This window comes from Microcystis wesenbergii NRERC-220, from assembly GCF_032027425.1.
Lineage (GTDB): Bacteria > Cyanobacteriota > Cyanobacteriia > Cyanobacteriales > Microcystaceae > Microcystis > Microcystis wesenbergii_A.
This window is the reverse complement of the sequence record NZ_JAVSJA010000001.1, coordinates 4,225,071-4,340,413: the sequence shown is the minus strand read 5'-3', so window position 1 is coordinate 4,340,413 and position 115,343 is coordinate 4,225,071. Positions and strand designations below refer to the sequence as shown.

Here is a 115,343-nt window from a genome sequence, read left to right as displayed (position 1 = left end):
AAAAAAGAGCGGAAGATTATTTTCAATACAAAAGGAAGCAATAATAACATCAGCAGTTTTCCTAATAGTGATCCCCTTCTTGCGTAACTGGCGATAATTGTCCGCGCTTTTCAATGCCATTCTCAAACCTAGTAAATCATAAATGGTCAATGAAGTTAGTAAGCGATAGGCTATTTGATAATCCTTATCACTCCTAAAACCTTGGAGAACTTCGGTGAGAATAATATCACCAATAGCTATCGGCTCAACTCCCAGCAATAAATCAAGTTCTGTTGTTTCCGTAGTATTATAACCATTGAAATAATCAATCCAAACACTGGAATCCACAAGAATCATTGATTGTGCCTCATTTCCTCAAGGTTTCCTTCCCATTTAAGCTTACCTTTAAAGGCTTTAATTTTCTCCTGTTGTTTGAGCCGAATCAAAGTCTTAAGACCCAATTCAACAACTTCTTGTTTAGTCTTTAAACCAGTAGCTTTAAGAGCATCAGCCATGAGTTGGTCATCAATGATAATGTTAGTCATCATCCTATCCCTAGTTGTGTATAGTAGATTGTTAATATACACATTATATAGGGTTTGCTGAATAAATGTGAGATGTAAGCAAGGTAGAGATTTTGTGGCTTTTCTCGCAAAACAGGTGCAAGATTGTGAGAGAATCGTCGTTCAAAATCTTGCGTCTTTATCGGCCCGCGTCCTGTAGGGGCGAAGCATTCGGACAATAACCTATCGGTGAAACTGTAGATTTTCTATCCGAATGCTTCGCCCGTACTTTTTGCCGCATACCCTATTTAGGAGAAAACTGCTCGATTCAATAATTTGAGCCAAAACCCAACATTTTTAAAGACATCGGTGCAGTTTCCCGCAAGCGTCGCTCATTTTTGATAGACAAAAGTTATTGCTGTCACCCCAAACACAAGTTTACTGTCCCACCCGCCAAATTTTGATAGTTTTGTCACCACTACCACTAGCTAAATAGCGGCCATCGGGACTATATACCACTGACTCAACCCCGCTAGTAAGGGTACGCAATTCTTTTCCCGTTGCTACCTCCCAAATTTTGATAGTTTTGTCACCACTCCCACTAGCTAAATAGCGGCCATCGGGACTATATGCTACTGACTTAACCCAGTCAGAATGGCCAGTAAGGGTACGCAATTGTTTTCCCGTTGCTACCTCCCAAATTTTGATAGTATCGTCATCACCCCCACTAGCTAAATAGCGGCCATCGGGACTATATGCCACTGACCAAATACTACCAGAATGACCAGTAAGAGTACGCAATTGTTTTCCCGTTGCTACCTCCCAAATTTTGATAGTATTGTCCCAACTCCCACTGGCTAAATAGCGGCCATAGGGACTATATACTACTGACCAAACCCAGCCAGAATAACCAGCAAGAGTACGCAATTCTGTTCCCGTTACTACCTCCCAAACTTTGATAGTTTTGTCCCAACTACCACTAGCTAAATAGCGGCCATCGGGACTATATACTACTGACCTAACCCTGTCAGAATGACCAGTAAGGGTACGCAATTCTTTTCCCTTTGCTACCTCCCAAATTTTGATAGTTTTGTCAGCACTCCCACTAGCTAAATAGCGGCCATCGGGACTATATACCACTGACAAAACCCCACTAGAATGACCAGTAAGGGTACGCAGTTCTTTTCCGGTTGCTACTTCCCAAATTTTGATAGTTTTGTCATCACTACCACTAGCTAAATAGCGGCCATCGGGACTATATGCTACTGACTTAACCCAGTCAGAATGACCAGTAAGGGTTTTATAAAGAGATGGATTATCTACTAAACCAGAAATCAAAAATTGAGGAGTTACAGGAAATCTTTTATATTTTAAATAACCGTAACCTTGAGTTATTCCTATTCCTAATAACAAAACGCCACTGAGCGCTATTAATCCATTTCTCAGATTATTATTTTTAACCGGTTGTGCTGGTGTTTTTTTGGGTACAGCTACGGGTGAAACCGGCGGAGAAGGATTAATCTTAGGAATAACCTGTGGTTGTTTTTGAGTTACAACAGGCTGCGGATTTGGTGCTGGTGGAGATGGTATAGTAGGAGTTATAGGAGGTAACTTTAATTGCCGTTCAATCTCATCCAAACGTTGTAAAATAACCCTAGTATTAGCTGGCCTATTCTTGGGTAATCTTCCCATTAACTCATCAATAAAATCCAACAATAACGGGTGAATATTTTCCGTTTCTTCTCGCCAAGGTAAAACATCATTAATCGGATCATACATTTCTAAAGGATGTTTTCCGGTTAATAAATGCACAAAAGTTCGTCCTAAAGCATGAAAATCTGATTGAATCACTGCTTGGCCATGTTGTTGTTCATTGGGGGTATATCCGGCTGAGGTAATACCTGTTACCTGTTGACCTTTTACCTTTTGATGATAGGTTTGGGTTTCTTCCCTTGCTGTGCCAAAATCAATTAACACCAACTCGCCACTATTTCGCAGCATGATATTAGGGGGTTTAATATCTCGATGCAGCCAATTCTGTTGATGAATTTTATCGAGAATTAAAGTGATTTCTCTCAGCCATTTTAAGGCTCGTTTTTGACTTAATTTATCATACTGCTTTAGCCACTGTTCTAAATTAATCCCCTCCACTTTTTCCATAACTAAACAGTGTAATATTTTCCCCTCCCTTGTGGAATATTGAAAATAGGCATCTGCGCGAGGAACACCGGTGACATTTTGACGACTCAACTCTAATAAAACGTCATATTCCCGTTTAAATAATTCCACTGCCTTCGGTTCATTATTCCATTTTTCTTGTAATACCTTAAGGATTTTGGGTGTAAAACCTTCAAAAGCCTCATAAACAACCCCAAAACCGGTCGTATCACTCAATAACCGACTTACCCTATATTGACCATTTAACAACAACTCAGAGCCGCAACTTTGACAGTAACGAGTATTCGAGTTATTATTACTCGGATGCTCTGGTTGAGAACAATCGGGATTAATGCAGTAACAGGGTTTCATCTCGGATATCAGTTATTTTATTGAGTGAATAATTGCAAGTTTTCCCTTACCTGTCTTTGAAAGCATTTTATCATAAGTAGCTGGTTATAATTAAATTAAAAATGGATTTTAGGTTCGATCCCCCCTTAATCCCCCCTTGATAAGGGGGGCATCTGATAATTTTTAACGCCTACCTACTTAAGTAAGCTAAAACGCATTTTAACCGCCTATCCTTAGATTAGCTGTCTCGGAGTCTCGACTAGGAAATTAATTTTGCACTACTACTTAAGGCTTGCTGAATAATGGTAAAACCCTTTTAAAATAAGGCTTTTGACCTGTTAAAATCCGATGTTAGTGCAAGAATATAGGATTGAGACCTTCAAAAACCTGGCATTATCCTTCTTGTAGTATATAAACTGGTACAAAAAAAGAGGGCAACAAAGCCTGAAACGACCGACGACCGGCTACTGACTCCTAACCCCACCAACAAACTTTTTGCCGCAAACCCTATTTTAACTCCAAGGATCAAAGGTGCGATCGGTATAATCAAGAAGTTCACCAAAAACTGAACTGAGACTTTCGGTGCGGAAATTGGGAGGAGTAAATAGACTATTTATCGCTATCCATGATTCCTCTAACCAAGAGGATGGTTTTGGGGAAGTGTCGGATTTAATCGGGGTTTTATTAACTGTCAAAAAATTGGCTAATGCTGTGACGGTAGTAGGTAACTTTTTTGTGAGCCGAAAATTAATAGCTTTACTGTTAAAAGACTCGATATAATTGCTACTTAAATAAGGTTGATACTGGTCAGAAAAAGAGGTTGATTGTTCGATAAAAGCTAAACTAACCCCTTTAATCATCTCCCGGAGAGGGTTGGCTTTTTCGTCCATTACTTCTGGCACTAATGTACTTTGTCCCATGGTGCTATTCAGATAAATAATATCCGTGGCACTCATGTGAGTTGCACCATGAGCAAGGATTAAATATTTTTCTCCTGATAAGTTTTCAAAGGGTTGTAATTGATGTTCAATAATGGGAGTGATCCCGTCTTCTGTCGAGGATAACATCAATACGGGAATCGTGATCGAGGCAAGATTAGAGGCAAAAAGGGAACCAATAACAGGATTTAATACTATAGCTCGATCGATGCGATAATCACGAAAAGACATTTGTTTATAGGCCAACTTTGTCACCGCACACTGTAGCCAATCTGCGGGGGAACGTTCCAAGGGGGTTAGGGATTGACAAACTCGACGAGTGTGGGAGGGTTCTAAACGCGCACCGGCTAAAGCTAAAGCAGTATATCCCCCAAAAGAATGACCAATTATTGTGACTTTTTGGGTATTGAATTTACCTCGAAATTCACTGTTATTATCCTTGTTTAAAGCGGTTAATTCATTGAGAATAAAGCTGATGTCTTTCGGCCGTTCTATAAATTCTGATGCGGGCAATAAATTATTAATTTGCCAACCTTGAGCAGCGGTTAGTAAAGCATTAATATTACTGCCGCGATGTTCCACAGAAACCACTGTCAAACCGTAGGAAGCGAGATGGAAGGCCAGATAACGTAAAAAACGCCGATCTGCGGCAAAACCGTGGGACATGATCACTAAAGGGCCGCGACTATCAACCGAATAATAAATATCGGTTTTAACGGCTCTATTTCTGATAGAATCATAGAAAAATTGTGTCTGTTTAAAAACCAAATTTTTTCCTCTTTGATCGGGAGAAAATTGATTTGGTAATTTGACGGAATCACTTGCACTTAACGAGTGTTCTAAAAGCGAGGTGAGCAAAATGTTTTTAAAACGATTTTGATTTAGTTGTTTAGCTATGGAGGTTAAAGCTAATAAGTCTAGGGTAAGTTTTTTCTGGGGATAGGCTTTTAAAAAACTAAAGATATTAACTTTATCATTGGTTTGGAGAATCAGAGATAAAGTGGCTTTAATTCTGGTGGGATTACTTTCGGGAAGAGCCTGATTTAACTGAGATAATAAGTTTTTGCCTTCCTGTTCGTTGAATAAATTTTCTAGAAATTGCTGGGCGATTTGACTATCCACATAGAGATGTTTTTCTAAACCTTGACGGATGGCAGCAGTTAAAATTGTTGGATAGGACTGTAAATTCGGAGATAATTTTCCAGTTTCCACATATTGTTCTAACTCTTGAATATTAATATCCTGTTCGACCATTCCTAGGCGCAAGGTCAGGGTTTCAGCGGCCAAAGCGGGAATAGGGGAAAATAAACCACTAAAACCGGAGAAAGTTAGCGAAAAAGCGATCAATTTCCCAGAAAATTGTGAGAGGAGTTTCATCGGCATTACTAGGGCTAGTTTTTCAGAGAAATTCTAGAGCGGGAACCTATTAGATCTCCTGCAAAAATCAAAAATCTTCCCTTAGGTGAGGAGATAGGAGAAAAGTTAACCGTCGGGGAAGAAAGGGAAAATAGGCAATAATTAAACTTCTTTAACTAACACTCCATTCAGAAAAATTTCGGCAATACCTTCGGCCATTTCTTGTAAAGCGAAGGGAGAAGCATTGGCATCTAAAATAGTTTCACTGGAAAAACCAGCAATTGCGAACATTCCTAGAAAAACCTGGGCCACAATTTTCGGATTCATGGGACGATAGATACCATGATCGATCGCTGTTTGAAAAAAAGCCTCGGCCACATCGGTCATTTTGGCAATTACTTCCGATTGAATTCGCTCTTTTAATTCGGGGTGAAATTGGGCTTCTATAAAACAAACTCGCAATAAATCGCTATTTTCTCGCATTCTCAACACCCTACGTCGCATCACCTGCGCTACCGCTTTATAACTGCCCATTTCGCTCAATTCCGTCAGCAAGTCGGTGAGAATATCCACCCATCCCCTAGTGGCCACTTCGATTAAAATCGCCTTTTTGTTGGGAAAATAACGAAATAAAGTTCCTTCTGCCACATTTGCCTTTCCTGCTAGGTCTTTGGTCGTGGTTCCTTCATAACCCTTGGCGGCAAATAAACGTAAAGCGGCCTGTAGAATACGACTACGGATATCTTCTTCCCCAGAATTGGTCTCAGCTAGGGAACGTTGAAAAAGACTTTGCATGATCATTGACAGCTAGAACGGGATAGAGCCATTGTCATCGATCAAGTCAGGTGTTTACTCAAATGCTTCATAAAATTTTGAGTAATTGGGGAAGTGGGGAAATTCAACTAAAACCCCACTTCCCCAACCCGAATGTCTTTTTTTCTTTTTCCTTGGGATAAGATTGTGATCGATCGAGTTTAGGGAATTTTTATGACCACAGAAAGTTTAGCGACTTCAGAAGCAATAGAGTCAATGACCGATGAATTTCTGGCTAGTACGAGCAGTCACCAAGAAATGATTGAAACGGTTATTTCTACTCTGCAGCAGAATGATACTGCTATGGTACAACATACAGAAAAAGGTTATCTTTGGAAGTTTCAGTATGGTAGCGTTGAGGTATTTGTGCAGTTAACTGGGGAAAGTGATGATGATTTTCTCACGGTGTGGTCTTCTGTGCTGAAATTACCCGTTAAGGATGAATTGGGATTAACCCGCAAGTTATTAGCGATGAATTGTGCCGAAACCTTTGAATCTCATTTTGCCATTATGAATGATCAGGTGGTGGTGATTTCTCAGCGTACTGTGGCCGATTTGTCTCCTGGGGAGATTTCGCGAGCAATTACTCTCGTGGCGACGGTAGCAGATAATAATGATGAAATGTTACGAGAATCCTTTGGTGGCAGCTAAAATTTGGCGTTATATCCCGCCAATTATCTCATCGGCAGAGCTACAAATGGCGATCGATTCTTGGTTACTAGAACAACACCGTTGCAGTCATCATCTCCCGACTCTGCGTTTTTATCAATGGTCGCCCCCGGCCATTTCCTTGGGCTATCATCAACGGCAATATCCCGATTTTTGGCGTGATTTGACTTGGCAAGGTCAAAAAATCTCCCTAGTTCGTCGTCCTACTGGTGGCCGGGCCGTACTACATCAGGGTGATTTGACTTATATGGTGGTAAATTCGGGGATGAAGGGGAATATTAGGGAAGTTTACCAGCAAATCTGTCAATTTTTAATCACAGGCTGGCAAAATCTCGGTCTAGAATTGTCCTACGGTGCTGCCGGCCGGGGATATATTAATTCTGCTAACTGTTTCGGTACGGCTACCGGTGCGGATCTAGTCGATAATTGGGGGAACAAATTTATTGGTAGCGCCCAACTGCAACGGGGTTGCTATGTTCTCCAACATGGTTCCATGGTGCTAGATCAAGATAATTCGCTGTTTGAGCAAGTTTTCGCCAGTGCCGCCCCTCCAAAGCTCAATTTAGCGCCAGATTTGACCCTAGAAACCCTTATCGCTACCCTGAAAACCGCCGCCGAGGAATGCTTTGATTGTCAATTGCTAGAGCAACCCCTCGAGGATTGGGAATGGCGATCAATTAAAAAAATGAATATAAATACTCATTGACAAAAAAGTTTTTATGTGCCTAAAAAATCAATTATGAGTCAGGTTGTATAGATTTGTAATTTTTTGCTAATAATGAGTAAAGGTAGATAGAGGCCGCAAGGAACCAAAATCTTACCAAACTCGAAATTATTGTCTAGCTTGTGCTAGTTTAAGAAACGTTAATCTTTTACAGTTTGTGAGGATTAACAGGCGATCGCAGCCAGTTTAGTCAAGCTAATCCAGTCAATCGATCGCCCCATCTTATAAGACAATGGGAGTAATCCCAGACTCAAAAAAGTTAAGAAATCTTGCCCGTGATTTCAGTTAAGCAAGAGGAAAAATACCCATGACCATTGCTGTCGGACGCGCCCCAGAAAGAGGGCTGTTTGATGCTCTCGATGACTGGCTCAAAAGAGACCGTTTCGTCTTCATCGGTTGGTCTGGTTTACTACTCTTCCCCTGCGCCTTCATGGCCCTAGGTGGATGGTTAACCGGCACCACCTTCGTCACCTCCTGGTACACCCACGGGTTAGCCAGTTCCTACCTGGAAGGCGGCAACTTCCTGACTGTAGCCGTCTCCACCCCCGCCGATGCCTTCGGTCACTCCATCCTCTTTCTCTGGGGACCGGAAGCCCAAGGTAACTTTACCCGTTGGTGTCAAATCGGCGGTTTATGGCCCTTTGTCGCCCTGCACGGTGCTTTCGGCTTGATTGGCTTCATGCTACGTCAGTTTGAAATCGCCCGTTTAGTCGGCATTCGTCCCTACAACGCCCTTGCCTTCTCAGGTCCGATTGCGGTGTTCGTCAGTGTCTTCCTGATGTACCCCCTCGGTCAGTCTAGCTGGTTCTTTGCCCCTAGCTTCGGCGTGGCTGGTATCTTCCGTTTCATTCTCTTCTTCCAAGGCTTCCACAACTGGACCCTTAACCCCTTCCACATGATGGGTGTAGCCGGTATCCTCGGTGGTGCGCTTCTCTGTGCTATTCACGGAGCGACCGTAGAAAATACCCTGTTTGAAGACGGTGAAGGTTCCAACACTTTCCGGGCTTTTGAACCCACCCAAGCGGAAGAAACCTACTCCATGGTCACTGCGAACCGTTTCTGGTCGCAAATCTTCGGCATCGCTTTCTCCAACAAACGTTGGTTACACTTCTTCATGCTCTTTGTCCCCGTAACTGGTTTATGGATGAGTGCTGTGGGTGTGGTTGGATTAGCCCTTAACCTACGGGCCTATGACTTCGTTTCTCAGGAATTGAGAGCGGCGGAAGACCCGGAATTTGAAACCTTCTACACTAAAAATATTCTGCTTAACGAAGGTCTGAGAGCTTGGATGGCTCCCCAAGACCAACCCCACGAAAACTTTATCTTCCCTGAGGAGGTTCTCCCGCGTGGTAACGCTCTCTAATATCCCTACCGCTAGTGGTCGTGACCAAAGTTCCACCGGCTTCGCTTGGTGGTCTGGTAACGCTCGTCTCATCAACCTCTCCGGTAAACTGCTCGGCGCTCACGTCGCCCACGCTGGTTTAATCGTTTTCTGGGCCGGGGCGATGACCCTGTTTGAAACCGCCCACTTTATCCCCGAAAAACCGATGTACGAACAGGGTTTAATCCTGCTTCCCCACTTAGCTACCCTCGGTTTTGGGGTCGGTCCTGGTGGTGAAGTAGTCGATACCTTCCCCTACTTCGTCGCTGGTGTTCTGCACTTAATTTCTTCGGCTGTACTCGGTTTTGGTGGTATCTACCACGCTATCCGCGGACCGGAAACCCTAGAGGAATACTCTAATTTCTTCGGTTACGACTGGAAAGACAAAAACCAAATGACCAACATCATCGGTTATCACCTGATTCTCTTGGGTTGTGGTGCGCTGTTGTTGGTATTTAAAGCCATGTTCTTTGGCGGTGTCTATGATACCTGGGCCCCTGGTGGCGGCGATGTCCGCATCATCACCAATCCTACCCTCAACCCCGCAGTTATCTTTGGTTATCTGACCAAAGCTCCCTTCGGTGGCGAAGGCTGGATTATCAGCGTCAACAACATGGAAGATATCATCGGCGGTCACATCTGGATTGGCTTAATCTGTATCGCTGGCGGTATCTGGCACATTCTCACCAAACCTTTTGCCTGGGCGCGTCGCGCTTTCATCTGGTCTGGAGAAGCCTATCTGTCCTACAGCTTGGGCGCTCTTTCCATGATGGGCTTTATCGCCGCCGTTTACGTTTGGTTTAACAACACCGCCTATCCCAGTGAATTCTACGGTCCGACCGGTATGGAAGCTTCCCAAGCTCAAGCTTTCACCTTCTTGGTGCGTGACCAACGCTTAGGCGCTAACGTCGCTTCTGCCCAAGGCCCCACCGGTCTAGGTAAATACCTGATGCGCTCTCCCACTGGCGAAATCATCTTCGGTGGTGAAACCATGCGTTTCTGGGATTTCCGCGGTCCCTGGTTAGAACCCCTCCGCGGTCCTAACGGTTTAGACCTCGACAAAATCAGAAATGACGTACAACCCTGGCAAGTCCGCCGCGCGGCTGAATACATGACCCACGCTCCTTTAGGTTCCTTGAACTCTGTGGGCGGCGTTATCACTGACGTTAACTCGTTTAACTATGTGTCTCCTCGCGCTTGGTTGGCTACCTCTCACTTCACCCTCGCTTTCTTCTTCCTGATTGGACACCTCTGGCACGCTGGACGCGCTCGCGCCGCCGCCGCCGGTTTCGAGAAAGGAATTGACCGCGAGACTGAACCCGCATTGGCAATGCCTGACCTCGACTAATTTCGGTTAGTTCGATGGCAGCGGCTCCCGTCTAGTTGGCGGGAGCCTTTTTGTTGTTAATTTGCATGAGTAGAAAACGGGTTTCTCCGAGAAACCCGTTTTCTGTGCGTTACTCAACGGATTTAGTATCAGACGCAGCTAAAACACTCTCTAAAGCCGATAATAATCGTTGATTTTCTGCCGGTAAACGGACAGCTACCCGAAAATAATTGCTCCCCAATTCGGGGAAACTGAGACAATCGCGGATGAAAATTCGATGATATTTTAATAAAGCTTCCTGTAGGGGTAAACAGGAAGATTGAGATTGTACTAAGAGGAAGTTAGCGGCACTGGTTTGGGGCTGTAATTGCGGAAAATTAGCTAATCCCTGCCATAAATCCTCACGGGCCGCCGTTAACCAATCCCAAGTTTGTTGTTGAAAATCCCTATCTTCAATTGCCGCAATAGCGGCAACCACAGCCAAGTTATTCACCGACCAAGGATCGCGCCATTTTTGCCATTGTAACAGGCGATCGGGATGGGCGAGGACATATCCTAGACGTAAACCGGGGAGACTGTAAAATTTAGTTAGGGAACGCAAAATCACGAGATTGGGATATTCCGGCAAGAGAGATATTAAACTCTCCTGTTGTTGCGGGGGTAAAAAATCCATAAAAGCTTCATCCACTACCACCAAACCAAATTGCGATAGATAGGGACGAATGGCCGCCGCCGTCCAGAGTTTCCCTGTGGGATTGTGGGGATTATTGAGTAATAAGCCTTGTTTTTCGGGATTAACCGGCTTTAAAGTGGTTAAATCTAGGGAATGTTGGCAGATTTTCCCGCCAAAACTTTTTAAGGCCCGTTCGTAATCGTTAAAAGCGGGTGTTAGTACATAAACACTATCAAATGAGGCCAATTCCCGACCGGCCCAGGTTAATAACTCGGCCGCACCATTGCCGGGGAGAATCCAATCCGGCCCGATATCATGCCATTGGGCGAGGGCAGAACGCAACTGCCAATACTCGGGGTCAGGATAACGAGTCAGACTGGTTAAATGGCTTTTAATAGCGGTTAGGGCGCTTTCTGGCGGACCGAGGGGGTTGATACTGGCAGAAAAATCGAGAATAGAGGAAACCGGACAGCCGGCAATGGCGGCTGCCCAGTCAAGATTACCACCATGTTTAGGTCTAGGCAAAAGACTTACAGCGCTCAAAACTCAACAGTAATTATTCCTTATCTGGGGCCACTCTGTCTTTAAACAGTTTACCCGCCGAGAAAGCCGGGACGCGAGTGGCTGGAATCTCCATCTTATCCCCGGTTTTTGGGTTGCGTCCTTCCCTGGCCTGACGTTCCCGGGCCTCGAAGGAACCGAATCCTACTAGGGTTACTTTGTCCCCCTCAGAAACCGCTTCGATAATGGTTTCGATGGCGGCAGTGAGAACAGCATCTGCTTGTTTTTTGGTGACAGAGGCTTTGAGAGCGATTTGATCGATTAATTCACCTTTATTCATGCGCTAACTCCTTGTTTTGCGGTTTTTCTGAGTTTAGGGTGGTTGTCAGTAGTTTATTATGGTTCCCCTGTTGAGGACTCGCCAGGATCGAGATCACTAAATAATGCCTCAAATCCCCATTGGCTATATATTCCACTGCATTATTCTAAGCGGGAATTGTCTCGATCGGAATCGCTGAAACCTTTAATTTATCTAGATTTCCCCTCGATTCCCCAGCAAGGGGAGAGACAAAAGGGAATAAGCGAGAGATTAACAGCGATATAAGCTAATAAAAAGAGATTAGCCCGCTAAATTGCTGATAAATATTCTCTAAAAGCGATAGGCATCCTAACTTCCCAAAAATCGTTCATCGGTTCTCTCAAAGATTTTTGACTAATTTTGCCCCTAGAAACGTTAAAAAAGTTTACTAAAGCAATTTCTGCCCAAAAATTAAGGTTCGGGCTAAGGAGATGTTCGCTAGAATTGGAACTTATGATCGTTAAAAATATTCAAAAAAGCAGGATTTAACTGGAAAGTTTGCTATCATTATCTATTCAGCGACAAACTCGCATGGTGATTTACTGCTATCCCCTAGCCGATCTAGGTCAAAGCTTAAGACGTTCTTTTATTGTGACTTTTTTGGCAGTAATCGCCATTCTTGGCGGTCTGATTCCCGAATTTTCTTGGACGACGGAGGTGGTTAGTTTTCAGTCCTCCGCTTATACTCAAGATTTTACGGCTGACCAAATCAAACGTTATGCCAAAGCAGTTTTGTTGATCGAAACCCAAAGAAGACAAGCTTATCAGGCAATTTCGCAAATTTTAGGGAAAAGTCCCCCAGCAATTACCTGTAACCAACGGGAAAGCTTTAATAATCTTCCCGCTAATGCCCAAAGAATTGCCGTCGATTATTGTAATAACTCAAAAAAGATTGTCCAAGATAGTGGTCTGACTGCGACTGAATTTAACGCCATTACTAACCGGATTCGTACCGATGATAACTTGAGACGACGGGTGCAAAATGAGATGATTCGTCTGCAACGGGAGAATAAATAGAAAAAGTTCCTCAGTTTTTCGGGTCAAGCTGGAGTCAGGGCTACAATTAAGAATGTTTTTTCCCATTGACCACTACCATGTTAACTTTTACCGAGCGCTTACCACCCCGTCATACCGCTAGTCTACCTCCCCCAGAAACGGTACTTTTTAGCCTCCTACTTACGGCCGAAGAACGTACCCGCAGCCGTTATCGTCTCGACAGTCCCGAAGGTTTTTCCCTCTGTTTTCGTTTACCCCGCGGCACAATTCTACAGGACCGCGATTTCCTGCGGGGAGAAAACGGCGAAATTATTCAAATCATTGCTAAACCCGAACCAGTTATCACTATTACCGCCCCTTCAACCGATTTACTTCTCAAAGCGGCCTATCACCTCGGTAATCGTCATGTAGCCCTAGAAATTAATCCCGATTATCTCCGTCTGTCCCCCGATTCTGTCCTACAAGCAATGTTAGAAGGTTTGGGATTAACTGTAACTGAAGAAATCGCCCCCTTTAACCCCGAAATCGGCGCTTATCAGCATTATCATGACCTGGAAGAGGCAAAAAAGGGATAGTTAAAAAAGAACGGAATTCGGTATCGGTCGCAGTTCCTAGAAAAGCCCTAGGGGTAGCTTGAGTATTTATACTTATTGCAAAATAGGTATGCTTTTCCTAACATAAAGTTGACTGGTAATCGTGCCGAACTAATTAGCGAAAATTTGGGTCTAAAGCCCTTTGAATGATGTTTTTATTGTATTCAGGAAGTTGAAAAAATGAAGACCAAATCGATCATAAGCTTACTATCTCTTAGCATTATAGGAATGTCAATCTATGCGGGTCAAGCTAATAGTAGTGATTATCGAGCCTTGACCCCTGAAGAAACATCACGGTTGACTGATGCTTTGCTAAAACAGGGTTGTAGGAATCCTAAAGCGATGAAATTTGATGTTGAGACTAACCTATTTGAAGCAGAAGATGCTGTGTGTGAGGGAGGAAGAAAGTATGATATTTACCTTGATAGAAACTTTAGGATTGTTTCAATGAAACCAGACTAAAAGATCAAATCCCTGAGAACCTTTTACTGGTCGCTGCGAAGATTACCGATCAGGTATAACAAAGCCATTCTAACAGCGACACCACTGGTAACTTGTTGGGAAATCAGACTAAAATCGGGATCGTCCATTAAATCGGAACTAATTTCCACTCCCCGATTCACAGGACCCGGATGAAGTACCTTCACCCCCGGTTGACAGGATTGCAAACGAGGACGGGTAATGCCAAAACTTTGATGATATTCGCGTAAACTGGGCAAAAGATTGGCGGTCATGCGTTCTTTTTGCAGTCGCAAGGTCATCACAAAATCGGCCTTTTCTAAAGCTGGTTCTAAATCCCAGTGGAGAAATAAGCGATCGCACAATTCCCCAAAATATTTCGGCAGTAGGGTGGGGGGGGCGGACAAATGTACTTCCGCCCCTGCCGTGGTTAAACTCCAGATATTGGAACGAGCGACACGAGAATGGAGTATATCCCCGACAATAGCGATTTTTTTGCCCTCTAACAGTTCTAAACGGGGATTTTCGTCATCTAACAGACAACAGATCGTAAACAGGTCTAAAAGTCCCTGGGAGGGGTGTTCGTGTTGACCGTCCCCAGCATTAAGAACACTGACCCCCGACTGCAAACGATCCATTTCTGCGGCAATTAAATCGGGAACTCCCGACTGTTGATGTCGGATAACAAAAATATCCGTACCCATGGCCACATAGGTTAAAGCGGTATCGAGAATCGTTTCCCCCTTAGTCAAACTGGAACTACCCGGGGCAAAATTAAGAACATCGGCCGAAAGACGTTTCGCCGCTAGTTCAAAACTACTACGGGTGCGGGTAGAAGGTTCAAAAAAAAGATTTGTCACCACTTGACCTTGTAAGGCCGGCACTTTCTTGGTACGTCGGGAAAGAACTTCACGAAAACTAGAGGCCGTTTGTAGCAGGGTTTGGTATTCTTCCGGTTGCCAGTCTTGCAATCCCAAAATGTGGTGTCGGATCCAAGTGAAAGCCATAGGCGTTAAGGAGGCGGTAAAAACGGCGAATTTCGTCTATGCTATTGTAGGATTTCTTTGCATCAGGTTAATAAATAGGGTTTATGAGAATTAATTTTTCCTTGTGTCAGATCACTCTTGCGATCGCTTTATTTCTCAATCCCTTGCCGGCGATCGTTGCCCAGACTGCCACCTCTGGGGAAATGGTATCACCGACCACGGGCATTAATTACACTCGCCTGCAAAATTTCCTCGCTCAACAAAATTGGCGGCAAGCTAACGATGAAACCCGTAATTTAATGCTGAAAGCAACCGGACGGGAATTACAGGGCTGGTTTACCATGGAAGACCTGCAAAAATTGGCCTGTTGGGATCTGCAAAAGATGGATCAACTCTGGAAAGAAGCTTCCGGGGGTCGTTTTAGTTTCAGTACCCAATTTCGCATTTTTATCGAGACGGGTAATCGACCGGGGCGCTTAGTGGCGATCGAAAATTTTCAAACTTTTGGCGATCGCATCGGTTGGCGTAAAGATGGTGATTGGATTATTTTTAAAGAAAATCTTAACTATACCCTCAATGCTCCCGTCGGTCATCTGCCGGCGCCCCGGGACGAATATCAGATCGCCGGTGGTCGCCTAGAATACACCACCCTCGCCCAAAGATTAGTCACCTGTAATATTGTTAGCTTAGGGCAAAGCAAACAATAGACCTCTTGTAAAAATCAAAAATTGTTGTTAGGGTTAGGAGTCAGTAGTCAGTAGTCAGTAGTCAGGAGAATTAAGAATGAACAATAATCAATTAAATAGTCTATTTACGGATTTTATGCCATTTAATCCTTATTTTTGCCGTTTTTGAACCCTCAAAAATTAATTATGCCAGAGGTTTAATAATCACGGCGATCAATTCTGTAGAATAAAATTTAAGGAAAAGCTTCTCTCCTCATCTTCCTCTTCCTTTTCCGATTTACTAGCACTTTTTCCGCTAAAAACCCCTAAATTTAACAATGATTAAACGATCCGTTAACGTATCGAGAGCGATCGGTTCGTCGATCGCCGTTTCCCTAATTGTCACCGGTTGCGCCCCCCAATCCCCTCAAGCCACCGGACCGGCGGCTGTTCCCGTCAAACTGCAAACCCTCGGCACCGACAAATTAGTGCAAAGTAGCGAATTTGTGGGTACTTTGATCGCCCAAGAGCGTGTTAGCGTCTCCCCTCAGATTACCGGTCGGATTCGGTCTATTTTCGTTAAATCTGGCGATCAGGTAACTCAGGGACAAAAAATCGCCGAATTGGATCCCGAACAACAACAGCAACAGGTAAACGCCGGCATCGGCCAGGTAAATTCGGCCAAAGCGAACCTCAACGGGTCTGAAGCAGATTTAAGGCAAAGACAAGCGCAAGCGAGGGCAAATAAAGCCCAAATTGCCCAGAATCGGGCTAATGTGGCTAATGCCGAAGCTAATGTGAAAAGTCAGATCGCCACCTTGAGCGCCGCCGAAGCCGATTTACAGAGAGCGAGAGCTAATTTAGATTTAGCGGAAAAAAACCTAACAAGAGCCGAATTTCTGGTTAAACAAGGCGCACAGCCCCAACAGGACTTAGATGATCGCCGCCGCGACATTCAGGCCGCCAGGGCGGAAGTAGAGGCCCGGTCTAAAAATCGTGATGCGGCCCGTCAACAGGTGACGGCGGCTAGGGCTACCCTACAGGCAAACAAAGAAGCATTAAATATCGCCATTCAAAACGAATTAGCCTCACGGCAACAGGTGGCGGCGGCAGAGGCAACAGTGAACAGTCGTCAAGCGGCGGTAGCCAGCGCCGAGGGGCAATTAGGGGCGACGCGTCAGAATTTAGTTTTTAACACCATTACCGCCCCGATTGATGGTTTTGTCGGCGATTTTAATCAAAGAAAAGTCGGCGATATTATCTCCCTGGGTGAAGAATTAACCTCGTTGACTAATAATAAAACTTTGGAACTAAATGTGCAGATTCCCGTGGAATTACAACCGCGTCTGCGCGTCGGGTTGCCCGTGGAAATTATTAATCCCGATGGCAGTGCCGGGGTTCGCGGTCAAGTAACTTTTATTTCCCCCACCGTTTCCCAAGCTACCCAATCGGTTTTAGTGAAATTTGCCTTTACTAATGATGGCAGTCTTCGCAATAACCAATATGTGCGGACGCGGTTAATTTGGGATCAAAAACCGGGGGTATTAATTCCCACCACAGCAGTGACTAGCATCGGGGCGCAAAATTTTGTTTTTGTCGCCGAAAAAGAAAAGGCTAAAGAAGGTCAAGAAAACGCCGAGGAGCGTTTAGTGGTAAGACAAAAACCAATTCAAGTCGGCACGATTCAAGGGCAAGCTTATCAGGTTATTTCTGGAGTAAATGCCGGGGAAAGAATTGCTATTAATAATATTCTTTCTCTCCGAGATGGTACAGCTATAACTGTTAGTCAGCAGTAATTTTTATGAGTAATTCGATTACCGTTATTCCCCTGTCAGCGCAACTAATTACCGCCGAGAGTTTCCGTCCCTACGGTCAATTAATAACCCCTAGCCATGACGGGAAACTGTTTGATGAAAGCGATGCACAACTGCATTTAAAAAACGGTGTGCCACGTTTTTATATTATGCGTTTACAGACTCGCGGACGTAAATTTAAGCGAATTACTCGTCATAGTCAATGTACCCAATGTCTCGGTTCTTTGGGGGGGCAAGAGTGGTTTTTAGGAGTGGCCCCCCCTAGTCCTCATCCTCAACCGGATTTAGAAAAATTAAAGGTTTTTCGCATCCCCGGGGACTGTTTTATTAAATTAGAGGTGGGAACTTGGCACGCTGGCCCACTTTTTGATCAACCAGCGATCAATTTTTATAATCTCGAATTGAGCGATACTAATATTGTCGATCATTTTACCTATAATTTTGCCCAAGAGCAGTCAATAGAATTTGAGATTGTTGATTGAAAAAAATAATTTTTTACTTAACTTTTCGCAATCCTTTAGATAGATAGGCAACGAAAAAAGCTAACACTCCCGTCATCCCTACCTCAAAATAATTGGACATGAGAATAGCGGTAAAAAAAAGGAGCAAGATAATTAATATAGTCCGCTTTTGTTCAGATAATTTCATCTCTAATTGCCTCTAATTCGCTTTTAATACTTAATGGTTGATAACCCAAAGAAAAAGCGAGAGAACTATCAAGAGAAACATCCTGGGGACGGGGCGCACTCATGGGAACATCTGACTGTAAACAGGGTTTTATTTGTTCTCTGGGAATATTAAAAACTGCCGTCATTAGTAAACCAAATTGATAACGAGAAACTCTTTCTTTACCCCCCAGATGAATAATCCCTTGCACTTTTTCTAGGGCTAAAAGTAACCCATTCACCGCACTATTAACCCCAACAGCTGTACGATATTCATCGGTAAATAGAGATAGTTCTTTTCCCTCTTGGAGGGTTTTTAAAAAGGGTTGCAGAAAACTATTAGCGCTGGGAGAAGGGGAACCAAACATCAAAGGCATTCGACAAATGGCAGCCCGAGGATATATTGCTAAAATACCCTTTTCTGCCGCTACTTTTTGCTCACCATAGACACTGACGGGAGAAACGGGATCATTTTCGGAATAGGGGGCATTTTTACCATCAAAAACTAAATCGGTAGAGGTAAAAACTAGCGGTATTTGATATTGACTACATAAACGGGCAATTTCTAGAGAAGCTGTCAGATTAATTGCCTCGGATGCTTGGGGAAATTCTTGACAGAGATTCGGTTTTGATTGGGCAGCCCCATGAATTACTGCGTCGGGTTTAATCTGTTGAAAAAGTTCTTTAACTGCGGCTAAATCTGTTAAGTTAATTTTAATTAAATTCGGGTCATTACTATTGACATTGTGATTAAAATATGTACCAAAACTTGCCCAAGATGAGCGAGTTTTTTGGTAAATATGCCAACCTAAAAACCCACTAACTCCAGTGATTAACAGCGTTTTCATAGTTTAGAGATTAAATCCTTTTTCGTAGGCTAAAAACTGCACTTGTGGTTCCAAAGGTTCACTAACTAAACCAATTCCTGCAAATCCCCATCGCTGCATCAATCCTTTTAATTGTGTTCCTGAGAGAGTTTCCACAGAAAAATTATTGGCTAAATCATTAGCATGGGTATTGATATAACTTAAAGCATCGTAGGATTCTTTAAACAGAAGCAGATAACTGGCCGGACTTTCGCTTTCACCTTTTCTCAGACGCGCCACTAGATATTGTCCGTCTTGTTTTGACCTGAGTAAATAATGTGTAGTTGCTAACATAGTTTATTAAGTGAAAAGTGAAAAGGAAAAAAGGGGTTGGGTGGGGGTACATCCCATTTTTGTAAATCTACTGAGTTGGGATTTTTAAAGGGAAACTATCTTCTAAAATTGGTCATTACTTCCGATTTTACCACTCAATCCAAGCCTTTGGGGGGTTCTACCCCCCAAACCCCCCGTTGGGGGCGTGGCGCCGCCCCCAAACCCCCCGCGCATTAGTTTTTCGGTGGGATGCTTACACGCAGCTGCTGATACATCTGTAATAATTTAAGGATCACTGATAATTGCTGATTGTCCCTATTTCTGCAAATGTGAGATGCACCCGTTGGGTAGTGGTAAATTTAGCTGAAATTTCCCTATCACCCTACTTTAAATCCTCCAATTTAATTCTAGGATCTACAGCTTTGAGAAGCAAATCAGCCAGAAGATTACCGATAATCAACATAGTAGCACCCATCATTAAACTGCCCATAACTAAATACAAATCTTTAGCCGTCACAGCTTGCAGAATTAAACGACCTAATCCGGGCCAGTTAAAGAAAAATTCGGCGATAAATGCCCCACTTAACAAACTGGAAAATTCAAAGCCCAAAAGAGTTATCAGGGGATTAATAGCATTGCGTAAAGCGTGGACATAGATAACTTTATTTTCCGGTAAACCTTTCGCCCTCGCAGTTTGAATATAATCCTGTCGCAGAACATCTAATAATTGTCCCCGCATCAATCTTTGTAATCCGGCAAAACTGGTAACTGTCAGGGCAATAGTTGGTAAAATCATGTGCCAAGCGATATCTAAAACTTTACCGATAGGGGAATATTCCGAATAGTTAATACTGGTCATATCACCCACTGGTAAAAGCGGCGAAACATTCTGGGCGAGAATTAGCAGTAAAAGGGCAGTGATAAAACTGGGGAAACCTTGACCAAGATAACTGATAACTCGGAAAAATTTATCGATAAATTGGTTTTGTTTGACGGCGCTGAGAATGCCCAAGGGAATCGCAATCCCCCAGGTTAAAATGATGGAAGTCAAAGACATTAATAACGTCGCTGGAATTCTCTCTAATAATAGGGAAGACACGGGACGAAAATAGGTAAAACTCAGACCAAAATTAAACTGAGTTACCACTTGCCACAACCATTTAAAATACTGGACAATCGGCGGATCTTTTAAACCAAAAAGGGCAATATATTGTTCTTTAGTTTCCTGACTAATCTTGGGATTCAGGTCAAGCAAAGCCAGAAACCCGCCGGGGGTTAATTGGATAATAGCAAAACTCAAAGCCGAGGCCAACAACAGAGTTAATAAACCCTGGAGAACACGCTTGACAATATATAAAAAAGTTTCGCTAGTTAGGAGAGATTGTAACCCATTAGCACTCGATCGAGCGGTTGCAGCCTTATAATTATCATCAGTCGCCGTCATAGAAAAAACCTAATAATCGATGAGGGTAATAATCGGTAAATCGGGTAATTTTTCCCGACCACCGAGGTCGATTAACTCGATGATAAAGGCAAATCCTAACACCTCACAACCAATTTTTTCTAATAAATCAGCCGTTGCTTTCGCCGTCCCTCCCGTCGCGATTAAATCATCGACAATTAAGACTTTATGATGGGATGCCACCGCGTCCTGATGAATTTCGAGGCTATCGCTTCCGTATTCCAAATCATACTCGATACTATGCACGGCGGCGGGTAATTTGCCCGGTTTCCGGACGGGAATAAATCCCGCTTCTAATTGGTATGCTAAAGGAACACCAAAGAGAAAACCCCTGGATTCCATACCGACAATGTAATCGGGGGATAAACCGTAATCGCGACACTTTGCCGTTAGGGTATCGATCGTGTAACGTAATCCTTGGGGATGATTGAGTAGGGTAGTAATATCGCGGAAGACAATACCCGGTTTGGGAAAGTCGGGAATATCGCGAATCAATGATTTCAGATCCATTCGGTTTCCGTGTCTCGTAAAATGGGGGACAGCTATCTATACAATACAATTTACAATACCCTGACTCGATCGCCCTTGTGTTTTAGTTCTCCTATATCATGACCTCTACTAGCCTAACGCCCGAATCTACAACATCAGCCCCAGAAAAACCGGTTATTTTAAGCGTTTTACCCGATTTTCCGATTGCAAGTCAGCAATGCGCCCTACATCTCCAACAGCATATCGATTTAATGCTGTTAGCGTTGGAATCCTTAGAAGTCGGTGCCGGGGAGGCCCTGTTAGCCCTCTGTAAAGAACTAGGACTCGATAAAATTATCAAAAACCGGATTATTTTCTGGCGCTTACGCTGTACTAATCCGTGGCGAATTTCCTACACCCTCGACCGTCTGACCCTTGACCAAGCAAAAGCTTTAGTTATCATTGCCAGTTACCGGGCCAAACCCCTAGCTATATCCATCCGACAATTACTGTTAGCGCGGCAACAGATGGAATCAAAGGGTTTACCCGTGGATAATAATTTTCTTTTATCAGAATACCTAGAAAGATTTCGCTCCAATTTTCGCAGTCGCATGAACCCCCGGCGGGCCAAAGTATCGGTTTATCTAGCCGATGAAAATGCTTTAAATGAACTGGCTTTATCCCTCCTCGATCAGTTATTATTTTGTACTGGTACGACGGGAATGCAGCGGTTTTGGATTAGTTTATTTGATGGGGAGATCGTGTAAAAATGAGAAGACAGTATAGCCTGCCCAATTGTACCCTGATTCTCGATGGTTTCGGCGATGATTTTGCCCCGGCTAACCCCGGGGATAGCCGACCTTTACTCTCAATTTTGACTAACGTAGAATGTCGGTTAATCGGGGCCAATAAAGTCCTGCAAGGTGGTCGGGTTTTCTTGGAAAATTTGGTACAAGCGGTCAGTCAGTATGCCCAAGAATTTTTGAGTGGTGTTCGTCATCCCCAAGACCCCGTCCATGAACCAGATCATGTGTACCTAGAAAAGATTGACCATAATCTCCATCGTCTGGTCTGGTATCCATCAACGGACTTGAATATCCCAGAAAGTCCGGTCAACATAGAAATCAGTACCGTGCAGTTATTCGATTTAATAGAAGCGATTGACCAATTTTTTGCCGATACTCGCACTTTACCTGACCTAACCCTGAAATTACAGCCAGTTTCCCGTCGCTACCATAAGGTCAATGAATCGGTGGCCGGTCGAACAGTACCTTTTTTGGCAGGATTAGGCAGTCTTGTCGCTTGCGCCCTACTTTTCTATCTGTTACCCGTCCCCCAAGTCCGTAAACCCGAAAATCCCCCCATTCCCGCCGCTTCTCCCAGTACTACCGTCCCCACTAATCCCGTCCCCCCTCCTAGATAAAATTAGTCCCCTAAGCTAAATCTGTAAATGGAGTAATAGGAATTTGGTTATAAACTTCGGCATTCTTTGTCTGAGCTTGACGGAGATCGTAGTCTGTTTGAAGATTCAGCCAAAACTGAGGACTGTTACCAAAATATCGTGACAGACGCAAAGCTGTGTCCGCAGTGATACTACGCTTACCAGCTAAAATCTCACCGATACGAGTTTGAGCTACGCTTAAATCTTTGCTCAGTCTGTAGGGGGTAATATTGAGCGGTTCCAGAAAATCTAACTTGAGGATTTCACCGGGATGGATATTTGGCAAACGGTTGCTGTTCATTGCATTTAGCTAATTTTAGTGGTAGTCCACCACGCTCGAATCCTAACGCCTAACGATACTATTGTCAAGCAGAAGTAAGCCTTCGCCCCACACCCCACACCCCACACCCCACACCCCACACCCCACACCCCACACCCCACACCCCACACCCCACACCCCACACCCTTCTCCCCTGCTCTGTCCCAGTTTTTAGAGAAAGTAACCGAGAAAAACCAGATCTTTTTTGCACAAGTTAGAAAAATTGTGTTATGCTGGTAAATCTGTGAAGGTTTTTCGATAGGGAGTATTGAAAAAAAAATGACCAAACTGGGAACCCATTTGATTGTCGATGCTTGGCAAGTACCTGCTGACCTCCTCAACGATCCCGAGCGCATTCGTCGCGCTATCCTCGATGGAATTACGGCAGGAGAAGCAACGCTGATCGATTTGTGTGTCCACCAGTTCAGTCCCCACGGAGTTACCGCGACGGCGACTTTAGCTGAATCTCATATCGCGATCCACACCTGGCCTGAACACGGCTATTTCGCCGCCGATTTATTCTTCTGTGGTGCGGGTAAACCCGTGGTTGCCATGGAAATTTTGACCAAATCCCTGCAAGCAGGTGAGATTAAAGTGCGGGAACTAACCAGAGGATTCCCCAGTACTGCGGGAGTTTATGAAAGCAAAAAGGAAGAACCCCTTAAGTCTTCCCTGGTTATGGCCTAATTTCTAGCGCCGGCCTCAATAATAAGTTAGCAGCACTGGCGATCGCCTAAACTGAAATCGTGATCAGGATAACCTTTGTTTTTATCCTTGCCCTCTTTCCCTCTCTCGTTAGTCTCTGGTTGATTAACCGATCCCAACAGAGATTAAGTAACCGTTTGAGGGGGATTCGCTATCGTCACGAATACAGCCCGGTGATGGCCAGTGATTTTTTGTCAATTCCTCTAGAGACAGAAAATAAACCGGCCTTGATCGGTGATCTTAGTTGTCGTTTTAATGCCTATTCCCCCCATTTGCGTTGTGCGGTTAATCCCACAGGTCCCTGTGAAGGTTGTCGGCAGTACGAAGCTAAAACCGGCACAGCCCAGACGGCTTGAGCTTCCAAAAAGTTCCCTATTTGCTATCCTGAAAAATCATCGCTATCGCAATTGAGGAGTGTGGGAACAATGGCGTTCAAACGAAATTTGACCCTCTTAATCATCGGATTAGGATTAACTTGTTTACCCGTATATCCGGCCCAAGCTAACCAAATCAGCACTGTCACCCCGAATACGGCGGCCAATTAAACTCTCGCTACCCATCTGGTCTTAAAACTGAAAGAGAGAAAAGTTTACGTTTATCAAGATAAGCAAGTTTTAGCACAATTTACCGTCGCCGTCGGCAAAAAAGGCTGGGAAACCCCCACAGGTAAATTTGAAGTGCGGGAATTAGTTCGCAATCCCGTCTGGAAAAGTCCCTGGACAGGCAAAGTCAGCGCCCCTGGTCCCAATAGTCCCCTAGGGGAAAGATGGATCGGTTTTTGGACTGACGGCAAAAATTCCATCGGTTTTCATGGCACCCCTGCGGAAAATTCCCTCGGTCGCGCCGCTTCCCATGGTTGTGTGCGGATGCGGAATCAGGATGTGAAAGTGTTGTTTGATTTAGTCCGCATGGGAACCCCCGTCATCGTTCAACCTTAATTCTGGCAGGTATTTTTTTAAGATGGGCAGGTCTTCCGGGCGATCAATATCGGCTAATTTAGGCAGATAAGCGGTTTTTAAAGCCAGTTTAGCGGCGATTGTCTGGGTTTTTGCTAAGACTTCCCCCGTTCCCCAGGGAATACCGTCAAAAAGCTCTGGAAAGACCTGTTTTAAAGCAATTAGGTAGTATCCTCCATCTAACGCCGGCCCTAAAACCATATCGTGGGTTTTTAGGGCCTCAAAGGCTGCTAAAATCTCTTTTTCCCCGATTTCTGGACAATCTGTGCCAATCATAGCGATCGCTGTCATCCCTTGAGCAAAACCATCGGCAAAAGCATTTTGCATCTTTTCTCCTAAGTCTTTTCCCCGTTGAGAATGATAGCAATAATGCTCACCTAACCAAGTACGCATTTTTTCCTCGCTGCCGCCATGGTAGTAAATGATCAGGGAGAGAAAACTCCTCAAACCCGCTAATTTACTGAGGGTATATTCGGCCAGTTTTCGGTGTAATTCTTCGGCTCCCTTGGCTGCCAAAGCTGGAATCATACGGGTTTTTACTTTCCCCAATTCCGGATAACGGGTAAAAATAATTAGTTGTTGTCTCCAGTCCACGAGTGATTGCGACGATGATATTAATTATTAGTTTTAGCCTGCTGTTAATAGGAGGCAAGAAAACCAATAAAACGGGCTTTATTGACTTAGCATAGATTATTGTAAGTGGGTGGGTGGAATTAAATATAAGATGAACGTAGGTACGATGTCGGCGATCGCTTTATTGAGTCGAAACCTTTTTCCTAGCGGCATTTCAGACTTTTTCAGCCAACCCTGATTAGCTAGGGACTAGGCTTTTTAGGTGAGTTTAAACAGGATAAACCAGCATCTTTAGCAGTAGGATACTTGATTGGGACAAAAGCAAAATCTGAACTTAGTGTCCGACACTCCACAATGTGAACAAATTCTACGGAGGGATTTTGGGGATCGTCATTTTCATTAAGTTTCTTGCGATCGCCATTTTCATCGAATTGAATTGTCCCAGTTGCACCTTTAGTGACAAGAAACTCACGAGACTTTAAGTGTTCAAGGATATTAATTCGTGTGGGAGTATTTGCCTTTTCTAGAGCTTTTGTTAGAGCAAGAGTTGCATCATAGGATAGGGCCGTTATTGCATTAACAGAAGTTGTAGTCCATAAAATTTTGGCATCCTTAAGAAAATCCTGGTTAGGACTGGTTAAAGAATCCCAAGGAACCGCAATAACAAACTTTTGAAAAGGTTGTAGGTTGTTAATTTGTTCTAAGGTACGAGAACTACGAAGCCCCCATGATCCGATAACCCAATTTTGACTATTATTAAGTTTTATAAGTCTAATTGCATCGCCTTGAGCATCGCCAATTGCTTTTGGGAATAGTACAAGCCCTATTTCTTCTGTTATTTTTCCTTGTCTTTTTCGTAACTCTTGGATGGCTTCTTCTGCCTTAAAATTATTTCCGAGATCAAATTCATCTAATTTTACTACAGTTCCAGAGAATGGAGGGCGTGTAAAAATAGTTTTAAAACTATTAAAAAAAGATTCACTAAATGGACTTCCTTCACTATAAAAGCCCACCACTTTTTTAATAGACTTTTCTTGTAAAAATTTTGCAATGGCAGGAGATTGTTGCTCGACGGAAAAAACAGTTCGCAGAAAATTTTTTCTGGGGTCTTTAGTAAGCTCGCTAGTCGTTGATCCGGGAGAAATCAAAACTAAATTATTTTGATTATAAATATCCACCGTTGCTAGAGTCATTTCACTGGGATAGTGACCAACAACCCCTAAAATTTCAGGACGCTGGGAAAGAGATGATGCTGTCTTTTTGGCTAATAATTCCTTATTTTCATCATTAGTAATGACAACTTTTAATCCCTTACCATTAATCGCTTTTTTGTTGATAAAATCTTGATCTGGAAAATACTTGAGGAATGGATCATTGTCATTTAAAAGTCCTAGATTAATTTTTGTTTGTAATTGTGCTACTCCTCGTAACATTTCATTTGCTCGACTATCACCATCATCATCATTAAAGTCATTTTGATTTTTGGGAATACTAACAGCAACAGCAATCGTGTAATATTGCATTTTATTGGCTTCTAGTAAAGCATTATTTAAGTAAATTAATGTTTCTGGATCTAGCCTATCCTCTTGCCATGCGTCCTTAAATCTTAACAGGGCTTTTTGATAATCACACTGTGCAAAATATTCTGTACCTTCCTTCTTGTTAAACGGTTGAGAGTAATTAAGAACTTCTTCTCCTTCACTAATAAAGTCTCCCGTTTGTTTTGGACAATTATCAGGGCGATAAATGGCAAATAAACTTACAACTGCTATTGATGCTATTCCTATGCTAACTGGCAGATTTAATTTGAAATTTTGGGGCTTTAAAGTTTTTATAGAATGCAAAATTTGGGCGATTTTTGCAGAAGGCGAAGTGATTGGTGGAATCGTCGTAGTAATGGGATAAACCTCATTTTGCACTTCTTCTTCAATCACCTGAATATCCTCATCCCTCAGCCCGTAACGGCTTTGTAACTCTTTTAGTCTCCTTCTGTTTCCTTCTGTTATTGAAATAGAATCAGCTAATAATTCTCTAAAAGTTGCTTTGTACTCTGTTAGATTTTGTAATCTTTTTCTGAATGGCGCAAGATTCTCTTGTTCAATAATATCTGCCTCCTGTAATGATAAATCTAATTCGTTTCTTAGTTCATTTAGGCAGTTTCTTTCTACACGATTAAAATTTTCTTTACATATATTTTCCTTGCTCCATTCATCTAGAATTTCTCTAACCTTCTCACGATAAATAAATATAGGATTAGTGGCAGCAAGAGGAGATTTGGCTAAATAAATAGTATCCTCTCCTTCAAGAGAAAGATAAAATTTGGGAGTCATTGCCGGGGCAGCTTCCTTTACTCGTTCGCTGGCATACTCATGCAATTCATTAACAGAAATTAATTGATCACCATCCTTATCTGCTGCACCAGTTTCAATTCCTTCAACTAGATATTTTGTATAGATGGACAAATCTTTATCTTCCGACTCAAAAGAATATTCAATCGGACTAGAAGAGGTTAAAATCGCCCTTCCTTTACCTCCTAATTCCTCTTGAATGTTAAGTTCCCCTTTGATTGGCATTCCCTGAACCAATGCTCCGCTAAAACAGCAGTCGAGAATAATCATCTGCCTTTGGGAACGACTATTGTTCATATACTTATTAAGTTTACTTGCGGCTAAAATTGTTGAGATACGAAGCTCTCCATTCTGATCACGCTCAGTGTCTCTTGCACTTAGGCAAAATTCAGCCGTTTGATCTTTAAGACCATGTCCAGAAAAATATAAAAGAACTAAGTCGTCTCTCTGGCGATTAGTAAATAAATCCTCGACTGCTCTTTCCATGCTCCCTTTGTCTGGGTTAGACAACACTGTAACCTGATCAAAGGCTCCCATGTCCGGATGCTCTAATACTCGGCGCATTGCTTCAACGTCTAGAATGGCACTAGAAATTGGGCGCAATCCTTCGGAATACTCGCTCACACCAATTAACAAAGCAAATTTTGCCATAATACCTTCTTTAACCTGAGATAAAGTCTAGAGCCGCTTTAATAGCCATTTCCAATTCTTCTCGACTGTGAGCCTTAACCGTCAAATTGCGACCATTGGCCTCTACCGACAATTCTATCGGTTTACCTCCCAAGCGATCGCCAAGAAACCCTAACAACTTTTTCCCATTAGCGGGGTTAACTTCGGTCATTAAGATTCCACCCAAAAAACCGCCCAACGACTTATTACCTTCAGGGGGATTGGGATCAAGAATGCGTTTAACCGATTCAACTTCATCTGCCTGTTGTAGTTCTGTTAGTAATACTTGGGCCTGTTCGTCGCGTTCTTCAGGCTCCAGGTTAGGATCGTTAAAAGCGATCACCAATTTAATCGTAGATTTGTTACTCATAGGAAGTTGAGTTGAAATAATATAGGATAATACTAATCTTACTGAATTATGCAAATTTTACCATATACCATCTGAAATCTAAATAAGTGATCCCATTTTCATACTGCCCCTTGCCGAGTGCCGATTTCTTCACTGATGTTGTGCTGTTGCTGAACATAGAAGATCGATTTTTCAACCTGCTCCAAGAAATCATAACAATTATTGTGTGTTGGGTTTCGTTCCTCAACCCAACCTACTACTACTACAGGCTAATGGCGATAATTCCGCTAGAAAGTATGAGAATGTGTCTGACATTCCTGACAGGGGGTGAGTATTGGTATCATGATTAAAAGTAAGGATATAGATAGGGTTTGCGGCAAAAAGTAGGGGCGAAGCATTCGGATAGAAAATCTACGGTTTCACCGATAGGTTATTGCCCGAATGCTTCGCCCCTACAGGACGCGGGCCGATGAAGACGCAAGGTTTTGAACGACGATTCTCTCAAAATTTGCACCTGTTTCGCTCGTAAAGCCACAAAACTCTTACCTTGCCTACATTTCACATTTATTCAGCAAACCCTAGATATAACTTAATCCATCGCTTTCCTTGATTTAGATCAAACTAATGTTTGTGTTGTTGATCAGTGAGGTAAACTAATGACTACAGTTGAATTAAAACAAGCCAAAAATCAACTTAATGAGTTATGGGAAGCTGGACTTGAAGGTGAAGAAATTATCATCACAGAAAATAATGAACCTGTAGTTAAATTAAGTCCTGTAAAGTTAGCCAATAAACCACCGCTTCAACCCAGAAGTGCTGCGGGAAAAGTTGGGATAGCCGATGATTTTGATGCCCCTTTAACTGATTTTGAAGATGATCAATAATTAGGCTCAAATTTTTAATAAATACTTATGTATTTCTTTGGTATGTCACTAATAATAAACAATTGAGAGACAACCATAAAATTATGATTAATGAAAGAGAAAATCTAGTTTATCTTAGTTAAGGTAGTTTTGGGAAAATGACGATCAAATATAGTCTGGAAAAATTAACTTTTGATTCACCTTTTCGAGAATTGATTGCGTCACAAATTTAGAGCAATGATTGGCAAATTTTGCCCCTTAATTTACTACATTTTGAACGAGTAGCGCAATTGCCTGTTCAGCATTGTAGTAGATATGTAGGGGGTAAGTTCGCTTATATTACCGGATCTTCTCGTTTCTGTAACGCCGCTAGAACCACTGAGAACAGAGGACATCACTTTTCTACAATTCCTGTAAACGGTTGAATAAAACCATCCACACCGACAAAGGAGGTGAGGGGCGACCAGTTTAAAATATCCTCTAAAATTGATTGATAGCCCTGCACATTGGGATGAAGTCCATCTTGCATTAATCTTTCTTGGCACCACAGATCACCCCGGTTCATCCAGAGATCAAATAAATCGAGATAGGGAATATTTTGCTCTAGACAAGCTTGTTTAGTGGTTTCCTTAAAACGATACTGATCGCGATGGTTGAAGTAAAAACAATCTAAAAAGGGCATTTTCCGCTCATCCACGGGAATCATACCTATAAACAAAACCGGGCAAAGAGAACGGGCCCGGCCGAGTAAATGTTCAATTTGAGTTTGAAAAAGATCGTGATCGGTATAAGTACGACCATCGGGCCGGCCTAAACGGGCTGTATCATTAACACCGACGGAGAGAAGAATCAGGTCGGGGAGACGATTGCGAATTTCGCCCCTGAGACGAAATTCCTGTTCTAAACGTTCGGACACTTGTACCACTCGATCGCCGCGAATACCCAAATTATACAGGGCATGACCAGCACTTTCCATCCACAAACGACGTAGGCGCTCGGCCCAACCGCCACCCACGGGGTCGCCATAGCCATAAACAAGGCTATCTCCTAAAGCGACGATTTTAAGGGGATGGGTCATGATTGCGTCTTTGTCTTTAGTAGGAGGAGGAAGAGTTTGCATGATCGCTCGATCGAATCGGTTGTCCTTTACACTTGTAAACGGATTTGGTTAAACTGTCCGTGTATTATACTACATTAGAAAATTTTTCCTGCCAGTTAACTTATCTGATATCAGCCAGGTGCTGACACCGACCAGTATAAAACAGCCCGATGATCATTCCTTGCCTCCGAGTCATTTCCGGGCTAAATCTACTATAAAATTTATGGTTAAAACCTAGATAACTCGATGACTACTCGTTTACAACGCGCGGTTCAAGACCGAGAATTTTTGATTACAGCCGAGATTACTCCCCCGAAAGGTGGTAATGCCAGTCATATGCTAGAAATGGCCCTCTGGCTAAAAAATCGCGTTCATGCGGCTAATATTACCGATGGCAGTCGCGCCGTAGTGCGAATGTCCTCTCTGGCTGCCTCCGCTATTCTCTATCAACACGACATTGAACCCATCTGTCAAATGGCCTGTCGCGATCGCAATGTGATCGGATTACAAGCAGATCTCATGGGCGCTCATGCTTTGGGATTGAGAAATATACTAGCTTTAACTGGAGATCCCGTCAAAGCAGGAGATCACCCCAAAGCTAGGGCAGTTTTTGACCTAGAATCGGTACGTTTGTTAAAATTGATCGATAAATTAAATAAAGGTTTTGACTTTAACGATAAATCTTTACCGGATGGACCCCTAGAACTTTTTGCTGGGGCTGCCGTCGATGTGCAGTCAAAAAGTAGGTCCGGTCTTCAAAGCCGTTTTGAGCGTAAAATCGAAGCAGGAGCGCAGTTTTTTCAAAGTCAATTAGTTACGGATTTCGAGTGCCTTGATAAGTTCATGCAAGAGGTGGCCTCGCTGGCCGATAAACCGATTCTAGCGGGGATTTTTCTGTTGAAATCAGCTAAAAATGCCGTATTTTTAAATAAAAATGTGCCGGGGGTACAAATTCCTGACCAGATTATTCAAAGACTCGCTGATGCACCTCATCCCCTCGAAGAAGGTATCAAAATCGCCGCCGAACAAATAAAATTAGCCCAGCAGTTATGTCAAGGTGTCCACATCATGGCGATTAAACGAGAGGATTTAGTCCCGAAAATTCTCGATCTGGCCGGTATCCCGCCAATACATAACTGAGATGAAAAGTCAATAGTTTTTAGAAAAAATTAACTTTCATTTTGACTAGCGGTCTTTTGACAACAATTCTACCCCTAACCTAGGATGGGAAGGCTCAAAGCATCTTCGTGGTTAAAAGCATGGATTCCAATCTAGGTCAAGAAAAAGAGAATAGTTGTGGTAATTCCGGGCGAAAATGGTTGTCGATCGGTATTGCCCCCACTGGTATAATTTCTATTGGCATTGTTCCCATGGGCGTTATTTCCATCGGTATTGTTCCTATGGGAGTAGTTTCCATTGGAACCGTGGCCATGGGGACAATTGCAGCCGGTTTTGTGTCCATGGGACTTTTCAGTATTGGTAGCGTTGGGATGGGATTAAATAACGGCCATTTTTCCAATCTTAATTCTCCCCCTGCTGAATCTCCCCATAAACATCATCAGCATTAAAATCAAGATTTGACCAGCAATCATGAATTATTCCATCCGTGCTGCCGTTGCTACCGATGTCAAGGCTATTTTTGACTTAATTGTTGCCTTAGCGGCCTATCAAGAACTCAGCCATTTAATGACAGGAAATAGTCAAGCTTTAGGGGATCATTTATTCGGAGAAAAACCCTACATCGAAGCATTGGTGGCGGAGGTAGAGGGTAAAATAGTTGGTTTTGCCCTATTTTTTGCTAACTATTCCACCTTTATAACTAAACCGGGGATTTATCTGGAAGATATCTTCGTTTTACCCGATTATCGCAGTCAAGGTATCGGGAAAGCTTTACTAATGGCTGTGGCTAAAATTGCCGTCGCTAGGGATGCAGGACTTTTAGAATGGACTGTCTTAGAGTGGAATCAACTGGCGATCGATTTTTATGGAAAAATGGGGGCTAAGGTCTTCAAAGAGTGGCAAATTTGTCGTCTCACCGGGACTGCTTTAACCGAATTGGGTAATAGCGATAAATAAGTCAGTCCCGATGCAACAAGTTACACCGTCAAGCATGAAAATATTCTGATCCTAAATCCGGTTATTAAAAACTGATTATTTATTCCCCCTTTTGCAGGAGTTTCTTTCCTGATATGTGGCCTAGACTCAACGGATGGCCGTATTACTTCAGATCTGATTACTCAATCCAAGCTTTTGGGGGGTTCTACCCCCCAAACCCCCCGTTGGGGGCGTGGCGCCGCCCCCAAACCCCCCGCGCATTAGTTTTTCGGTGGGATGCTTACACGCAGCCGCTGACGCATCTGTAATAATTTGAGAGTCACTTCACTCGCAGGAGTGCCTCTCCTGATATGTGGCCTATACTCAACGGATTTAGTATGATTGACGAATTTGCCTTATTTCAGCTTCTATTTTCAAGTCAGGAGATAGGAGTCAGGAGATAGGAGATAGGAGACTTTTTTATTTATTCTCCCCACACCCTACACCCTACACCCTACACCCCACACCCTACACCCCACACCCTCTTTCAAGTCAGATCCTTTGTTGAGCCTGGAACTTTGTGATCGATCGAGACTCCTTGCTATACTATACCTCTGACACTGGCTTTCCTCATTGGTGCAGAATGCAACCCACAGACTCGAATAAATTTACCGAACAAGCTTGGGATTCGATCGTTAAATCGCAAGAAATTGCGCGACGCTTTAAAAATCAGACCTTAGAGGTGGAACACGTTATTATTGCCCTCCTAGAGCAGAATAACGGTCTAGCCACCCGGATTTTACAAAAAGCTAATATAGAAATTCCCCGACTGCAACAACAGCTAGAAGTCTTCACCAACCGACAGCCGAAAGTGGCCATCGTCGATCAATTATACCTAGGTCGTGGTCTTGATCTGTTACTCGATCGCGCGGAAGCATCCCGGGAAAGTTGGCAAGATAAATTTATCTCCGTCGAACATCTTCTCGTCGGTTTTGCCGAAGATGAAAGGGTTGGCCGGAAATGTTTACGCACTTTCAATCTTGACCCCCAAGATTTAGAATTGGCCATCAAAGCGATTCGCGGTACTCAAAAGGTTACTGAACCCAATCAAGAGGAAAAATACGAGGCTTTAGATAAATATGGCCGGGATTTAACAGCAGCGGCCAAAGAAGGCAAATTAGACCCGGTTATCGGTCGTGATGAAGAAATTCGACGGGTGGTACAAGTCCTCTCGCGACGGTCGAAAAATAACCCGGTTTTAATCGGTGAACCGGGGGTAGGAAAAACCGCTATCGCTGAAGGATTGGCCCAAAGGATTGTTAACGGAGATGTTCCCGAATCTTTGAAAAATCGTCAGTTAATTTCCCTCGATATGGGAAGTTTAATCGCTGGGGCAAAATATCGAGGCGAATTTGAGGAAAGATTGCGGTCAGTCATGAAAGAAGTGACCCAATCAGAAGGGCGAATTATTCTCTTTATCGATGAACTACATACCGTTGTCGGTGCGGGTTCTAGGGAAGGGGGATCGATGGATGCGGGCAACCTATTAAAACCTATGTTAGCTCGGGGGGAATTGCGCTGTATTGGGGCGACAACTTTAGATGAATATCGCAATCATATTGAAAAAGACCCCGCTTTAGAAAGACGTTTTCAACAGGTTTATATTAAGGAACCTTCCGTGGAGGATACTATCTCAATTCTCCGGGGTTTAAAAGAACGTTATGAGGTGCATCATGGGGTGACAATTACCGATTCGGCCCTAGTGGCAGCAGCTACCCTATCCCATCGTTATATTAGCGATCGTTTTTTACCGGATAAAGCGATCGATTTAGTCGATGAAGCGGCGGCCAAATTAGAGGTAGAAAGTACGACTAAACCCGCCGATTTGGAAATGATAGATCGTCGCTTAATGCAGTTACAGATGGAAAAATTCTCTTTGGAAAAAGAGGAGAAAAAAGATCGAGCTTTTCAAGAGCGTTTAGAAAGAATTATCGAAGAAATTGAGGAATTAGAAAGTAAACAAAAGCCTCTCGCTGACCAATGGCAAACGGAAAAACATATCGCCGAGGAAATTAAATTGTTACGAGAGGAAGAAGAACAATTGCGCCTACAGGTGGAACAGGCCGAACGAGCTTATGATCTCAATAAAGCGGCCCAATTAAAGTATGGCAAACTAGAAATTTTACAGGGGGAATTAGAAGTAAAAGAAAAAGAACTAGAAACGATTCAAGTTGCCGGGGCAACCCTGTTAAGACAACAAGTCACCGATGCCGATATCGCCGAAATAGTTGCCCGTTGGACGGGAATTCCAGTCAATCGTTTAATGGAATCGGAACGACAAAAATTATTAGAATTAGAGTCTCATTTACAGAAAAAAGTTGTCGGACAAAATGAAGCGGTCACGGCAGTAGCGGCGGCGATTCGACGCGCACGCGCGGGAATGAAAGATCCCTCGCGTCCGATTGGTTCATTCCTATTTATGGGACCCACAGGAGTGGGTAAAACCGAGTTAGCGCGGGCCTTGGCGGGGTTACTGTTCGACTCCGAGGAAGCCATGGTTCGCATCGATATGTCGGAATACATGGAAAAACACGCGGTTTCGCGGTTAATCGGCGCGCCTCCGGGTTATGTGGGTTACGAGGAAGGGGGACAACTATCGGAAGCGGTGCGTCGTCGTCCCTATTCTGTGGTTTTATTGGATGAAGTGGAGAAAGCCCATCGCGATGTTTTTAACATTTTATTACAAGTGCTTGACGATGGGCGCATTACCGACTCTCAGGGGCGAGTGGTGGATTTTCGGAATACGATTATCGTCATGACCAGTAATATTGGCAGTGACCATATTTTAAATGTTTCCGAAGATGCCGATTATGAGGAGATGCGGAAACGGGTTTTAACAGCTTTGCGGAGTCATTTTCGTCCCGAATTTTTGAATCGTATCGACGATTTAATTATTTTCCATACCCTCAAAAAAGAAGAATTGCGTTACATTGTTCGTCTGCAATTACAGCGTCTGGAAAGATTATTAGCAGAACAAAAAATCAATCTAGAATTAACTGCGGCAGCAGAAGATCATATCGTTACTGTTGGTTACGATCCTACCTACGGTGCGCGACCTTTAAAACGTGCTATCCAACGGGAGTTAGAGAATCCTTTAGCCACAAAAATTCTCGAACAAGCTTTTATGGAAGGGGATACGGTAGTAATTGATTGTCTGGATGAAGTGTTAAGTTTTAGCAAAAAGGAGCTAAAAAAGGAAGGGACAACATTAGAATTAGCCGTGGTTAACCTCAGTTCCTGAGAGGGGGACAAGCGAGCTAGAAGGTAGATAGGGCAAGCGATATCGCTCTTTGTCCTTTGATGTAATCCTTCAACCGATAGCGGCTAATTTGCATTAGCTCTTCTATATTTTTTGGGAACATTTGATGTAGCTGGAGCCAATGATAGAGATGTTGACCCGGGAGCAAGTCAGTTTTGTCAGAACATAAATACTATTCAATAGCTAAAGACTGTTATTTAGGTAAGCACAGCGGTGTTTAAGCACTTGAGGGATATTTTCTTCATTCCACTGGGCTCCAGAAATTTTCAGTCGTCGGTCAATCTGTTTAACCGTGGATTCAACGGCTCCCGAAGCAATAGAGCAAATCTCTTCTTGTTGATAGTAATTATAATTAACAATTCGATGACGATGAATCTCTAAATAACGACAGAAATTTTCAGCTCGTTCGTTTTTTAAAGGAGAGATTAATGCTATTGTTTCCTCAATTTTGCCCTGCCATAATAAACTTTCTGCTTTTTTCAATCTCTTCACTGAACCGCCGACTTTATGAAGATTTTCTACCAAATGAAACCAGTCTCAAGGGGTGACAAAGGGGTTCAAAGGTAATCAAGATAAAGACTCTAGCCAAATGAACCCAAAAGAAATAGAGTGGTTGAGACAACCACCCAAAATTTCAATATGTTACCATCATTCTATCAGGCCTGTTTACAAGCCAGCTTGACACAAGCACCTCAAGGGGTGACAGAAAGGTTAAAGAGCTTGCTTGATAAGGCTCATAGCCGTTAACCCTTTGGAGAAATAAGGGTTTTTCTGGGGTTTGAGGCGTATCAAAGAAAGGGCAAGTTCCGAAAAAATATCCATCGACTCAACCCAAAAAGTACCATAAGTCCCTATCCAAAAATCACTATGTCTTTCAGCAGAACGATTAGATTCTTTGAGGCGACAAATATAAACACGGTGGGGTAAAATATTGAGTTGTTGACCCCGTATTGTATTTAAAGAATAGGCGATAGCAATTAATAAAACAAGAGCTAAAAAACGCGGTTCGCTAACTTTAGTTTTCTCGATATTATAACCTCCCGTTTTACAATCTTTGAACATTGCTTCAATGCCAAAACGAGATTCATATAAATTTAAAGTCTCATCCAAAGAGTCAAGATTAGTAAGAAGATACCAAGGAGCTTCGGCTTGTTTACTACGGTAGCGTCTTTTCCAGCGAGTGGCCAAATTAAAAGGGCCAAGTTTATGAGCAGATGTATGATAAATATCCGAAAAAAAATGCTGAGTCCCCGGTTGAATATCTAGAGCTTTTAGAGGTTGATAGTTTTCTTCACCTGATAATAGCAAAGATGTTCCCTTCTTTTGTCTCAGAATAAAGGCTATCCCCTTTTCGTCTAGCCACTTTCCTAGTTGAACACTGTGAAATTCTCGGTCGCCTATCACGACAACTGGGTAGGATTTCAAAAATTTTAATACCGGCTTGAGAAAGTTTTTTTGGTTCCCTAAATTACTGCTTCCTTGTTTATCTAACAATATCCAGTACACAGGTAACGCCCTTTTTCCACAAATAACACTAGCTACAAACAAATTTCTTCCTTTCCAATCTGTTCGGTCAATTACCAATAATAGATGTCCCAGATGCTTAAGTTTTTTCAGTTTTCTTCTTTGATGTCGATTTTTATTTTTTTCGCTAAACTCTTGCTTAATAATGTGTTTAATTAGCGGAAACCATAACAATTTTACACTTAATTGCGGTAACTTGAGAAACCTTTGTAAATTTCTTCTTCTGCTTTCAAAGGTAATTGGTTGGGGAAATAAGGCGGCCAATCTCTCCAATTGTACTGTTCTATGGCTTTGTAGGAGCAGTATAAGAATTTGTAGAGTCAGATATTGTGCTTGTGTCAAGCTGGCTTGTAAACAGGCCTGATAGAATGATGGTAACATATTGAAATTTTGGGTGGTTGTCTCAACCACTCTATTTCTTTTGGGTTCATTTGGCTAGAGTCTTTATCTTGATTACCTTTGAACCCCTTTGTCACCCCTTGAGCACAAGCACAATATCTGACTCTACAAATTCTTATACTGCTCCTACAAAGCCATAGAACAGTACAATTGGAGAGATTGGCCGCCTTATTTCCCCAACCAATTACCTTTGAAAGCAGAAGAAGAAATTTACAAAGGTTTCTCAAGTTACCGCAATTAAGTGTAAAATTGTTATGGTTTCCGCTAATTAAACACATTATTAAGCAAGAGTTTAGCGAAAAAAATAAAAATCGACATCAAAGAAGAAAACTGAAAAAACTTAAGCATCTGGGACATCTATTATTGGTAATTGACCGAACAGATTGGAAAGGAAGAAATTTGTTTGTAGCTAGTGTTATTTGTGGAAAAAGGGCGTTACCTGTGTACTGGATATTGTTAGATAAACAAGGAAGCAGTAATTTAGGGAACCAAAAAAACTTTCTCAAGCCGGTATTAAAATTTTTGAAATCCTACCCAGTTGTCGTGATAGGCGACCGAGAATTTCACAGTGTTCAACTAGGAAAGTGGCTAGACGAAAAGGGGATAGCCTTTATTCTGAGACAAAAGAAGGGAACATCTTTGCTATTATCAGGTGAAGAAAACTATCAACCTCTAAAAGCTCTAGATATTCAACCGGGGACTCAGCATTTTTTTTCGGATATTTATCATACATCTGCTCATAAACTTGGCCCTTTTAATTTGGCCACTCGCTGGAAAAGACGCTACCGTAGTAAACAAGCCGAAGCTCCTTGGTATCTTCTTACTAATCTTGACTCTTTGGATGAGACTTTAAATTTATATGAATCTCGTTTTGGCATTGAAGCAATGTTCAAAGATTGTAAAACGGGAGGTTATAATATCGAGAAAACTAAAGTTAGCGAACCGCGTTTTTTAGCTCTTGTTTTATTAATTGCTATCGCCTATTCTTTAAATACAATACGGGGTCAACAACTCAATATTTTACCCCACCGTGTTTATATTTGTCGCCTCAAAGAATCTAATCGTTCTGCTGAAAGACATAGTGATTTTTGGATAGGGACTTATGGTACTTTTTGGGTTGAGTCGATGGATATTTTTTCGGAACTTGCCCTTTCTTTGATACGCCTCAAACCCCAGAAAAACCCTTATTTCTCCAAAGGGTTAACGGCTATGAGCCTTATCAAGCAAGCTCTTTAACCTTTCTGTCACCCCTTGAGGAAACCAGTCAAGTATTTCTCTTTTTTCTCCTGGACAATCCCAGTTTTTCACAATTTTCCCAATACCGGGATGTCCGTCTCCCAAACAGGTAAGGGGGTCAGATAAAGGTTGTTGATTAACCCAATATATTAACGATTCATTCTCTCCAAACCAAGCTTTTCTTAGGAAAGTATCAACACAGATTGCTTTATAATCTTTCCAGATACAAGCCTCTCCCTTAGTTTCGGTTCTTAAGCGCACTTTTCCTCCATCTAGACTAATTTCTTGAACGGGGTTTCCTGATTCTTCTTCGGCAAATTGGTGGCGATGGACTAATCGTTGTTGAGTCCTAGCCGAGACCTTCATCCCTGTATAAAATTGAAGATCTCTGGCGGCATTTTCATAAGAAACATTGGCACTAGCTCTTAAACAACAGCGTTCTAAGTAAGGACTAATTTGGTTATTACGAGGAATATTTAAACGGATTGCTTGTTTTTCTGTCAGGCATAATTCTCCGATGATGCTTTTTATTTTTCTCGGTCTCCCGGCTTGAGTTCCTGTCGTTTTTGTGACAAAAAAAAATCCTAGTTTCGGAGTTATATATTTTAAGGTCTGTTCTCTTATTGTCGTCTCTATTCCCTCTAAAGTTTGGATTTTTTCAGCCTCAGCTTCCTGATGAAGAATCTTGGCTATCGCTTGAATATGTTGGTTAAGTTCTTGTTGTTGCTCTGGAGTCATTTTTGTCTTTTCCCCACTCTTTTCTCTATCCCATACCCAATTGATGCTTTTGTCAAGTAGTTTATTTGTTCTTCAGCTTTGACTTGCTCCCTGTTGACCCACATAAAAACTGCTGTGTCTGCGTTGACCTTTATATCTTTTTTCAGGTCTTGTAACATATTTTTGGATTCCCATATCCTTAATTTTTTTACCTTGTAGTGTGGCACTTGTATAGGCGATAGCTATAACAATTATCAGCTTTGATAGGTATTTCGGTGCTAATTGAGAACCTTCTAAGCTATAGCCTCCCGACTTAAAATCTCGGAACATCTCCTCAATATCAAATCTTTTTTGATAGGCCATTATTGCCGTCTCTAAATCTCCAAAGTTAGTCAGAATATACCAAGGCTCTTTTGTTGGAAAACCCCGATAAGTTTTTTTCCACTTACCCGCTAAGTTAAACTCGCCAAATCCCTTCTCTTTTGTAAGATTAACATCATTTAAAAATAGTTGAGTTCCTGGACTTAAACCTAAGGCTCTCATTTCTTGATAAATTCCTTCTTTTGTCTTGACATTTGTACTTTTTTTTTGTCTTAAGCAAAAGTATAAACTCTGCTTCTGAAGCCACTTTCCAAGACTGACCGAGCAAAATTCTCTATCTCCTAACACCACTATTTTATGACCTGATAGCACGCTCAATGTTTTTTCTAATACTCGCTGCTGTTCTTCGAGATTACTACTTCCTTTTTTATCTAATATCTCCCCATAGATTGGGATGGCTCTCTTGTCATAAATTAGACTCACCATCAAGATATTTATTGCTCCCCAACTTGTCCGGTCTATAGCAATATACGCTAATCCTTTTGTTGTGAATCTCTGCTGCTGTTTTAACATCTCTTTTAGGCAGAGAAACCAGATTTTTTCAATATTCAGAATTTCCAGCTTTAAAAATCTTTTTAGTTTTTTTCTCCGACTCTCAAACAGGATTGGTATTGGTAAGGCTTCAGCTAATATCTCTAACTTAGCTTGCTTTAGTATTTGCCAGGTTCCAACTATCATTAACAACAGTAGATATCTGGCTCGTCCCAGTTCATTTTCTAACACTTTCTGGTATAGTTCACTTATCATTTTCGCTATTTAGGTCATATATGGTAAATATGACTGATCTTTTTTGGGAGTCTGTGTCTGTATTTTATGCTACATAAGCTTTTCAGCTTGCTTGTCCCCCTGTCAGGATGGCCAAGCAACGCAAAAAAAGAGAAACCCAAGAAAAAGAAAGTCAAAGATGGTTAGATTCTTGGTCAGAAACACAACAACAAATACCCGAAGAAATTCAAGTAGTAACAATCGGAGATTGTGAAGCAGACATATTTGATTTATTTGCCCAATCAAGAAGTCCTAACTCTCATTTATTAATCCGAGGAACTCATAACCGAAAAGTTAACTATCTCGAAGACAAGCAAAGGTCAGGGCATCCAGAGCCTAAATATTTACATCAATCCATCAGAGAAATAAAAGCCTGTGGTACCCTAGATGTGCAAGTAAAACGCAATCCTAATCACGAGGCTAGACTAGCTAAACTAACAGTTAGATTTGCCAGTTTTGAAATACAAGTACCTAGCCATCACCCCAAGGCGAACCCTCGTCAACCTGTCAAATTACAGGTAATTTTAGCCGAAGAAGAAAATCCGCATCCCGGAGTTAATCCTATCAGTTGGCTCCTCTTAACTAGCCTGGACATTAGTAGCTTTGAATTGGCGATAACCTGTGTGCGCTGGTATAGTTATCGCTGGTTGATAGAACGCTATCATTTTGTTTTAAAAAGTGGTGGTGGATTAGAAAAACTGCAATTAGAAACGGGTAGGAGCAGAAACGTTGAATCCTGTAATAAAACTTTACATTGACAAGCATAATACCCCTATAACATCAAATTTTAAATTGAATAGACAATCCTCCGGAACCAGTGTACATAGCTAATATGTTGACACATGAAACTCTGTAAATAGCGCAGTTTGTCTAATAAGCTTTTCCCAAATCCTTCTTCAATATCTATTAGCTGTAGAATCAGATAAGCGATAATGCAACTATAGATCTGTAGGCGGATTCCGTTCTCGTTTTTAGTGATTAGATTATCCAACTTTAGATGCATTTTTAAAAATTTCCACAGCAGTTCTATTTGCCATCTTTGGATGTAAATTTCGGCAACTTCTTCATTACTAACTGCTCCTTCTCCTTCTAGAGGTAAATCTGTCGCCAGCCGAAATTCTGTTTGACTTTCTAGGTCGCAAAAAGCGACTACTCTTACTTCTATTTGTCTTTTATCTTTTCCGAGTTTACACTTGCCATTTTCGAGCATCTCTAGGCTAATATTATTTTTCACTCTCAAGACAAAATGCTTGTCACTACTCTCTAATAATTCGGTGATTCTTTGATTAGACGCAAATCCTCTATCCATTGCTCCAACTCCATTTACAGGAATTGCTTCTATCGTTTTTCCTCCTTCTTTTGAGTCATGACCTTGACCAAAATGGATGAGTATTCCGACCACCTCTGTTGTGATACTATTAAGACCAGAGAATAGTTTTACTTGATGCCATCCCTGGGACCATAGTAATTTACTGGTTAAGCTAATTATTGTTGAGTCAATAGGAAATAAAGCTCGCGCATTCTCTATTCCTTTTTTGGCAACTAAACGCTTATTTAATTCGACAATGACTTTCTCAAATGGACTTGTTTCTCTAATTTTGCTTGCCTTAGAAAATGTGGATAAATTTACATTAATTCCTTGAAGTACCATTCTACTGCATAAGTCCCTCATACTGACGATGCTTTTATCTAAAGCAAAACCAATCCAACAGGACAAAAATGTAAAAGTATCTAAAGCGGGGTAGTCATTTTTAGGCAGTGGTTTGAGAAGCTCTTTTATGAGTTTTGAAAAATTCGTCATCAGGGCAAACTCCCTATTGTGAGGGGAATAAGTTGTCTAGATTCTATCTATAATAGCATTTTTTTTCTGACTTTTCTCAACGTTCAACACTTCTGGGGTAGGAGAATTGAGATGGCCTTAGCTACCTATTCAATTGTAGCTTGGAGATTACTCTGGTTAACCTATCAAGCACGCTTACACGGAGAGGAGAGTTGTGAAAGTTTTTTGGAAGAACATGAATGGCAATCTTTGTGTGCCACTATTCATAAAAAGAGTCCGCCACCTGAAAAGCCGCCCTCCTTTCGAGAAGCGGTCAGAATGATTGCTTCTCTTGGGGGGTTTTTAGGTAGAAAAGGTGCCCCTTCGGCTTCTCTCAGGGTCAACGGTGAACCTGGTGTTAAAACTATTTGGTTGGGACTGCGAAGGTTACATGATATCAGCCAGACTTGGAAACTATCTCATCAAATTAGTCCCCCATAGAACTCCCTTGGCGTTGCATAATAGAGATATGAATGGAGGAAATCAAAATGCAATGCCCTGAATGTAAATCTACCCATATCCGTAAAAATGGCATCAATAAACAAGGTAAACAAAATCCTATTTGTGTAACCTGTGGCCGTCAATTTATTGATAACTATGAAAAACAGAAAGGCTATGACGAAAAAACGAAGCGAGAATGCCTAACTGCCTATGTTAATGGGATGGGATTTAGAGGAATAGAAAGGCTAAAGGGAGTTCATCATACGACCGTAATTAATTGGGTAAAATCTGTGGGAGAATTATTGCCAGTCGCCTATGACCCAGAAACAATTCCTGAAGTAGGGGAACTGGATGAATTGGAAACCTTTGTTGGCTCAAAAAAAACAAAATCTGGGTGTGGACAGCCGTTGACCACTTTAAAAAAGGAATTTTAGGTTGGGTAATCGGAGACCATAGTAGCGAAACGTTTCGCCCATTATGGGAATTAGTTAAGTCTTGGGGATGCTATTTTTATGTGAGTGATGGATGGTCAGTTTATCCATGTTTTATAGCAGAGGGCGACCATATAATTAGTAAGACTTATATGACCAGAGTAGAGGGTGAGAACACACGTTTAAGACATTATCTAGCCCGATTGCATCGCCAAACACTCTGCTATTCTAAGTCTACAGAAATGTTAGGATACTCTATTCGTTTATTAATTCATTATCTGAAGTTTCAAGAAGTGCCTATTCCTTACTGATTCATAGCTTAATTCAGCAACGCCCCCTTGAGCCATCTTGCACACTTTTCTCTGTTTGTCAAATTTTATGTTAAGAAAGATGTGACTAATGGATAGCGATGTCGGGGGGGGGTGGGGGGGGTGGGGGAAATTCAGCTAATCTAAGGATAGGCAGTTAAAATGCGTCTTAGCTTAGCCATAAAGCCTTGTAGGGAATGAAAACAGTTAGTTTTCCCACAAGCTGGTGATGGGATTTGAACCCGCGACCGGCTGATTACAAATCAGCTGCTCTACCACTGAGCTACACCAGCATTTTTGACCAACCCATTATAACACAAATAGACCGAGAGGTCACTGAGCCGTGTCGAAGTGTGGAGATTTTTGCCCTCCCCTAGTCCGCACCCGCGAGACTAGGGACCGATACACAGAGGTTCAATGAGTTAACAGGGATGACCAATAATCAGTTATCAGTGACCATTGACCGTTTAATAAGAGCCAAATTAATCCCCCTATTCCGAATAGAATAGTCAAGACATAAAATTGTGATTGACCAGAAACATTATACTTTAAGGCACTGCCGCTAAAAATCGTCGCTAAACTGACTAAATTAACCAGACCATCAATAATATAACGATCGAGCCAAGCGGTAATTTTTGACAAGCTTCCCACCGCTAAAACCACGGTAAACTGATAGATGCGATCGAGATAGAAGTCATAAGCGAACAAATCTTGCAGGAATCGCAGGATTAACCCAGTTGGTCTCGCCCAAGCTCGTCTTAACTCTACCATTGAGCCGATAACTAGGGCAATTACCCCAGAGGCTATCAGTAAGGGAAAACCCCAGACAATAGTGAAACTCTGGTTATTAAGGAGAGGATTGGTGAAAGATAGCCAAAAATCCCAACGTAGGGGAATAATCGGGGCTAATAAAACGATTAAAATCAATGCTACCATGGGCAAAGCCATCGGCCAAGCCACTTCCGGGGTGCGATGGGTTTTACTTTGGGTTTGTCCCAAAAAGACTAAACGAAAGACCCGAGTAAGATTGACGATGCTAAGACAATTAACAAAGATTAAAACCGCTAATAACCACCAAGGAATCGCCCATTCGCCACTTAACCACCGTTTTAACGTCCAAAACATCCCTAGGGGCATTAAAACCGTCATCCCCGCGGAACCTCCTAAAAAAGCCATGGTTGTAGCCGGCATTCTTGCCCAAATTCCCCCCATTTCCGTGATATTTTGGTTACTGGTGGTGAGAATTAATGCTCCTGCGCTCATAAACAATAAAGCTTTTGCGACCGCATGGGAGAATAAAATTAGTAAAGCGATATCCACATGACCTAATCCCACCGCCACAAAGACTAAACCGAGATAGGCACTGGTGGAGTGGCACAAAACCCGTTTAATATCAATTTGGGACAGGGCCATCAGAGAAGTCCCAATTGCCGTCATTGTCCCCAAAACTATTAAAACATCAGCAGCGATCGGAGATAGGGTAAACACTGGCTGCAGCTTAATTAAAACATAGGCCCCCGCCGAAACCACGATCGAATTCCGCATGATTCCGGCTGGATTTGGTCCCTCCATCGCCTCATCTAGCCACAAATTCAGGGGAAATTGGGCGCATTTACCCGTTGGACCGGCAATAAGGGCTAATCCTAACAAAGTCGCCGTTAGAGGTCCTACAGGGTTATTTACTGCCCAATTTTCTAACTGAGAAAAACTCAATCCTTCTCCGTAACTGGACAGGGCCACCAAACCCATCAATAAAATAATATCGCCGACGCGCTTGGTTAAAAAGGCATCTCGCGCCGCGGTTACTACCAAAGGTTGGGCATACCAAAAACCGACGAGGAGATAGGTAGAGACCGTTAACATCTCTAGGAAAGCGTAACTGAATAGTAGGGAGTCACTCAGGGCAATTCCCCCTAAAGCTGCCTCAAAAAAGCCCATTAAGCCATAAAATCTCGCCAAAGACCAATCCTTTTCCATGTAGCCAAGGGCATAGATTTGGGCCAAGAGACTGATGAGGGTAATCACTTCCAGCGTCCCTAAACTGACGGGAGAAAGTTCGATCGAAAGGGATAAACTAAGATCGGCCACTTTTACCCATTCAAAAGCTAGTTTAATCGTCTCTCGATGCCAAATTTGATTAAAAGCGATCGTTCCGTGTATTAACCCTAAGACGGTCATCAATAGGTTAATATAAGCCGCCGGCCGCGGACCGGTGCGACTAATAATGCCTAAAGACCAAGGTAGGGTTAAAATCGAACCAATTAAGCCATAAATGGGAATTAACCAGCAAGTGTAAAGGAATAAATCTTTCATTCAGGGGGTTATTCAGTTATCAGTTATCAGTTATCAGTTATCAGTTATCAGTGATCAGGTTTAAGTTTTAAGTTATCAGGTTTAGGTTTTCAATTTTCAATAAATTTAGGCTCTTTCACTGGTTACTGATCACTGATCAACGGGCATAAAAAACCAAGACTCGATCGAACAGGGATCGAGTTTAGTCAATTTAGGTATTTTACAGTTAATCCCGGGATCAGGCTAAATGCGCTGTAATAAAGATTTACCGTGGGAATCGGTGCTACAGGTGGCGAATAATTGATATTGACGACTAAGAGCGAGAGCTTGTTCGGTTTCCCGTTGACTCGGTAGCCAGGGTTTGGGATTGCCGTAGGCATAAAAGGCCTCAATACCATCAATACCCAATTCTACCGCCGCCGCCACTAAATCGGCCGCGGGGCGATGGTAACGAAAGGGATGAGCCAGAACCACTAAAGCCCCCGCTTGCTGTAAACTGTTAATGACTCTAGAGGCCAAAGCGAAATCCCCTTCTGGTTTGGCTCTTTGCAGATAGGGAGTCAAGACGGTATGAGCGGGATCGAAACCATAGCCAAGAATATGCACTTCTGTCTCTAAGAGATTCGCCGTAATTTCTACCCCTGTCCATAGATGGGGTAGAGAACCCTTTAAATGCTGATTTTCTAGCCAAATTTGGGCTTGCTGATAACCTTTGATCGAGTGATGATCGGTAATTGCTAATCCTTTTAGTCCGATATCTAACGCTTGCCTCATCAAGTCTTGGGGACTCATTTGACCATCGGAACAATGGGTGTGAAGATGGAAATTGTAATGGTGGGGACAACTATCATAGCCAATATTTGCCCACACCGCTTTCAGGGCGAGGGTATCTTGAGCCAGGGGGGGAATTGTAGCAGAAACGACCATGCAGTATTGAGGAACTTTCCCAAAGATTACAAATTGTTAACAATCAGCATAACAAATACCAAAAAAAACTGGGTAGCTGCTGTTACCGGTAATACTAAATCCTGTTTCAAAGGTATGGGGAGACCACTTCGTGCGCGACGTTCGGACGTTCGGCGAAGCTCAGTCGAGCGGACGGTGAGGCTTCGACGGTGAGATCAGCGTTCGACCGAGCGTTCGACAAAAGCTCACGCCGAAGTCTCATGCCGAGGTCCGAACCGCTTGTCGAACCGCCGCGATGCTCAGTCGAGCCGTTGCGGGGGGAAGTGGGGAAGTGGGGGAATGGGAGAAGGGGGAAGGGAGGGGAGCATCTCACCTTTGCCATAAGCATAAATGCAAAGGTGAGGTCAAGAAAAAAGTTAAAAAAGAGAACCATTCAGATAGGCACAGCGAGGACGAAGGACTTGCGGTACATTGCCTGAATTCCAACTTGCACCGGCAATTTTAACACGAAAACCAATTTGTTTCACTTGAGATGACCCGGAGCCAGAACCAATGGAAATCCCCTCTTCTTGAAAATAACCATAATTGACAATTCGATGTTTATGCTTGTTCAAATAAGTAATAAAATTCTCAACTTGAGGCTCTGACCATCCTTCAAAACAAGAGATAGCAGCATCCACTTCACCCTTCTTTGAGAAAACATTTTACCTCCTCAATTCGCTGGAATGAACCGCCAACTTTATAGAGGTTTTCGATTAAATGATACCAGTCCAAAATTTCAATCCTTTCCTGTTCCTCGCGGATTTCACGGAATAAATTCCAGATACCATCATGTCCATCTCCTCAACAAACTTTCATGTTTGGCTAGATGTTGAGAATTAACCAAATCTAATCAGCCTGAGTTATCCTGAAAAAAGGCAGCCACTCCCAATTTAGGGAAACTCACCCCTTTATAATCACGCCAAATTAAGGCTTTTCCCTTGGGCGTTCTCAGTCGTACCTTACCCCCGTCTATACTCATTTCCTCCACTTCTGTGTTAGATGGTAATTCTTCAAAATGGTAGCGATAAACAAGGCGTTTTTGTGGACTGTGTGAAACAGCAATGCCTGTTAATGATTCGACTTTCTTCGCCGATTTTTCATCTCTATTCATCACCACTTAAGAGCAAGCAGTTTTTCTCTAAAATATTAATCATCTGAGTTCTCGGCTTTAATTTTAACTTATTTACTTGTTTTTCTGTAATTGGTAATTCACCCAAAATACTTTTAACTTTTCTCGTCCGACCAGCGGTTTCTTCTGGAATTGTTTTGATAAAAAAATACCAATTCCTAGGTTAACAGACTGAATCATTAAATCTCTGACAGTCTCCTCTATTTCTCCCAAGTTATTAAATTTCTTAATTTGGGATTGCTCCTAGAGACACGCTCCTAACTCTCGGGATAACTCTTGAATTCTTTTTTCATTTTCTGATAACTCTGATCCCATTGGATTGTTCCTGCCATCGAGATAGATTCTGAATCGTAAGTGATAACTATTATCATCCCATTTCTCTTTTTGATCAAGTTCAATATTTTCTAGTTTTTGACTGACATAAGCATTAATACTTGCTGCACAAGTGAGATGCTCCCGGAAGGGGGAATGGAGAACAGTCTTGAGCATTTTTATCAGAAAATCTGTATCGATCAATTTTTATAAAATCTTTAGAATATTTTGAGCTAGCTGAAGTTATAAATTATGTAGAGGTATAGAACAATTCTTCGTGCTTCGCACTAAAAAATAAACTACAACCCGAAATGATTGCAAACATCTCTAGACAACTAACCACCGGTGCTCTTGCCATCGCTGGCAGTGTTGCCGCTTTCAGCTTTGCCGGCGCTGCTCAGGCGGTTACTTTAAGCACTTTAACCATCACCGGGGATGCAACCATCAGTCCGTGGGGAACCTTGAACCCAGTCCTTACTCCCACAAGCGTCACCAGCGTAACAGGCGGGACTGGTCAATTTACGGGGGTGACAGCTGCTAACGTTACCCTTCCTGGCCCTTTTACATTAAACGGCACTGGTTCTGGAGGGGCATTCATCTTTTCTCCCCCTCCTGATCCTGCACCTGGTTTTACTACCATAACGACCGGTCCTGGTCTTGTAACCGCTAATGTCACTCCTACCAGTGCTATCGGCACAAACGTATCTATTGGCGCTGGTCTTTTCCAGACTGTTTATACTGTAAGCGGTCCTGCGACTTTTACTGAGCCTTCTGTCCTCAATGTTCTGGGAGGTTTCACCATCGCCTTCCAATTAGTGGGTCTTCCCGGGGCCGTGACGGGAACATATACTTTAGATCTCACAAAAACCGATGTACCTGTCCCTGTAGCCGTCCCCGAACCTTCTGCTATTCTCGGTATCTTAGCCGTTGCTGGTGCTGGTGCTTTCGCTCGTCGCAAGAGCTAGTCGCTGTCATTCAAAAACAATGGAAAAAACAAGCGTTAAGGTGAGACTTAGCGCCTTTTTTTTGTAGCTAGAGATTATCTGAATCTCCCCCCCTGCCTGATCTCAAATTGATCACTGATCGCTGATCAGCCATTCCGATGCCCTTTCACCTAGATCTAGGGGCAAACTAACCGCTTTACCGAGACGGGGACGCTCACGGGTTTCGCGGATAAAAGCTTGAAATTGACTAACACCACCCCATTCGTGGAGATAATTAGCGATCGCATTGAGATGTTGCAGATATTCAGACTCGGAGAGAGGAAAAGAGGCTTGTTCGAGATATTTCCACATTATCTGGACATGAACCTTATCTTTGATGCGTCGCAGCTGGATATCGTAGGAACGACCCCATTTTTCTAGTAATAATTGCTGTAAGTCCACACCCGTCATGGTTATATCAGTAATCAGATGTCAGTCAGTCCCCTGATTTTATCATAAATGTCAGGTGAAGACCCTCGGTTTTAGCGTTCTTCCCTTTTGCATGAGTGCCTCTTGCATGAGTGCCTAAAACCCATAACTTTTGTACCTCAGCAGACTGAAAAACGCTATAACTTCCGATATTGTTATAGCGGTTTTCAGTCTAATAAGGTATAGTAAATCCCTTGATAGATAGGCCTTTCAGCGTTTCAATCGGGACTCACTTCTGTGAAAACCGCTATAATTGCAATAAGAGCGGCCTATTCCGCTAACGCTTGCTCTTCTTTTGAGGTCATGAGCATCTGCAATCTTTTTTCCTTAAACCTCTTGCATAATTAATTTTTGAGAGGGCAAAAATGAGAAAAATAGGCATAAAATTGCCTAAAATCCCTAAATAGAGCATTTAATTGCTCATTATTCATTCTTAATTCTCCTGACTCCTGACTACTGACTACTGACTACTGACTACTGACCTTACTTTTCCCGTTAAGTCTGAAATCCCCGCACAGAGAGAGGCAGCAGGCAGGGCAGGGGGTAGGAAGAGAAATCAAGACTTTAACTTTTGAATAGTAGAGACTAAAATCCCTGGCATCCTATCGAATTATTCTAAAACTGGGTCAAATAGTTCAGGAGTAGCTAATTTAACTTTTTTAGCGATGATTAGCTGTGTATCTAGTTCTCTAAGAGAGCCTAATGCTATATGCAGAAACTGAATATACTCGTTTTGGGTTCTTCGTCCGTAACCCTCGGCAATACCTGGCTTGCCCCTCCTGCCACCTACCCCTTAGCTGTACGGGCGGGAAAAAAGTTTTTTTGGGTACAGGAAGTATGTAAAATGGAATGTTGATCTTTCTTGGCCTAAACAGCATTTCATGATTTCGAGTAACGACTTTCGGAGTGGCACAACCATCGAGATAGATGGCTCTGTCTGGCGGGTGGTAGAATTCCTGCACGTCAAACCGGGTAAGGGATCGGCCTTCGTGCGAACCAAGTTAAAAAATGTCCAGACCGGCAACGTGGTAGAACGGACGTTCCGGGCGGGGGAAACCTTGCCCTCAGCCACGATCGAAAAGCGCACCATGCAGCACACCTACAAAGAAGGCGATCAGTTTGTCTTCATGGACATGGAGACTTTTGAGGAAGCAACTCTAACCCCGGCACAAATGGGCGATCGAGCCAAGTATCTGAAAGAAGGAATGGAAGTCAATATTCTCTTTTGGAATGAGCAAGTGTTAGAGGTGGAATTGCCCACCTCGGTAATCTTGGAAATCACCGATACGGATCCAGGAGTCAAGGGAGATACGGCCACCGGTGGCACCAAACCGGCGATCGTAGAAACGGGAGCGCAGGTGATGGTTCCCCTGTTTATTTCCATCGGTGAAAGGATTAAAGTGGATACCCGGGATGGTTCCTATCTGGGACGGGAATAATTGTGATCAGAAGCCCAGAAATGAGCTTTTAGGGACGGGTTTAGGACTAAACCCAGTTTTATGAGCCTGTTTCCCAAAACTTAGCCGCTAGATGCGAAAAATCGACAGTTTGGTGGGTGCGAATTTGGATTTGTTGCTTTTTATTTGCGAGGGGATTTCAGAGCGGTGACTATTGATTACAACGAAATTCGAGAACTGATCAAAACATTGGCAGCAACGGATATCAGTGAATTTAGCCTGAAAAGTGCAGATTTAGAGCTAAATATCCGCAAAGGAACCGTTAATACTGCCCTTGGGCCTCTCGCCGCTCCCTTGCCGTTGGTGACGGCCACCGTCGCCGCTCCAGTGATAGCCGCCGGTTCCACCCCAGTCCCAGAAACCCCCACTCCCGAACCCGCGGCGGCCGCTGTTGATAAAAAATGGCTGGCGATTACCTCTCCCATGGTCGGCACTTTTTATCGCGCTGCTGCTCCCGATGAACCGTCTTTCGTGGAAAAAAACGATCGGATTCGTGTCGGACAAACGGTTTGTATCATCGAAGCGATGAAGTTGATGAACGAAATCGAAGCGGAAGTAGCCGGGCAAATCGTCGAAATCGCCGTCGCTAACGGTGAACCGGTAGAATTTGGCCAGACGTTAATGTGGGTTAATCCCGAATAAGTAAGTCGTTCTAACTTAAATAGAAGATAAATTTTACTCTCGATCCCCCCTGCCCCCCTTAAAAAGCTATCCATTAGTCGGATCTTTCTTAACAAAAAGAGAAGAAACTTAAAAAAAGGGGAAACGATTGATAGGTATAGTTTTGAAAGAAGGAATCAAGGTGGAGGTAAGCAAAAAAATGGAGAAATGGGCAGCCCAAGAATTACAATATGCAGACCTAGGGGACACCAGAAGAAAGAAAAGGTTAATCAGTATTGTAGAAAACTTGGCTGGGCAACCTAGTACAAGCGTGCCACAAGCTTCGGGAAATCTAGCCGCAGCGAGTGCCACCTACGACTTTTGGAATTCCCCCTATTTTCACCCCTCAGATCTAATTGCCGCCCAAGCCAAAAGTACAGTAGAAAGAATCAAAGAACATCCAATAGTTTTGGCAGTTCAAGACACAACAAGTTTAGACTTTACGACACAAAAAGCCAAAAAAGGAATGGGTTATCTAGATTATAAAAAATCCTTTGGTCTCAAAGTTCATACCACATTAGGAGTGTCACCGCAAGGAATACCTTTAGGACTGATTAATCAATATGTCTGGGCAAGAGAAGAAAAGAATTTAGGGATTGCCAAGCAACGCAAAAAAAGAGAAACCCAAGAAAAAGAAAGTCAAAGATGGTTAGATTCCTTATCAGAAACACAACAACAAATACCCGAAGAAATTCAAGTAGTAACAATCGGAGATTGTGAGGCAGACATATTTGATTTATTTGCCCAATCAAGAAGTCCTAACTCTCATTTATTAATCCGAGGAACTCATAAACGAAAAGTTAACTATCTCGAAGATAAGCAAAGCTCAGGGCATCCAGAGACTAAATATTTACATCAATCCATCAGAGAAATAAAAGCCTGTGGTAGCCTAGATGTGCAAGTAAAACGCAATCCTAATCACGAGGCTAGACTAGCTAAACTAACAGTTAGATTGGCCAGTTTTGAAATACAAGTACCTAAGCATCACTCGAAAGCGAACCCTCGTCAACCGGTCAAATTACAGGTAATTTTAGCTGAAGAAGAAAATCCTCATCCTGGAGTTAATCCTATCAGTTGGCTCCTCTTAACTAGCCTGAACATTAGTAGCTTTGAATCGGCGATAACCTGCGTGCGCTGGTATAGTTATCGCTGGTTGATAGAACGCTATCATTTTGTTTTAAAAAGTGGTTGTGGATTAGAAAAACTGCAATTAGAAACGGGTAGGAGAATTGAGATGGCCTTAGCTACCTATTCAATTGTAGTGGACTGTTTCAGCTAATTTGGTGCAATAGATTCTCCCGATTCCTCCTCCTCAAACACAGGATAAAGATGTTTCAGCTTGACCCTGGCATCGCTGGTCGTAAACGTCCATATTACTGTAGATGCAGTCTGATTACGTTCTTTTTGCCATGTTTCTATCTCCCTTTTCAGTTCTTCCTTGCTAGAAATCCTTCTATCTAAACATTGCCTCGATAAGACGCTTAGTTCAGTTTCGGCTACATTTAACCAGCTAACCTGCATTATTCATGAACCAAAAAACAAGGAACCCGAAAAACTGGATTTACATCCAGTTTTTTTGGGGTTTAAATAAGTAAGTAAAAATCCTTAATCAACCGCACAAAATTAACAATTAAAGCCTGAAAAAGCGACTAAAACTGTCATTTAGATACAATAATACTAGGAAGGCTTGGCTTTAAAAAAAAATTAATTGAACTCCACTAGAAAGTCGCTGTGAAATTAGACTAATTTCATAAGCAAATGGACAATGAGCTGCTAACTCAACTAATACTTTTCTGACCGAAACACTAACTTTTGCCGCAGTTTTAATAAGAGTTTCTTTTAAACGAGAAACTGTCGCCTTTGCCAATCTTGTCCCCTGTGCTGCTTGCCGAATCCCCAGCAGCAAAATATAAGCAGCTTGAGATAAAAACAGACGAAACTGATTGACAATAAATTTTTGACAACTGAGTCTGTCAGCTTTGATTCCTAGTTTTAATTCTTTAATTCTATGCTCCGAACTAGCTCCTCTTTGGACATAAAAATCATCCTAGAGTTCTTGGGCATCTGTGAGTAAATTGGTAACGATAAATCTGGGGTTAGCCCCTTTTTCTAGCCATTCTGCCTTCATTACTACTCGTCGTGGCCTGACTGACGGACACATTTTTCAATACAAAGACAAGTACTGTTATGTGAAAGCCTCAAACTCCTGAATAAAAGAAAAGGTAATTTTGCCATAATAATCCTGACGAGCTTTGCGAGAAGCAAAACAGGGAAAAGGGTCAACAGAAAATAAGTGGTCAAGTCGCAAGAAGGGACGCGCCTTATGAACAACTCCCGCCAGCCAACGTAAACCAATTTTCAAATAACTCAAACCACGCCGAAAATGAGCATCAACCTGACGGCGAGAGCCAGATTGTTGAACCGCCATGCCAGTTAAAGTAGCAAAGAGAATAGAAATGGCAACAATGAGATAGAGACGTTCTAAACAAGCAGCAGAGCGAACACGAGAATGTTCCCAGTCAAAAACGCCCGATTTACTGTCGAGAAAGAGATGTTCAATGGGAAAACGAAGACCATACTGCCAGAAGGTGTCAAGGGTAGGAGGTTCATGGCTCAGAATTGCCCAATTATCCTTAACCCCTGGAACAGAGGCTAAAGCAAGATGAGCAGTGATTCTAGCCTCCTGCCAGACTTGAACGTTGCGATAAAAGCAGGCTTGCCGTTTGGGAGGATAGAGTTCTCTGACCTCATAGCCAAAACCCCGACGGCGAACACCGTAAATGAGGGTATCGCAAGGTAAGCGAAGACACCAATGCCAAGTATTTTTCCTGAGCCATTGAATTAATTGCTGATTGGCAAAGCCTCGGTCGGCTAACAGCATGACATTCTCAAAGCCCTGAAGATAGCCTTTGGCTCTGTCCAACAAGGGTTCGTATTTCTCAAAAGCTAGGCTGGCACTACCATGTTCTAATCCCATCCACATCAAGGGGACGGCTCTCCCCCCGCAGACCACCGCTAGATAGACAAAGCAGTATTGATTCCACAACAGAGTGGTATCTATTGCTAGATAAAGTCTTTCCCCCTTCTCCTTCCAAGTCTCGATGGCTTTCAATATTAAGGGGATGTATATCTTTTCCACCGCTACTCTTCCATTCTGGCAAAAGCGATTCCACCGTCTCTGATAACTATTGGCTTGTTCGGCTCTGCTTTGTACAAAGGGTTCCCATCTGGCTTGATTGAGACTTTGACTACTGAGTAGGGCTGTCACCATCCAACTGAGGACGGTTAAATGTCTTTTATCCACAAATCGGCTTCCTTGTTCTAGATAGGAATAAACTTGGGAGAAGATTCTGTTCTCGGTTTTCATCTTGTAGGGATTCTTGCTTTTTCCCTATCTACCCAGATATTTTTCTTTTTGGCAACCCTTGTCTTGTCAGGTTTTGACCCACTTGTGTCCGTCAGTCAGCGTCGTGGCTCTTTCCAAGTCCCCGCCGCATAATAAACATCATCAAATAATCGGGCTTTTTCTCCCGTGCGATGATATTGTAATCTTGCTTGATCCAGAAGATAACTAATTTTTTGTTTCAAGACTGCATTACTACTATAACCAAACGCATATTTAACTTCACTGCGTTCGCAAACTTTCAAGATTTCAGGCAAGGAGAAGCCCGCATCTCCTCGTAAAATAATTCTTACTCCTGGCATCGCTTTTCTTAACCGCCAAAATAGCCATCTTAGTATCCCCGCTACCCCTTTACCTGGGGGAGAATTTCCCGCTCGAAGTTGTAGAACTAACGGGTAACCGCTCGCAGCTTCATTAATTAATACGGGAAAGTAAATATAGTGTCCATAATAACCATGAAATAAGCTTAGTTGCTGATGCCCATGAGTCAAAGCATCCCAGCCATCTATATCTAGCAATATTTCTTCTGGTTGTTGTGAATAACTTTTGAGGAATTGGTCAACAAAAAAGCGACGCATTCCTTTGATTTCTCTGTTTGTTACCTGATTCTCCCATCGACTCATCGTTGGCTGACTAGCTAATAATTCTTCTCCTGGAAGCGGAACTTTATCGCAAGCAATCTTAAAAATAGGATCATCACGCAAATAGTTACTGTCGTTGCTATCTTCATAGCCCGATGCTATTTGATAGACTCGTTGACTAATTAACTGATGTAGAGAATGTTTTACTTTACCTGGCTCTCGATTATCCTCCAAACAATCTGCTAATCCTTCACAAATTTTCAGTTGTTCTTCTGCTTGTCTAACCAGAAGTACCCCCGCATCTGAACTCAAATCAAGGCTAGAGAACTTGGCTTCTAAAGGTTTTTTGGTAAAGAAGTTTAGCGAAATTTGAGAAGAAAACTCAGTCATGATCAACGAAAATTTTAACTCTTACTGTCCCTAACATTATAGAGTTTTTTGTCCCCTTTTTTCTGCTTTTTTAACCATTATTTTCTCTCCTGAAAGCCCAGTGACGGAGAGACAAAACAGACTGTTGTTGAGATCAAGTCGCTGTAACTTATATCTGGTAGTGGTTTCAGGGTTTTTTACCCTACTCTCATGAATAATGCAGGCTAAGCTATAGCAAAGAGCGGGATAGTTAGGACATATGGCATAGAACGAGTTAGTTAGGACAGATGCCTGAAGGCTTTACTCACAGCATCCACAAGGTTTTCACTATCATTGATAATCTGACTATGGCATAGAACGAGTTAGTTAGGACAGATGCCTGAAGGCTTTACTCACAGCATCCACAAGGTTTTCACTATCATTGATAATCTGACTAACATAGTTTTTCAATCTAGCCCAGAACTTTTCAATTTTGTTGAGGTCTGGAGAATAGGCGGGTAAAAATAGCACTTCACATCCCGCTTTAGCTAACAATTTTTTGATTCTCTCTTTGGGATGAAAACTGGCGTTATCAATGATGATAATTTGACCGGGTAGTAGTTCGGGTAATATGGCATAGAACGAGTTAGTTAGGACAGATACCTGAAGGCTTTACTCACAGCATCCACAAGGTTTTCACTATCATTGATAATCTGACTAACATAGTTTTTCAATCTAGCCCAGAACTTTTCAATTTTGTTGAGGTCTGGAGAATAGGCGTGTAAAAATAGCACTTCACATCCCGCTTTAGCTAACAATTTTTTGATTCTCTCTTTGGGATGAAAACTGGCGTTATCAATGATGATAATTTGACCGGGTAGTAGTTCGGGTAATATGGCATAGAACGAGTTAGTTAGGACAGATGCCTGAAGGCTTTACTCACAGCATCCACAAGGTTTTCACTATCATTGATAATCTGACTAACATAGTTTTTCAATCTAGCCCAGAACTTTTCAATTTTGTTGAGGTCTGGAGAATAGGCGGGTAAAAATAGCACTTCACATCCCGCTTTAGCTAACAATTTTTTGATTCTCTCTTTGGGATGAAAACTGGCGTTATCAATGATGATAATTTGACCGGGTAGTAGTTCGGGTAATAGCAATTGTTCTATCCACTCACACACCAACTCTGTATTACAGTACCCCTCAAACACCATTGGCGCGATCGTGGAACCACGCCACCAACCGCTGATCACACTAACTCGTTCGCTACAGTGACCTAACTTTAAAGCCTCAAATCTTTCTGATTTGTGACAATATCCATAAGGATAATCGATGGTGTTATCTATTCCAGCTTCATCAATATAGACAAATCTTTCCGGGGCATAACCTCTGATTTTTTGGAGAAACTCTTTTCGGGCTTCTTCATCTCTTTCTCTGTAGCCATAAGTTTTTTTTTACGGCTCTTCGGTAATTGTTATGCAAATAATTAACTTAAAATAAAATTCGATGATAGTGCTTACGCTCAAAAATAGCTGAAATCTATACAGGGAGAAATTTTAGACACAAACAGGTTAATACCAAAAGATAGACAATTGAGTTAAGATTTAATATAATAGCCAAAAACCAGAGTATTTTACTTATGATACTTGACAAATTTTTGAACCTAGAAGGAACCTCTATTCAAGGCTATCGACACCTAGAAAATGTCGGTATAGTTTGACGAATCGAATCGAAAAAGAAAAAAGCAATCTGTCCTCGTTGTGGGTTAGAGAGCGATAAACTACACCAAAATCATCGACATTTAGTCAAAGATTTACCGCTCTCAGGCCAACCAGTGTACCTACAAGTTAATCGTCGTCAATTTAAGTGCGATAATTGTCAGAAGCCCTTTAGCGAAGAGTTAGATTTTGTCGCCAGTAAACGAACCTATACGAAAAGACTAGCCGAGAATATACTTGAACAATTAAAATCAGGAGATATTTTAAATGTTAGCCGAAGAAATGACGTAACGGAAGAAGAGATTCAAAGAATGCTAGAGGACATCGCTGAAGAAATTACCGAGCCAGATTTATCGGAATTAAAAAGACTAGGAATTGATGAAATCGCTCTAGTGAAGGGACAAAAAAATTACTGTGCAGTTTTAGTAAATTTAGATACGGGAAAACTAATAGCTATTCTAGAGAAGCGAACACAAGAGGAGTTGAGAAAAACGCTTACAGGCTGGGGAAAAGAGGTGTTAGAGCCAATTGAAGAAGTGAGCATAGACCTTTGGTTGCCCTATAAAAATTTGGTGAAAGAATTGATGTCATCGGTTGAATTAGTCGCCGATAGATTCCATGTAATGAAACAAATTAATCAAGAGTTAGACGAACAGAGAAGAGCAGAAAAAAGAGCCGTAGAAGCGCAGAAAAATAAAAAACAGAAAGCGGAAAAAGAAGCGAAGCTAGAAGTTTTAAAGCGAAGTAAATATAGCCTATTAAAAAATGAAGAAGATTGAACGGAACCCCAAAAAATTAAACGAGAAGCTATCAAAGAAAATTGGCCAAATTTGAAAAAGATGCCGGAATTAAAGGAAGAATTCAGAAAGATTTATGAAACCTCAGAGAATCCGACAGAAGGACTGCTATCTATCTCGGAATGGTTGGCAAAATCCTCCATTGTTTTTACCAAGAGTTGTCAAACAATCCGAAACTGGTTTGGAGAAATCATTAGTTATTTCGAGCGAAGAACAACGAATGGATTAGTCGAGGGAATCAACAATAAACTTAAACTAATAAAACGGCGAGGCTATGGCTTTAGAAACTTTCGGAATTTTTGGGTTAGAAGTATGTTATCTTGGCATCTTGTCTGTTGATTTAGCATAAAGAGTAACGAAGAGCCTTTTTTTCTAGTAAATCCAATTCTTTTGAGCGCTTGACCAATTCTCATCCTACTGACTGGGTTAGCCCATTTTTGCGCCATTTTTTCTTGGGTCAAATGCCCATATTGTTCGGCCAACTTTTGAAAGGCTTCTAAATCGTCAATTTTGGGCTTCGGCCCTCGACGATAGTTAGTTTTAGCGGCCACCGTCCCAGTTTGTTTCTTCCGTTTCAGCCATAGGTCTAATGTATTACGACTAATATTGAGGGTGCGACAGACATGGCTTTTTTTCTCCCCTCGCTCTACGGCACTCACTGCTTTCTGTCTTAAATCATCACTATAGGGTGCTGCCATGAAAGCTTCTCCTCATTTCTTTTTCTCTATTATGTCCTAACTATCCCGCTCTTTGCTATAACATAGTTTTTCAATCTAGCCCAGAACTTTTCAATTTTGTTGATATCTGGAGAATAGGCGGGTAAAAATAGCACTTCACATCCCGCTTTAGCTAACAATTTTTTGATTCTCTCTTTGGGATGAAAACTGGCGTTATCAATGATGATAATTTGACCGGGTAGTAGTTCGGGTAATAGCAATTGTTCTATCCACTCACACACCAACTCTGTATTACAGTACCCCTCAAACACCATTGGCGCGATAGTGGAACCACGCCACCAACCGCTGATCACACTAACTCTTTCGCTACAGTGACCTAACTTTAAAGCCTCAAATCTTTCTGATTTGTGACAATATCCATAAGGGTAATCGATGGTGTTAAGTAGTCGTGCAAAATTAATTTCCTAGTGAAGATAGGCAAGAGGCAAGAGTGCCTCTTGCAAGAGGTGTTTAGATATGTGTAATTAATTTTGCTTAGGTACTTATCTATTCCAGCTTCATCAATATAGACAAATCTTTCCGGGGCATAACCTCTGATTTTTTGGAGAAACTCTTTTCGGGCTTCTTCATCTCTTTCTCTGTAGCCATAAGTTTTTTTTTTCTAGTAAATCCAATTCTTTTGAGCGCTTGACCAATTCTCATCCTACTGACTGGGTTAGCCCATTTTTGCGCCATTTTTTCTTGGGTCAAATGCCCATATTGTTCGGCCAACTTTTGAAAGGCTTCTAAATCGTCAATTTTGGGCTTCGGCCCTCGACGATAGTTAGTTTTAGCGGCCACCGTCCCAGTTTGTTTCTTCCGTTTCAGCCATAGGTCTAATGTATTACGACTAATATTGAGGGTGCGACAGACATGGCTTTTTTTCTCCCCTCGCTCTACGGCACTCACTGCTTTCTGTCTTAAATCATCACTATAGGGTGCTGCCATGAAAGCTTCTCCTCATTTCTTTTTCTCTATTATGTCCTAACTATCCCGCTCTTTGCTATAAGACGCATTTAAAGCGCTTATTCTTAAGATTAGCCGAATCTCCCCCAATCCCTTTACTGTTGCCTCTTGCCTCTTGCCTCTTGCCTCGTCTCAACAAGCAATTTAAATGCGCGGGCAGCTTACCATTACGAGGTGTGTAATAAATTTCCAGTCTTCTAGCTAAACGATGAGCAACGGGTGCTGGAAATGCTTCATAAAGCGAGGCTATGTTATGAGTGTTCAGATTATCACAGACGAGCTTGACTTTTCGAGCCTTTGGATAGTCCACATCCAATAATTGACGAATTTCTTCTGCCCAATCTATTCGGGTTCGACTATTGGGACTTAAACGCTCAACAAAGGTTTAATCGAGTATAATCGTTACAGAATAAGCACTTTACGTTGAAAAATCAGCGATGAAAGAGACAACCCCAGCCGCGATGCCCCCATGCTTTGACCGATGGTGTCGGCGGTTTGACAATTGCTTCAAAAACGAAGCGCAAAAAAACGGCTTCAGACAATATTTAGGAGGATTATTAGGGGAAAGTGAGAGGAAAAACCTGACTCAAATGGCCAATAATGCCGTCGGAGTAGTTTATAACCGATTACATCACTTTTTGACCGAATCGCCTTGGTCAGACCGTCAGGTAAATGAATGTCGCTTGCAAGTGATGAACCAATGCCGCCAGACGCAAATCCCCCGAGGATTTTCCCTGATTGTCGATGACTCAGGACATCGAAAAAGTGGCAATCTGACCGCCGGAGTTGGGAGGCAGTACTCGGGAGAAATTGGCAAGACAGACAACGGAATAGTCGCCGTCACTACTCATCTCTACGACGGCAAAAAAAGTGTCCCCCTAGACATTGAAATTTATCAACCGGCTAGTTCCTTAGCCGAGGGGAAAGAAGACAAAGAATTTAAGAAGAAACCAGAGATAGCGATAGATTTAATTGACCGGAGCTTAACCAGAGGCTATCGACCGAAAATCGGGTTAATAGATGCTGGTTATGGCAACAACACAAATTTTCTCAAAGCCCTGGAAGAAAGAAAGCTAAAATACTTAGGAGGATTGGCAAAAAATCGAAAAGTAATTATTGAAAAAGAAGGGGGTGTGGAAGAAACAATCCAGCTTGAGCAACTAGCAAAAAGCCTATCAGAAAAGGATTGGGAGAAAATCACCCTAAATCTAGATAAAGAGAAAACGGTTTGGGTAGCGGTATTCAGAGCGAAAATATCTCAACTAGAAGGAGAAAGGAACTTGGCTATCGTCATGAATGCAAGTTCAATTGAAAAAGCAACAGAGGTTGACTATTTCATCACCAATGTAGTTGAGGCAGATACAGTAACAGCGTCGTGGATAGTGAGGACTTACACCGAAAGAAATTGGGTGGAAGTATTCTACCGAGAAGCCAAAGGATGGTTAGGGTTAAGGGAATATCAAGTCAGGGATAAACGAAGCTTACTTCGTCATTTTATCTTGGGGTTTTGTGCCTATACATTTATCCTGTGGCATAAGTTAACTGGGGGATTGCAAAGGCGGTGGGCGAATCGACCTTTAAACACTTTTGTGGAAGCCTTGGAAGCTTTTCGGACAGCGATGTCTTTCCGTTTCTTTGAGTGGCTGACCGAGAATCGGGATGTGTTTGCCGCTTACAAAGCCAGTTTAGGCTTTGTTTGGGCTTGAAATTTGTTTAAGTCCCACTATCTCGGTTACTCACCCGTCTCCATCCTCGATGGGGGTCAAAAAACATGAACAAGGCTTGAACCCCTTCACGACTATAGTGATAGTCTTCTTTTTTATCTTGTCCAGGTTGCATGGGTATCGGGGGGTAAACTTCTCCAAGTAGTTGCTTTGATGCCTCATCCATGGCGATTAACGGTTCTTCTTCCGATGGCTGAGTGCCATACAGGTCAAGGACAACTTCCATCTGGGCAACAAATCGGGCTAAATCCTGTTCCGGAATACAGTATCTTTGGGTTTTCCAAGGGCGTAATTGGTTTTTTTTAGAGTACGCCACACCGTTGGACTGGAAATCTCGGTGATAATTTGTCTTTGTTTGAGTTCCGAGGTTAATAGTCGGATTGTCCACTCGGCTCGGCCAGATGGTGGCTCCGAACAGCACAGGGCAATGATTTGGGCGGCGGCGGCTCCATCAACTTTTGCCGGAGTGGGGGGAGTTTTTCTCAATTTCCGTTCTAATGCTGGTTTTTCGCCTTTTTGAAGAAATCTTTGACGAATACGTCCCACCGTGTTTCTATGGACCTCTAAAGCTTCGGCTATTTCTTCATCTGTCCATTTTCTTTTCGCCTGTTCTCCCTCGTCACACATCAGCAAAATCCGAGCGTGGAGAATTTTTTTAGCCGGTGCATAGCCATTACGACTGATTTGTTCGAGGTTTTCTCTTTGTTCCCCTGTTAGATTGACTTTATCTCGCCGACCTCTTCCCATGATTGATGTCCTCTGCTTGTTCGAGCTATTGCCCTATTTTAGCTGAAACAGTCCAGTAGCTTGGAGATTACTCTGGTTAACCTATCAAGCACGCTTACACGGAGAGGAGAGTTGTGAAAGTTTTTTGGAAGAACATGAATGGCAATCTTTAGACCTCTTGCAAAAATTTTTTATGGTATAATCGAGGGTTTATCTATTTCGTCTTTGAACTTCTAAATTTATGATCTTTCCACCATTATTTTTCCACAGATACGGTTAATCAACTCTCAATACATTATTCGCACGACAAAGATATCTAGCTTGTTATTCTCAGCTAAATTAAAAGAATATAGTTAGTTTTTTGCTTAGGCTTTTGAACCTAAATCGTTATTGTAAATTCCAGCGATTAAATGACTTCTTAATCCAAATTTATATCGGCGATTTCGATAGGGGTAAGAGAGAATTTTGAAGATTTTTAAACAGCGATTAACATTTTCTACAGCTACTCTTATTCTCCCTAATTCCCGATTATATTTCCTCTGCTCCTCCGAGTAATTCTTTCCTCTTGGTTTCCTAATAGGAATCTCACTTAGTTCATGAATTTTTACAATTACTTGGTAGCCTTTATCTGCTAATAATTTTATTGTTTTAGGTAATTTTACTTGACTTTTTTGGAATAATTTAAAATCGTGCATTCTTCCTTTTCCATGCCTTAAACACATTATCTTCTTCGTTTTTAAATCAATAATCACCTGCGTCTTCAAAGTATGTTCCTTTTGTTTTCCACTATAAAACCCTTTTTGCCCTTTCTTTGGTCTTTCAATAGGACTTTCCATCACATCGATGACTAGAACGGTGTCTGGGTCGGATAATTTTCTTAATTCTTTTTGTCCAGGTAGGGATAATTTTCCCGATTTTATCAATAAGTTTTCGACTTTATGCACAGTTCGACAAACCATCGACTCTGAGACTCCCCACTCGCACCCAATGTGAAAATAAGTCCGATATTCCCGCCTGTATTGAATAGCTATTAAAACCTGATCTTCTGGGATTAATCTACAAGGACGACCCAGCTTATTCTTCTTTTTTTCCTATTCTTTAATGATGTTAACAATCAGATAGAAATTTCGGCGACTCATTCCCGTTAAACGCTTAAATTTCTTTCGACATAACCTATTCGTTTCGGCAAATTTCATACTCTTATTCTGTTTTTTATCTATTAAGGACAGATTTTAAACAGTATCACAAAAAAACTCTTTTATTACGCTGGCAACACTATTTCATTGTGGCGATCGCTGTCTCGTGAGAGTATTGGCAAAAATAAATAACCCTTTATTATATCACGAAAGACTTTTGCAAGAGGTCTTTTGTGTGCCACTATTCATAAAAAAGTCCCGCCACCTGAAAAGCCGCCCTCCTTTCGAGAAGCGGTCAGAATGATTGCTTCTCTTGGGGGGTTTTTAGGTAGAAAAGGCGACCCTTCGGCTTCTCTCAGGGTCAACGGTGAACCTGGTGTTAAAACTATTTGGTTGGGACTGCGAAGGTTACATGATATCAGCCAGACTTGGAAACTATCTCATCAAATTAGTCCCCCATAGAACTCCCTTGAGCCATCTTGCACACTTTTCTCTTTTTGTCAAATTTTATGTTAAGAAAGATGTGACTAATGGATAGCCTTGATAAGGGGGGGGTTGGGGGGGTCTTGCCCCCCCAACATCGGGGGGGGTTGGGGGGCCTTTTGCCTCGTCTTAACAAGCAATTTGAATTACAAACAGCTTAGGTTCCGATTTAGTGTAAATAGACCTTTAAACCACACTTTCAACCCAACGGAACCTTATTCTACCGTGACACTTTTGGCTAAATTGCGCGGCTGATCCACGTCTAAACCGCGACGGGCTGCGATATGATAGGAGAGCAATTGTAGGGGAATTACTGTTAAAATTGGCGATAATAATTCCTCAACTTCCGGCACATACAACAAATCATTAAAGACTTTTGGTGCTTCCGTATCGCTGTCAGCAACTACTCCCAATAACCGCGCATCCCTGGCTTTTGCTTCCTGTGCATTGGAGAGAACCTTATCATAAACTACCCCCGGCATCGCAATCGCTACTACGGGAACTTTTGCATCTAAAAGCGCGATTGGTCCGTGTTTCATTTCTCCGGCTGGATAGCCTTCCGCATGAATATAACTGATTTCTTTGAGTTTTAAGGCCCCTTCTAAGGCAATGGGGAAATTAATCCCCCGTCCCAAGAAAATAAAGTCTTGGGTGTCATTAAATTCATGGGCCAATTCTTCGATCGCTTTTTCCTGTTTTTCTAGGACAGTTTCGATCGACCTTGGCAGCGATCGCATTTGATTAATAATTTCCTCGATTCTCTCTAAAGACAAAGTTTGACGACGATAGGATAAATCCAAAGCTAAGAGATAAAAACCCAATAACTGGGCGGTAAAACTCTTAGTTGCCGCCACCCCGATTTCGATCCCCGCTTGGGTATTAATAATCTGATCGACCATTTGTGCTAGGGTACTTTCGGGGCGATTAGTAATCCCGATAATCCGGGCCTGATATTTTTTTCCTAATCCTAAACGACGCTGTTTTTCTGTTTCCAACGCCGCTAAAGTGTCGGCTGTTTCCCCCGATTGTGTCACCCCGATGGTTAAAGTATTGGGCATCAGGGGGGTGGGTGCATAGCGAAATTCCGAGGCGTACTGTACCCTTGTGGGAATACCCGCCAACTGCTCAATCAAGTATTTACCCACTAAACTAGCGTGCCAACTGGTTCCACAGGCTAAAATCTGAATATGTTCTAAATTATCGTAAATTTCACCAGAAAAATTAAGATTTATCGGGTTGACATTATCCCCATTTTGTGCTGTCCAATGGGGATGCAGATAGGTCCCTAAACAGTCGCGCACCACTCCTGGTTGTTCGTAGATTTCCTTGAGCATGAAGTGACGATAACCCTGTTTTTCTACGGTGGTCGGACTCCAATCGAGGACTCTGGGGTTTTTACGGACTCTTTTTCCCTCAAAATTATAGATTTCTACTCCCAAGGGTGTTAACCGAGCGATTTCGCCATTATCCAAGGACAGCACTGCCCGGGTATGGGGAACCAAAGCACTGACATCGGAGGCACAGAAAAACTCTCCTTGACCGAAACCGATGATTAAAGGGGCGTGTTGCCGCACGACAATCAATTCATCGGGATAATCGGGACTAATCACCGCTAGGGCAAAAGCACCCTCTAAACGTTCAATTGCCCTTAAAACTGCCTTGAGGAAAGGACTCACCCCCAAGTATTCTTCATCGGTAGGTTTGGGTAAATAACTGGCGATTAGATGGGGAATAACTTCTGTGTCGGTTTCCGAGTCAAATATACAGCCTTTCTCCTTTAATTCTGTTCTTAATGCCTGAAAATTTTCGACAATGCCATTCTGTACCACTGCCACCCGTTGACTGTTATCGGTGTGGGGATGGGCATTACTTTCTACGGGTTTGCCGTGGGTTGCCCAACGGGTGTGACCGATGCCAATTTGGGAGGGATTAACTTCCTGTTCTAATTTTTCTCGCAGATTGTAGAGTTTTCCCTGGGCGCGGACTCGATGTAATTCACCTTCGAGAATTGTGGCAATCCCTGCCGAATCATAACCCCGATATTCTAAACGTTCCAATCCAGCTAGGAGAATATCGATCGCTGTTTGGGTTCCGATATAGCCAACAATTCCGCACATTCTTTCGCTCACCCCATTTAGGCTAAGTCCGATCTATTCTATCGCAAGCTTGGCGCTTGTTTGCTTAGAGCCTCAAGACGCACGGGCAAGGGTAAAGTTTCCCCTCATAGGAGATTAGGGTGTGGGGTGTGGGGTGTAGGGTGTGGGGAGAACAAATAAAAGCAATATAGATCACTCAGCAGCACACTTTGTTCTTTTTGTCAAAAAAACTTTCTCTTTGCAACAAAACTACACAATTAATTGATCAACGGGTTGGGTTTTAAAAGGCTCTTTAACCTCCATTTATTGCTGTTCCCAAATAGCTGAGTGTAGATTTAGCAAGGGTTTTCAGGATCACCAGACAGCTAAAAACCCTAAAAAGCACATAAAAACCCATCATTTCATACTGCGAAATTATACCGTAATCGCTGGAAGTATTGCAACCTCGTAAACAAATGAGAATTATTTTCAATAAATTCTTAAGAAAAGATAAATATTGCGAAATATAAATTTAAATATTCTCAACTATTAACGCTTGTTTGATATAAAAAACTTATAAAAGATAATTAAGTCATCGAATCTGCTGCGATGTGTCTAAAAAAGTGGTAAGACTAAATCTGGTTATCAAAGACTGATTATTTATTACCCCCATTGCCTGTCTTGATATGTAGCCTATAATCAACGGATTTAGTATGACTAGAAGCGGGTTGAAACTGGACTTCTACTGGATTACGATATATTTTAGAAAGCCTGTCTAACTCATATTGTTGAGGCATCGTCAAAGATACTCTATTCAAATCCTGTCATCAGCTGCCCGCGCATTTAAATTGTTTGTTCAGATGAGGCACTCTTGCACTCTTGCAACAGTAAAAGAATTGGGGGAGATGTAGCTCATCTAAGGATAGGCGGTTTAAATGCGTCTTAGCTTACCCAACTTCACGGCAGGTTAATGGTAAGTGTTCAAAGTTAATCGGTCTGATTTTCCCCTGAGTAAGGAAGATTTATCGAAACTAAGTAGCTGGTTATAATTAAATTAAAAATGGATTTTAAGTTCGATCCCCCCTTAATCCCCCCTTGATAAGGGGGGTGTCTGATAATTTTTAACGCCTACCTACTTATCACAAACAGTGCTAACCCATGAATCATATTTTTTCTGCTATTGATTTTCAGGCAATTAAAAATAACCCTAACTTTAAGGAAGACAGCGTTAGAGAAGTGATTATTTTACCTCTTTTAACAAGTTTGGGCTACCGAGAAGATAATATCGAAAGAAGTAAAACCCTACGGCATCCCTTTTTAAAGGTTGGTAGTAAAAAACGTCCGATAAATTTAATTCCTGACTATGTTCTGAAAGTTAATCAAAGTTATGCTTGGGTATTAGAGGCTAAAAAACCAACGGAAAATATCTACGAAGGTGATTCAGTAGAACAGGTCTATAGTTATGCGAGTCATACTGAAATCAGAAGCAATTATTTTGCTCTTTGTAATGGCCTAGAATTTAGTTTATTTAAGACCCTCGATACCAGTACACCTATCTTATATTTTTCTCTTGATGCAATTGCCGATAGTTGGCAAGAGTTGACCCAGTATTTAGCCCCAGATAGATTTCAAGTGGGAAAAAGTTTTACCTATCAAAACCATTCCCCAATCAGTCGCAAAACTTTTGACTACTCAAGTCGTCCCTTATTAGAACCAATTGAGGTAAAAAAACAACAAGCTAAAAGACATTTTGGTGTTCATGGATATTTTACCAGCAATTCTCATTTTAAAAAGTAACAAGTGATACAGACAGAAACAAAGCTTTAAGCAAGCTACAAAATGCGCTCCCGCGAGTGCGACTGCATCGCAGAGAAGTGAGTATATAGAGTATTTATACTCAAAATATTTGAAAGATGGGAGAAATCTAGAACAAAAGTTCTCTACATCAGAAAGAGAACCAAATAAAAATTGATGATTGTTGTCTGTTGAGGTAAAATTATTAAGTTGGAAATATTAATTAATCAAACTGTTCTGCGATGACGAAAAAGGCTGTGACTTTAGAAATTCCTGAATTAATACAATTTTTAGTTCAAGAATTACATGACTTACCCGATGACAGAAAACCAGGAAACAATACCAAATATCAGGTAGAAGATGCAGTTAAGGCGGCTTTTTCGGTTTTTTTTACTCAGTCACCTTCTTTTTTAGAGCATCAACGTTTGATGAAAATTAGTAAGGGAAAAGATAATGCTTCAAGTTTATTTGGTATCAAAAAAATACCTTGTGATAATCAAATCAGAAACCTGTTAGATCCTATCCCAGCTGCCACAATATTTGGCTCTTTTCAACAAGTCTATCAATGGTTAAAAAAACAGGGAGTTATTAAAAATTTTTTCTACTTAGATGAGGAAATTTTAATAGCTTTAGATGGTACGGAATATTTTTCTTCAAAGAAAATTAGTTGTCCCCATTGTAATTGCCGCAATCATCGTAAGGGAACGACAACTTATTTTCATGGTTGCGTCACGCCAATTGTGGTTTCTCCTGAGCAAAAACAAGTGATTAATTTAGAACCAGAATTTATTAAAAAACAAGATGGGCAGCAAAAACAAGATTGTGAAAATGCGGCTGTTAAAAGATGGTTAGATAAGAATCATCAAAAGAAGTATGGTTATCCTGTAACCCTGTTAGGAGATGACTTATACTCTCGCCAACCTATCTGTGAGTTAGCTCTAAAACAAGGTTATAATTTTATTTTTGTTTGTCTTGAAACTTCTCATAAAACCTTATATGAATGGCTAGAATTTTTAGAAAAAAGTGGAGAAGTTAAAACCGTAGAAAAGAAACAATGGGATGGACGAAAGAATCTCATTTATCGTTATCGTTATGTTTCTAGAGTTCCTCTGAGAGAGGTCGAGTCAAGTCTCGAAGTTAATTGGTGTGAAGTCACGGTCATTAATGAAAAAACACAGAAAATTATCTATCAAAATAATTGGATTACCAATCATCAAATTACTGAAAATAATGTTGAAAAAATTGTCAAAGCTGGACGCAGCAGATGGAAAGTTGAGAATGAAGGAAATAACGTTCTTAAAAATCACGGTTATAATTTAGAACATAATTTTGGTCATGGTCAAAGTCATTTATGCGAGTTCTTGTTGTCTTTAAATTTACTAGCTTTTTTATTTCATACCGTTTTAGATTTAGTTAATCATACTTATCAAAAGATTCGTGAGTTATTAGTTACTCGCACCAGTTTTTTTAATGATATTCGTACTTTATTAAAATATTTTTGTTTTAAGAATTGGTCAGAGTTTTTCTTGTTTATTCTTACCGAATATGTCCCGCTCAAAAAAATAAATTCTAGTTAAAAATGTCAATTTTTCGAGAGAAGGAAAGATTATTTTATTCATTGAAAAAACCACAAATTAGGTCAGAATTTCAGCTAAATTTATGAGTTGAGATAAGTTTTTTATGGGCAGATATTTTAAAACTGTCTCTTGAAGCTAATTATGATGATTATCTTGAAAAAAAATGATAATTAGACAGAAGTTCTCTTGTTCACATAGAGAACTTTATCTTCTTTTGTTTTCAAAATGAGAATTGCTGATATTTTACTAAACAAGCATGGAATGTGGTGGCAGAATATATTAAAAACTTTAGTCAACTGGGAGATGTCATTCTTGATCCTTTTGGCGGTAGTGGAGTGACGGCAATTGAAGCTTTAATGAATAACCGCAAAGCGATTAGTATTGATATTAACCCTCTGGCTATTTTTCTTGTTAATTCTTTAATTATTCCCGTTGATTTTGATGATTTAAGTCAAGCTTTTGAACGAGTTAAATTAGCCTACCAAGAGCGAGAACCGCAAACCAAAGAGGAAATAACAAAGATTCTCAATACCTATCCCTATCCCCAAGGTTTGAAACTGCCTAAAGGTTCTGATGTGGCTACTGTTGAACAGTTATTTAGTAACAAACAATTGGCTCAGTTAAGTTTATTAAAACATCTGATTAAACAAGAATTAAACGAGAATATTAGAGAGTCTTTGCTGTTAGTTTTTTCCAGTACAATCAATAAATATAATTTGACTTTTCATTACACAAGAAGTGCGGCGGGGGGTGATAGTTCTGTATTTAGATATTATCGCTATAGAATTGCTCATGAACCGGGAGAAATGCCCTTAATAAAAATTTATGAAACTAAATTTAAAAAACTTGTTGCAGCTAAACAAGAAATGGAGTTTTATGTTAATAAAAAAACTATTGATAACGCAACAATTGTTAAAGGAACAGCGACAGACTTAAGTTTTATTGAAAATGAAAGCGTTGATTATATTTATACCGATCCTCCCTACGGAAAGAAAATTCCCTACTTAGATTTATCAATAATGTGGAATGCTTGGTTAGATTTAGAAGTGACGGAAAAGGACTATCAATTAGAAGCTATTGAAGGTGGAACAATCCAAAAAAGTAAACAGGAATATAATCAATTAATTGCCCAAAGTATTCGAGAAATGTATCGAGTTTTGAAATTTGAGCGATGGTTATCCTTTGTCTTTGCTCACAAAGATCCTGAGTTTTGGCATTTAATTTTAGATACCGCAGAAAGTTGCGGATTTGAATATGTGGGAGCAGTGCCACAAAAAAATGGACAAACGAGCTTTAAAAAGCGGCAAAATCCCTTTACAGTTTTATCAGGACAGTTAATTATTAATTTTCGGAAAGTTCCTACTCCCAAAGCGGTAATGAAAGCTAACTTAGGCATGGATATCACCGAGATTGTCATGCAAACTGTTGAAGGAATTATTGCTAAAAATGATGGGGCAACCCTAGAACAAATTAACGATGAATTGATTATTAAAGGTTTGGAATTAGGGTTTTTAGATTTACTAGCCAAGGAGTATTCAGACTTGACTCCAATTTTGTTAGATAATTTTGATTATGAGGAAAAGACTGAATTATATACCATCAAAAAAGATAGTAAGTTTAAGTCAAAAATCGATGTTAAATTGAGAATTAAATACTATTTGATTAGCTATTTGAGAAGGATGGAAAGAGATAATAAAAGCTCTAGTTTTGATGATATTGTTTTTAATATATTACCTCTGTTAAAAAATGGCACAACTCCCGAAAATCAGACGATTCTAAGCGTCCTCGAAGATATTGCCCAGAGAGTTGGTGATGATAACTGGCGCTTAAAACAAGAAGGACAATTGAGTTTATTTTAAATCCAGTGGCAGCACACTTTGTTCTTTTTGTCAAAAAAACTTTCTCTTTGCAACAAAACTACACAATTAATTGATCAACGGGTTGGCTTAAAAAAGGCTCTTTAATCGCCAGTTGTTACTGTTCTTAAATAGGTTAGTGTAGATTTAGCAAGGGTTTTCAGGCTCACCAGACAGCTAAAAACCCCAAAAAGCACAGAGGAACCCATCATTTCATACTGCGAAATTATAGCGTTTCCTAAGCTAGTGAGGTACACATATTTTTCTTCCCTTTTGACTTTTGCCTCTTGCCTTTTGCCTAAAACCCATAACTTTTGTACCTCAGCAGACTGAAAAACGCTATATACCATAATCGCTGGAAGTATTGCAACCTCGTAAACAAATAAGAATTATTTTCAATAAATTCTTAAGAAAAGATAAATATTGCGAAATTTAAATTTAAATATTCTCAACTATTAACGCTTGTTTGATATAAAAAACTTATAAAAAGTTGTAATTTTTACTGACTGATGACTGATGACTGATCACTGATGACTGATTACTGATCACTGATTACTGACTGAGGGAAACTTTACCCAGGAGTGACAACTGCTGTTAAAGCCGCCGTAACCGCGTCCATCGGTTGATTACCGTCGATATGGTTAAGAGTGCCTTTTTGACCGTAATAATCTAAAACGGGGGCAGTTTGGTCGATATAAACCTGTAGGCGACGGGCGATCGTTTCTTGAGTATCATCTTGACGACCCCGTTGCATGAGACGCTCAATTAAGACCGTATCTGGTACAGCCAAATTGACCACAAATGTGTAACTATCGGCCAATTCTTCCAGTAATGCGTCTAAAAAGCTCGCCTGTGCCACCGTGCGGGGAAAACCATCAAGAATCCAACCCTTAGCACTGTCAGGCTGTTTTAAACGTTCCTGAATTAAACCTAACAACAATTCATCGGGGACTAATTCGCCCTTTTCCACATAAGCTTGTGCTTGCTGACCAAGTTCTGTCTTCTCTGTAATTGCTTGACGTAAAATTTCACCGGTAGAAATATGGGGAATCGTCAGAGATTCCGCTAATTTTGCCGCTTGGGTTCCTTTTCCCGATCCGGGCGGTCCCAAAAATATCACACCGATCCGTTTGCTCATGGATTAAATATAGGGTTTTAAGGGAAAAAACAACCAGTAACCGGTAAAAGGTCCCTGGTTAACTATCTAACTACTTTTTAATCATGTCCTCATAGCGTTGAGACATGACATAGGTTTGAATTTGTTTCGCCGTATCGATCGCCACCCCCACCAGAATTAACAGGGAAGTTGCCCCCAAACCGCGAAAAGTGGTGACACCGGTGGCGCTTTCTACTACAGTCGGCACAGTAGCCACCAAACTTAAAAAGAGAGCGCCCAAAAGGGTGAGACGATTCAGCACCCCTTCCAGATAATTAGTAGTAGCGGTCCCTGGTCGAATCCCCGGAATACTGGCCCCCATTTTTTTCAGGTTTTGGGACATATCCTTGGGGTTAACGATCAGGGAAGCGTAGAAGAAACTAAAACCGAGAATCAGTAAGCTATAAAAAGCCACATAACCCCAACTATCGGGACGCAGGGCATTAACCAACTGAACTAAAACCTGACCGACCGGGTTATCCGTGGGTAAAGCTTGCACCAATTGGAAAGGTAAGACCAACACTGCCGAGGCGAAAATAATCGGCATCACGCCCCCTTGATTGAGTCGTAGGGGTAGATAACTGGTTCTTTCCCGATAGAGACGACGACCCACCTGACGACGGGCAGAAACAATCGGAATCCGACGGGTTCCTTCCTGAACAAAAACAATGCCGATAATCATCACCAAGAAAACCAGCAAGAGAATCACCACTTGAGCGATCGCTTGTCGGCCACCCTGTTGAGCAAAAGTAATTGTATCACCGAGGGTTTTCGGTAAAACAGCGACAATATTGACAAAAATCAGCAAAGATGCTCCATTTCCCAGACCGCGTTCCGTAATCAGTTCCGAAATCCACATCACGAACATAGAACCGGCCACTAAAGCGAGAACCGTAGCGGCGATCGAGGGTAAAGTTCCGGCCACAACGCCGTTAGCCACCAATAAACCGAGAGTAATGCCGATACTTTGAATAATTGACCAACCAAAGGCAATATAACGGGTAATTTGGGCAATTTTTCGCCGTCCTGCTTCTCCTTCATTTTTCTGTAAATCTTCCAAAGAAGGAAGGGCAGCGGTGAGCAGTTGCACGATAATTGAGGCGTTGATATAGGGAAGAATGCCGAGGGCAAAAATCCCCAACGTCGATAATCCTCCCCCGGTGAACAGGTCAAGGATTCCCAAAGCGGCGTTACCTTGAATAATTTCTGCTAATCTTGCCCGATCCAAACCGGGTATCGGTACAAACATCCCAAAACGGAGCAGAATCAGTAAACCCAATGTAATCAACAAGCGACCGCGTAAACCGGCCGCCTGTGCCATTTGCATAAACGTTTCCTGTGCCGTGGGAGCCTTATCACGACTGACGACCATTAACAGTTACCTCTAGTGCAGTTTTTTTATGGGAAAAAGTAATCGAGGGGGAAAACTTTCTCGATTTTTTTAAGATTTCCCCTGTCTTTCTTATGATATATCAATCAGGTCTTGGGGGTTGGGTGTTAGGGGTTCGGTGTGGGGTGTAGGGTGTAGGGTGTGGGGTGTGGGGTGTGGGGTGTGGGGAGAACAAAGCTGCCCTTTACCTTTTGCCTTTTGCCTTTTGCCTTTTGCCTTTTGCCTTTTGCCTTTTGCCTTTTGCCTTTTGCCTTTTGCCTTTTATCTCCTGTCTCCTGCCTTCCGCCGACCGCCTCCGTTAAATTTCCTCCCAAGTCCCTTGAGCGGCGGTAATTTTCTCTTTAGCACTATTGCTAAAAGCGGCGGCCTTCACCTTGAGGGGAACGGTAATTTCACCATCACCCAAAACTTTTAAAGGTCCGTCGTTGCTGGTGAGAATTTTAGCTTTTAGCAGACTTTCCAGGGTAACTTCCGTATTAGCGGGTAAAGAAGCCAATTTTCTCAGATTAACAATCGTGTATTGACGGGGGTTAACCAAAGGAAAATGCTTTAATTTGGGAACCCGACGATAGAGGGGCATTTGTCCCCCCTCAAAACCGGGACGAGTCCCCGTCCCAGAGCGAGATTTTTGTCCGCGCATTCCCAGACCGCAACTAGCGCCCTGGCCGGCCGAGACACCCCGTCCCACACGACGACGGCGTTTAGTTGACCCTGGTTGGGGGGCGATTTCGTGGAGTTTCATGGTGATTTCTTTAGGTGTACAAATGTTCTACAGATACGCCTCGATCCTTGGCCACTTCCGAGAAAGTGCGGAGAGTTTCCAGGGCGTTAACGGCGGCTCTAGCGTTATTGAGGGGGTTATCGCTACCGAGTTGTTTAGCGAGGATATTTTTCACCCCAGCTAATTCTAAAACGGTACGGACAGCACCCCCGGCAATAACCCCAGTCCCCGGAGCCGCCGGACGCATAAGCACCTGAGCGCCACCGGAAGCGCCCCGGGTGAGGTGAGTGATGGAACTAGCCTTAGTTAAGGAGACTTCAATTAGTTGTTTTTTACCATCGGCCACGCCTTTACGGACGGCCCCGATAACGTCTCCTGCTTTGCCGACTCCCACTCCCACCTGGCCGTTTTCATTACCGACCACGACAATGGCCCGGAAGCTGAGTTTTTTACCACCCTTAACCACTTTACTAACCCGGCGGATCTGGATGACCCGCTCTTGCCAAGTGGTTTCTTTTTCTTTTTCGCGGTTGCCTTTGCGACGTTTTGCCATAGTTTTATCAGTGTTGAAAGGATATTTTAGAAGTTTAAGCCGGCTGACCGAGCCGCTTCTGCTAAGGCTTTGACGCGACCGTGATAGAGATTGCCACCGCGATCAAAAACCACTTGTTCAATGCCTTTGTCTAGGGCCCGTTGGGCCACCAGTTTACCCACCGCAGCCGAGGCTTCTTGGGTAGCGGTGGATTCCAATTCCCCGCGCAAGGTTGCCTCTAGGGTAGAAGCGGCCGCGAGGGTGTGTTGGGCTACGTCGTCGATAATTTGGGCGTAGATGTGGTTATTAGAACGAAATACGGATAAACGCGGCCGTTCAGCAGTGCCATTAATTTTGCGACGCACACGCTGGTGACGACGACGGACTGATTCTTTGCGACTAAGTTTCATGGTTTATTTTTTACCTCCTTTACCGCCTTTAGCACCTTTACCGCCAGCTTTACCAACTTTGCGACGGACAACTTCACCAAGATAGCGAATCCCTTTACCTTTATAAGGTTCGGGGGGACGAACTTCGCGGATTTTAGCGGCGATGTTACCGACGGCTTCTTTGTCGATGCCACTGACGATAACTTGGGTGTTGTTTTCTACGGCGACGGAAACACCATCGGGCATCTCCATTTCCACGGGTTTACTGTAACCAACATTAAGAACTAATTTACTACCCTGCGCCTGGGCGCGGTAGCCCACCCCTTGGATATCGAGGCGTTTTTGAAAGCCAGTCGCGACTCCTTCTACCATGTTGGCCACTAGAGTTCTACAGAGTCCGTGGCGTTCTCTGGCGGTACGCGAATCGTCTTGACGGGTAACGAGCAGGGTTTCGCCATCTTTGTCGATGGCGACGGCGGTGGGTAGGGTTCTCTGGAGAGTTCCTTTGGGCCCTTTCACCGTCACGGTAGCACCATCGATATCGACGGTGACTTTATTGGGAATAGGAATCGGGCGTTTGCCAATACGAGACATAACAGTTATCAGTTATCAGTTATCAGTTATCAGGGAAGAGTTATCAGTGGGTCAGCTATCGGGTTTAAACTGGGAAAGGCTGACGGCTGATAGCTTATCCTTGTTTACCAGATGTAGCAAAGGACTTCGCCGCCAACGTTTTGTTTACGCGCTTCGCGATCGGTCATAATGCCTTTAGAGGTGGAAACAATGGCGATGCCAATGCCACCGAGGACGCGAGGTAAGTCTTTACTGTTGGAATAAACTCGCAGGCCCGGTTTACTGACTCTGGTGAGGGTAGTAATGATCGGTTGACGGTTTTTGCCTTTATATTTGAGGGAAAGAACTAATTGAGATTTAATCCCCTCACCCACTTCCTCAAAGTCAGCAATAAAGCCTTCGTCTTTGAGAACTTGAGCAATACTGCGCGTCATCCGCGTGGTGGGGATTTGAGTAGTGGTCTGCCGAACCGCGCAAGCGTTACGGATGCGGGTCAGCATATCCGAGATGGTATCGTTAGCAGACATGAATTACCTGTTTTTCTCCTAAATTGGGATCAACATCAGTGGTCAGTTATCAGTTATCAGTTATCAGTTATCAGTGGTCAGTTATCAGTTATCAGTTATCAGTTATCAGTTATCAGATTTGAGTATTAAGTGAGTAGTATTAAATAGCAGCTTCCTGCTGTCTTTTCACTGAATCACTGTTGACTGTTTACTGTTTACTGTTCACTGTTTACTGTTCACTGTTCACTTATTTACCGGTCACTGTTTACTTTTCTCTTGATTGATTTATCTAAAGGGCATTCCCATCTCTTTGAGGAGGGCGCGTCCTTCTTCGTCGTTTTTAGCGGTGGTGATGATTGAGATGTCCATCCCGCGAATTTGATCGATTTTGTCGTATTCAATTTCGGGGAAGATCAACTGTTCACGAATGCCTAAACTGTAGTTACCACGACCATCAAAACTGTTACCACTGATACCGCGAAAGTCGCGAATGCGTGGTAAGGCCAGATTAATGAGACGGTCTAAAAAAGCGTACATTCGATCGCCGCGCAATGTCACCATGACACCCACGGGCATTCCTTCGCGAATTTTGAAGCCAGCGATCGCTTTTTTAGCTCTAGTCACTACCGGTTGTTGTCCGGTGATGGTGGACAGTTCTTCCTTGGAAGACTCCAAAGCTTTGGCATTTTGTGAAGCTTCCCCAAGACCGCGGTTAACAGTAATTTTGATAACTTTAGGTACTTGGTGGATATTGGTATAACCAAATTGTTCTTTCAGTTTCGGAACAATGGTTTCTTGATAGGTGGTTTTTAGTCTTTGGCTCATAGTTTTGCTGCTTACTTTTCCTGGGCTTGGTCAGGAACTAGAATTGATGGGAAACTAATCGATAATTTCGCCAGTTTTCTTCAGTATCCGCACTTTCCGACCGTCTTCGGTAAAGGTATAACCCACCCGACTGGCGATTTTTTTCTTCTCGGAATAGAGCATCACTTTGGAACTGTGAATCGGTGCTTCGTAGGTAACGATTTGACCCGATTCCCCTTCCTGTTGGGGTTTAGTATGTTTGGTGCGGATATTAACTCCCTTGACCACCACGGTGCTTTCTTGGGGTAGGGCCCGTAAAATTTCGCCCACTTTGCCCTTATCGGAACCGGCGATTACCTGAACCACATCCCCTTTTTTAACGTGCATTTTTTGCCTTTGGGGCGGGGTTTGAATGTTTTTCTTACTCATTTTTTTTGACCTCAAAGTGTGAAAAGTTTTAGACTAGCCATCAGCCAATTGCCTTGGTTCTTTTCACTTTGATCAGAGAACTTCTGGGGCTAAGGAAACAATTTTGGTGTAGTTTTTATCGCGCAATTCCCGAGCGACAGGACCAAAAACCCTAGTACCTTTGGGATTACCGTCATTATTAATAATCACGGCGGCGTTATCATCAAAACGGATGCTCATGCCACTATCGCGACGGACGGTTTGACGGGTCCGCACAATCACCGCCGTCACCACATCGGATTTTTTCACGGGCATATTGGGGATAGCGTCCTTAACCACGGCGATAATTTTGTCACCGATGCCACCGTAGGTACAGTTACCTGTTCCCAGCACCCGCAGACACATTAGTTTCCGCGCCCCGCTATTGTCAGCGACATTTAAGTAGGTTTGTTGTTGAATCACGGTTTTTACCTAGGTGAAATTTAATTATCGGTTAATATTTCCGCCACTTCCCAACGTTTGGTTTTACTGAGGGGGCGGGTTTCACGAATACGAACTCGATCGCCTTGTTTGGCTTGATTTTCTGCGTCGTGAGCTTTAAATTTCTGGGTTTTCACGACGATTTTGCCGTATTTAGGGTGAGGAGAGCGGTTTTCAATGGCTACCACTACGGTTTTATCCATTTTGTCGCTGACTACTACCCCAACTCTTTCTTTAACTGCCATAGCGGGTTATGCCTCCGGGGTGGACTGGGCTAGTTGGCGCTCCCGTTCTACGGTCAATAATTGGCCGAGACGGTGGCGGGTGTGTTTGAATTCGTGGGTTTTTTCCAAGCGGCGGGTGGCCTGTTGCAAACGCAATTCAAACAGTTTCTTTTTGGCAGCGAGGATAGCATCAGCGATGTCCTCATCGCTCATCTGCCTCACTTCGGCGATTTTCGGTAAAGCCATTAGACAAAATCCTCCTCGCGAGTGATAAATTTGGTCTTAATCGGTAATTTTTGGGCGGCTAGGCGCATTGCTTCCCGGGCCACGGGTTCGGCTACCCCGGCAATCTCAAACATAATGAACCCCGGTTTAACCACGGCCACCCAGAATTCGGGGGAACCTTTCCCGGAACCCATCCGAGTTTCTGCGGCCCGTTGGGTCACGGGTTTATCGGGAAAAACGCGAATCCAGATTTTGCCACCCCGACGAATATAACGAGTCATTGCCCGTCTGGCCGCTTCGATTTGACGGGAAGTAATCCAACAGGGTTCGGTGGCTTGCAGGGCGAAATCGCCGAAATTAATCGTATTTCCGCCGGTGGCCAGCCCGCGCATCCGTCCGCGCTGTTGTTTGCGGAATTTTGTTCTTTTGGGACTTAACATGAGCTATTTACCACTGATAAATATTAGGGATCAGCCCTCACTAGAGCGATCTTCAAACTGTTGACGGCGACGCTGTTGACGGCGCGGTGCTTGAGCGGGAACGGCGGCGGCAATTTCTTCTTGGCCGGGGATAATTTCGCCCTTAAAGATCCAAACTTTCACGCCTAGAATCCCGTAGATGGTGCTGGCGGTTTTATAGGAGTAATCAATATCGGCGCGCAGGGTATGCAGGGGAACTCGTCCTTCCCGCACCCATTCGGTCCGAGCGATTTCTGCACCGTTGAGACGACCGCTAACTTGAATTTTGATCCCTTTGACTTCAGCCCGTTGGGCCCGTTGGATGGCTTGCCGGACAACACGACGGAAGGAAACCCGTCTTTCTAGTTGTTGGGCAATGTATTCGGCGATCAGGTTGGCATCGGCATCAACGCGAGCGACCTCAATGACGTTAATGCGAATTTGACGCTGGCCACCGAGGGCTTTTTGTAAACCTAGGCGCAGCTGTTCGATTCCCGTGCCACCACGACCGACGACGACACCGGGGCGGGCGGTGTGGATGGAAATATCTACTTGATCGGCCTTACGTTCGATGCGAATATCGGCGATACCGGCATTAGCAAGGTTTTTTTCGACGTACTGACGAATGCGGCGATCTTCTTGCAGTAGTTCGGGGTAACGTTTCGCGTCGGCATACCAGCAAGATTTATGATCTTTGATAACGCCGAGACGAAAACCGAGGGGATGGATTTTTTGTCCCATTGTGGTTTTTTTAGTTAAGGTGATTAGTCTTTGTTGCTAGGAGCGACGGCGACGGTGATATGACAGGTGGGTTTGCGAATTTGGTAGGCGCGCCCTTGGGCCCGGGGTCGAAAACGTTTTAGGGTCGGTCCGCCATCGGCAAAGGCTTGGCTAACTACCAAAGTGGCGGGATCGAGTCCTTCGTTATTTTCGGCGTTGGCAACGGCGGAACGCAGGACTTTTAGGATCGGGTCACAGGCCCGGTAGGGCATGAATTCGAGAATAATTAGGGCTTCCCGATAGGAGCGCCCGCGGATCTGATCGAGTACCCGTCTGACTTTCAGGGGTGACATCCGAATATAGCGGGCGATCGCTTTGACTTCGTTAGAGGTATCGATGGTCATTTCAGTTATCAGTTATCAGTTATCAGTTATCAGTCATCAGTTATCAGTCTTGGTGATTTATGGTCACGACTCTTCGGCCTTGCTCAGAGGCCACTATCTAGCTGATGGAGTAGCGGCTGATTTATTTCCGTCCTGCTTTTTTGTCGCTCTTGGCGTGGCCGCGGAAGGTGCGGGTGGGAGCGAATTCACCGAGTTTATGACCGACCATCTGCTCGGAAACATATACGGGAACGTGCTGTTTGCCGTTGTGAACGGCGATCGTGTGACCGACCATATCGGGAATGATTGTCGAGGCACGGGACCAAGTTTTAATCACTTGTTTACTGCCCTGTGCGTTGAGTTTTTCGATTTTTTCCATCAGGTGGCCGGCGACAAATGGCCCCTTTTTCAGTGAACGACCCATAATTTTCAGTCAAAAGTAAAGTAATAATTTCTAACCTTGGTTACGACGGCGCACGATCAGATCGCTACTGCGTTTTTTCTTGTTGCGAGTTTTGCGACCGAGGGCGGGTTTACCCCAGGGAGTCATCGGGCCAGAACGTCCGATCGGAGCGCGACCCTCTCCACCTCCATGCGGGTGATCGACTGGGTTCATGACGCTACCCCGAACATGAGGCCGTTGACCGCGGTGACGGGTACGACCGGCTTTACCGAGACTGATATTTCTCGCTTCGGCGTTACCGACTTTTCCGATGGTGGCGTAGCATTCACGCCGGATCATGCGGACTTCTTTGGAGGGGAGGCGGATGGTAACGTAATCGCCTTCTTTGGCTACCACTTGGGCGAAACCACCAGCAGCCCGCACCATTTGACCACCGCGACCAGGAACGAGTTCGATGTTATGAACTTCTGTCCCTAGGGGGATGCGACTTAAGGGTAGGGCATTACCGACCTCGAAGGGAGCGTTTTCTCCGGCGATGACGGTATCACCAACGCCTAAACCGGCGGGGGCGATGATGTAGCGTTTTTCCCCGTCTTTGTAGAAAAGCAGGGCAATGCGGGCGTTACGGTTAGGATCGTACTCGATCGCCGCTACTGTGGCCGGAATATCCCGTTTATCGCGACGAAAATCGATAATCCGGTAGAGGCGTTTATGGCCGCCGCCCCGGTGACGACTGGTAACGACACCGCGATTATTACGCCCCTGTTTGCTGTGTTTGCGATGAGTTAGGGACTTTTCCGGTTCGGTTTTGGTGATCTCTTTAAAGTCGGAGATGGCCGCCTGCCTTGTCCCGGGGGTTAAAGGTCTAAAAGAACGAATACCCATAGTTTAGTTTTCCGTTATCGGGTTTCTTGGTTGTTATACGTCGGGATAGAGGGTGATCGAGTCGCCTTCGGCTAGGGTGACGATCGCGCGTTTGTATTGGGGTTTGTAACCGAGGAAACGGCCGACGCGTTTTTTCTGACGAGAGGGGCGGCTGGTGTTCACTTTCGTTACTTTCACCTCAAACAGCAGTTCGATCGCCGCTTGAATTTCCGGCTTGGTCGCTTTCAAGGCGACATCGAAGACGTATTTATTTTGTTCTAGGAGTAGGGTGGCTTTCTCGGTGACGATCGGCTTTAGGATCAGATCGGCGAGTTGCCTGGCTTCAGTTTTAAGCACCATAGACCTCCTCAATTTTGGCTAGGGCTGCGGCGGTGGCGATAACTCGATCGGCTAGGATGACATCATAGACGTTGAGACTATCGGCGCGAATAATTTTGAGATTGCAGATATTACGCCCCGATAAATAGACATTTTCGGGAATTTCCGTCAAAATCAGCAGAATTTTTTCCTCTGGACTGGCTCCCCAGCGACTTAAGGCAGCGGTGAGTTCTTTGGTTTTGGGTTGGGAGAATTGTTCGGCGAAGCTTTCAACCACGATAAAGTTATCGGCCTGGCTGATCAAAGCGGTTCTCAGGGCTAATCTTTTCTCTTTGCGATTGACCTTAACCTCAAAATCTCTCGGTTTTGGTCCGAAGATGACACCGCCACCACGCCAGAGGGGAGAACGGATCGAACCGGCCCGGGCGCGACCGGTGCCTTTTTGCCGCCAGGGTTTGCGACCACCGCCGCGCACTTCCGAGCGGGTTTTGCTGGAGGCATTACCTTGGCGGGCCGCCGCTAGATGGCTGACGACGACGCGGTGAATTAGGTGTTTGGCGGTTTCGGGTTTAGCGGTTTTCAGTTCCAGGGTGCCTGTTCCCGCTTCTTCCCCTTGCCAATTTTTGACTGTGTAGTTAACCATGGCTTTAATCTTTCCTTGCCCTATTTACCAAATTTCTTGGCGGGGGTGATGTTTAACAGGGTTCCTGGTTTGCCCGGGACGGCTCCTTTGATCAGGATCAGGTTGCGTTCGCTATCGATTTTGACCACGGACAATTTGCGGATGGTCACTTGGGTGGCTCCGTATTGTCCAGCCATTCTCTTACCCGGGAAAACCCGGCCTGGGGTAGTACCGGCACCGGTGGAACCGGGGAGACGGTGGTTTTTGGAACCGTGGGTCATGTTACCGCGCTTGAAGTTATGGCGTTTTTGATAGCCGGAGAAACCCCGTCCGATGGTGGTTCCAGCCACATCGACCAAATCGCCTTCTTGGAAGATAGCGGCGGTAATTTCTTGGCCTAAAGTGTAAGCGGATGCGTCCTCAAGACGGTATTCGATTAAATGCCGCAGGGGGGAGACACCGGCTTTGGCTAAATGACCGAGTAGCGGTTTATTGAGGGCTTTTTCTTTGACGGTTTTGTATCCCACTTGAATGGATTCATAACCGTCGGTTTTTTTAGTTTTGACTTGGGTGACGGGACACGGACCGGCTTGAACGACGGTGACGGGAATGGCGACTCCCGTTTTGTTGTCGAAGATTTGGGTCATGCCCAGTTTTGTACCGAGGATACCGATAGACACGGATTGTTCTCTTTATCTTTACTAGACGACAATCAAAAATAACGTGGCCGTGGCTATAGGAGCGAGAAAAATCTTTCCCGCTTTATCAGCCTGCCCAACTTGAATGACTTTTTTCGAGTTATTTAAGCTGGCATCCCGTTAAATTCGTAAGTAGGACTAGACAGGGTTGCTGGTTCTGCCTAGATTGTTGCTGGTCTTTGTTTCTTGGGGACTTAAAGGGTTGATCTTCAGTATCCCGGCGAAGACCGATTGACCAAGGCGGTTCTGCTTGGCAGTGCCTTGGACACCACCTAACACCGATTTTGGCCACGATCAAACATTGTATAATATTTGTGACCTTTTAGGCAAGAGATTTTTTTTAGTCACTGGAAATGATAATATCTAATCTGGTTGAATTATTTTTACCAGTCAGCGGTCTTGAGTGGTGATGGGGGCAGACCGAGCCAATAGATTTAATTACAGCAGTTATCTTAATGGTGAGGTACAAATTTTTCGTTTTAGGGAATTGGTCGTCGATACCAAATTAGGTTACACTTCTTGATGGGAAACACTGTCAATGGGGGGGGGATGACAGGATTGTACTATCATCCCTTGTCTGGAGGTTAAATCGCTTCCAGGTCTTTTTCTCCGGTACGGATGCGGACGATCTGTCCCACGGGGGAGATGAAGATTTTACCGTCTCCGATTTCACCAGTACGCGCGGCAGAAATCAGCTTATCGACGACCATATCGACTTGCTTATCTTCGACGACTATCTCGATCTTGAGTTTTTGGAGAAATTCGACGGTATACTCGGAACCGCGATAACGTTCCGGTTGACCTTTCTGACGACCGAAACCTCTAACTTCAGATACGGTCATCCCGACAATGCCCGCGTTAACTAGGGCGATTTTCACTTCTTCAAGTTTAAAGGGTCGGATAATCGCTTCTACTTTCTTCAAAATATCTATCTCCTCGTTGCGTGACGATACCTTCTTGGTAAATTACCTGTTAATTCTAAACTCGGAATCCCGACAATAGCACTTAAAGTCATAATTTCTTCAATTATTGCCCTTGGCCACAGTCTGCCGCGGTGAAAAATTCCAGGTGGGAATTAGCCCACCCGAAGCCATAAATAAACCAACTAGAGAGATAATCCTAACTGAAGACCGAAAACACCGTGAACTAGCAGTAAAATCAGGGCAATACTGCCTATATAGGCGTGAATAGTCCGAAAAAGTTCTTTTTTCCCGCCAGCGAAGCCTGTGAGGGATAATAATCCATTGAAAGCTAATAAACCGATCGCGATCGATCCTGTCCAGAAATGGCTGCTTTCGAGGATGGGATGTTTCTGCATGACCAGGGATAAAACACCGCCGGTGTAACCGAGAACGATAAATAAAAACAGCCAAGGAGCGAGTTTGCGGTGATCGGCTCTATTTTTGGCCACTACTTCCCCATCTTTGCTTAAACGGCTTTGCCAACCGGCATAGGCAGTATAACTACCCATAACTAAAACCACAATCCCCATCATGACTGGATGTCCCCAATGAACGATCGGTTCGGGAGTTCCGAGACCGCGAAAGGCAGCGGCGATCTGCTCTAGCGCATCACTTAAACTTTGATTCATGTTTGTTACCTAACTTGACAAAACCCTCTCGCCTAAGATTTTAGCCGATCTTTGGCCTGGAAAAACTTCGGTTAGTCGAAAAAATGTCAAGCCTTCGCTAAATTTCTTAACATTTCAGCTAGAGATGAGCGGAGAAATATAGAATAAAGGCAGGGGAAAGCAAGGATACCCAAGGGGATTAGCCCCTAGGAGGGCATTATGACTTATCTGCTCAAAGATCGGCACTCGGCAGGGAGACTATTAGCTAGTTACTTGACAGAATATACAAATAGTGCTAGGGTGATGGTTTTGGCTTTGCCCCGGGGTGGGGTTCCGATCGCCTTTGAAATTGCCCAAAGGTTACATTTACCCCTAGATCTGTGTTTAGTGCGAAAATTAGGTGTGCCAGAGCGAAAAGAGTTAGCTTTTGGGGCGATCGGTCAGAATGGGGTGCGGGTAATCAATGAAAGTATTGTTGAGGACTTGCACCTATCGGAAGCGATGATGGAACGGGTAGCAAAGGAAGAAATGATCGAATTAGAGCGACGCGATCGCTTGTATCGAGGTGAGCGACCCTTTCCCAGCCTAACGGGAAAAACGATTATTCTAGTAGATGATGGTATCGCTACGGGAGCAACGATTAAAGCGGCGATTCTGACCCTTAAAGCTGGAAATCCCGCTGCTATTATTATTGCTGTTCCTATTGCCCCACTGGAAGTCTGTGATCAATTAGAAAAATTAGTCGATCGAGTAATTTGCCTACATAAACCCTACGAATTGAGATCGATTTCTCTTTGGTACGAAGACTTTTCCCAAACCAGCGATGAGGAAGTGCAAACACTTTTAGCCACCGTCGATAGTTCTTTAATTCAAGTTTAGAGAGCGTTCGTCAATTAATTTAAAGAAGGTGGACATAATCGAAAATTAGTAATCAGTAATCAGTAGATATACATTTCAGTTATAACTATTTATTAGTACACAAGACAAAAGCAAGCTGTGATTGGGTTATAGCGTTTTCCAATCTCATGAGGCACACCAAAATCTTAACTCCTGAATCCCGAATCCTGACTCCTGAATCCTGAATCCCGAATCCTGACTCCTGACGACCGACTCCTCAAAACCTAAGACTCTGTACCTCACAACTATGGGAATTGCTATATAAATTTTGGGGATGTCTCTGTTTACTGATCACAGCAAAAAGCTGACGGCTTAGATGTGTAATTAATTTTGCTTAGGACTTAACTGATCACTGATGACTGATCACTGAACGAGTACGGAGGGAGTCGAACCCCCGACACCCAGGACCGGAACCTGGTGCTCTATCCTCTGAGCTACGTACCCACGATAAAATACTATTACATTATACCACTAGCCGGCGCAGTAGAGCAGAAATTTCCTATGACTAGCGATCGCTCTTTAAAACTACTTATCAGTAACGATGACGGCATTTCCGCGCTAGGAGTCCGCACCCTTGCCAACACCCTCGCTGCCGCCGGTCATCAAGTGACCGTAGTTTGTCCCGACGGCGAGCGCTCTGCCACCGGTCATGGCCTAACCTTACACCATCCCATCCGGGCCGAACAGGTGGAAGGAATTTTTCATCCCGATGTGATTGCCTGGTCCTGCTCGGGAACTCCGGCCGATTCGGTGAAATTTGCCCTTAGTGCCGTCCTCAAAGAGCGTCCCGATTTAGTTTTAGCTGGCATTAACCACGGGTCTAATCTCGGCACCGATATCCTCTATTCTGGCACGGTTTCTGCGGCCATGGAGGGATTAATCGAAGGTATTCCCAGTATTGCTGTTAGTCTCGCCAGTTTTAAAGCCTGTGATTTCCAGCCGGCCGCCGATTTTGCCCTCACTTTAGTCAGGAAAGTTGCCCTTAATCCTTTTCCCGTTCCCACTTTACTCAATGTTAACGTCCCTCCAGTTAGTAGTGCCGAAATCAAGGGAGTGAAAATCACTAGGCAAGGATTGCGACGCTACGAGGAAACCTTCGAGAAAAGACTGGATCCCAGGGGTAAAAGTTATTACTGGTTAATTGGGGAAGTGGTGGAAGATATCGAACAACCGGACTACAGCCATTTACCCCCGCAAGTGCCTACGGATGTGCGCGCTATTGGCGAGAATTTTATCACCATCACGCCCCTACAATACAATTTAACTGATGTGCAGGGTTTTCAACATTTGCACCGGAATTCTTGGTTTGATTGAGGATCAACTCATGATATTCTGATTCAATCATTAGCGTTTGAGAGCCTATGTCCCCTCAATTTAATTTTCAAGAAAACGAACTCGAAGAAGCGGATATCATAACCCTCTGGGATGAGCAAGGTCGATCGCTGGACTGTTATATTGAGAACGCCTATGAAACCGATGACCTCACCTATATGCTTCTTGTCCCCGTGGATACCCCGGTGATGATTCTAGCTTGGGACGAGGAATCGGAGGAAGAAGAATCTGATGCCTTCCTAATCGAAGATAGCGAGGAAATCGAGCGGGTTTTTGCCGATGCTAAGGCAGTTTTAGCAGAATTAGACCTATTGCTCAAACCCACTGCTCACACCTTAACCGTTAGTGGTGAATTGCCTCCCCTGGAAGAAGATAATGTTCTCAGTTTAGAAATCGATAGCGATGCTCCTTCCTCGTCATCAGAGCCGGAAGAATTGCAATTTCTCGCCAGTTTCTTTTCCGAAGACCAAAAATACTCGATTTACAGTCCCCTTGCTCCTTTGTTATTCTTAGCTGTCGGTGATGGGGAAGGGAAGGTTGAATTAGTTTCCCCCGATGATGACGGTATGGGACCGATTCTAGAGGAACTTTTGTTTGATGAACTCGATTAATTACTTGATTTTACCAAATCCGCTGACCAAAATTATTGATAAATCTAGTCACAGTATATCTTTCGGGATTTCATCATCATTGCGATTAACACGGATTTGGTATTTTTTCTTTAAATTACGGCGTTTATCATAAAGATGAAGTATAACCTAACTTGGTATTAACGACCGGCTCCTGTCTCCCGAAAATAAAAACCTTATACCTCACTATTAAGATAAATGCTATATCACCACAACTAGGGGAGAGCTTTAAAGATTAGCTATTTTTCTGGTGATAGTGAGGATGAAAGGTTTCCAAGCAAGACTGATTAAATAACCCAATCCTGCCACTAAAATAATTGTCGCCCCCGAGGTGAGATTTAAACTATAGGATAACCATAAACCAATCAAAGTAAAGACAATTCCTAAAATAATCGCTAGGACCATCATTCCCTTCATATTTTTAACAAATTGTCCACTGATAGCCGCAGGAATAGTTAACAAAGCAATTACCATAATTAATCCTACTACCTGCATTACTGCCACAATAGTTAAAGCGGTTATTCCCATTAAACCTAAATAAATTATCTCCACGGGAATATTACGAATAATCGCAAAGGTTTCATCAAAAGATATGGCTAACAACTCCTTATAAAAGATACTAACTAAGGCTATAATTAATATATCTATGCCCGCCATTATCCATAAATCATCCCTCGGTACAGTTAAAATACTACCAAAAAGATAACTCATTAAATCAGCTTTATACCCGGGGGTTAAATCAATAAAAATTACCCCAATCGCCATACCAATCGCCCACATCACCCCGATTAAAGTATCGGCTCTCTCCCGGATGCGACGCTGTAAAAAGCCCATACCTAAAGCCGAAAAAAAGGTAAAAAATATCGCCCCCACCAGGGGATTAATCCCCAAAAAATAACCGATTCCTATCCCTCCATAGGCAGCGTGAGCGATTCCCCCACTGATAAAAACCACGCGATTAACTACTACCAAAGTACCGACGATACCACAGGCAATACTAACCAATATTCCTGCTGCGATCGCTTGGCGCATAAAATCAAATTGTAAAGCCTCTAGCATAGGTTGTTTTCAGTAATCAGTAATCAGTAATCAGTAATCAGTAATAAAGACAGTACTGTTAATGTTATTTAATCAGGACCCAGACAGAATTAATTACACATATTTTTCCCTTCCTCGGCAAAAATAAGGATTAAATGGACTAAAATCTGTCAAGAGACCATTTAATTAATTAACCTGAGTTCGGGATAAGCTAAAACCCTAATTTTCTCGTTCGCTGTAAACCCTATTCTTTTGTGGAATGAGTAGGAAAATAGCCTTAACCCGAACTGAGGTTAATTATTATTCATTCTTAATTCTCCTGACTACTGGCTACTGGTTACTGACTCCTAACCCCACCAAGAAACTTTTTGCCGCAAACCCTAATTACTGCCTAGTAATTTAGGATCATACATCCACTGACATCAATTCCTCGACTAAATCAAAATTAGCCGTTACCGATTGCACATCATCGAGGGATTCTAGGGTGTCGATTAACTTGAATAAAAGACGGGCCTGCTCTCGATCGCTCACTTCTAGGGTATTAGTGGGAATCCAGCGTAATTCTGCTTCTTTAAGCTTAAATCCCGCTTCTTGGAGAACTTTATTCAATCTCTCCAGGTTAGACACCTCAGTAAACACCTCTGCTCCTTGACCTTCCTCCTGACTCTCAAAAAACTCGTAGGATTGGGCCTCTCCCTCTAGGGAAGCTTCTAAAAGCTTATCCTCATCAATAGTTCCCTCAAGGCGAATTACCCCCTTATGGTCAAACATCCAGCCCACACAGCCCGTTTCGCCTAAATTACCGCCATTTTTGCTAAAAGCCGCCCGCAGAGCCGCTGCCGTGCGATTGCGATTATCGGTCAGTGCTTCGATCAGGATCGCCACCCCTCCGGGACCATAACCCTCGTAGCGAATTTCTTCAAAAGCCGAGTCATTTTCAAAAGTTCCCGCCCCTTTAGCGATCGCTCTTTCGATATTTTCATGAGGAATACCGGCCGCCTTGGCTTTTTCGATCGCCGTGCGTAGCTGAAAATTGCCCGCCGGATCGGCAACCCCGTTACGGGTAGCCACGATAATCGCCCGGGATAACTGGGTGAAAGTTTTGCCTTTTTTTGCGTCAACGCGGGCTTTTTGTCGTTTAATATTTGCCCATTTACTATGACCAGCCATATCTATAACGGTTATCTTAATGGTGAGGTACGCTGTATCATCGAAAATACTGGGTTTAAAACCCCGTCCTTTTAGGACGGCTTGACATTGAGAATGTTTCGCTAATCAGTGAACTGAAAACTCACATCTGATCAATGATAACTGATAAATGATACGATTAGTCTGGGCTTCACCTTGACGAGAAAGATTGTCATCGATGGCGAAAAATTCTCTTCGAGATTATTTAAATAAAACGGCGACCATAATAATTAACCATTGCCTGACTAATCAAATGGGCAAATTGGTAGTTGGATATAATCCAGGTATCAAGCCAGAGATTAATATCGGCTGTTCTAACAATCAAAACTTTGTGCAAATTCCTTTTTGGCAGTTGAGACAAAAACTGAAAGATTTGTGTTCGAGGTACGGAATGGGGTATGGTGAACAAGAGGAATCTTACGCCTCTAAAGCTAATTTTTACGATCGAGATCAGATTCCTATTTACAATGCCAATAATCCCAGTCAACAGAAGTTTTCTGGCAGAAGGATTAAGGGAGGATTCTATAGAATAAAGGATAAGCATCTTGTGGCCGCCGATATTAATAGGAGTGCCAATATTTTAGTTAAAAGTAAGCACAGACTCAGTGTTGAGCGAGTGTCTAGCGGGTTTTTGGCTACCCCTTTCAGGATTTACATCTCTTAAGAATCCCCGTCCGTTTTAAGTGTCAAAATTAAAATAAATAGGGTCATCTGGCCGAATTCGGTTAAAACCGACTTGAATTATTACTTTGTCTGAGGAGCTTTTCAAATTGACAGACGAGCGCGTTTATTGGTTAGCATGGTCAAGTATTGCTGGAGTTGGGCCAATTTCCCTAAAGCGACTCTATCAGCATTTCGGCAGTGTCGCTGTGGCCTGGAATGCCACCGATTCTGCGATCGCAGAAGTGGCGGGATTCGGCAAAAAGTTAATGGTAGCGGTACAGGAAGGGCGATCGCAAATTGACCCAGAAGCTCTTTTCGCCGAACATATCCAGAAAAACCCCCTTTTTTGGACTCCTAGCGACCCAGAATATCCCCGCTTTCTCTGGGAAATTCCCAGTCCGCCCCCCTTACTTTACTATCAAGGAAAGGTCAATTTAGAGGAAAATCAGGGAAATATCCCCACCGTCGCCATTGTGGGTACTCGTAACCCCACGGAGCACGGCCGGCGCTGGGCGCGGCGCTTAAGTACCCTTTTAGCTCAACAGGGATTTACTATTGTTTCTGGCATGGCCGAAGGAATTGATGGCGAGGCACACCAAAGCTGTTTAAAAGCAGGGGGAAGAACGATTGCCGTCTTGGGAACGGGGGTCGATGTGGTTTATCCTAGTCGTCATCGGCAGCTACAGGCGGACATCCAAAAGCAGGGTTTAGTCATAAGTGAACATCCTGCGGCAACTCAGCCGAATAAAGCCCATTTTCCCAGTCGTAATCGCATTATCGCCGGGTTAAGTCGTGCGACGATTGTTATCGAGGCCCCAGAAAGGTCTGGCTCCCTGATCACTGCCAGTTATGCTAACGAATTTGGCGGCGATATCTATGCTTTACCCAATTCTCCGGATATTACCGCCGCTAGGGGTTGTTTACAACTGATTCATCAGGGGGCAGAAATTATCGTTTCTGAGGAGAAATTATTAGAAATGTTAGGGGCAATTCCTACCGTGAACCAATCCGCACCGGTTAATCTCTCCCCTTCACTCCCTCCAGAGACATCCCCGGTCGTTAATGCTGCTCCTCCAGCGAATCTAGAACCTAGACTAGCACAAGTGTATCAGTTATTTAACCGAGATCCCCTTTTGTTTGACATTATTGTTGAAAAAATGCAAATCCCCACCTCAGAAGTGGCGGGGATCTTATTGGAATTAGAATTAATCGGTTTAGTGACTCAGTTACCCGGTATGCGTTACCAGAAAACCTAGTCAACTACTCTACAGGTGTTTAGTTAGGGTATTAGCTAAAGTGGTTTTCGGTACAGCCCCGACCACCATATCGACTTTTTGACCTCCTTTGAAGATCATCAGAGTAGGAATACTGCGAATCCCGTACTGACTAGCGATATTGGGGTTTTCGTCGGTGTTGAGTTTCACCACCTTGACTTGCCCTTGGAACTGTTCGGCAATTTCTCCGACAACGGGAGCCACCATTCGACAAGGGCCGCACCAAGGAGCCCAGAAATCCACTAGGACAGGGTCGGCACTATCTAAAACTACTTCTTTAAAGGTGGCATCTGTAACGGCAGGAACCTCTGACATACTTAAGAAATCCTCTAGTAATCACGGTTATCTAGAATACGCAAAAATTCCATTCTAGAGATTCGTGGTGCGATGTTGACATTCCACTGGTGAAAAGGACGAGAACTAGCTCTAAATCCAATGTAGAGGCTTTAACTTGCATCAGAGGTAGCTTCTTGGATCAATTTCACAAGGGGCATTCTTGTATTTTATAACCCTAGAGGCTCTATTTTGACTTTTTTTTGATAAAGTTTTGTAATATTGCCCGAGTCAGGGAGGGGTGATGGCAGCCAGATCAAATTTTCCTGAAGAAAAACCCGAAAAGTCAGCGATTTTATCTAGACTTAACCTGAGTTTGATTAAGATCGGCATAGGCCACCTCCTAATTGAGCTTTTCTATGAAAATTCTGGTCTTAAATGCGGGATCGAGCAGTCAAAAAAGTTGTTTGTACGATTTAGAGTTTCTCCCCGGCCATCCTCCCCAACCAATTTGGGCAGCGGGGATCGATTGGACCGTTAACCCTGATTACGGGGTTTTAACGGTAAAAGCTAAGGGAATTAAACAGGAAATTAATCTTTCTAGTCAGGATCGTCCGGCGGCAATTGCTCGGATGTTAGATACCTTAGTCACTGGCGAAACTAAGGTAGTAGCCAACCTCGCCGACATTAGTATAGTCGGTCATCGAGTTGTCCATGGTGGCACGGAATATTCCCAGGCGACCATGATCACTCCGCCAGTCAAAGAAACGATTAAAAAGCTGATTCCCCTTGCTCCTAGCCATAATCCCGCTCATTTAGAAGGAATTGAGGCAATCGAGCAATTTTTGGGCGATGTTCCTCAAGTAGCAGTGTTTGACACTGCTTTTCATCGTTCTATCCCTCCTGAGTCTTCTCTTTATCCCATTCCCTACCAATGGAGTGAACTGGGAATCCGTCGCTATGGTTTCCATGGCACCAGTCATCAGTACTGCTCCCAACGGGCCGCCGAATTGCTGGGAAAACCCCTAGAATCCTTGAAAATGGTGATCTGTCATCTGGGCAATGGTGCTTCCCTATCGGCAGTCAAGGGGGGTAAAAGTATCGATACCACCATGGGATTTACTCCCCTAGAGGGATTGATGATGGGAACCCGCAGCGGTTCGATCGATCCAGGGATTCTGATTTATCTAGAGCGAGAATATCAATATAATCCCGATAGTTTAAATGGCTTGCTCAATAAAGAATCCGGTTTAAAGGGAATTTCCGGTATTTCTGGGGATATGCGGGCAATTACCACGGCAATGGCCGAAGGCAACCAGAGGGCAAAATTAGCATTTGAGATGTATATTCATCGTCTGAAAAGTTTAATCGGATCGATGATCGCTTCTCTAGAGGGGTTAGATGTGTTGGTATTTACGGCAGGAATCGGCGAAAATTCAGCTTTAGTACGGGAAAAAGCCAGTCAAGGCTGGTCTTTTTTGGGTTTAGAGTTAGATTTGGCTAAAAATGCCGCCCATCCCCGGGATGAGGATATCGCCAGCGAGACATCTAAAGTGCGAGTGATGGTAATTGCTACGGCGGAAGATTGGGCGATCGCACGAGAATGCTGGCATTTATCTCCATAGACCTTACCGTTGGCCATTCTCTTTTGGCTGTTCCGCTGCGGGAATCTCGATAATCGGATGGTTGAGAGCAATCATCAAATGGTCTCCCTCTTGGCTAATATTGCCCGGACTGATCGCCATTCGAGAGAGAGGAGCATTGCGTCCCGAGACGAAGTAGGAGCCAACAGCGATCGCCATAGCAGTGAAAATTGCGCCACCATAAACATAATATTGCCGACGACGCTGACCATCGACTTTTCTCAACACCTGTTCTGCTAACTGGTCGCTGGCAATAGTAACCGGTACGGGAATTTGCTTTAAATTAGTTTGTAATCCCAAGAGCTGCTGATAGAGTTTTTTAGCAGCAGCATCATGGTCTAACCAATGCTGAACTAGCTTCCTTTCCTCTACCGTTACTTCGTTATCAATATAGGCACTAATTAAATCGAAACGATCAGCTTCTTCGTTATCCTCATCTAAGAATAAAATATCCTCGGTTGCGGAGTTGGAATCGCCGTCATCGTGACGTAACAAAGACTTGATCCATTGAACGTCTTCGGGTTGATAATTATTCATGGTTGACCTCGACCGGAAGCGATCGGTATGCAATCACTTTTCACCAGCACGGAGCTAGTTAAATTTAACGACTCCTCACTTCGGCCGTTAGTGCCGAATCACCACAATTTTCTTTAGCCTTCCGTAAAATAGGGCTGTAAAACAGATTGTAATTTAGCGCGAGCGCGAGCAATGCGGGATTTAACAGTTCCTAAAGAAACTTCCGTGATCTCGGCAATTTCTTCGTAGGCCATACCTTCAATTTCTCGGAGAATAATAGTTGTCCGAAAAGCTTCAGGTAAATCAGCGATCGCCGCCTGTAATTGATCGTAGAATTCGTGGGTGGTGAGATGTTCATCGGGACTGGGGTAATCGGACTCGATATCCCAATCGATTTCGCCATCTTCCACGCGCCGGGGAGCATCGAGGGAAATGGGGTGATTAACCCGCTTGCGTTTCCGCAATTCGTCGTAAAAAAGATTGGTAGCAATGCGACTTAACCAACCACGGAACTTGAGGGGTTCATGGAGACGGTTAATATTGCGATAGACGCGAATCCAGACCTCTTGAGCCAAATCAGCGCGATCTTGCCAATCGGGAGCCAAATGATAGAGTAATTTATCAACATGAGCTTGATAGCGTCGCAGCAGTTCCGCAAAAGCTGCTCGATCTGGCTGACACCCTTCCTGACAGCGTGCAATTAGATCGTAGTTGGAGAGTTTGTCAGGGGACACGGGGTTTTGAGACTTTTTGGACTCAAGTGACCAAGATGCTGGAATCGATTGACTCATGGGATTTCCTCAAGGGTATAAGCTCCTCACTCAGAGGTTGAGGACGGGAGAAGTCAGTAAAGGTTCCCGAAAATAAATAATTTTTTTCCCATATTTTTATTCTAACTGATCGAAGCGATCGGATCGGGTTCCCATAGCTGAGTCGATAGCCAAACTCTCAAGCTCAAACCCCTTCCGTCGGATTTCTTGTTTTCTTCTGGTTTGTCTGACTCTAGTTGCTGATTTACCGAAGGGTTTGTCGATTCACCTTCCTCTTAGTTGTAAAATGCCTGTAACTCTAGTCTCTCCCCAACCCCCAACCCCTATTTTCCGTCTAAACTTTTGTCTAGGGGTAGTCTGGGAAAGTATGGACAACTGTTAAACTAAGTAATTCGGGACTCAGATCACAATATAGACTATGGCTTACTATTGGTTTAAAGCATTTCACCTGATTGGGGTGGTTGTTTGGTTTGCGGGATTATTTTATTTAGTACGTTTGTTTGTATATCATGCGGAGGCAGCAACAGAAACGGAACCCGCACAAGCTATTCTGAAAGCGCAATACGAGATCATGGAGAAGCGACTCTACAATATCATTACCACACCGGGGATGATTGTCACCCTGGCCATGGCGATCGGTTTAATCTCCACAGAACCGGAAATTTTAAAATCGGGATGGTTACATATTAAATTATCCTTTGTGGTTCTTTTACTGCTCTATCATTTCTACTGTGGTCGCATCATGAAAAAGCTAGAAAAAGGGGAATGTAATTGGACGGGACAACAATTCCGGGCGTTAAATGAAGCACCAACCCTGTTATTAGTAGTTATTGTCCTTTTGGCAGTATTTAAGAATCAATTACCCCTCGATTTGACCACTTGGTTAATTGTAGCTTTAGTGGTATTAATGGCGGTGACAATCCAACTTTATGCTAAAAAACGTCGCCAAGATCAAGAAAAACTTCGGCAAAATACTCCCCAAAAAGAGGAAGTAGCGACCAGGTAAATTATCCTAATCCTTTTCTAGGTTTCCAGGATAACAGTTAAGAGTGGTTTGACAGCTGTGGGATGGTCTTTTTAGTCCATCCCAATTGTATAGGGAGAAACCTTTAGCTTTTAATTTTTTGGCTTTTTGCTATTTTTGAGCTTATACCAAAACTATTTGTAATAGTGTGATTAACTCCCAAGCTATGGATTGTTTCTCCCCGCTCCGGCGCTCCGCTGCTCCCCTATACTTTTTAAACAGGATTTAGTATTATAAACCTCTTGCATAATTAATTTTTCAGGGTTCAAAAACGGCAAAAATAAGGATTAAATTGCCTAAAGTCTGTAAATAGACCATTTAACTGATGATTATTTATTCTTAATTCTCCTGACTACTGACTACTGGCTACTGACTCCTAACCCTAACAACAATTTTTGATTTTTACAAGAGGTCTTATGAATAATTGCTGGATAGATTGGGAAAAAATAACTAGGGATTTTCTGAGTTCCCGCAAAATCAAGCAAGTTGCTGAATTGCGAGGATTCTATCGAGTTAATCCCTCTGGTATTCCTAGAATTCCCCCCGATTTAGAGTTGAGAGACTACCAAAATACAGCGATTATCAGTTGGTTTCGTAATCGGGGACGGGGAACTTTAAAAATGGCCACCGGCAGCGGTAAAACTATTACTGCTTTAGCTATTGCCATGGAACTTTACCAAGCGATAGAATTGCAAGTATTATTAGTGATTTGCCCCTATCGTCACCTAGTCAATCAATGGCAACGAGAAGCGGAAAAATTTAATCTTAAACCTATTTTAGCCTACGAAAGTGTCCATATATGGCAAAGTCAACTATCCACAGAATTATATAATGTGCAAGCGGGTAATCAAAAATTTGTCACTATTTTAACTACTAACTCAACTTTTATTAGCGAGGGGTTTCAATCACAAATAAAATTTTTTCCTGATAAAACTTTAATCGTTGGTGATGAAGCCCATAATTTAGGTTCCCCCCGATTAGAAGAGTTATTACCCCGTTCTTTAGGTCTAAGATTGGCTTTATCCGCCACTCCTGAAAGATATTTTGATGAGGAAGGAACCGACGCTATTCTTGATTATTTTGGGCAAATTCTACAGCCAGAATTTACCCTAGCTGATGCTATTAGTAAAGGTGCTTTAGTCAATTATTTTTATTATCCAGTCTTGGTTGAATTAACCGATGGTGAGGCTTTATTATACGCAAAATTAACCCAAAGGATCGGCTGGATTTTACAGAAAAATAGTAATTTCAATGGCAATGAAAATTTGACAGCATTGTTAATGCAAAGGTCACGATTAGTCGGTTCAGCAAGTAATAAATTACAGGCTTTACAACAACTGATGCAAGAGCGTTTAGATACGAATCATACTTTATTTTATTGTGGGGATGGTTATCTGGAAAATTATACTGCTAATTATCGTCGTCAAGTAGAGGCAGTTACTCATTTATTGGGCAATCAATTAGGTTATCGAGTTGCTACCTACACCGCAGAAACTTCCCTAGAAGAACGAGAAAAAATTCGCCAACAATTTGAGGAGGGTTATCTGCAAGGATTAGTGGCAATTAGATGTTTAGATGAGGGAGTAGATCTGCCATCAATTCAAAACGCAGTCATTCTGGCTAGTAGTGGTAATCCTCGACAATTTATTCAGCGTCGCGGGCGAATATTGCGCCCCCATCCCGAAAAAAAACAGGCCACTTTATTTGATATGATTGTTATGCCACCCACCTTAGATCGAGAAATCTGGGAAGTAGAAAGGAATTTATTACGCAAGGAATTAAAACGCTTTCTAGAGTTTGCCCAATTAGCTATTAATGCTCAAGAAGCTGAGACTAAACTAGGGGAGATTCAAGATAGATATTGTCTTTTGTCTAATTAAAACTTGAAAAGTTAAATCTTGGCAGCTTTTATGCTAGGATAGAGGTTAGTCAAGAATTGATCGCTGAGAAAAATTAACCCAACCGAATAGCGATCGATAAAGTTGTATAATTTTCTTTCCTCTACTTCTAAACTTCTATGCCTCCCCGTCAACAACCCCGCCGCATTGCCCGAGAACTTGCCCTTTTGAGTTTAAGTCAGATTAAAGGCAATCCTGAAAACCTGGAACAGCAAACTTTAAACGATTTAATTTTAGTCGCAGTTAGAACCTTAACCCTGGAAATTCAAGAAACCTTAGAAACTGCCGCTGCTGAAATTAGTCGTGGTAATGAACGAATTCTCGCTAGTGATACTAAGGCAACAAATCTAAAAAGCGCCCAAACCATGGTAAAAGAGGCAATTTCTCTTACCCATAATGCCATTAATCGTTTGGGAACCGTGATAGATTTTCCCGAAATTGTCCAGTTATCTAGTCAGTACGAAGTGCGGGAATATGCCCTAGAATTAATCGGTACAGTCTATCGTCGTCGTGCGGAAATCGAACAGGAATTAACCAGCGCTTTAGTAGATTGGCAACTGCATCGTTTACCAAGAATTGATCGGGATATCCTGCAAATTGCCGTGGCAGAAATGCTCTATCTCGATATACCTCAAAAAGTAGCAATTAATGAAGCGATCGAATTAGCCAAACGTTATTCTGATGATGAAGGTTATCGCTTTATTAATGGCGTTCTCCGACGGGTAACAAATAAGCTAAACGAAGCAGAAAAAGCCGTATCTACCCAGAGTTAAACGGGGAGTAAATTAATACTACAATGACCACATTTTATAGGGAAATTTCTGTAAGTTGCTATTGTAGTAGCGCCCATCTCCCGTGACTTCTTCGCCGATCCAATCAGGAATAGTAATGACTTGCTCCTCTTGTTCTAACTCAATTTCAGCCATAATTAAACCTTGATTATCTCCTAAAAACTCATCAACTTCCCAAGTTAAATCATCCAAAGAAATGCGATGACGAATTTTTTCAATTAAAGGTTTTTTACAGAGGTTTTCTAACATGATCTCCGCATCTTCTAGAGGAATTGCATACTCGAATTCCAGCCGACTAATACCCTCAGTCTTGCCTTTAATGGTTAAATAACCCAGATCTCCAACTACACGAACTCGCACAGTTGTCAATCCCTCTTGGGTAGGAATATATCCCTGACGATACAACTTCCCGGTCGCAAGCGATCGCCAAGAATCCCCTTTAACCAGAAACTTCCGTTCAATTTCAACAGTCATAAGTTTTTGATTAAGCCGTAGCCACGGCAGCACCCTGGGTTCCTAGTTGAATTAACTCGATCTTGTAGCCATTAGGATCTTCCACGAAAGCAATCACCGTAGAACCGTGTTTCATCGGGCCCGGCTCCCTGGTAACATTACCACCAAGGACTTTAATTTTCTCACAGGTGCTATGGATATCATCCACGCCTAGGGCAATATGACCGTAAGCATTACCCACTTCGTAGCGATCGACTCCCCAATTATAGGTCAGTTCGATGACAGCATGATTAGCCTCATCGCCATAACCGACGAAAGCGAGGGTAAATTGACCATTGGGATAGTCTTTCTGGCGCAGTAACTTCATTCCTAGCACATCGCAGTAAAATTGTAGAGATTCCTGCAAGTTATTGACCCGGAGCATGGTGTGTAAGAGACGCATGATTATTTTTAGATGACATCGATCGAAAAATTACTTATCCTTGATTGTAACCAGTGCTTGGGCCTTCTTATCTCCTTGAGGCTCAACCATTATAATAATACAAGTGTACGAAAAACTCACCAGTAAAATCACCTGCTCCCCAAAGCGGTTAATAGCTGTGAACAGAATCACCTAGTTTGATCAAATCTCTGGGACTGCAATATAATGTTAAATGTCTAGGGAAGTATAGAAAATAGGAATTGGCACGGGTTAAAACTATGCGTTTTTATTTAGAGTATATCAATCACTTAGGTCGTTTACAGAAAAAATCCGCCCATCGTCGTCTGCAAGCGGGTTTCACGATTACAGAAGTTTTACTGGCAGGTGTAATGATGCTGATTGCCGTCTTGGTGTCGGGAATTGGCGTGATTAACCTGCTCAGAAGCAATTATCGAGCTAATGCCGATAGTGAAATCCGAAATAATCTTAATCGTACTCTAGAGTTTGTTTCAGACGACCTGAGACGGGCAAGAATTATCGCTCCGACTGAAGCTGCGATCGATACGACTCAAGTACCCGATTGGGGAAAAATAAAAGTAGACAAAGAAGCGCTAGCAGTTCTTGCTTTCCGAATTCCCGACCCCAACAATCCCATCATTGCGCTCCCTGGCCAGATCGTTTACTATACCACAGACCCTGAAAATAGCTTAACCGGTCCGCGAGTCTTGTGGCGCTATGGTCCGAACTTGGACGCTAATGGCAACTACGATATTACTTCTTCTTGGCAACATTCCCCCGTCACTGATATGTTAGCAGAGGATGCTGTTAACCCCAATTGTCCTACGGATTTTAACCGAATCCCCGCCAATCCTAGCAGTGCGGACGGTTTTTATACCTGTGTTCGCACAGGTGGTGATCAAGTGATTTTGAATGCCAACGCTCAGGTAGAGATGACTACTCTGACTGCTGGAAAAAGGGATAAAGTTGACTACGCTGCCAGTACCAGAGTTGCCACCAGAGCTATCTGTAGTAAAAGTGACCCAATTTGCCTCATAACCCCTCCTGAGCCCACTTTTGATCTGGGAGCTAATATAGGAGCTAAGAAAATAGAAACTATACCCGTCCTTACCACAGCAGCAAATGTTATGGCTGAACTTATTCAAGGCCCCGATTGTTCCCCCTGCACTGTGGCTGCTTCGCCTGACCCTAATGCTCAGCCAACAGGAGTAGCTATTCCTTCAACTCTTCAGGTAAATGCTGGAGAAGCTGTTATTATAAATGTCAATGACCTGTATAATAACCGAACTGTGGATCCCAATACGGGTAAAACAATAGAGGCATATACCTCTAAAAGCAGCGGTTCACCCATCTCCCTTAATAATAACCAAGTTTTATTGGTGTTTACGACGAGTACGACTCCGCTAAACTCCTATCAGGTTTTATTAACTATTACCCCTCGCTAAACTTATGGCAATAAGCTGGAACCTTGATGTTCTCCTGGTTGGTTAACCCTATTCCTTCTCGGAAATCATGGTAAAATCCCCTTAACTGGATTCTGGGCTAAAAAATCTAACTTAAACAGCGAATTGCCTCCAATAAACCCCTCGCTTTGTTGAGGGTTTCTTCGTACTCTTTCTCCGGCTCAGAATCGGCTACTAACCCCGCTCCCGCTTGCACAGAAACCAGATAATTTTGATTACCTTGGGGACGAACAATCATAGTGCGAATCGTGATCGCACTATTTAACTGTCCCTCAAAATCGTAGTAACCATAAACCCCTGAATAGGGACCACGACGACAGGGTTCTAATTCATGGATAATTTCCATGGCGCGAATTTTCGGGGCCCCACTGACGGTTCCCGCCGGAAAACAAGCTTTTAATAAATCCCAAGCAGTTTTATCGGTTGCTAAATCCCCCACCACATTACTAACAATGTGCATAACGTGGGAATAACGTTCAATGATCATTAATTCATCCACTTTGACCGTACCTCGATCGCACACCCGGCCTAGATCATTTCTGCCCAAATCCACTAACATAATATGCTCGGCAATTTCTTTGGGATCTTGCAGTAAATCCGTTGCTAAAGCTTGGTCTTCACTGAAGTTTTGTCCCCGGCGACGGGTGCCAGCAATTGGTCTGACCGTAGCCTTTATTTTACCTAATTCGTCCCGTTCTGCCTTAACCATCACTTCAGGACTAGAGCCAATAATCTGCCAATCCTTAAAGTTATAAAAAGCCATGTAAGGAGAAGGATTAATCAGACGCAGGGAACGATATAAATCGAAAGGATGACCCTGATAATTGGCATTTAAACGCTGGGAAATAACCACCTGAAAAATATCCCCCGCTTTGATATAATCCTTGGCTTTCAGGACATTTTGACAGAATTTTTCCTGAGTTGTATTGCTTTCATAGACTAATTCTTTCCCCTGACCAACCGGTAATAATTCTAGAGTTTTGGCATTAGTTGGTAGGGGTAATCGTAACTTGAGAACTAACTGGGTCACTTGATCGCAGGCCGCTTGATAAGCGGCCGCTAAATCGGGATTATTACCCCGGGTATCGGCATAAGCTATCGCCCAGATTTTCCGTTTAACTTGATCGAAAATAATCAGATTATCCACCTGCATCCAAATACCATCCGGTAGATCGGCATCGGTAGCGGGATAAATAGGCACTCGCGGTTCGATCCAATTAATTAATTCATAACCCCAAAAACCAAATAAACCCCCTATTCCTGCGGGTAATTGCGGCAATTTAACCGGCACAATCGGGGCTAAACATTGAGTTAAAATCTCGAAAGGATCCCCGGAAAAAATCTCTTGAGAACCATCGCGAAAAGTTTGGGTAGTGGTGTTTCCCCGCGCTTCTAATACCCAGACGGGATCGCCTCCTAAAAAGCTGTAGCGTCCCAAGGTTTCGCCCCCTTCCACCGACTCTAATAAAAAATTGTAGGCTTGATCGGCACAAATTTTATACCAGGCCGAAACGGGCGTTTCTAGGTCAGCGATCCATTCTTGATAGACAGGAATAAAGTTACCTTGGCCGGCGAGTTGACGAAAGCGATCGAAGTCGGGGAAGATCATATTTTGATGGTTCAGGAAACGGATAGCACAACACTTGTAGGGGAGAAAACTGATACTAAATCCTGTTTAAAAGGTATAGGAGAGTGGGAAGAAGGAATTAGGAATTAGGAATTAGGAGTTATGAAGGAGTGGGAAATGGGAAGTGGGAAGTGGGAAGTAACAGAAATCGAGAGTCAGAAGTTAAATCTTGGGGCTAAATAGCTTCTAAATCTAACTCCCCACTCTCGATTTTAGGGATTATTTATGCTTCGTAGGGAGTGACACCAGAGAACTTAATTGTCGCTGGTTCGGGGTTTTTGCCGATATTGCGGTCTTTTTTGCCGAAAAATTCACGACCGGCGTTAACTTTTTCGGGGAAGACACCATCAGCAGGGTGGAGATACTGCACTTCACCACTGGGGTAAATCCGATAGATTTTGTAATCTTCGATTTTGGGCTTGAATTTCGTCCGCAATTGGGTACCAAGAGCGAGCGCGTGTTCTTTGCGGGCTAAATAGAGGAGATTTTCGCCTTCGTTCATGATAGCGGCGCCACCGGTGGGCATTTCAAAGACTTGTTCTTTGCTGCTTGTCCAGGTGATGGCGTACTTTTCTTCCAGATCGGCTTTGGCGAGTAAACCGCCCGTGCTGCCACCGAACTTAGGAGCTTTTCCAGAAAGTTCTGTCATAGGATTTTGTTCTCTCTACAAAAATAAAGAAAAGGGGTTTTAGGGAATCCTATCACTGACACCCCCTCTCTCTAGTAGTCTTGTCAAGAACTGTAACATTATTTTGTACTAGACTATAGAACTAGGATTTACCGAAAAAGTTTTTCGTGGAGGCAGGGTGTGGCCCCCCCAACCCCCCCGACATCGGGGGGGCAGGGGGGGTGTGGGGTGTGGGGTTTTACCCATTTTCAGGCAAAAAGTGCCTAAATTTCCCCCCCCGATCACTGCCAGGACTGGCACTTTTTGATTTTAAAAAGGCCTAAAAATATTATCCAACAGGGTTTTTAGATTTATTCAGCCACACCGAACTAAGCCGCCTGGCGCTCGCCCACTGATTTAATCGATCGCCCTTCGGGAAATTTGCCAACTTAAAAAGATTACCGGAATTAATCCCACTAGGACTATGGCCAGGGCCGGGGCTGCCGCTTCCACCAAACGTTCATCACTGGCGTATTGATAAACGCGCACCGCCAGGGTATCAAAATTAAAAGGTCTTAAGACCAAAGTAGCCGGTAATTCCTTCATCACATCGACAAAAACTAACATAGCCGCCGTCAATAATCCCCCCGATAAAAGAGGAATATGCACTTTAATTAAAGTGGCACCAGTGCCATAGCCAAGGCTGCGGGAAGCATCATCTAAACTAGGTTTAATTTTACTTAAACTCGATTCTAACGTGGAAAAAGCTACGGCTAAAAACCGGACAATATAGGCAAAAATCACACAGAAAATCGTGCCGCTCAGAATTAAATTGATATTTAATCCTTGATTGAAAAAGTTATCTAGTTTACCGATAGGAATTAAAACCCCCACGGCGATAACAATGCCGGGGATAGCGTAACCAGCGGCAGCAATCCGCACAGAAAGCTTAAGAGTTTTATTCGGATTAAGTCTTTCCCCGTAGGCGAGAATTAAAGCTAAAACTACCGCAATAATTGCGCTTAAACTAGCCAGAAAAAAACTGTTTCCCGATAAACTAAAAAAGTCATTATTAAAAGTTTCTTGGGCGTGATTAAAGGCTAGATAGGCCAGATAGAAAGCGGGGGCAATAAACCCAAGAAATACTGGTAAAAAACAGGAGATCATTGCCAAGAAACTCCGAACAAGTCCTAGTTCGTACTTAGTCGGTGACTGGAAACGATTGGTCATTTCATAGTAACGAACTTGACGACGGGAGGATTGTTCAAGGAAAACTAAAACGAGGATAAATACCATTAAAACTGTTGATAACTGCCCCGCTGCTATGCGATCGCCCATACCGAACCAAGTATTATAAATCCCCGTGGTAAAAGCATTAATTCCGAAATACTGCACCGTACCAAAATCATTAAGAGTTTCCATTAAAGCTAGAGCTAATCCCGCCATAATTGCCGGTCTTGCTAGGGGTAAAGCGACGGTAAAAAAACCGCGCCAAGGATTACATCCCAAGGAGCGACTTGCCTCCACCGTACAGACAGATTGTTCTAAAAAACCGACCCTTGCTAACAGATAAACGTAGGGATAAAGCACCAGTATTAACATCAGAATCCCCCCCCAGAGAGAACGGATACTAGGAAACCAATAATCCTCGACACTATCCCAAGCGAAAACACTTCTTAAGAACGTCTGCACCGGACCAAAATAGTCCATCATATTGGTATAAGTATAGGCCAAGAGATAGGCAGGAGCGGCAAGGGGTAGTAATAATAACCATTGAAATTGTTGACAACCGGGAAATTGACACATCGTTGTTAACCAAGCGGTGCCGACACCGATGATTAAAACGCCGCTGCCCACCCCGCACATTAACCAAAAAGAATTAACCAGATAATCCCAGAGAACAGTTTCGATCAGATGTTGCCAGACTTGACTAGAATTAGTTAATAAACTACTGGCAACCGATAAAATCGGCAGGGAAACAAGCAGGGCAATTAGTAAAACCGCAATTGTCCATCCCTGTCTAAAAAAAGAGCGAGATTCTTTCAGCAAAAACATTTTCAATAAGATTGTTAAAGCAATTTTTAGAGAACACAGAAAATCTAGCAGAACATTAGTATTAATTAAAACTCTCACTAAAGATATTTCTCCACCCGACGCTCTTCCAACATGGCAGTTACTTCTTGGTCGGTTGGTGCAAGTTGGTCTGTTTTGAGTAAGCCACGCATCCTTTGAATTGCACCAGAACGATCAGGTCTAGCAATTGGGGTACTCTGCAAGGACTCAATAATGGCGCTAACCAGCGCCAGTCGATCGCTCGGTGATAGCTTAACCGCTTCTTCCTTTAGGTCTTGCAGTAACATAGACATTCTTTGGGGCTGAATATTCTGGAATTTACTAAAAATAATTATAACCCTGATTTATGATCAGGGCTGTAGGGCGAGTTAGCAACAACGTAACCCGGGGAATATCAGGAAATTGATGGTGCGTTACACGAGGAAAATTAGTTAATCAATAGGCCTAGGTCTAGGTCATTGGCTCCTAAAAATTAGGATTTCTGTAACAGCTTGCGGTAGTCAAACACGCGAATGAGAGTCCCTTTTTTCGGTAAATCGGCGGCACGAATCCGTAATTTATTGTCCTCGATTAAACGGATATTTTTATCCTTGACTAACTTGAGAAACTCATCTACAGACACCAATTCACAGGCATTTTTATCGGCGGCACTGGTAAAGTATTGAGTTGGGACAGCAATTCGCGGTTGTAAAACTTCGATCGCCTGTTTTGCTTCTTGGGGATTATAATTTTTTGGACCACCTCCCACGGGAATAAAAGCTAAATCTGGCGAACCTAGGAGAATTCTTTGTTCTAATGCGAGCGGGGCCGCTGCTCCCCCTAAATGGACAATACTAATCCCCGCTTGGGTCCAACGCCAGGCCACATTCATACCGAAACGTTGCCCACCCATGCGATCGTGGGCGATACTAATGCCCTGTAATTTTAATTTACCAAGATCATAGGCCCCCGGCTCAAACAAAATTTTCGGATTACCGGGTAAATTCTCGGCCGCCCCTTCATCCCACAGTTGACTACTAATTAAAACGATATCTGCTTCTACTTTTGGCAAAGGAAAACCCGCCGTACAACCAATCGCCCGGAAGGGATTAACTAGGACTCTTTGCCCTCCTCCAGTGAATAAAAAGCAACTATGACCCAACCATTGAACTAAGAGGGAATTATCGGGTTTTTGGGGGGAAGTGGGGTTAGTCGGTTTCGGTTTAGTTTCCGCTAAAACTGCGCTTACTCCCACGGTTAAGAAACTTGCCCCCGCCGATAAGATAAAATTTCGCCTTTTCATAAATATAGATGCAGAATTAATCAAGTTAAGGTTAATTTCAGGGGTTGGGGATTAGCAAACACTAGAGGGATCGGAGAAAGTTTCTTAAAAGTTCCTTGCCGGCAGTGGTTAAAATACTTTCGGGATGAAATTGTACTCCTTGAATGTGGGGGTAATCCCGATGACGGACTCCCATGACCGTACCATCTTCGACCCAGGCCGTGATCTCTAAATTATCCGGCATGGTGGAGCGCTCGACCACTAAACTATGGTAACGGGTGGCAGTAAAAGGATTTTCTAACCCTTGAAATACCCCTTCATTGTTGTGATAGATTGGCGAAGTTTTGCCGTGCATCAAGACCGGGGCCCGGACCACATCCCCTCCGAATACCTGACCGATACTTTGATGACCGAGACAGACCCCCAAAATCGGCATATAGGGGCCAAATTTGGCGATTAATTCCAGAGATATGCCCGCATCGACCGGACGACCGGGACCGGGGGAAATGACAATTCCATCCGGCCGCATTTGTTCGATTGTGGCCAGATCGATTTTATCATTACGATAGACCTCGATCGGCACGGCGATCGGGAACTCGGAGGCTAATTCTCCCAAATACTGGACTAAATTGTAGGTAAAACTATCATAGTTATCGATGACGATTATCAAGAGTCCCTCTCCTTTCTCTAGCCTCGCTCAGTATTTTTATTCTACATCCCGGCTGTCTCGATCGAGACAGCCGGGATGTAGGAGGTAGGCTATTTTTGAGCAGTCAGCTAGAATCTGCCCGGAATTGCTAATCACAGCCTAAACTATCTCTGGTGGCCACTCCCGTGACTGGATTAATCCCATCGGCCCGTTCACACATTAACTTGACCTGATAGTTATCAATTACCGCGTTAGTGAAATCGGCCCCGGTAATAATTGTGTCATAAAAACGGCTGCGAGTAGCGATCGCATCGGTAAAAATAGTATTAGTTAAATCGGCAAAATCGAGGGTGACTCTATCTACCAAAGATGCGGTTAAATCGGCCCCTTTTAAGTTAGCTTTTAAGAGGACAGCCTCGGTGAGAATACTATAGGATAAATCAGCCCCTTCTAGGTTAACTCCCCGCATAGCGGCAGCGGCGAAAACTCCTCCGCGCAAATCCTGATGGGAAAAATCCCGATCTTGCAGCTGGGCAAAACTATAGTTAATCGTTTTATCTTGGGCCAAAGCCCCCGGACGGGCCGCAAAAAGTAGCCAAAGAATCGCCAGCAAAATAATTAAAACCAGACTGAAAAAATTTTTCAACATTGTTACTGTTGAGCGTTGAGAAACTGGGCTGCATCATCACCCACCCGAATAGTTAGGTCTGAGTCTAAAGCACCAGTGGAGGATGATTCTACTTTACCGATTCCCAATTGATTTTTCAAGAGGTTAGCGGACTGAATATCACCTTTTTGGGCAATAATTGCCGTGGTTTCTAGCTTTTGAGAGGAGTCATCGCTAATATAAACATTTGTGTAGCCCTGTTTGGCCAGATAATCACGAGTACGACGGGCTAAACCTTTGGTATGGGTGGCATTTTGAATGGCAATCCGCAGACTATAAACGGAGGGTTCTCCCTGGGAATAGTTATCGGTAAAATTATTAGCCACAATGGTCTTAATTTCGCTACGGTTCAAAATCCAATAACTCCGACCATCGTATTCTTCGAGGTTATTAAACCGGCCAGGGAGTAGGATCATTCTTAAGTCATCCTGTTTAATTTCCCGGCCAAAATTAGCAATAGCCAGCATTTCCTCGACGCTTAAGTTCGTATCGATATATTGTTGTAAAACCTGTACTGCTTTCGGGAGACTGGGGAGAATTGTCGGACTAAAAATCTTTTGTTGGAGTGCTTTTAATAAAATTTGTTGTCTTTGTACGCGACCAATATCGCCGTATTGCTGGTTACGAAAACGGGCAAATTGTTCTGCTTGGTCGCCGTTGAGATTTTGCCAACCCTCTTGTAAATCAATTTCTAATTTTTGGGTGACATCTTTATGATACATTCGTTCGGGTACATAAACCTCTACACCCCCGACTAAATCGACTAATTCCTTAAAGGCATCGGTAGTCACCCGCACATAGCGATCAACGGTGACATCCCCTAAAGTATTACTGACCACTTCTGCTGCTAGAGTCGGTCCGCCGTGAACGTTAGCATCGTTAATTTTAGTGAAACCGTGGCCGGGGATTCTGACGCGGCTATCGCGAGGGATAGACAGCATTCTCACGGTTTTATCGCTAGGATCGAAGCGCACTAGGAGCATGGTATCGCTGCGACCTTTAAATACATCGTCGCTGTTTTTGGCATCTAAAACTCGATCGATGCCCATAACTAAAATATTAACAGGACGAGAAAGCTGCTGATTGATTAAGCTATTCCAAGCTTGGGCCTCAAGGATGTCTGTTTGGGTGGGAAAAGTCGTTTTTTGGAAGATAGCCCCAATTGGTGCGGGTAAGGGACTAATTAAAGCGACGGCAGCCCCGAGAGTGGCGGAAACTAGGGCGGTAAAACTGAGGGTTATTCCCCAAAATAAGCCCTTTTGCAGGGGAGATGCTTTTTTTAAACCAGACATGACTGAACTGACCACTGCGACGGTATTTTCTGAGTTTTGGCTGTATTCTTGCTTTTCAAACCGCCCCGAAACATTGGCCATGGACTAACCTCAACATCTGATTAAAAGCTTACTTTAGGAGGTGACTGCTGATCCCTAGAATCTATCTCTAGCCCAAAAGTTCCAGATATTGGTCACTCCCCTCTCGCCGGCTATTGTAACATATTGTTAAGGAACTGGCTATCATAGACCTGTTGTAAAAATCAAAAATTGTTGTTAGGGTTAGGGGTCAGTAGTCAGTAGTCAGGAAAATTGAGAATGAATAATAAGCTGTTAAATAGTCTATTTACCGATTTTATGCCATTTAATCCTTATTTTTGCCGTTTTTGAACCCTGAAAAGTTGATTATGCCAGAGGTTTAATAATTTTTCAGGGATTCAGTTCAGTTATAGATTATGCTAAGACGCATTTTAAACGCTTATCCTTAGATTAACTCAATCTCCCCGGCCCCCCGCCCCCCCGATGTCGGGGGGGCAGGGGGGGTGGGGGGTTGGGGGGGTCTTGCCCCTTGCAAGAGTGCAAGAGTGCCTTATCTCAACAAGCAATTTAAAGGCACGGGCAGCTTATCTCTGTAGTAAAGAATTAAGAGAGGTGGAAACTTGAAGATAACAGAACTAAGGTTATTCTCTTTATTTATTTTCTGATTCAATCCTCAATTTATACCTTAGTTTTTGGCTAGTCGGGCAGTTTTTTCTGTCAAAATAATTCTGATATATTTTTTATGAAAATCATCTCTCTTCCCCTATCATCCACCCAAGAATATCTCTGTAAAAGAGACTTAAATCTCTACAATTCTCCCAGTTGTCAAGAGTTAGCTACCCAAGCACAACGGGGAAGACAATTAAAATTTATTTCCCTAGAAATTACCGAAAAAGGGCTACAAATTCAGCTAAGGGAAGATAATTATTTAGCTTGGCTATCCGGAGAAGATTTAGATGCAATTGCGGTGGCCACCACAGCTTATCAAAAAATTCCTCTAACTCGTTCAGACATAGAAAAACATATTCCTGAGATTATCACTTTTACTCAGGAAGCAAGGAACCGTACCAATCATTATCTCTGGGGTGGAACCCTTGCACCTAATTACGATTGTTCAGGATTAATCCAGGCCGCTTTTGCCAGCTTTGACATTTGGTTGCCGAGGGATTCCTATCAACAGGAGGCTTTTTGTCAAAAAATAAACCGAGAGGAATTACTACCGGGAGATTTAATTTTCTTTGGTGATAAAAGAGTTAATCATGTGGCTTTATATCTAGGCAATAATCAATATATCCACAGTTCAGGACAAGAAACAGGTAACAATGGTATCGCTATAAATCTCCTCACCGATGATCAGGATAGCGTTAGTCGTCATTATTATCAAAAATTATGGAGTTTCGGTCGAGTTATGCACAATTAATCAGTTATCAGTTATCAGTGATTGGTCACTGTTTACTGTTTACTGTTTACTGTTCACTGTTTACTCTCCCCCATAGATAATTATGTCAGAAAACATCTCCCTAAGCGGTCTATCAATTCGTCGTCACATAGGAGTATTGATGTTAACTATAGCAGTTATCATCATCGGTCTTTTTTTTCTAAATCGTTTACAAGTAGATTTGCTTCCTTCTATCACTTATCCCCGCATTAGTTTAAGGATGAATGTACCCGGAGTGTCCCCGGAAGTCATTCTCGAAGAAGTCACTAAACCCCTGGAAGAAGGAATGAGTGCCACCGAGGGAGTAGTGCAAGTTTATTCAGAAACTCGCGAGGGAAGGATGCGAGTAGATTTATTTTTTCAACCCGGGGGAGATTTAAATGTCGCTTTAAATGAAGCTACCGAAAGTTTTAATCGTGTCCGACAAAATTTACCCGATATTATTGAGGAACCGCGCTTAAATAAATTTGAACCCTCTCGTTTACCCGTCTATGAATTCGCTCTCGTTTCCGATACCCTACCCCTAAAAGATTTAAGATTATTTGCCGATGAAGAATTAGGGAGAGAATTAGGATTTGTGGAAGGAGTGGCAGTGGTGGACGTGATTGGGGGAGTTAGAGAAGAAATTCAAGTTAATATTGACCTGCAGCGATTACAATTTTTAGGAGTGGGATTAAATCAGGTTTTAGACACCCTAAAAAGACGCAATCAGGACATCTCTGGGGGCCGACTAGAGGGAGAAACCGGGGAACCTTTAACCCGTGCGGTGGGGAAATTTAAAAACGTAGGGGATATCCAAGATTTAGCACTGACCGATAGTAATAATCCCGAAGAAAAAATCTATCTGCGGGATGTGGCCAGAGTTATCGATGGGACAGAAGAACAAAGAATTTTTGTCACCCTAAATGGAAAAAATGCCGTCAGGGTTAGCGTCCAAAAACAACCGAATGCGAACACGATTGCTGTGGTAGAAGGGGTCAAAAAACGCATTGCCGAATTAAAAAAATCCGGGTTAATTCCAGAGGGAATACAAGTCGTCACCACTACCGATGAGTCTGTATTTATCCAAAACGCGGTTAATAACGTGGTTTCCTCGGGACTAGCGGGGACAATTCTAGCAGGACTGACTGTATTCGTCTTTCTCGGTTCTCTGCGACAGACTTTTATCATTACCCTAGCGATTCCTCTTTCTACCCTCGTCGCAATTATCTGTATGAAATTATTCGGGTTATCGATAAATGTGTTTAGTTTGGGAGGATTGGCCCTAGGGGTGGGTATCGTGGTGGATAATTCCATTGTCATGCTGGAAAATATTGCCCTTAAAGTTAATCAAAACCAAAATAAGCAAGATTTTTTAGAAATTGCCCGGAATAGCAGCCAAGAGGTAGAATCTGCTTTAGTGGCCTCCACTGCGACTAATCTCGTCTCTATACTGCCATTTTTATTACTGGGTGGTTTTATTTCCCTACTGTTTAACGAGATTATCCTCACTATCAGTTTTGCTGTGGCTGCTTCTCTGCTGTGTGCGTTAACCGTTGTTCCCATGTTAGCCAGTCGTTTGTTAAATATGCGGGTTTCTAGTCGTATTCAGCGATTTTGGCTATTAAAAGTCTTTAGTCAACGTCTAGAAGGTTTAACCATCCTCTACGGTCGTTTTTTAGCTAAAATCATCCACTACAGAATACCTGTTATCCTGCTGGCCTTTTTAATTTTCGGGGGAAGTAGTTTCTATCTCTGGCAATATATCCCCCAGGAAGTCTTTAGTCGTATTCAAACCGGACAGGTGAACGTTTTTGCCCAATTTCCTCCTGGTACCAATTTAAATACTAACCGTCAGGTGATGCGGGAAGTAGAAAAGATTTTATTATCACAGCCGGAAACTGAGTATGTTTTTACTACCAGTGGCGGTTCTCTTTTTGGCACAACTACCAATGAAAATATTTTGCGCGCTTCTAGTACGATTAATCTCAAAAAAGGCACTAATACAGAAGCATATATCGAACGGATGAGCAAAGCACTAGAGCAATTAAACCTCGTTAACGTGCGTTTGCGTCTCACCCCCGGTCAAGTGCGCGGTATTATTCTTAACAACTCTCCCTCCGTCGGTGCCGATGTGGATGTGATGTTACAGGGACGCGATGGGAAAACTTTAGAGCAAGCTGGTGAAGAAATCCTCAGTATTCTCGATGAAAAGGTCTCTAGTGCGCGTTTTCGTGCCGATGCTGACCCCAGACAACCAGAAATTCAGATTAAACCCGATTGGACGCGCTTAAATAGTTTGGGATTGAGTACCCTGGAAGTGGGACAAACGCTACGGACCGCTATTCAAGGATCGATCCCCACCCAACTGCAACGGGGAGAAAGATTAATCGATATCCGGGTGCAATTGGACCCCAACTCGCGGCAAAAAATTAGTGACATATCACAAATACCTATTTTTGTCAATAGACAAGAAGACTTAAAATTAGCAGATATAGCCCGGATTGAAGCGGGAAAAACCCCCGGAGTCATCCAGAGAATCAATCAGCGTCAAGTTTTTATTATTATCGGCAGTTTAGTCGAAGGGGCGAAATTAAGTGACGCACTCGCGGGAGTACAATCGGTTTTAAATTCCACTCCCTTACCCGATGGTATCAGCATTTTACCCAGTGCTGCCGCCACGTCTAATCAAGAAATTCAGGGTTCTTTGGGTTTATTAGCGGGTTTATCGGTATTTTTAGTCTTTGTGGTCATGGCTGTGCAGTATAACTCGCTCATAGACCCTTTGGTGATTATGTTAACCGTTCCTTTGGCCCTAGCGGGGGGAATTTTCGGACTATATTTGACCAAAACCCCGATTAATGCCATTGTCATTGTCGGGGTGGTTTTATTGGTGGGCATTGTGGTTAATAACGGGATTATTATGGTGGAATTAGCCAATCAATTGCGGCAAGAATTCGGTTTTACTCGACTACAAGCCATTTTAAAGGCCGCTCCCCAACGTTTACGACCGATTTTAATGACTACCGTGACCACGGTTTTAGGTTTATTTCCCCTCGCTTTAGGATTGGGAGAGGGGGGAGAATTCCTGCAACCTTTGGGAATTGTCGTTTTTTCGGGTTTGTCTTTAGCAACTCTGTTAACTCTGTTTATTATTCCCTGTTTTTACGTTTTATTCTCCAGAAAATAATCTTCTTGTGTGGGAAGAGGGAATTATGAATTATGAATTATGAATTATGAAGTGGGATAAAAATAATCTCCCGACTCCTGACTCCTGATACTAAATCCGTTGAGTAACGCACAGAAAACGGGTTTCTCGGAGAAACCCGCTTTCTACTCATGCACTCATGCAAAAGGGGGAATACATAATCAGTCTTTAATAACCAGATTTAGTATGACTCCTGACTCCTGAATACTGTCTCCCGACTCCCGACTCCTGACTCCTGACTCCTGACTCCTGACTCCTATCTCCCGACTCCCGACTCCCGACTCCTGACTCCTGACTCCTGACTCCTAACCCAATGTTGGCTAAAGATAAGCAAAAATTATTGATTGACTCCAAAAACTTGAGAATATTTAAATTAACATTCCGCAATATTTACAAATTCTTAAGAATTTATTGAGAAAGATTTTTATTTAACAACGATGTTACGCTGGTAACAGCGATTTGATAGAATTTCATAATGGGTTATTTTCTGCTTTTTTGGGCAGCAATGGTTGAAACCCTTGCCACACCTAGAAGGTTATCCTAATTAAGACGGGTAAATCAGTCAATTTCACCCATAACGATGATCTTTTTTTTGTGTAGTTTTATTGCAAAAAAAAAGTTTTTTTGACAAAAAGCACAAAGTATGAATTATGAATTATGAATTATGAAGTGGGGAAGTGGGAAGTGGGAAGTGGGAAGAATAAAGAAAAATAATCTCCTGTCTCCTGTCTCCTGAATACTGTCTCCTGGCCCCTAACCCGACAAAAAACTTATTGCCGCAAACCCTAAGTTAGGGGCTGCTGAATAAATCTAAAAACCTTGTTGTATAAGACTTTTAGACTTTTTTCCCCTCAAAAAGTGCCAGCACTTGGAGTGATCGGGGGGAAAATTCAGGTACTTTTTCCCTGAAAATTAGGTAGTTGACCACCTGAAAATCGCTAAAACCCTACACCCCACACCCCACACCCCACCCCCCCGATGTC

The 115,343-nt window shown here is 43.0% G+C and carries 110 protein-coding genes, 2 tRNA genes and 16 pseudogenes (1 of these 128 only partly in view); 46 read left to right on the top strand and 82 right to left on the bottom strand.

All coding sequences use genetic code 11. The features are described from left to right. From vapC to RAM70_RS20995, 5 genes are all read right to left on the bottom strand, one after another. Positions 1–336, bottom strand: partial view of a type II toxin-antitoxin system VapC family toxin gene (gene vapC / locus RAM70_RS21015; RefSeq protein ID WP_159291538.1) — the 5' portion only. It extends 66 nt beyond the left edge of the window; the window shows 336 of its 402 coding nt (coding positions 1–336); its start codon is at positions 334–336; its stop codon lies beyond the left edge, outside the window. Next, positions 333–527 carry a type II toxin-antitoxin system VapB family antitoxin gene (locus tag RAM70_RS21010; RefSeq protein ID WP_002752171.1) on the bottom strand — a complete coding sequence of 65 codons (195 nt, stop codon included), beginning with the start codon at positions 525–527 and terminating at the stop codon, positions 333–335. The genes vapC and RAM70_RS21010 overlap by 4 nt, the downstream gene beginning before the upstream one ends. 393 nt (positions 528–920) lie before the next feature. Then, complete coding sequence (locus RAM70_RS21005) at positions 921–3,011, bottom strand: serine/threonine-protein kinase (protein ID WP_312675453.1); 2,091 nt, start codon at positions 3,009–3,011, stop codon at positions 921–923. A 491-nt stretch (positions 3,012–3,502) separates the two neighbouring features. Further along, positions 3,503–5,305, bottom strand: coding sequence for an alpha/beta hydrolase (locus RAM70_RS21000; protein WP_045358659.1), 1,803 nt, complete (start codon positions 5,303–5,305; stop codon positions 3,503–3,505). A gap of 141 nt (positions 5,306–5,446) precedes the next feature. Beyond that, entirely contained in the window at positions 5,447–6,079 is a 633-nt protein-coding gene (locus tag RAM70_RS20995; RefSeq protein ID WP_045358660.1) for a TetR/AcrR family transcriptional regulator, read from the bottom strand. A gap of 192 nt (positions 6,080–6,271) precedes the next feature. Here RAM70_RS20995 and RAM70_RS20990 point away from each other — a divergent pair, with 192 nt between their 5' ends. From RAM70_RS20990 to psbC, 4 genes are all read left to right on the top strand, one after another. Next, a complete protein-coding gene (locus RAM70_RS20990; RefSeq protein ID WP_002801317.1) occupies positions 6,272–6,748 on the top strand; it encodes a YbjN domain-containing protein in 477 nt (158 codons plus the stop codon). Beyond that, positions 6,711–7,472, top strand: coding sequence for a lipoate--protein ligase family protein (locus RAM70_RS20985; protein ID WP_045358661.1), 762 nt, complete (start codon positions 6,711–6,713; stop codon positions 7,470–7,472). The genes RAM70_RS20990 and RAM70_RS20985 overlap by 38 nt, the downstream gene beginning before the upstream one ends. A 325-nt stretch (positions 7,473–7,797) precedes the next feature. Beyond that, complete coding sequence (psbD, locus tag RAM70_RS20980) at positions 7,798–8,853, top strand: photosystem II D2 protein (photosystem q(a) protein) (protein ID WP_002737445.1); 1,056 nt, start codon at positions 7,798–7,800, stop codon at positions 8,851–8,853. Continuing rightward, entirely contained in the window at positions 8,837–10,219 is a 1,383-nt protein-coding gene (gene psbC, locus RAM70_RS20975) for a photosystem II reaction center protein CP43 (protein WP_002801320.1), read from the top strand. The genes psbD and psbC overlap by 17 nt, the downstream gene beginning before the upstream one ends. Before the next feature lie 109 nt (positions 10,220–10,328). Here psbC and cobD read toward each other — a convergent pair whose 3' ends face one another. Further along, on the bottom strand, positions 10,329–11,396 hold the full coding sequence (cobD, locus tag RAM70_RS20970; protein ID WP_045358684.1) for a threonine-phosphate decarboxylase CobD: 1,068 nt from the start codon (positions 11,394–11,396) through the stop codon (positions 10,329–10,331). Positions 11,397–11,427: 31 nt separating this feature from the next. Then, a complete protein-coding gene (gene hbs, locus RAM70_RS20965; RefSeq protein WP_002759570.1) occupies positions 11,428–11,712 on the bottom strand; it encodes a non-specific DNA-binding protein Hbs in 285 nt (94 codons plus the stop codon). Between the two features lie 549 nt (positions 11,713–12,261). On the opposite strand from hbs, the gene RAM70_RS20960 reads away from it, so the two are divergent. The 3 genes from RAM70_RS20960 to RAM70_RS20950 all read left to right on the top strand — a co-directional run bounded on the left by RAM70_RS20960 (position 12,262) and on the right by RAM70_RS20950 (position 13,781). Continuing rightward, the gene (locus RAM70_RS20960; protein WP_045358662.1) at positions 12,262–12,747 is read left to right on the top strand and encodes a DUF4168 domain-containing protein; all 486 of its coding nucleotides are present in this window, start codon (positions 12,262–12,264) and stop codon (positions 12,745–12,747) included. Between the two features lie 77 nt (positions 12,748–12,824). Then, a complete protein-coding gene (ureE, locus tag RAM70_RS20955; protein WP_045358663.1) occupies positions 12,825–13,301 on the top strand; it encodes an urease accessory protein UreE in 477 nt (158 codons plus the stop codon). Positions 13,302–13,499: 198 nt separating this feature from the next. Next, entirely contained in the window at positions 13,500–13,781 is a 282-nt protein-coding gene (locus RAM70_RS20950) for a hypothetical protein (RefSeq protein WP_287732834.1), read from the top strand. Positions 13,782–13,804: 23 nt separating this feature from the next. Here the strand turns inward: RAM70_RS20950 and RAM70_RS20945 are convergent, their stop codons facing one another. After that, positions 13,805–14,785 (bottom strand): aspartate carbamoyltransferase catalytic subunit, encoded by a 981-nt coding sequence (locus RAM70_RS20945; RefSeq protein ID WP_045358665.1) that lies wholly within the window; start codon positions 14,783–14,785, stop codon positions 13,805–13,807. An 83-nt stretch (positions 14,786–14,868) separates the two neighbouring features. Between RAM70_RS20945 and RAM70_RS20940 the strand changes: the two genes are divergently transcribed. The 3 genes from RAM70_RS20940 (at position 14,869) to RAM70_RS20930 (ending at position 17,725) form a co-directional block, all read left to right on the top strand. Continuing rightward, the gene (locus RAM70_RS20940) at positions 14,869–15,471 is read left to right on the top strand and encodes a GUN4 domain-containing protein (RefSeq protein WP_045358666.1); all 603 of its coding nucleotides are present in this window, start codon (positions 14,869–14,871) and stop codon (positions 15,469–15,471) included. A 296-nt stretch (positions 15,472–15,767) separates the two neighbouring features. Then, positions 15,768–17,225: an efflux RND transporter periplasmic adaptor subunit gene (locus RAM70_RS20935; protein WP_312675444.1), complete on the top strand. Its 1,458-nt coding sequence runs from the start codon at positions 15,768–15,770 to the stop codon at positions 17,223–17,225. A gap of 5 nt (positions 17,226–17,230) precedes the next feature. After that, positions 17,231–17,725, top strand: a complete 495-nt coding sequence (locus RAM70_RS20930; protein WP_045358668.1) for an ureidoglycolate lyase — start codon at positions 17,231–17,233, stop codon at positions 17,723–17,725. A 13-nt stretch (positions 17,726–17,738) separates the two neighbouring features. Here RAM70_RS20930 and RAM70_RS20925 read toward each other — a convergent pair whose 3' ends face one another. The 5 genes from RAM70_RS20925 to RAM70_RS20905 all read right to left on the bottom strand — a co-directional run bounded on the left by RAM70_RS20925 (position 17,739) and on the right by RAM70_RS20905 (position 21,019). Beyond that, complete coding sequence (locus RAM70_RS20925) at positions 17,739–17,891, bottom strand: hypothetical protein (RefSeq protein ID WP_190380894.1); 153 nt, start codon at positions 17,889–17,891, stop codon at positions 17,739–17,741. After that, on the bottom strand, positions 17,878–18,756 hold the full coding sequence (locus tag RAM70_RS20920) for an SDR family oxidoreductase (RefSeq protein ID WP_045358669.1): 879 nt from the start codon (positions 18,754–18,756) through the stop codon (positions 17,878–17,880). The genes RAM70_RS20925 and RAM70_RS20920 overlap by 14 nt, the downstream gene beginning before the upstream one ends. Before the next feature lie 3 nt (positions 18,757–18,759). Beyond that, on the bottom strand, positions 18,760–19,068 hold the full coding sequence (locus tag RAM70_RS20915; protein WP_312675440.1) for a hypothetical protein: 309 nt from the start codon (positions 19,066–19,068) through the stop codon (positions 18,760–18,762). 361 nt (positions 19,069–19,429) lie between these two features. Beyond that, positions 19,430–20,491 (bottom strand): ABC transporter permease, encoded by a 1,062-nt coding sequence (locus RAM70_RS20910; RefSeq protein WP_045358671.1) that lies wholly within the window; start codon positions 20,489–20,491, stop codon positions 19,430–19,432. Positions 20,492–20,500: 9 nt separating this feature from the next. Next, a complete protein-coding gene (locus RAM70_RS20905) occupies positions 20,501–21,019 on the bottom strand; it encodes an adenine phosphoribosyltransferase (protein WP_002737799.1) in 519 nt (172 codons plus the stop codon). Positions 21,020–21,117: 98 nt separating this feature from the next. Between RAM70_RS20905 and RAM70_RS20900 the strand changes: the two genes are divergently transcribed. Together RAM70_RS20900 and RAM70_RS20895 are read left to right on the top strand one after the other, a co-directional pair. Then, the gene (locus tag RAM70_RS20900) at positions 21,118–21,744 is read left to right on the top strand and encodes a DUF3038 domain-containing protein (RefSeq protein WP_045358672.1); all 627 of its coding nucleotides are present in this window, start codon (positions 21,118–21,120) and stop codon (positions 21,742–21,744) included. A 2-nt stretch (positions 21,745–21,746) separates the two neighbouring features. Then, positions 21,747–22,400, top strand: a complete 654-nt coding sequence (locus tag RAM70_RS20895; RefSeq protein ID WP_002799451.1) for a DUF4335 domain-containing protein — start codon at positions 21,747–21,749, stop codon at positions 22,398–22,400. A 10-nt stretch (positions 22,401–22,410) separates the two neighbouring features. Here the strand turns inward: RAM70_RS20895 and RAM70_RS20890 are convergent, their stop codons facing one another. Beyond that, positions 22,411–22,719 (bottom strand): HigA family addiction module antitoxin, encoded by a 309-nt coding sequence (locus RAM70_RS20890; protein WP_002759531.1) that lies wholly within the window; start codon positions 22,717–22,719, stop codon positions 22,411–22,413. Between the two features lie 297 nt (positions 22,720–23,016). Between RAM70_RS20890 and speD the strand changes: the two genes are divergently transcribed. The 3 genes and pseudogenes from speD (at position 23,017) to RAM70_RS20875 (ending at position 24,380) form a co-directional block, all read left to right on the top strand. Then, on the top strand, positions 23,017–23,424 hold the full coding sequence (gene speD / locus RAM70_RS20885; RefSeq protein WP_002795793.1) for an adenosylmethionine decarboxylase: 408 nt from the start codon (positions 23,017–23,019) through the stop codon (positions 23,422–23,424). A gap of 59 nt (positions 23,425–23,483) precedes the next feature. After that, entirely contained in the window at positions 23,484–23,798 is a 315-nt protein-coding gene (locus tag RAM70_RS20880) for a DUF6464 family protein (protein ID WP_045358676.1), read from the top strand. A gap of 69 nt (positions 23,799–23,867) precedes the next feature. Beyond that, positions 23,868–24,380, top strand: a pseudogene (locus RAM70_RS20875) (L,D-transpeptidase). Here RAM70_RS20875 and RAM70_RS20870 read toward each other — a convergent pair. The 3 genes from RAM70_RS20870 to RAM70_RS20860 form a co-directional block, all read right to left on the bottom strand. After that, complete coding sequence (locus RAM70_RS20870) at positions 24,342–24,992, bottom strand: TIGR04282 family arsenosugar biosynthesis glycosyltransferase (protein ID WP_312675434.1); 651 nt, start codon at positions 24,990–24,992, stop codon at positions 24,342–24,344. The pseudogene RAM70_RS20875 and the gene RAM70_RS20870 overlap by 39 nt on opposite strands. A 221-nt stretch (positions 24,993–25,213) precedes the next feature. Next, positions 25,214–27,970 (bottom strand): caspase, EACC1-associated type, encoded by a 2,757-nt coding sequence (locus RAM70_RS20865; protein WP_312675433.1) that lies wholly within the window; start codon positions 27,968–27,970, stop codon positions 25,214–25,216. Between the two features lie 10 nt (positions 27,971–27,980). Next, entirely contained in the window at positions 27,981–28,358 is a 378-nt protein-coding gene (locus RAM70_RS20860) for a hypothetical protein (protein WP_287738145.1), read from the bottom strand. A 635-nt stretch (positions 28,359–28,993) separates the two neighbouring features. Here RAM70_RS20860 and RAM70_RS20855 point away from each other — a divergent pair. Then, positions 28,994–29,221 (top strand): type II toxin-antitoxin system Phd/YefM family antitoxin, encoded by a 228-nt coding sequence (locus RAM70_RS20855; protein ID WP_312675430.1) that lies wholly within the window; start codon positions 28,994–28,996, stop codon positions 29,219–29,221. Positions 29,222–29,594: 373 nt separating this feature from the next. On the opposite strand, the gene RAM70_RS20850 is transcribed toward RAM70_RS20855, so the two are convergent. Then, positions 29,595–30,320 carry a GDSL-type esterase/lipase family protein gene (locus RAM70_RS20850; protein ID WP_312675429.1) on the bottom strand — a complete coding sequence of 242 codons (726 nt, stop codon included), beginning with the start codon at positions 30,318–30,320 and terminating at the stop codon, positions 29,595–29,597. 225 nt (positions 30,321–30,545) lie between these two features. Between RAM70_RS20850 and RAM70_RS20845 the strand changes: the two genes are divergently transcribed. From RAM70_RS20845 to clpB, 4 genes are all read left to right on the top strand, one after another. Continuing rightward, positions 30,546–31,439, top strand: coding sequence for a methylenetetrahydrofolate reductase (locus RAM70_RS20845; protein WP_312675428.1), 894 nt, complete (start codon positions 30,546–30,548; stop codon positions 31,437–31,439). A gap of 119 nt (positions 31,440–31,558) precedes the next feature. Continuing rightward, positions 31,559–31,867 (top strand): hypothetical protein, encoded by a 309-nt coding sequence (locus RAM70_RS20840; protein ID WP_002781238.1) that lies wholly within the window; start codon positions 31,559–31,561, stop codon positions 31,865–31,867. 22 nt (positions 31,868–31,889) lie between these two features. Continuing rightward, positions 31,890–32,375 carry a GNAT family N-acetyltransferase gene (locus RAM70_RS20835; RefSeq protein ID WP_149988076.1) on the top strand — a complete coding sequence of 162 codons (486 nt, stop codon included), beginning with the start codon at positions 31,890–31,892 and terminating at the stop codon, positions 32,373–32,375. A 601-nt stretch (positions 32,376–32,976) separates the two neighbouring features. Then, positions 32,977–35,634, top strand: a complete 2,658-nt coding sequence (gene clpB / locus RAM70_RS20830) for an ATP-dependent chaperone ClpB (protein ID WP_312675425.1) — start codon at positions 32,977–32,979, stop codon at positions 35,632–35,634. Between the two features lie 201 nt (positions 35,635–35,835). Here the strand turns inward: clpB and RAM70_RS20825 are convergent. Together RAM70_RS20825 and RAM70_RS20820 are read right to left on the bottom strand one after the other, a co-directional pair. Then, positions 35,836–36,189: pseudogene (locus RAM70_RS20825) on the bottom strand (ISKra4 family transposase); the annotation flags it as partial. A 174-nt stretch (positions 36,190–36,363) separates the two neighbouring features. Further along, positions 36,364–37,557 (bottom strand): IS4 family transposase, encoded by a 1,194-nt coding sequence (locus RAM70_RS20820; RefSeq protein WP_045356150.1) that lies wholly within the window; start codon positions 37,555–37,557, stop codon positions 36,364–36,366. A gap of 117 nt (positions 37,558–37,674) precedes the next feature. Between RAM70_RS20820 and RAM70_RS20815 the strand changes: the two genes are divergently transcribed. Next, a complete protein-coding gene (locus RAM70_RS20815; protein WP_312675958.1) occupies positions 37,675–38,811 on the top strand; it encodes an IS4 family transposase in 1,137 nt (378 codons plus the stop codon). A gap of 21 nt (positions 38,812–38,832) precedes the next feature. Here RAM70_RS20815 and RAM70_RS20810 read toward each other — a convergent pair. Continuing rightward, a pseudogene (locus tag RAM70_RS20810) lies at positions 38,833–39,549 on the bottom strand (ISKra4-like element ISMae42 family transposase); the annotation flags it as partial. Positions 39,550–39,621: 72 nt separating this feature from the next. Next, positions 39,622–40,632, bottom strand: a complete 1,011-nt coding sequence (locus RAM70_RS20805) for an IS4 family transposase (protein WP_312675424.1) — start codon at positions 40,630–40,632, stop codon at positions 39,622–39,624. A gap of 131 nt (positions 40,633–40,763) precedes the next feature. Here RAM70_RS20805 and RAM70_RS20800 point away from each other — a divergent pair. Beyond that, a pseudogene (locus RAM70_RS20800) lies at positions 40,764–41,393 on the top strand (IS4 family transposase); the annotation flags it as partial. A gap of 68 nt (positions 41,394–41,461) precedes the next feature. Here RAM70_RS20800 and RAM70_RS20795 read toward each other — a convergent pair. Continuing rightward, positions 41,462–42,478, bottom strand: a complete 1,017-nt coding sequence (locus RAM70_RS20795; protein ID WP_288016859.1) for an IS4 family transposase — start codon at positions 42,476–42,478, stop codon at positions 41,462–41,464. A 93-nt stretch (positions 42,479–42,571) separates the two neighbouring features. On the opposite strand from RAM70_RS20795, the pseudogene RAM70_RS20790 reads away from it, so the two are divergent. Together RAM70_RS20790 and RAM70_RS20785 are read left to right on the top strand one after the other, a co-directional pair. After that, positions 42,572–42,934 (top strand): annotated as a pseudogene (locus RAM70_RS20790) (IS4 family transposase); the annotation flags it as partial. A gap of 47 nt (positions 42,935–42,981) precedes the next feature. Next, positions 42,982–43,676 (top strand): IS1 family transposase gene (locus tag RAM70_RS20785; protein ID WP_312675957.1). Its coding sequence is split into 2 segments (ribosomal slippage): positions 42,982–43,324 and positions 43,324–43,676, totalling 696 coding nucleotides; the frame shifts between segments, so codons are not numbered across the junction. A gap of 218 nt (positions 43,677–43,894) precedes the next feature. Here the strand turns inward: RAM70_RS20785 and RAM70_RS20780 are convergent. The 4 genes and pseudogenes from RAM70_RS20780 to RAM70_RS20765 form a co-directional block, all read right to left on the bottom strand. After that, positions 43,895–43,966 (bottom strand) — tRNA-Thr (locus RAM70_RS20780). A 121-nt stretch (positions 43,967–44,087) separates the two neighbouring features. Next, complete coding sequence (locus RAM70_RS20775; protein ID WP_045358693.1) at positions 44,088–45,986, bottom strand: NAD(P)H-quinone oxidoreductase subunit F; 1,899 nt, start codon at positions 45,984–45,986, stop codon at positions 44,088–44,090. A 222-nt stretch (positions 45,987–46,208) separates the two neighbouring features. Continuing rightward, positions 46,209–46,892: a PHP domain-containing protein gene (locus RAM70_RS20770; protein ID WP_045358692.1), complete on the bottom strand. Its 684-nt coding sequence runs from the start codon at positions 46,890–46,892 to the stop codon at positions 46,209–46,211. A 395-nt stretch (positions 46,893–47,287) separates the two neighbouring features. Beyond that, positions 47,288–48,357, bottom strand: a pseudogene (locus RAM70_RS20765) (ISKra4 family transposase). A gap of 308 nt (positions 48,358–48,665) precedes the next feature. Here RAM70_RS20765 and RAM70_RS20760 point away from each other — a divergent pair. Further along, positions 48,666–49,319 carry a PEP-CTERM sorting domain-containing protein gene (locus RAM70_RS20760; RefSeq protein WP_190381552.1) on the top strand — a complete coding sequence of 218 codons (654 nt, stop codon included), beginning with the start codon at positions 48,666–48,668 and terminating at the stop codon, positions 49,317–49,319. A gap of 111 nt (positions 49,320–49,430) precedes the next feature. Here the strand turns inward: RAM70_RS20760 and RAM70_RS20755 are convergent, their stop codons facing one another. Beyond that, positions 49,431–49,748, bottom strand: coding sequence for a DUF3067 family protein (locus RAM70_RS20755; protein ID WP_045358689.1), 318 nt, complete (start codon positions 49,746–49,748; stop codon positions 49,431–49,433). Positions 49,749–50,376: 628 nt separating this feature from the next. Next, complete coding sequence (locus tag RAM70_RS20750) at positions 50,377–50,529, bottom strand: four helix bundle protein (protein ID WP_080754263.1); 153 nt, start codon at positions 50,527–50,529, stop codon at positions 50,377–50,379. A 118-nt stretch (positions 50,530–50,647) separates the two neighbouring features. Here RAM70_RS20750 and efp point away from each other — a divergent pair, with 118 nt between their 5' ends. The 3 genes and pseudogenes from efp to RAM70_RS20735 form a co-directional block, all read left to right on the top strand. Continuing rightward, complete coding sequence (efp, locus tag RAM70_RS20745; protein WP_002788532.1) at positions 50,648–51,205, top strand: elongation factor P; 558 nt, start codon at positions 50,648–50,650, stop codon at positions 51,203–51,205. A 165-nt stretch (positions 51,206–51,370) separates the two neighbouring features. Beyond that, positions 51,371–51,865 carry an acetyl-CoA carboxylase biotin carboxyl carrier protein gene (accB, locus tag RAM70_RS20740; protein WP_045358697.1) on the top strand — a complete coding sequence of 165 codons (495 nt, stop codon included), beginning with the start codon at positions 51,371–51,373 and terminating at the stop codon, positions 51,863–51,865. Positions 51,866–52,043: 178 nt separating this feature from the next. Next, positions 52,044–53,144 (top strand): annotated as a pseudogene (locus RAM70_RS20735) (IS4 family transposase); the annotation flags it as partial. A gap of 14 nt (positions 53,145–53,158) precedes the next feature. On the opposite strand, the pseudogene RAM70_RS20730 reads toward RAM70_RS20735, so the two are convergent. The 7 genes and pseudogenes from RAM70_RS20730 to RAM70_RS20700 all read right to left on the bottom strand — a co-directional run. Then, positions 53,159–53,395, bottom strand: a pseudogene (locus RAM70_RS20730) (IS630-like element ISMae25 family transposase); the annotation flags it as partial. Between the two features lie 181 nt (positions 53,396–53,576). Further along, positions 53,577–54,026 (bottom strand): annotated as a pseudogene (locus tag RAM70_RS20725) (transposase); the annotation flags it as partial. 42 nt (positions 54,027–54,068) lie between these two features. Further along, positions 54,069–55,250, bottom strand: coding sequence for a transposase (locus tag RAM70_RS20720; protein WP_045358595.1), 1,182 nt, complete (start codon positions 55,248–55,250; stop codon positions 54,069–54,071). A gap of 98 nt (positions 55,251–55,348) precedes the next feature. Further along, positions 55,349–56,257: pseudogene (locus RAM70_RS20715) on the bottom strand (IS1380 family transposase); the annotation flags it as partial. 345 nt (positions 56,258–56,602) lie between these two features. Next, positions 56,603–56,818, bottom strand: a complete 216-nt coding sequence (locus tag RAM70_RS20710; protein ID WP_376750905.1) for a transposase — start codon at positions 56,816–56,818, stop codon at positions 56,603–56,605. A gap of 47 nt (positions 56,819–56,865) precedes the next feature. After that, positions 56,866–57,084 (bottom strand): transposase, encoded by a 219-nt coding sequence (locus RAM70_RS20705; RefSeq protein ID WP_376750922.1) that lies wholly within the window; start codon positions 57,082–57,084, stop codon positions 56,866–56,868. A gap of 44 nt (positions 57,085–57,128) precedes the next feature. After that, a complete protein-coding gene (locus tag RAM70_RS20700) occupies positions 57,129–57,611 on the bottom strand; it encodes an IS630 family transposase (protein WP_235614858.1) in 483 nt (160 codons plus the stop codon). Between the two features lie 245 nt (positions 57,612–57,856). On the opposite strand from RAM70_RS20700, the pseudogene RAM70_RS20695 reads away from it, so the two are divergent. Next, positions 57,857–59,071 (top strand): annotated as a pseudogene (locus tag RAM70_RS20695) (ISL3 family transposase). Here the strand turns inward: RAM70_RS20695 and RAM70_RS20690 are convergent. The 4 genes and pseudogenes from RAM70_RS20690 to RAM70_RS20675 form a co-directional block, all read right to left on the bottom strand. Further along, positions 59,005–59,430, bottom strand: a complete 426-nt coding sequence (locus tag RAM70_RS20690; protein WP_312672158.1) for an IS630 transposase-related protein — start codon at positions 59,428–59,430, stop codon at positions 59,005–59,007. The pseudogene RAM70_RS20695 and the gene RAM70_RS20690 sit on opposite strands and share 67 nt — an antisense overlap. 29 nt (positions 59,431–59,459) lie before the next feature. Further along, entirely contained in the window at positions 59,460–59,843 is a 384-nt protein-coding gene (locus tag RAM70_RS20685) for a transposase (protein ID WP_312675792.1), read from the bottom strand. Between the two features lie 112 nt (positions 59,844–59,955). Continuing rightward, positions 59,956–60,396: an IS630 transposase-related protein gene (locus RAM70_RS20680; RefSeq protein WP_312672026.1), complete on the bottom strand. Its 441-nt coding sequence runs from the start codon at positions 60,394–60,396 to the stop codon at positions 59,956–59,958. Positions 60,397–60,577: 181 nt separating this feature from the next. Then, positions 60,578–60,775: pseudogene (locus tag RAM70_RS20675) on the bottom strand (transposase domain-containing protein); the annotation flags it as partial. A 76-nt stretch (positions 60,776–60,851) separates the two neighbouring features. Between RAM70_RS20675 and RAM70_RS20670 the strand changes: the two are divergent. Next, positions 60,852–62,120, top strand: coding sequence for an IS701-like element ISMae34 family transposase (locus RAM70_RS20670; RefSeq protein WP_312675420.1), 1,269 nt, complete (start codon positions 60,852–60,854; stop codon positions 62,118–62,120). A gap of 10 nt (positions 62,121–62,130) precedes the next feature. Here the strand turns inward: RAM70_RS20670 and RAM70_RS20665 are convergent. Both RAM70_RS20665 and RAM70_RS20660 read right to left on the bottom strand, forming a co-directional pair. Next, positions 62,131–62,885: pseudogene (locus RAM70_RS20665) on the bottom strand (IS630-like element ISMae25 family transposase); the annotation flags it as partial. A 344-nt stretch (positions 62,886–63,229) separates the two neighbouring features. Beyond that, a pseudogene (locus tag RAM70_RS20660) lies at positions 63,230–64,060 on the bottom strand (IS5 family transposase). 171 nt (positions 64,061–64,231) lie between these two features. Between RAM70_RS20660 and RAM70_RS20655 the strand changes: the two are divergent. Then, a pseudogene (locus tag RAM70_RS20655) lies at positions 64,232–64,462 on the top strand (IS4 family transposase); the annotation flags it as partial. 236 nt (positions 64,463–64,698) lie between these two features. Here the strand turns inward: RAM70_RS20655 and glmS are convergent. Continuing rightward, positions 64,699–66,600, bottom strand: a complete 1,902-nt coding sequence (gene glmS / locus RAM70_RS20650; RefSeq protein ID WP_312675418.1) for a glutamine--fructose-6-phosphate transaminase (isomerizing) — start codon at positions 66,598–66,600, stop codon at positions 64,699–64,701. 1,116 nt (positions 66,601–67,716) lie between these two features. Here glmS and RAM70_RS20645 point away from each other — a divergent pair. The 3 genes and pseudogenes from RAM70_RS20645 to RAM70_RS20635 all read left to right on the top strand — a co-directional run bounded on the left by RAM70_RS20645 (position 67,717) and on the right by RAM70_RS20635 (position 71,788). Continuing rightward, the gene (locus tag RAM70_RS20645) at positions 67,717–68,355 is read left to right on the top strand and encodes a type I restriction enzyme HsdR N-terminal domain-containing protein (RefSeq protein ID WP_312675416.1); all 639 of its coding nucleotides are present in this window, start codon (positions 67,717–67,719) and stop codon (positions 68,353–68,355) included. A 239-nt stretch (positions 68,356–68,594) separates the two neighbouring features. Next, a pseudogene (locus tag RAM70_RS20640) lies at positions 68,595–69,843 on the top strand (ISNCY family transposase). Positions 69,844–70,195: 352 nt separating this feature from the next. Continuing rightward, complete coding sequence (locus tag RAM70_RS20635; RefSeq protein ID WP_312675414.1) at positions 70,196–71,788, top strand: DNA methyltransferase; 1,593 nt, start codon at positions 70,196–70,198, stop codon at positions 71,786–71,788. A gap of 101 nt (positions 71,789–71,889) precedes the next feature. On the opposite strand, the gene RAM70_RS20630 is transcribed toward RAM70_RS20635, so the two are convergent. From RAM70_RS20630 to RAM70_RS20520, 23 genes are all read right to left on the bottom strand, one after another. After that, positions 71,890–72,135 carry a hypothetical protein gene (locus RAM70_RS20630; protein ID WP_288000498.1) on the bottom strand — a complete coding sequence of 82 codons (246 nt, stop codon included), beginning with the start codon at positions 72,133–72,135 and terminating at the stop codon, positions 71,890–71,892. Positions 72,136–72,356: 221 nt separating this feature from the next. Then, positions 72,357–72,923, bottom strand: a complete 567-nt coding sequence (locus tag RAM70_RS20625; RefSeq protein WP_149989187.1) for an adenylate kinase — start codon at positions 72,921–72,923, stop codon at positions 72,357–72,359. 70 nt (positions 72,924–72,993) lie between these two features. Continuing rightward, positions 72,994–74,313 carry a preprotein translocase subunit SecY gene (secY, locus tag RAM70_RS20620; RefSeq protein WP_045358706.1) on the bottom strand — a complete coding sequence of 440 codons (1,320 nt, stop codon included), beginning with the start codon at positions 74,311–74,313 and terminating at the stop codon, positions 72,994–72,996. A 316-nt stretch (positions 74,314–74,629) separates the two neighbouring features. After that, a complete protein-coding gene (rplO, locus tag RAM70_RS20615) occupies positions 74,630–75,073 on the bottom strand; it encodes a 50S ribosomal protein L15 (RefSeq protein WP_002780095.1) in 444 nt (147 codons plus the stop codon). 10 nt (positions 75,074–75,083) lie between these two features. Continuing rightward, positions 75,084–75,605: a 30S ribosomal protein S5 gene (gene rpsE, locus RAM70_RS20610; protein ID WP_002757584.1), complete on the bottom strand. Its 522-nt coding sequence runs from the start codon at positions 75,603–75,605 to the stop codon at positions 75,084–75,086. Between the two features lie 26 nt (positions 75,606–75,631). Continuing rightward, complete coding sequence (rplR, locus tag RAM70_RS20605) at positions 75,632–75,994, bottom strand: 50S ribosomal protein L18 (protein WP_002753900.1); 363 nt, start codon at positions 75,992–75,994, stop codon at positions 75,632–75,634. Positions 75,995–75,997: 3 nt separating this feature from the next. Next, positions 75,998–76,567, bottom strand: coding sequence for a 50S ribosomal protein L6 (rplF, locus tag RAM70_RS20600; RefSeq protein ID WP_002794624.1), 570 nt, complete (start codon positions 76,565–76,567; stop codon positions 75,998–76,000). 104 nt (positions 76,568–76,671) lie between these two features. After that, entirely contained in the window at positions 76,672–77,073 is a 402-nt protein-coding gene (gene rpsH / locus RAM70_RS20595) for a 30S ribosomal protein S8 (protein ID WP_002734721.1), read from the bottom strand. Between the two features lie 264 nt (positions 77,074–77,337). Then, positions 77,338–77,877, bottom strand: a complete 540-nt coding sequence (gene rplE, locus RAM70_RS20590) for a 50S ribosomal protein L5 (RefSeq protein WP_002780091.1) — start codon at positions 77,875–77,877, stop codon at positions 77,338–77,340. A 54-nt stretch (positions 77,878–77,931) separates the two neighbouring features. Continuing rightward, on the bottom strand, positions 77,932–78,285 hold the full coding sequence (gene rplX, locus RAM70_RS20585) for a 50S ribosomal protein L24 (protein ID WP_002733835.1): 354 nt from the start codon (positions 78,283–78,285) through the stop codon (positions 77,932–77,934). Positions 78,286–78,357: 72 nt separating this feature from the next. Further along, a complete protein-coding gene (rplN, locus tag RAM70_RS20580; RefSeq protein WP_002732358.1) occupies positions 78,358–78,726 on the bottom strand; it encodes a 50S ribosomal protein L14 in 369 nt (122 codons plus the stop codon). 20 nt (positions 78,727–78,746) lie between these two features. Continuing rightward, positions 78,747–78,989, bottom strand: a complete 243-nt coding sequence (gene rpsQ, locus RAM70_RS20575) for a 30S ribosomal protein S17 (protein ID WP_002796423.1) — start codon at positions 78,987–78,989, stop codon at positions 78,747–78,749. Between the two features lie 6 nt (positions 78,990–78,995). After that, entirely contained in the window at positions 78,996–79,214 is a 219-nt protein-coding gene (gene rpmC, locus RAM70_RS20570; protein WP_045358711.1) for a 50S ribosomal protein L29, read from the bottom strand. Continuing rightward, positions 79,214–79,633, bottom strand: coding sequence for a 50S ribosomal protein L16 (gene rplP, locus RAM70_RS20565; RefSeq protein ID WP_002734310.1), 420 nt, complete (start codon positions 79,631–79,633; stop codon positions 79,214–79,216). Before rplP ends, rpmC begins: the two co-directional genes overlap by 1 nt. A gap of 30 nt (positions 79,634–79,663) precedes the next feature. After that, complete coding sequence (gene rpsC / locus RAM70_RS20560) at positions 79,664–80,392, bottom strand: 30S ribosomal protein S3 (RefSeq protein WP_002796425.1); 729 nt, start codon at positions 80,390–80,392, stop codon at positions 79,664–79,666. 23 nt (positions 80,393–80,415) lie between these two features. Next, positions 80,416–80,775 carry a 50S ribosomal protein L22 gene (rplV, locus tag RAM70_RS20555; RefSeq protein WP_002746605.1) on the bottom strand — a complete coding sequence of 120 codons (360 nt, stop codon included), beginning with the start codon at positions 80,773–80,775 and terminating at the stop codon, positions 80,416–80,418. 121 nt (positions 80,776–80,896) lie between these two features. Beyond that, positions 80,897–81,178 (bottom strand): 30S ribosomal protein S19, encoded by a 282-nt coding sequence (gene rpsS, locus RAM70_RS20550; RefSeq protein WP_002753908.1) that lies wholly within the window; start codon positions 81,176–81,178, stop codon positions 80,897–80,899. Positions 81,179–81,208: 30 nt separating this feature from the next. Next, positions 81,209–82,042, bottom strand: coding sequence for a 50S ribosomal protein L2 (rplB, locus tag RAM70_RS20545; RefSeq protein ID WP_002746601.1), 834 nt, complete (start codon positions 82,040–82,042; stop codon positions 81,209–81,211). A 33-nt stretch (positions 82,043–82,075) separates the two neighbouring features. Beyond that, positions 82,076–82,381, bottom strand: a complete 306-nt coding sequence (locus RAM70_RS20540) for a 50S ribosomal protein L23 (protein ID WP_045358714.1) — start codon at positions 82,379–82,381, stop codon at positions 82,076–82,078. Further along, positions 82,371–83,003 (bottom strand): 50S ribosomal protein L4, encoded by a 633-nt coding sequence (gene rplD, locus RAM70_RS20535; protein ID WP_002732765.1) that lies wholly within the window; start codon positions 83,001–83,003, stop codon positions 82,371–82,373. Before rplD ends, RAM70_RS20540 begins: the two co-directional genes overlap by 11 nt. Before the next feature lie 20 nt (positions 83,004–83,023). Then, on the bottom strand, positions 83,024–83,662 hold the full coding sequence (gene rplC / locus RAM70_RS20530) for a 50S ribosomal protein L3 (RefSeq protein WP_002734589.1): 639 nt from the start codon (positions 83,660–83,662) through the stop codon (positions 83,024–83,026). 602 nt (positions 83,663–84,264) lie between these two features. Continuing rightward, positions 84,265–84,603 (bottom strand): P-II family nitrogen regulator, encoded by a 339-nt coding sequence (locus tag RAM70_RS20525; protein ID WP_045358717.1) that lies wholly within the window; start codon positions 84,601–84,603, stop codon positions 84,265–84,267. A 182-nt stretch (positions 84,604–84,785) separates the two neighbouring features. Then, positions 84,786–85,271, bottom strand: a complete 486-nt coding sequence (locus RAM70_RS20520; RefSeq protein ID WP_312675395.1) for a DUF4079 domain-containing protein — start codon at positions 85,269–85,271, stop codon at positions 84,786–84,788. Positions 85,272–85,469: 198 nt separating this feature from the next. Here RAM70_RS20520 and RAM70_RS20515 point away from each other — a divergent pair, with 198 nt between their 5' ends. Continuing rightward, positions 85,470–86,129, top strand: coding sequence for a phosphoribosyltransferase (locus RAM70_RS20515; protein WP_288000505.1), 660 nt, complete (start codon positions 85,470–85,472; stop codon positions 86,127–86,129). 389 nt (positions 86,130–86,518) lie between these two features. On the opposite strand, the gene RAM70_RS20510 is transcribed toward RAM70_RS20515, so the two are convergent. Continuing rightward, a tRNA-Arg gene (locus RAM70_RS20510) sits at positions 86,519–86,591 on the bottom strand. Positions 86,592–86,648: 57 nt separating this feature from the next. Between RAM70_RS20510 and surE the strand changes: the two genes are divergently transcribed. Beyond that, the gene (surE, locus tag RAM70_RS20505; RefSeq protein ID WP_312675392.1) at positions 86,649–87,461 is read left to right on the top strand and encodes a 5'/3'-nucleotidase SurE; all 813 of its coding nucleotides are present in this window, start codon (positions 86,649–86,651) and stop codon (positions 87,459–87,461) included. Positions 87,462–87,508: 47 nt separating this feature from the next. Further along, positions 87,509–88,090, top strand: a complete 582-nt coding sequence (locus RAM70_RS20500) for a DUF3727 domain-containing protein (RefSeq protein ID WP_045358721.1) — start codon at positions 87,509–87,511, stop codon at positions 88,088–88,090. A gap of 246 nt (positions 88,091–88,336) precedes the next feature. On the opposite strand, the gene RAM70_RS20495 is transcribed toward RAM70_RS20500, so the two are convergent. Further along, positions 88,337–89,167 carry a metal ABC transporter permease gene (locus tag RAM70_RS20495; protein ID WP_312675390.1) on the bottom strand — a complete coding sequence of 277 codons (831 nt, stop codon included), beginning with the start codon at positions 89,165–89,167 and terminating at the stop codon, positions 88,337–88,339. A 384-nt stretch (positions 89,168–89,551) separates the two neighbouring features. Then, positions 89,552–90,316 carry a YebC/PmpR family DNA-binding transcriptional regulator gene (locus RAM70_RS20490; protein ID WP_045358723.1) on the bottom strand — a complete coding sequence of 255 codons (765 nt, stop codon included), beginning with the start codon at positions 90,314–90,316 and terminating at the stop codon, positions 89,552–89,554. Positions 90,317–90,512: 196 nt separating this feature from the next. Between RAM70_RS20490 and RAM70_RS20485 the strand changes: the two genes are divergently transcribed. Both RAM70_RS20485 and dprA read left to right on the top strand, forming a co-directional pair. Further along, complete coding sequence (locus RAM70_RS20485) at positions 90,513–90,998, top strand: IS200/IS605 family accessory protein TnpB-related protein (protein WP_238567795.1); 486 nt, start codon at positions 90,513–90,515, stop codon at positions 90,996–90,998. A gap of 106 nt (positions 90,999–91,104) precedes the next feature. After that, positions 91,105–92,253: a DNA-processing protein DprA gene (gene dprA, locus RAM70_RS20480; protein ID WP_312675386.1), complete on the top strand. Its 1,149-nt coding sequence runs from the start codon at positions 91,105–91,107 to the stop codon at positions 92,251–92,253. Between the two features lie 9 nt (positions 92,254–92,262). Here dprA and trxA read toward each other — a convergent pair whose 3' ends face one another. Next, positions 92,263–92,586, bottom strand: a complete 324-nt coding sequence (gene trxA / locus RAM70_RS20475; protein WP_312675384.1) for a thioredoxin — start codon at positions 92,584–92,586, stop codon at positions 92,263–92,265. Between the two features lie 377 nt (positions 92,587–92,963). Here trxA and RAM70_RS20470 point away from each other — a divergent pair, with 377 nt between their 5' ends. After that, positions 92,964–94,169: an acetate kinase gene (locus RAM70_RS20470; protein ID WP_312675383.1), complete on the top strand. Its 1,206-nt coding sequence runs from the start codon at positions 92,964–92,966 to the stop codon at positions 94,167–94,169. Between the two features lie 3 nt (positions 94,170–94,172). Here the strand turns inward: RAM70_RS20470 and RAM70_RS20465 are convergent, their stop codons facing one another. Continuing rightward, on the bottom strand, positions 94,173–94,724 hold the full coding sequence (locus tag RAM70_RS20465; protein ID WP_045358728.1) for an anti-sigma factor family protein: 552 nt from the start codon (positions 94,722–94,724) through the stop codon (positions 94,173–94,175). Positions 94,725–94,837: 113 nt separating this feature from the next. Then, on the bottom strand, positions 94,838–95,494 hold the full coding sequence (locus RAM70_RS20460) for a sigma-70 family RNA polymerase sigma factor (protein ID WP_045358729.1): 657 nt from the start codon (positions 95,492–95,494) through the stop codon (positions 94,838–94,840). Between the two features lie 397 nt (positions 95,495–95,891). Here RAM70_RS20460 and hemJ point away from each other — a divergent pair, with 397 nt between their 5' ends. From hemJ to nusB, 3 genes are all read left to right on the top strand, one after another. Next, a complete protein-coding gene (gene hemJ, locus RAM70_RS20455; protein ID WP_045358730.1) occupies positions 95,892–96,479 on the top strand; it encodes a protoporphyrinogen oxidase HemJ in 588 nt (195 codons plus the stop codon). A gap of 434 nt (positions 96,480–96,913) precedes the next feature. After that, a complete protein-coding gene (locus tag RAM70_RS20450) occupies positions 96,914–98,377 on the top strand; it encodes a DNA phosphorothioation system restriction enzyme (RefSeq protein WP_045358731.1) in 1,464 nt (487 codons plus the stop codon). A 137-nt stretch (positions 98,378–98,514) separates the two neighbouring features. Further along, on the top strand, positions 98,515–99,168 hold the full coding sequence (nusB, locus tag RAM70_RS20445; protein WP_002789075.1) for a transcription antitermination factor NusB: 654 nt from the start codon (positions 98,515–98,517) through the stop codon (positions 99,166–99,168). An 18-nt stretch (positions 99,169–99,186) separates the two neighbouring features. Here nusB and RAM70_RS20440 read toward each other — a convergent pair whose 3' ends face one another. Together RAM70_RS20440 and gloA are read right to left on the bottom strand one after the other, a co-directional pair. After that, positions 99,187–99,660 carry a CYTH domain-containing protein gene (locus tag RAM70_RS20440; RefSeq protein ID WP_045358732.1) on the bottom strand — a complete coding sequence of 158 codons (474 nt, stop codon included), beginning with the start codon at positions 99,658–99,660 and terminating at the stop codon, positions 99,187–99,189. A gap of 10 nt (positions 99,661–99,670) precedes the next feature. Beyond that, positions 99,671–100,081 (bottom strand): lactoylglutathione lyase, encoded by a 411-nt coding sequence (gene gloA / locus RAM70_RS20435; RefSeq protein WP_190380097.1) that lies wholly within the window; start codon positions 100,079–100,081, stop codon positions 99,671–99,673. A 257-nt stretch (positions 100,082–100,338) separates the two neighbouring features. On the opposite strand from gloA, the gene RAM70_RS20430 reads away from it, so the two are divergent. Next, positions 100,339–101,523: a PulJ/GspJ family protein gene (locus RAM70_RS20430; protein ID WP_312675379.1), complete on the top strand. Its 1,185-nt coding sequence runs from the start codon at positions 100,339–100,341 to the stop codon at positions 101,521–101,523. Between the two features lie 106 nt (positions 101,524–101,629). Here RAM70_RS20430 and trpE read toward each other — a convergent pair whose 3' ends face one another. The 8 genes from trpE to RAM70_RS20390 form a co-directional block, all read right to left on the bottom strand. Continuing rightward, positions 101,630–103,150 (bottom strand): anthranilate synthase component I, encoded by a 1,521-nt coding sequence (gene trpE / locus RAM70_RS20425; protein ID WP_312675377.1) that lies wholly within the window; start codon positions 103,148–103,150, stop codon positions 101,630–101,632. Positions 103,151–103,391: 241 nt separating this feature from the next. Then, a complete protein-coding gene (locus RAM70_RS20420; protein WP_045358736.1) occupies positions 103,392–103,817 on the bottom strand; it encodes a photosystem I reaction center subunit II PsaD in 426 nt (141 codons plus the stop codon). 375 nt (positions 103,818–104,192) lie between these two features. Then, positions 104,193–105,830, bottom strand: coding sequence for an ABC transporter permease (locus RAM70_RS20415; protein WP_045358842.1), 1,638 nt, complete (start codon positions 105,828–105,830; stop codon positions 104,193–104,195). A 77-nt stretch (positions 105,831–105,907) separates the two neighbouring features. Then, positions 105,908–106,141: a hypothetical protein gene (locus tag RAM70_RS20410; RefSeq protein ID WP_312675376.1), complete on the bottom strand. Its 234-nt coding sequence runs from the start codon at positions 106,139–106,141 to the stop codon at positions 105,908–105,910. Between the two features lie 179 nt (positions 106,142–106,320). After that, positions 106,321–107,130: an MBL fold metallo-hydrolase gene (locus tag RAM70_RS20405; RefSeq protein WP_045358740.1), complete on the bottom strand. Its 810-nt coding sequence runs from the start codon at positions 107,128–107,130 to the stop codon at positions 106,321–106,323. Positions 107,131–107,191: 61 nt separating this feature from the next. Further along, positions 107,192–107,779, bottom strand: coding sequence for an anthranilate synthase component II (locus tag RAM70_RS20400; protein WP_045358741.1), 588 nt, complete (start codon positions 107,777–107,779; stop codon positions 107,192–107,194). A gap of 127 nt (positions 107,780–107,906) precedes the next feature. Continuing rightward, on the bottom strand, positions 107,907–108,407 hold the full coding sequence (locus RAM70_RS20395) for a pentapeptide repeat-containing protein (protein ID WP_045358742.1): 501 nt from the start codon (positions 108,405–108,407) through the stop codon (positions 107,907–107,909). A gap of 2 nt (positions 108,408–108,409) precedes the next feature. Continuing rightward, positions 108,410–109,798, bottom strand: coding sequence for an LCP family protein (locus RAM70_RS20390; protein ID WP_190380094.1), 1,389 nt, complete (start codon positions 109,796–109,798; stop codon positions 108,410–108,412). 679 nt (positions 109,799–110,477) lie between these two features. Between RAM70_RS20390 and RAM70_RS20385 the strand changes: the two genes are divergently transcribed. Beyond that, positions 110,478–111,155 (top strand): C40 family peptidase, encoded by a 678-nt coding sequence (locus RAM70_RS20385; protein WP_045358744.1) that lies wholly within the window; start codon positions 110,478–110,480, stop codon positions 111,153–111,155. Between the two features lie 82 nt (positions 111,156–111,237). After that, positions 111,238–114,342, top strand: coding sequence for an efflux RND transporter permease subunit (locus tag RAM70_RS20380; RefSeq protein ID WP_312675375.1), 3,105 nt, complete (start codon positions 111,238–111,240; stop codon positions 114,340–114,342). The last annotated feature ends 1,001 nt before the right edge of the window (positions 114,343–115,343 follow it).

Bases quoted from the DNA above. Each gene is read 5' to 3' on its own strand.
- RAM70_RS21010 (WP_002752171.1), bottom strand. From the start codon at position 527: ATGATGACTAACATTATCATTGATGACCAACTCATGGCTGATGCTCTT.
- RAM70_RS21005 (WP_312675453.1), bottom strand. From the start codon at position 3,011: ATGAAACCCTGTTACTGCATTAATCCCGATTGTTCTCAACCAGAGCAT.
- RAM70_RS21000 (WP_045358659.1), bottom strand. From the start codon at position 5,305: ATGAAACTCCTCTCACAATTTTCTGGGAAATTGATCGCTTTTTCGCTA.
- RAM70_RS20995 (WP_045358660.1), bottom strand. From the start codon at position 6,079: ATGCAAAGTCTTTTTCAACGTTCCCTAGCTGAGACCAATTCTGGGGAA.
- RAM70_RS20990 (WP_002801317.1), top strand. From the start codon at position 6,272: ATGACCACAGAAAGTTTAGCGACTTCAGAAGCAATAGAGTCAATGACC.
- RAM70_RS20985 (WP_045358661.1), top strand. From the start codon at position 6,711: ATGATGAAATGTTACGAGAATCCTTTGGTGGCAGCTAAAATTTGGCGT.
- psbD (WP_002737445.1), top strand. From the start codon at position 7,798: ATGACCATTGCTGTCGGACGCGCCCCAGAAAGAGGGCTGTTTGATGCT.
- hbs (WP_002759570.1), bottom strand. From the start codon at position 11,712: ATGAATAAAGGTGAATTAATCGATCAAATCGCTCTCAAAGCCTCTGTC.
- RAM70_RS20960 (WP_045358662.1), top strand. From the start codon at position 12,262: ATGGTGATTTACTGCTATCCCCTAGCCGATCTAGGTCAAAGCTTAAGA.
- ureE (WP_045358663.1), top strand. From the start codon at position 12,825: ATGTTAACTTTTACCGAGCGCTTACCACCCCGTCATACCGCTAGTCTA.
- RAM70_RS20950 (WP_287732834.1), top strand. From the start codon at position 13,500: ATGAAGACCAAATCGATCATAAGCTTACTATCTCTTAGCATTATAGGA.
- RAM70_RS20945 (WP_045358665.1), bottom strand. From the start codon at position 14,785: ATGGCTTTCACTTGGATCCGACACCACATTTTGGGATTGCAAGACTGG.
- RAM70_RS20940 (WP_045358666.1), top strand. From the start codon at position 14,869: ATGAGAATTAATTTTTCCTTGTGTCAGATCACTCTTGCGATCGCTTTA.
- RAM70_RS20935 (WP_312675444.1), top strand. From the start codon at position 15,768: ATGATTAAACGATCCGTTAACGTATCGAGAGCGATCGGTTCGTCGATC.
- RAM70_RS20930 (WP_045358668.1), top strand. From the start codon at position 17,231: ATGAGTAATTCGATTACCGTTATTCCCCTGTCAGCGCAACTAATTACC.
- RAM70_RS20925 (WP_190380894.1), bottom strand. From the start codon at position 17,891: ATGAAATTATCTGAACAAAAGCGGACTATATTAATTATCTTGCTCCTT.
- RAM70_RS20920 (WP_045358669.1), bottom strand. From the start codon at position 18,756: ATGAAAACGCTGTTAATCACTGGAGTTAGTGGGTTTTTAGGTTGGCAT.
- RAM70_RS20915 (WP_312675440.1), bottom strand. From the start codon at position 19,068: ATGTTAGCAACTACACATTATTTACTCAGGTCAAAACAAGACGGACAA.
- RAM70_RS20910 (WP_045358671.1), bottom strand. From the start codon at position 20,491: ATGACGGCGACTGATGATAATTATAAGGCTGCAACCGCTCGATCGAGT.
- RAM70_RS20905 (WP_002737799.1), bottom strand. From the start codon at position 21,019: ATGGATCTGAAATCATTGATTCGCGATATTCCCGACTTTCCCAAACCG.
- RAM70_RS20900 (WP_045358672.1), top strand. From the start codon at position 21,118: ATGACCTCTACTAGCCTAACGCCCGAATCTACAACATCAGCCCCAGAA.
- RAM70_RS20895 (WP_002799451.1), top strand. From the start codon at position 21,747: ATGAGAAGACAGTATAGCCTGCCCAATTGTACCCTGATTCTCGATGGT.
- RAM70_RS20890 (WP_002759531.1), bottom strand. From the start codon at position 22,719: ATGAACAGCAACCGTTTGCCAAATATCCATCCCGGTGAAATCCTCAAG.
- speD (WP_002795793.1), top strand. From the start codon at position 23,017: ATGACCAAACTGGGAACCCATTTGATTGTCGATGCTTGGCAAGTACCT.
- RAM70_RS20865 (WP_312675433.1), bottom strand. From the start codon at position 27,970: ATGGCAAAATTTGCTTTGTTAATTGGTGTGAGCGAGTATTCCGAAGGA.
- RAM70_RS20860 (WP_287738145.1), bottom strand. From the start codon at position 28,358: ATGAGTAACAAATCTACGATTAAATTGGTGATCGCTTTTAACGATCCT.
- RAM70_RS20855 (WP_312675430.1), top strand. From the start codon at position 28,994: ATGACTACAGTTGAATTAAAACAAGCCAAAAATCAACTTAATGAGTTA.
- RAM70_RS20850 (WP_312675429.1), bottom strand. From the start codon at position 30,320: ATGCAAACTCTTCCTCCTCCTACTAAAGACAAAGACGCAATCATGACC.
- RAM70_RS20845 (WP_312675428.1), top strand. From the start codon at position 30,546: ATGACTACTCGTTTACAACGCGCGGTTCAAGACCGAGAATTTTTGATT.
- RAM70_RS20840 (WP_002781238.1), top strand. From the start codon at position 31,559: ATGGATTCCAATCTAGGTCAAGAAAAAGAGAATAGTTGTGGTAATTCC.
- RAM70_RS20835 (WP_149988076.1), top strand. From the start codon at position 31,890: ATGAATTATTCCATCCGTGCTGCCGTTGCTACCGATGTCAAGGCTATT.
- clpB (WP_312675425.1), top strand. From the start codon at position 32,977: ATGCAACCCACAGACTCGAATAAATTTACCGAACAAGCTTGGGATTCG.
- RAM70_RS20820 (WP_045356150.1), bottom strand. From the start codon at position 37,557: ATGTTACCATCATTCTATCAGGCCTGTTTACAAGCCAGCTTGACACAA.
- RAM70_RS20775 (WP_045358693.1), bottom strand. From the start codon at position 45,986: ATGAAAGATTTATTCCTTTACACTTGCTGGTTAATTCCCATTTATGGC.
- RAM70_RS20770 (WP_045358692.1), bottom strand. From the start codon at position 46,892: ATGGTCGTTTCTGCTACAATTCCCCCCCTGGCTCAAGATACCCTCGCC.
- RAM70_RS20760 (WP_190381552.1), top strand. From the start codon at position 48,666: ATGATTGCAAACATCTCTAGACAACTAACCACCGGTGCTCTTGCCATC.
- RAM70_RS20755 (WP_045358689.1), bottom strand. From the start codon at position 49,748: ATGACGGGTGTGGACTTACAGCAATTATTACTAGAAAAATGGGGTCGT.
- efp (WP_002788532.1), top strand. From the start codon at position 50,648: ATGATTTCGAGTAACGACTTTCGGAGTGGCACAACCATCGAGATAGAT.
- RAM70_RS20720 (WP_045358595.1), bottom strand. From the start codon at position 55,250: ATGAAAACCGAGAACAGAATCTTCTCCCAAGTTTATTCCTATCTAGAA.
- RAM70_RS20690 (WP_312672158.1), bottom strand. From the start codon at position 59,430: ATGGCAGCACCCTATAGTGATGATTTAAGACAGAAAGCAGTGAGTGCC.
- RAM70_RS20680 (WP_312672026.1), bottom strand. From the start codon at position 60,396: ATGGCAGCACCCTATAGTGATGATTTAAGACAGAAAGCAGTGAGTGCC.
- RAM70_RS20670 (WP_312675420.1), top strand. From the start codon at position 60,852: ATGAAAGAGACAACCCCAGCCGCGATGCCCCCATGCTTTGACCGATGG.
- glmS (WP_312675418.1), bottom strand. From the start codon at position 66,600: ATGTGCGGAATTGTTGGCTATATCGGAACCCAAACAGCGATCGATATT.
- RAM70_RS20645 (WP_312675416.1), top strand. From the start codon at position 67,717: ATGAATCATATTTTTTCTGCTATTGATTTTCAGGCAATTAAAAATAAC.
- RAM70_RS20630 (WP_288000498.1), bottom strand. From the start codon at position 72,135: ATGGTATATAGCGTTTTTCAGTCTGCTGAGGTACAAAAGTTATGGGTT.
- RAM70_RS20625 (WP_149989187.1), bottom strand. From the start codon at position 72,923: ATGAGCAAACGGATCGGTGTGATATTTTTGGGACCGCCCGGATCGGGA.
- secY (WP_045358706.1), bottom strand. From the start codon at position 74,313: ATGGTCGTCAGTCGTGATAAGGCTCCCACGGCACAGGAAACGTTTATG.
- rplO (WP_002780095.1), bottom strand. From the start codon at position 75,073: ATGAAACTCCACGAAATCGCCCCCCAACCAGGGTCAACTAAACGCCGT.
- rpsE (WP_002757584.1), bottom strand. From the start codon at position 75,605: ATGGCAAAACGTCGCAAAGGCAACCGCGAAAAAGAAAAAGAAACCACT.
- rplR (WP_002753900.1), bottom strand. From the start codon at position 75,994: ATGAAACTTAGTCGCAAAGAATCAGTCCGTCGTCGTCACCAGCGTGTG.
- rplF (WP_002794624.1), bottom strand. From the start codon at position 76,567: ATGTCTCGTATTGGCAAACGCCCGATTCCTATTCCCAATAAAGTCACC.
- rpsH (WP_002734721.1), bottom strand. From the start codon at position 77,073: ATGTCTGCTAACGATACCATCTCGGATATGCTGACCCGCATCCGTAAC.
- rplE (WP_002780091.1), bottom strand. From the start codon at position 77,877: ATGAGCCAAAGACTAAAAACCACCTATCAAGAAACCATTGTTCCGAAA.
- rplX (WP_002733835.1), bottom strand. From the start codon at position 78,285: ATGAGTAAGAAAAACATTCAAACCCCGCCCCAAAGGCAAAAAATGCAC.
- rpsQ (WP_002796423.1), bottom strand. From the start codon at position 78,989: ATGGCAGTTAAAGAAAGAGTTGGGGTAGTAGTCAGCGACAAAATGGAT.
- rpmC (WP_045358711.1), bottom strand. From the start codon at position 79,214: ATGGCTTTACCGAAAATCGCCGAAGTGAGGCAGATGAGCGATGAGGAC.
- rplP (WP_002734310.1), bottom strand. From the start codon at position 79,633: ATGTTAAGTCCCAAAAGAACAAAATTCCGCAAACAACAGCGCGGACGG.
- rpsC (WP_002796425.1), bottom strand. From the start codon at position 80,392: ATGGGACAAAAAATCCATCCCCTCGGTTTTCGTCTCGGCGTTATCAAA.
- rplV (WP_002746605.1), bottom strand. From the start codon at position 80,775: ATGACCATCGATACCTCTAACGAAGTCAAAGCGATCGCCCGCTATATT.
- rpsS (WP_002753908.1), bottom strand. From the start codon at position 81,178: ATGGGTCGTTCACTGAAAAAGGGGCCATTTGTCGCCGGCCACCTGATG.
- rplB (WP_002746601.1), bottom strand. From the start codon at position 82,042: ATGGGTATTCGTTCTTTTAGACCTTTAACCCCCGGGACAAGGCAGGCG.
- RAM70_RS20540 (WP_045358714.1), bottom strand. From the start codon at position 82,381: ATGGTGCTTAAAACTGAAGCCAGGCAACTCGCCGATCTGATCCTAAAG.
- rplD (WP_002732765.1), bottom strand. From the start codon at position 83,003: ATGGTTAACTACACAGTCAAAAATTGGCAAGGGGAAGAAGCGGGAACA.
- RAM70_RS20520 (WP_312675395.1), bottom strand. From the start codon at position 85,271: ATGAATCAAAGTTTAAGTGATGCGCTAGAGCAGATCGCCGCTGCCTTT.
- RAM70_RS20515 (WP_288000505.1), top strand. From the start codon at position 85,470: ATGACTTATCTGCTCAAAGATCGGCACTCGGCAGGGAGACTATTAGCT.
- surE (WP_312675392.1), top strand. From the start codon at position 86,649: ATGACTAGCGATCGCTCTTTAAAACTACTTATCAGTAACGATGACGGC.
- RAM70_RS20500 (WP_045358721.1), top strand. From the start codon at position 87,509: ATGTCCCCTCAATTTAATTTTCAAGAAAACGAACTCGAAGAAGCGGAT.
- RAM70_RS20495 (WP_312675390.1), bottom strand. From the start codon at position 89,167: ATGCTAGAGGCTTTACAATTTGATTTTATGCGCCAAGCGATCGCAGCA.
- RAM70_RS20490 (WP_045358723.1), bottom strand. From the start codon at position 90,316: ATGGCTGGTCATAGTAAATGGGCAAATATTAAACGACAAAAAGCCCGC.
- RAM70_RS20485 (WP_238567795.1), top strand. From the start codon at position 90,513: ATGGCGAAAAATTCTCTTCGAGATTATTTAAATAAAACGGCGACCATA.
- trxA (WP_312675384.1), bottom strand. From the start codon at position 92,586: ATGTCAGAGGTTCCTGCCGTTACAGATGCCACCTTTAAAGAAGTAGTT.
- RAM70_RS20470 (WP_312675383.1), top strand. From the start codon at position 92,964: ATGAAAATTCTGGTCTTAAATGCGGGATCGAGCAGTCAAAAAAGTTGT.
- RAM70_RS20465 (WP_045358728.1), bottom strand. From the start codon at position 94,724: ATGAATAATTATCAACCCGAAGACGTTCAATGGATCAAGTCTTTGTTA.
- RAM70_RS20460 (WP_045358729.1), bottom strand. From the start codon at position 95,494: ATGAGTCAATCGATTCCAGCATCTTGGTCACTTGAGTCCAAAAAGTCT.
- hemJ (WP_045358730.1), top strand. From the start codon at position 95,892: ATGGCTTACTATTGGTTTAAAGCATTTCACCTGATTGGGGTGGTTGTT.
- RAM70_RS20450 (WP_045358731.1), top strand. From the start codon at position 96,914: ATGAATAATTGCTGGATAGATTGGGAAAAAATAACTAGGGATTTTCTG.
- nusB (WP_002789075.1), top strand. From the start codon at position 98,515: ATGCCTCCCCGTCAACAACCCCGCCGCATTGCCCGAGAACTTGCCCTT.
- RAM70_RS20440 (WP_045358732.1), bottom strand. From the start codon at position 99,660: ATGACTGTTGAAATTGAACGGAAGTTTCTGGTTAAAGGGGATTCTTGG.
- gloA (WP_190380097.1), bottom strand. From the start codon at position 100,081: ATGCGTCTCTTACACACCATGCTCCGGGTCAATAACTTGCAGGAATCT.
- RAM70_RS20430 (WP_312675379.1), top strand. From the start codon at position 100,339: ATGCGTTTTTATTTAGAGTATATCAATCACTTAGGTCGTTTACAGAAA.
- trpE (WP_312675377.1), bottom strand. From the start codon at position 103,150: ATGATCTTCCCCGACTTCGATCGCTTTCGTCAACTCGCCGGCCAAGGT.
- RAM70_RS20420 (WP_045358736.1), bottom strand. From the start codon at position 103,817: ATGACAGAACTTTCTGGAAAAGCTCCTAAGTTCGGTGGCAGCACGGGC.
- RAM70_RS20415 (WP_045358842.1), bottom strand. From the start codon at position 105,830: ATGTTTTTGCTGAAAGAATCTCGCTCTTTTTTTAGACAGGGATGGACA.
- RAM70_RS20410 (WP_312675376.1), bottom strand. From the start codon at position 106,141: ATGTCTATGTTACTGCAAGACCTAAAGGAAGAAGCGGTTAAGCTATCA.
- RAM70_RS20405 (WP_045358740.1), bottom strand. From the start codon at position 107,130: ATGAAAAGGCGAAATTTTATCTTATCGGCGGGGGCAAGTTTCTTAACC.
- RAM70_RS20395 (WP_045358742.1), bottom strand. From the start codon at position 108,407: ATGTTGAAAAATTTTTTCAGTCTGGTTTTAATTATTTTGCTGGCGATT.
- RAM70_RS20390 (WP_190380094.1), bottom strand. From the start codon at position 109,798: ATGGCCAATGTTTCGGGGCGGTTTGAAAAGCAAGAATACAGCCAAAAC.
- RAM70_RS20385 (WP_045358744.1), top strand. From the start codon at position 110,478: ATGAAAATCATCTCTCTTCCCCTATCATCCACCCAAGAATATCTCTGT.
- RAM70_RS20380 (WP_312675375.1), top strand. From the start codon at position 111,238: ATGTCAGAAAACATCTCCCTAAGCGGTCTATCAATTCGTCGTCACATA.